We start from the raw sequence: 88,052 nt of genomic DNA, 5'->3' as shown, positions 1-88,052 counted from the left end.
CTCGCGGGCGGCGTCGCGGTGATCCGCGTCGGCGGCGCGACCGAGGTCGAGGTGAAGGAGCGCAAGGATCGCGTTGATGACGCGATGCATGCGACCCGCGCGGCGGTCGAGGAAGGCATCCTGCCGGGCGGCGGCGTCGCCCTGCTCCGTGCCTCCGAGCAGCTCAAGGGCCTGCGCACCAAGAACGACGACCAGAAGACCGGCGTCGAGATCGTGCGCAAGGCGCTGTCCTGGCCGGCCCGCCAGATCGCGATCAACGCCGGTGAAGACGGTTCGGTCATCGTCGGCAAGATCCTCGAGAAGGATCAGTACGCCTACGGCTTCGACTCGCAGACCGGCGAGTACGGCAACCTCGTCTCCAAGGGCATCATCGACCCGACCAAGGTCGTGCGCACCGCTATCCAGAATGCCTCCTCCGTGGCGGCGCTCTTGATCACCACGGAAGCGATGGTCGCCGAGCTGCCGAAGAAGGCCGCAGCCGGCCCGGCCATGCCTCCGGGCGGCGGCATGGGAGGCATGGACTTCTGATCCAGCCGCGAAGAAAACGAGAATTACAGAACCCCGGCACCAATGCCGGGGTTTTTCTTTGACGCCGTATTATGTCCCCTTGTTTTCCGGTGCGCTTAGCCCAAGCCCCAACTTCATACGGAAGTTGAAAAAGCCGGTGTAGATTTGCCGATCACGGCAACAGCAGCATGTCGCGAATGGCCAGAAGCGTACGTTCAGAACGTCTCAGCAAAATTCGGTCCTTGAGGTTCTTCCTACAAAAGTGCCAAAGCGGCCTTCTATCCCAGCGCGTCTGAAGGCTTATCAGGAGCTGAGATTAGAGCGGATCAGCCGCGTGTAAGTTGTCGCGCTTGGCGTGCTCCAGCAGAACGGCAAGCGCGAAGCCATCCTCGATGGCTTGCCCGGCCCCTTGCCCGAAATGCGGCACATCGGGTGGGCGGCGTCACCGAGCAGCGTCATATGCCCGCGCTACCAATACCGCAATGGCGGCCGACGTAGATGCCCTGCGCTGGCGCTGCTGGGAGACCCGAAGGAGGCACGCGCCGCTGCCGCGGCTGGCCTTGACCGTCCTTCTTGCCGACGATCACGAGCGGTTGCTGCGGAAGGTGGCGCATGAAGCCCGTGAGCGGTTCATCTGCTGCACCAACAAGGTCGGCGCCACCATGGTGCCTGGCCTCCTCAACCCGGCGGAAATCGCGGGTCGCCGGTCTGGCAGATGTAGTTATGGATCGCCTGCCCGATTTTCGCGTCCGCCAGGTCCCGGAGGACGTAAAGGAGGATCGTTATGGTCGTAAGGCGCTGCTGGCCGTCGACCACGTCGGTTTGTGAGCGCTCCATTGCTCCGATACATAGGTCGCCGCGACACTGTCGGAGCTATCCCGAAGCTCACTCAAAGCGAGCCGTGGAGCTCGATAATGGTCCAAAAGCGAACATTGCATACGAAGACCGGGTCTGGTGTGCACAAAGTTGCGCGGCACTGATCAGTCCTCGAGCTGATCCTCGAATTTTTCCAAAAGGCACGTGGCGAGACTGGGCCCTTCCAGATGCAATCCAAGCTCGTCGAGAGGATCATCGGACGAGCCGGTTTGAGAACCCCAGTTCATGCTGCTCACGACCGCATCATCGGTATCCCATAGAAGGCATTTTGCGTGGACTTGCGGACCCTGGACTCCAATTAGATCAACAACGCCGTCGAGCCTTTCGCGATGGGCCGCGACATGCCGTCGTTTAATCTGGTCCGGACCGGCGCGAGTAGTAAACGCGGAAATCTCCGAGCCGGCGACCCGATCATGGAAACTGGCCGACGACTTTCGCTTAACGCCCAGGGAGCGCGATGCTGAGTTCTTCCGCTCGACGATCCAGATCGCATGGCAAACGCGGAGCCTGCCCGATCCCCGGCCGCTTGTGAGGGGCACATCCTGGCTGAACCATTATCGATGCGTCGGTTTTACGTGCTTCGAACGAAAGCTGATGTCGTGGAAAGTCATACCCTGCGCACAGTCGGTCTGGATCAAGCGCGCGGTTTGATAGCGGACGGCATGGATTGTCGCCGCAGCAATGGCGACGTCAGTTGAGAGAAACCGCAGGCGGTCATTCCGAAACAGAACTGCAATTTGTGCCGGCCGTCATGGATAGCGGGGGACCGGCGCCCCCGCTTTCGATGCCGGCACACTCGCCAGCCGGCACGCAGCCGGCTATCCGCCGCAGATTTGGCCCCCGACGCCGCGACCGCCGGCCGACGCATCCGCGCCTTGACAGAAGGCGTCAATCACCACCGGCCTGAAGGCCCAACTCACTGCATCCTTTGCGTCGTGATTGTCGATAAATGCTGCCCGTTGGGATTCCTGTAACGATTGGCGAGGCTTTGTAACAATGAAGCATCTGGTCCGAATCTGATCGAACAGTAAATTCTCCATAGTTAGGGTCGAAAAGCGTGGTCCTTCCATTCGAGGCCGACGTCGCCACTGTGTGTGCGCCGCCTTCGGCGAAATACAAGCTGAGCAAATGGTTCGATCCATCTTCGTTGATTTCGTTCACCATGCGCTTGACGTTCGAAGACTTGCCGAATGCGAATCTCTTCTCTTCTCCAGCCGGTTCCAAGCCTGCGTCCTCCAAAATGGTATTTTGTGCCTGAAGGTCGGCCTGAGAAGATCCTGCTCCCCTGCTCCGCAACTGATCCTTGAGATTTTGATATTGCTGCTGCCGTTCAGCCGCTGAGGCGTGCGTTTGCGATCCGGGTGTGAGCGCACTCATGCGGGTTGATGGGCTGTTGTTAAGATTGCGGAACCACTCCGCAGTCAGCCCAACGCAGATGCCGTCCACATTCGCATCACGCAGGTCGGCCGTTCTGTATTCAAACAAGGAGGTGGCCGGACTCTCTGGAGAGGATGTACTGGGGTCGGAGGCGCTAGAAGTTTGAACGTTTGCATCTGAGGTATGTGGCTTGCTGCAGCAGGCCCCCATCTTGTCAGGCAACTCCCCCGGTTGTGAGTTCCACTGAGGCGCGAGATTTGCAAGTGTTTCCGTAAAGCTGCCGCTATTCACCGACTGACTCGGTTCGTCAGCTTGTCTAATGCATGTGGATGAGCCACTGATTCGATCATACATGACGATTCACCTTTCTGTGCTGCGCTAGTCTCTACGCATCAATTCGGGCTGCTTAGGCCCTGCTGCGAGGATACCCAGACAAGCTGATGGCGAGCTGACGGGCAGCTGTTGTCCAGCTTAGAAAGCGTTCCTTTGTCGGACTTCTGATAATGTCTGATGCGGCGCCGCGTAGCGCTGTGTCGGATCCTCCCGCGCGTCGGCTGCCGGATTCCGGAACGACATTGACAGGCTATCGCTGCGATGCCCTCGCGACACGCCGCCGAGCGCCCACAGGGCGTTCTGCAAGCCCTCGGCCAGAGCGACGAAGCTTTCGCCGCCGAGCACGACATGGGCGTGCTCGAAGCTGGACAACGCCAGCCGGAAGTGACAGAGCCGGTGATCGAGCGCCTCATACGCGCATGCTGCACCGGGTGATGGCGGAAAAACGCTTTCCCGCGCCGGGGGGGGGGCCGTTGATCGAGGCCATGGCGGCCATCCGCGCGCAGTACTACCAGACCTCGACCAGGCGCTGCCGCAGCGACGCTGCGGGGGAGGCCAGCGTGCGCCGGGCTGAACGCGCGGGAGGCAGCGGCGTGCGCGCGCTGCCGTCGGTCCGATCCGATGCAACGCCGCAGCCCGATGCGACGGATGAAGCGAGCATGAGCGACGCCGCCCTGAGCCGGCGCAAGGACGACCATCTGGACATCGTGCCGGTCGGCGACGGAACCAGCGCCGATGGCGGCATAATCGCTTAATGGGTTTGGATAATCGTTGGCGGCGTCGGCGCGAGTGGGTTGATGTCGTGGCTGGCGTCATCTTCCATCTGAGGTCGCGAGCGCCTCATGATGATTTCCAGATCGGGGCCGCAGCGAGTGCGGACAAACCGCCACCGGCGGATTGGCTGTCAATCGGCGTCGGACGGGGTCTCGGCGTCGACGCGAAGTTCGCCGGTCGACAGGGCGACGACGGCCGTGATCTTCCTGGCGTCGATCAAGACGGGCGCCCCCGTGGTCGGCGTCAATTGGACGAGAGCACCCCTGCGAAGGTGGGAAGGTTAGCAGCGATGTTGCGTGAATAATCTTTTCATTGTGTGAACTTCCAAATCATGATCTTGCCGGTTGCCGGCAAAAAAGGCCTACTTCAAAGCGGTCTCGATCAAACTGGCCAGCCTGGCTCCCGCCAGGCGGCCCGCGCTCGGGCCACGTTCTTGGCGTCGGTCTCGTACTCGCGCGTCAGGAAGGACGGGTTCTTTCCTATACTGACCGGCGGCGCGTACGCGAACTGCTTTGCCAGATCGGCGCAATCTAAACTTGAGCTTTTGAGCCGTCCGCCGTCACATCAACGATGGTGAACGAGTTCCCGAACGAATTCCGCCATGATAGGCATCGGACAGCGAACTAATGTTTCTATTCGCGATAACCGGCCGGCGCATCCCAGTGAGCCACTTTGATTGTGGGTTGGCCCTAGCTCATGAACACCTACTCCTTCCCGCGCATTATCTCGTCATGAGGGCAGATGAGCATCTAGGAAAGGCCGAACACTACCGACCACCAAGGGAGCTACTGAGGATGGATCCAACCGCTACCATCAAGCGAATGGAACATACTCTGGTGTGCTCTGCAACTACCTGACTTGGTAGCTGCCCAAGCCACGGAGCCGGTGTTAAGTAGGCTTGAGCGAGGGGGCCGATCGAACTCCGTGGATGCTGTGCAGAGCCTCCAGTTCGGTCCGAGGTCGTCCGCTTGTTTTCACGCTCTCTAAAGCGGTCGGGGCGCTGCTTGGCAGATGGAATGGATATGCAACAGCGGAGCCCGCTCCCGAATGGTGATCGACCGGCCGGCCATTTTCGGAACACCGCTTACGTGCTCAATAAGAGCAGTCCCTATTTCGATGCAGCTCACGCGGCCGGCCTCACGGTCGAGCGACGTTCCACGACAGGCGTGCCTTTGTTTTGGGCGCGGGTCCACTGTTCGACTTCGAAGGCAACTCCGAATCGTTAAGGCGAGCATCCTCGGCGCGTCCGCACGGTAGGATGAATATTCCTGGAGAGCGCACTGATGCCGACTGGGATATGCACTCAATGTCGGCCAGGTATCCAGAAAAATGCTTCAACGTCGGTGCATTGGTGCGACGGCTTGGCAACTTCGTCCACCAAAATGGTGTTGCCGCCCGAACGCGCGGCTTCATCAGGCGCGGGCCCGGATGGCCGCACAGCATCGAAGTGCTGGTCTCTCCTGAGCAGCTACCCGTCTTGGAATCCAAAACCAATCAAACAAAACCTCAGTATTGAGGTACTGGGACAAAATTGAGGGGGAATAATGTCTGACGCTGCGTTAGATCGCACACCGAATGTCACGGGCACCAAGACCTTTAGCATAAACTACGGATTGTTCGCGTTCGCGATCGTTGCGCTGACGATCCTCTACATCTGCGCGCGGCTGTATCAGCAGGCTTTTGGTTTCTCCATGGGGCTCGATGCGAGTTCACCAGAATTTGGCGAATACTGGATGACGCTCTTCAAGATCGAATTACCGGTCTTGTATGGCGCGGGCGCGCTCTGCTGGACCTATCTCTTCCTGACGCGTGACAAGAACATTGAGGCCATCACGCCCGAGGTCGAATTGCGCAGGTACTTTTATCTGACCATGTGGCTCGTCGTGTACAGCTTCTGCATCTTCTGGACGGGCAGCTTCTTCGCCGATGGAGATGGAGTCTGGCATCAGACGACCCTCAGAGACACGCCGTTTACTCCCAGTCATATAATTCTGTTCTATGCGACCATTCCAATCTATCTCTTCTTTGGCGTAGGCAGCTTTGTTTACGCAATGACCCGCATTCCGGCCTTCTGCAGGGGGATCTCGCTCATGCATGCCTTCGCCGTAGTGGGGCCTTTCCTCATTTTGCCGAATCTCGGTTTCAACGAATGGGGGCACGCTTACTGGCTCACCGAGGAAATCTTCTCCCACCCGTTGCATTGGGGTTTCGTGGTTCTCGGATGGTGCGCACTCTCGCTGGCGGGCGTCCTGATGCAGATCGTCGGACGGTTTAGAGAACTCGTTCCGATAGTATTCAAGCAGGATGCAGCGAGCGCGTGACGAACGCACGTCTGCTACACGTTCGAAAATCGCGGTGCGGGAAGCCGTGCGACAACAATACAAGCCAACAGCCTTTCCGGACAGTGATCCCAGTCCGGAAAGAGCAGGTAAACCCTAGGGAGAGGAGTCACCTCAAATTACCGACATAGATGCAGTGGCGATTCCGAAAAGGAAAGCTGGCCCCAAGGGTGAGACGGTCATTTCTGTCTCCGGTCTAACCCCCGCGGCGGCAAGATACTCGCGCATATTCGACTTCTTGGTCGTGGCGGCGGTGGTGCCCCTCTTTGCGGGAGCATTCCATCTGCACGTGATGCTCACGGTCGGTGATTGGGATATGTATGTCGACTGGAAAGACCGGCAATATTGGCCCCTTGTCGCGCCCATCTCCATGATCATGTTTCCTGCTGCTCTGCAGGCGATCTTCTGGGTCAACTTCCGTTTGCCCATCGGCGCGACGGTGGGCGCGACAGTGCTGCTGATCACCACGTGGCTCGGACGTTACGCGAATTGGTGGATATGGACAGGCTTCCCGTTCACGGAAGGCGTACCGTCACAGGTGATCGCGGGCGCATTGTTGATGGATATGGCCTTAATCGTCCTTCGCAATAGCCTGTTCACATCCATCTTCGCGGGCTTTGCGTTCGGATTCGTGTTCTGGCCATCGAATTATTCCGCTTTGGCTCCGTTCTATCTCCCAGTCGAGCACCAAGGAATGGTCGCATCGTTGGCCGACATGATCGGTTACACATTTCCGCGTTCGAACATGCCTGAGTATCTGCGTATCATCGAGCGCGGTACGCTCCGGACTTTCGGTAGCTCGGTTAGTTGGGTGTCGGCGGCGTTCGCGGGCTTCATCTGCATATTCATGCACCAACTTTGGTGGCAGCTTGGGCGTTTTGCGTCCCAGACGACGTTCCTCAAGAACGGCGATGTCGTCAAATCCTTCATGGGTATGAAAAGCAGGCCAGCGTCCTAAGCGAATAAGCACAGGGAACACGGGTATGTTGGCGAAACTTATAAAACTCACTGCCGGTTGGGTTGTTGCCTTCACTGCCGGAGTGTCTAGCGCCGCCGCTCATGGCGAACGTGCTCAGGAGCCATACTTGAGGACCCGGACGGTACAGTTCTACGATGTCCACTTCTCCAAAACTGACGTGAAGGTGAACGAACGGTTCGAGCTAACGGGAAAATTCAGGCTGATGGAGGACTGGCCGGACGCAGTTACTCCGCCGGATATTGTTTTCGTATCGAGCGTATCGCCGGGGCCAACAATTGCCAGGGTGGAAACATACCTCAACGGTGAGCCAGCGAGGCAGTCTTTCGCAAAGCTGGAACTTGGCCGCGACTACGATTTTCGAATGGTTCTTGAGGGGCGCACACCGGGCAGCAGCCACATCCATCCCTCGATCTCGATCAAGGGATCTGGCCCTCTGGTGGGACCGGGTCAGTGGATAAACATCTCGGGTGATGCGCATTCGTTCGCGTTTCCGATCAAGACTATGACTGGTCTGCAGATCGACGACTTGCAGACGTTCGGGCTGACTAACGCGGTCGGATGGCATGTGGCCTGGCTGGCCGTGGCTGCGGCTTGGTTGTTGTTCTGGTTGGTTCGTCCGCTGTTTTTGCCTCGATGGCTCGTTCTGCAGAAGGGCAGGGAGGATTTGTTGGTTTCGTTGAGGGACACCGGGGTCGGGATCATTGTGGCGGCGGTCGTTCTCGTCATGGTCTTCGGCGGCTACGTCCGAGCCAATCAGGAATATCCATATAATGTGCCCCTCCAGAGCGGGTTGAATAAGGTCGCGCCGCGCCCGGCAACCCCTGCTGACGCAGAGGTCAAGGTCATATCGGCCACCTATGACGTGCCGGGCCGTTCGATGAGGTTAGCGACCAGGATAACGAACAAAGGGTCAGAACCTCTTTCAATCGGCGAGCTTACGACCGCAAACATCCGCTTCCTCAATCAGGAGGTCCCGGCAGCAGTAGCCAATGTAGATCCGACCTACCCAAGAGATCTCGTCGCACGCACAGGGCTTGAGCTCAGTAGTAATACGCCGATAAATCCCGGTGAGACGAGAGAGGTCCTCATCGAGGCAACGGACGCCGTGTGGGAATTGGAGCGCCTTGTCAGCTTCCTCACCGACGTCGACTCCAAGTTCGGTGGGTTGTTGCTCCTCTACACTCCGAATGGGAAACGCGTCATCGCGGAGATGGGCGGACCAATCGTGCCCGTATTCACCGAACTTAAGTAAGCTTGAGTGCGCGAATGTTGCGACGAGGTCAGTGGTGGACGACCGCGAGCGGAAGAGGGGCGTTCCCGGCCGTCCTTGTGATGGCGCTCGGCGCTCTCTTTGTTCTTGCCGCTGTCCGCGAAGGTCATGCGCACGGAGCTGTGTCCATGGAGGCTGACCAATGCAAGCTGAAAGTGGACAGCTACTTCATGCATTTTACTGGCTATCAGCCGCAGAGCTCGAGAGCCGAATTTTGTGAGGACATACCGGAGGTCGGGCGAACGATCATCGTTCTCGATTTCGTCGACGAGTTCCTTCGAGACATCCCGGTAAGCGTGAACCTGGCTAGAGATGACGGCGTACAAAGGATGGAAATGACAGACACATCATCCAGCATCCTCTACATTCCACCAAGAAAGTATCCGAACGGAACGATAAAGATCGAGGTCAATTTCGAGAAAGCCGGCAGATACGTCGGCATGGTGGCGATCGAGGGTCGTGAGCGAAGCGTGGCAAACTTTCCATTCGATGTGGGGCGAGGCTGGAGTCTGATACGTCTTCTGGCGTGGTGCCTGGTCATAGTGTCAGGCGCCGTGGGAACGTTTCTGTGGGCACGGCGGCGATACTCGATCGGGCGGGAGCTATCCTCGGCGAACCACAGGCAAAGGCGGGTTGCTTCGATGAAAAGGTTCGTGCTCGTCCTGATGGCCGTGCTGATCGTAATGCCAAGCGCGGTACTCGCTCATGCGCATCTCATTCGATCGACGCCGCAAGATGGCAGCGAAATTGCAGCTCCGATCGACCCGATGGTCCTGTACTTCACTGAAGCGCTCGAACAGCGGCTCATCAATGTCGCCCTTTCTCGCGATAATAAATCCGTATCAGGGCTTTCGCAGCCCGTGCTAAGCGGCAACGGGCGAATCGTGAATGTTTCGTTACCTCATCTATCTGCTGGGCTCTATACCGTCAGTTGGAGCGTTGTCTCGATTGATGGGCATCGCACGGAAGGCAAGTTTAAATTTCTCTACCGAGAACCTTGATGGAAACGGTCCTCTCACTTGCGCGAGGGTCTGCTTTCGCCTCCACGGCAGCTTTTGGCGGATTCTGCTGGGGTTTGGCACTGTGGCGCGAGGGTCTTGAAAGCGGCACTCGGTCGCGCTTCACGACGATAGCTTCCATCGCTGCGTCCGTAGGACTCGTCCTCGGTCTCTTGTATTCAACGGCTCGGATCGGCGCCGTCCTTGGCAAGCCGGTCTTAGCTGTCAGCTCCAGCGACGTGCTCTTCATTATGTTGGACACGCGGTTCGGGAGAGCTCAGGTCGCGGCGCTTGGGTTTTTGCTAGTCGGATTTGTGAGCTTGCGACCTCTTCATAAGCCAAGTCTTGCCGCGAGTTCCAGCGGGCTATCGCTGCTGGTGGGATTGTTCTCGAGTCACTCGGCGGCTGGCGGCACTATAGCAGACCTCGCGATCAACATGATCCATGTTGCTGTGGCGGCGCTCTGGTTCGGAGGACTGTCAACCCTCGTTGTCGCGATGGCTCGCCAGGCAGCGGAGAGGCCCGAAAGTAAATCTAGGCTCCTGAGCAGTTTTTCGACGGTCGCGCTGCCGCTCATGTTGCTCGTGGTCGCAACCGGAGTAGCTCTAGCAATCGAAAACGTGGGGACTTGGCCGGGTTTGGTGGCGACCGAATATGGCTGGCTCCTGACGGGAAAGTTCGCCTGCATCGGCACGGTCCTGATCTGCGCGGCGTTTATTAGACAGAGGCTATTGCCCTTGCTAAAGACCGAAGGGGCAACTCAGCCACTCGCGATGGTCTTGAAGATTGAGCTAGCCTTCGCATTTCTGGTCACGCTACTTGCGGGCTGCCTGTCTCAGGCCATTCCATCGAGGCACGTCGAGATAGTCTGGCCGCTTTCGTTCCGTCTGGATCCAGTCGTCGCTTGGGGGACCGTACCGGGAAGTAACGTTCTGGCCATTGGCGGCTTCATTGCTCTGTTAGTTGGGAGTATTGCCGCATTTGAGCTCGGCCGTATGGGAAGATGGCGGTGGGCGACGCTCGCGGCTGTTGCTGGACTTGGCGTCGCAGGGGCTGTCGCACTGCCCGGGTTGTCAGTCCCCGCGTATCCTTCGACCTACTCAAAGGTTCCAGTGCCGTATGACGCGGAAGCGATTGCCCAGGGGCAGGACGTATTCGCTGCTAATTGCGTAGCTTGCCACGGCCTGAGGGGTAGAGGAGACGGCCCGTTGGCAAATGATTTGAAGCCGCCGCCCGCCGATCTCACTGCTCCGCACACGAGAGACCATACGATGGGAGACATGTACTGGTGGGTGAGCCATGGCTTCCCATCCTCGGCGATGCCGGGCTTTGCCGAAAGTCTGTCGGAGTTGGACAGGTGGCGAGTGGTCGAGTACGCGATGGCTCTATCGCTTGGCTATGGAGCAAGAGTTCTTGGTCCCGAAATATCGGCGGGGCAGCCGTGGCTTCACGCGATCGACTTTCCGACGTGCCACGGCCTTGACCCGAGAGAGAAGTTCAAAGATAGGAGCGATGGGCGCTCAAAACTTGTGTTGATCTTCCGAGATGGCATCCGAACGCAGCGCCTAGATCAGTTGACGCAACACGCGCGCGCCATCGAGCAAGCAGGCGGAATCATCGTCGCGGTGATGCCGTCTCCCTCCGAGGAGTTCCCATCTCCAAGTGAGTCAGGAAATCCCTGCATCGTGTTCGACATAGACCATCGCATTGCCGTTGCGTGGAATCTCTATCGGCGCACAATGGCGAACCCCGGCTTCGATGACAACGATTCGCCTCCAGCGATAATCGAGTTTCTTATCGACAGATTCGGATTCGTGCGCGCACGCTGGCGTTCGGACGAGACGGAGGGATTGGCATCGCATTCGCAACTGGTCGACGCAATTACGCAGCTCCAAGCCGAGCCGGAGATCAACAAGAGAGGCGTTCATGACCATTAGCGTCCGGGCCGCTCTTGCCCTCACTGCTGTCTGGCTCCCGCTGATCGCACTGGCGATCAATGCTCTCGCCGAGCGCAGTGCACCTCGCGAGTTTCAATCGATCATTTGTCGCGGCGACAGGTGCCAGCAAGATCGCAGGCCGGGACGAGCCATGATCATAGTAGCGAGCAGATTCTGCGTCGACAACCAGGCGGTAGCTCTTTTGGGGCACTCGGATGGGGGATCGGTGGGCAGAAGAAGAGCATCTCATCTCGCCGTCCCGTATCAGCCCCCGAGTGATCGTGGCTAGCGCTGCCTGCATTGAGCGGAAGGATCCTGATCCGGCCCAGTTGAGCCCACCTCCAAAAGCGGCAATTGCGGGAAACGTTCGCTGACCACTTTTCCCGCGAACATAAAGTGGTAAGCGCTAAAACGCGGATTACAGAGGAGGCCATGATGCCTTGGAAACCCACGATGTTGATGGCGAGTGCAAGGGCATTGCTTTCGCCGATTGCCGGTGTTGCCGTCCTGGCTCTCTTTAACAGTACCGCCGTCAGCCATGAGTTGGAGGCCGGAACACTACTGATCCAGCATCCCTGGGTGGCTGCAAAGGATACGACCAATACGACGACGACGGCTTATGTGATCGAAATTCAGAACAGGGGCACAGGGCCAGATCGGTTGCTCGGGGCGTCGCTTTCGGGCGAGAAGGGAATTTTGCAGGAAGCCGATGCAGGCGCACGGCCAGCTAAGTTCGCCACCCATGAGCATGGCTTCCAAATAGAACCTGGTGGTTTCGTTCGTCTTCAACCCGGTGGCGCGCGGATTCTGTTTGAAGGACTTCACGGCGCACTAAAGGAAGGAGAGATGGTCAAAGGGACGTTGGAATTCGAAAAGGCGGGCACCATAGAAATCGAATTCACGATCGAGCCGGCAGGCTTGGCTGAAGAGGATGATACGCCAATCCATCATCACACTCACCACTAAAAGTGCCAGGAGAAAGGCGAAGCATGGACGCCGTCTGCAGGTTGTGGGAGATCGAACCATGAGCGCGATGGGCATTTGGGAACGCCCCAGATATGGAAACATTCACGACCAAGTAGCCATGCTCTCTAATTGGCAGGACTGAAGGTCATGATGGGGCATTGGCAAGTCGAACAGGCTGCGTTGTTTTATGAGTTCTCGCTCGAAAGACACATCCCGGCCGACCACCTACTACGGTCGATCGATAGGTTCGTAGAGCTTGAGGACCTGCGCCGGGAGTTGGCGCCGTGCTACAGCAACATCGGACGGCCTTCGATCGATCCCGAGCTGATGATCAGGATGCTCCTGGTGGGCTATTGCTTCGGCATACGATCGGAGCGGCGCCTCTGCGATGAAGTCCACCTCAATCTGGCGTACCGCTGGTTTTGCCGGTTGGGTCTGGAGCGGACTGTCAACGATCACTCGACGTTCTCGAAGAATGGCACGGCCGCTTCCGTCGGAGCGATCTTCTTCCGTCGCGTGTTCGAGACTGTCTTGCGCCACTGCTTCCGGGAGCGGCTGGTCGGTGGCGAAGGTTCGCGGTCGACGCGAGCCTGATCAAAGCGGATGCTGAAGGCAAAAAGGGGCTTCTACCGGAGGCCGCGGGTCGAGCAATCGATGAGTACCTTACCGTTCTTGACTATGCCGCGTTCGGTGCTGCGACAGAGGTCACTCCGAAGTTCGTGTCGCCCTCCGATCCGGCGGCGCGCTGGACGGGAGCGCACGTGCGGACAAGCCTACTTTGCGTATTCGACGAACTACTTGGTCCACGTCGAAAACACCATCATTGTCGATGTCGAAGCGACCACGGCAATCCGCCAAGCGGAAGTGTTGACCGCCAAGCGCATGATCCAACGCTCGCTCGAACGATTCGACCTTTATCCGAGCCGGCGTCTCGGCGACACCGCCTAAGGCTCGGTCGCGATGCCAGGGTGGCTGGTCTACGAGCACGGGATCGAGCCGCACGTGACCGTCTTCGACAAGTCGGCACGCACCGACGGGACCTTCTCGCGCGAGGACTTCACCTATGACCATGTCGGGGACCTCTATCGCTGCCCCGATGGCAAAACCCTCACCACCACAGGGACGCCAGTGAACGATGAAGCGACGATCCTCTAGCGTGCAAGGAAGCACGATTGTCAAGCATGCTCTTTGAAAAAGAGGTGTTGCCCCAGCAGTCCGGCTCGGGAAGTGCCGCGCTCGATCTACGAGGGCGCTCGCGACATGGCGCGCGAGATCGCAAGATCATAAGAGGGTCACACTTCGCGCCGGCGCCGGAAGAAGATCGAGATGTTGTTCTTGCACCTCAAACGAATTCTCAAGCTCGATCGCTTGAGACTAAGGGGTCCGAACAGCGCGCGTGATGGGTTCACCCTGGCAGCCACCATTCAGAACCGTCGTAAGATGGCCAAGCTGATCCCGATGCCCGCGCTGACGCCCGCGTGAGCCCCACCAAGCCAACCCGACCGTGGAATAGCGGGCGTTCACCACGAAACTACTGCCGACTTTTTCAACGGAATCGGCCAACAGCAGCAGTCGTCTGACTACCTCACTGTGTTGACCAACTTCGCCGTCATGCGGACAGACAGTGCTGCGTGTGCGTGCCTTGCATCGATGTAAACGACGGGGAGTTCAACCCTACGAAGCTCGCGCCAAAGCCAGCTTGCCACCGTGCCGTCTCAAAGCTGATACGCTCCGCCAATGGCGCGTGCTTTGCGAAGCAGTTTGGACAGATCGCCGGGATCAAGCTTTCGCATGTGGCGGTCTCGGCACGCCTTGTCAGGCTTCCAAGCGGAGTGTCGTGCCTGCGCAAATCCTGCGGACGTCAGTCGAAATTCGCAGAATCCCTGCGTCACTCGGGGCCTTCTTCGCAGCGGATAGCCGAAAAGACGATGATACATCAGTAGGTTTGCACGTGATGTTTCGAGAGCCCGCCGCCAGCGCTCGCTGTGTTGTTGACGCAGTGCCGAACCGGTTATGACAGCGGAGTTCAATCTTATGTAACCAAACGAAACTAGGGTTTCGCGAACGATCAGTAATTTCGCCAGCTCACTGTTGAGCGCTGATCAAAATCCTTGTGACTTTGTTCGCGCATGCACCGATTGGAAATCTGATGCCCGCCCCTAGAATTGTGAAACAGCTTGTATCAAAAGGTCTTCGTCGGCTTCGACCAGCCCTACGTACCCAGATCGCGCTGCTAGGAATCGTAGGTGTGCTTGTCACAGGAGCGACTTGCATTGCCGGACTGAATTACCTTGCGAAGGGACAGAACGAAGTAACCGAGCGCTAATCTTCGCGCTCACCTGACGTTCCTTTCAGAAGCCTTTCTTGAATCGCAACAGCTAGCGCTGGAGTTTCTGCGCAAGCATAACGAAGCCCTGATCGCGCAACACGCCCAAGGCATCAAGAACGAGCTGGCGCACCTCGAGCAGATCGAGAAGCAGGTCACTTCCTTGTCGGAGGGCGATCCCCTGAGAGACGTGACGTTCCTTCGCGCCGGGATCAACCTTTACGCAACTCGTTTCAACAATGTCGTTTCCGCGCAGCGTGTGCTCGGGCTTACGGAGAATGACGGACTCCAAGGTAAGCTCCGCGAAGCCGTGCATCAGGCAGAAACTCGGCTTGCGCATGTCAACGAGCCGCACCTGACGGTGTTGATGTTGATGATGCGACGGCACGAAAAGGATTTCATGCTGCGGCACGAGGAGAAATACGGCGATGAGCTGGAAAAGCGGGTTGCCGAATTCGAGGCCGCGCTTGCGGCCTCAGAGTTTTCTTCGGACGCTAAGGCCGAGTTGAAGAATCTTATTGCTTCTTATCGATCGAGCTTTCTGGCGTACCTTGTGTCGCAACAGGCGCTGGATGACGAGGTTGACGATCTCGTCCAGATCTACGGCCGGAATCGCCCCCTCCTGTTGAAGGCGATTGCAGCCGCAGACGATCGCGCTGTCTCTGCGGAAGAGTGTGCGTCGCGCCTCAGAGCGATATTGGGCTGGGGAATTGGGCTGGCCACTCTCACAATCGGCTTCGCTGCTGTGCTTATCGGGCAGCGGCTGGCGAAGCTGATTACCCGCATGAGCGCAGCAATGCGCCAACTGGCGGCTGGGCAATTCGACGTCACGCTGCCCGGCCTTGGCCGTTCAGACGAGATCGGCGATATGGCGCAGGCCATGGAAACATTTAAGGTCAGGTCACGGGAAAAGGTGCAAGCGGAGCTTGCGGCGAATCAGGAACAGGATCGCCTGGCCGGGATGCGACGCAAGGCGGAGCTTGGAGAGCTTGCCAGCACGTTTGAACACGCCGTGAGCGGCGTCATCGATACGATGTCATCCGCCTCGACCGAGCTGGAGGTTTCCGCTCGCGAGCTGACGGATACGGCCCACGTTACTCGGGAGATATCTGACAACGTTGCGTCGGCCTCGGAGGAAGCGTCAGCCAATGTTCAGCTTGTTGCTGCCGCAACGGAAGAGATGATGGCATCCGCTTCCGAGATCGGCCGGCAGGTCGAGCAATCTACAGAGATCGCCAAGGGGGCTGTGCGCCAGGCCGAAGAAACGGATCGGCGGATGAAGCGCCTGTCGGCTGCGGCACTAAAAGTCGGTGGTGTGGTCGAGCTGATCGCAGCGATCGCCAGGCAAACCAACCTCTTGGCGCTTAACGCAACGATCGAAGCCGCGCGTGCGGGCGATGCGGGCCGCGGCTTTGCCGTTGTGGCGCACGAGGTGAAGTCGTTAGCAACCCAGACGGCGAACGCGACCTCCGAAATTGGAGAGCAGATTGCCGACATTCAGACAGCGACACTGGAATCGGTCAGCGCCATCACAAACATCGGAAATAATATTAGCAGGATCTCACAAATCGCGTCGGCGGTTGCGGCTGCGATTGATCAGCAGGGCGCGGTAACCAAGGATATTGCCCAGAATATCCAGCGTGCGGCCGAAATGTCGACAGCGGTCGCGGGCAACATCCGCCAGGTTGCCCAGAAAGCGTCCATCACAGGCGCATCATCGTCGCAGGTGCTGACATCTGCCAATGTGCTTGCCCGAACCAGCCATCGCCTCAAAGTCGAAGCCGATGACTTTCTCGCCGGGATCAGGTCATGATTATCTGCAGGCGAGGTAGAGAGGAGCGATGCAGGGTGTCCCGACGGTATCGTCCGGAGCAGTGAGAGGCGTTCGATGACTGAGCCGGACCAGACCAGTGAACATCTAACGCAGTATCTGCGGCAATTAACGCCTCGGGCGCGCGCCCGCCTGCTCGCCGAGCTGGAACGGATGCTTCTGTTGGGCGAGGACATTCCACATTCGAAGCCTCTCATCGTCGCGCTGCGCGCCGAGTTCCACGACACCGGGGAGAGCCACTCCCGGATTGGCAATCGGTTACGCTATTTCTACGAGCCGCTGGAGCCGGTGCTGGTGGACGCCCCGCCAGAGCGCGCCAACAAAGGGCAGATTGCGCGCGGATCGCTTGCGCCGATCTGGAACCTCGTGGCCGAACAGCTACTGCCGAGCATGGCCCGGGAGTACATGGCAACCGCGCAGAAGGTCATGGTTGTCAATTGCCAAGCCCCGAGGCGCGGCGGATCGCGGCGGCATTCCAAAAGAAGGTCGTGATCTCGACCAAATTCTCGAAACCGACGATGGCCTCACCGCTGTGCGCACCGGGCTTGAGGCCTATACGAGTTCGCGCGCCACGTTCAATGACCTGATCAAGATGATTCGGGTGATGCACGCTCGCCAGGAGCTTGCTGTATTCGCCCGCGCGCTTCCACTCAAGATAGCCGATCTCGAGGGCAGGTCGCTCGCCAAGGTGTTCGATCTCTTGAATGTGCTTCATGCAAAGCGCGCCGAAGCCGTGCCGTTCGCGCTCACGATCATCGCGAGGCGGCTGGAAACGCCGTGGCAGCTGGTCCACCTCGCGACAAAGCTCGCCGCGAGCAGGGCCGCGCCGGAGATCGCAGCGACCCCCTATGCGGTTGCGGTCCCGATGGTGCTCGATCAGATGGACGAGCAACACCTGATGCTAACCTACGCATTCACGCATAATCGCATTGCGCTGGCGAAGGAGATCCTTACCGAAATTTATGAGATCGAGGAAGCCGTGAGAGGGCGCATCGAGCTCGATGGCTCGGATTGGGGGAAGCGGCTGCACAATTTGATGGTGGCGGTGGAGACCGCGGTCAATGCCGAAATCAACAGCATCCCCACCGACCGCCGGCATCTCACGCACATCCTAGAATCCGCCAAGCGGCGCTCAGACCTTTCCTTGGGCGGACGTCCGGGTCGCATGATCAGAAAGGGCCGCGGCACATTGCAGAGGCTTGCTGTCGAACAGCGTTGGCGTAGCAATTGACGGAAAGAGCCCGCGCAGTTGATGCAGGTGGCGAGATTAGCTTCCGTCTCGGGCAGGAACACCGACTCGGTGATCTTGAGTTCGAGCCGCTTGGGCGACAAGTCCGAATTGCGGCACATGTGCCTCGTCACGCTGGAAATAGCGTACCTTGCTAAAAACAGCACGAATGTTGCGCCAAACTCGGAGCGCCGTCACGCTCGGTTCGAAGGCGATCAGCCCACAGACAGCGACCGGCTAGTTGCCATTGACTAAGATCAAAACATCAAATCCGGATACACTACCCTTCAGCAAGACATAACGGAGGCTAGAGGTCTCATGCGCAACCTTCTGTTTATCGGTGTGCTTGCACTTCCCATGCTCGTCGGCTTTGGATCTCCTTCGGCCGCCGCTCCGCGGGGGCGTTCATACATCCCCCGACTCGGCAGGACGTTTATTGCCTGCAGGGACGTACCTGGGGATATCCGGGCAATTGCCAGTTCTCGACCTATGATCAGTGCATTGCCACTGCATCCGGCACCTACGCCTATTGCGGCATGAATCCAATCCACGCGTTCCAGCGACAAGGAGCACAATTGCGCTGATGTGTGATCGTCAAGCGTGATCGAGACATCAGTCGGAATATTGCTCATATTAATGGACCTGCCGTGCAAAGTTGAGAGGCGTTGGACTTCCGCCTGACCGGAAGTCCTCTGTGCAAGTACGCTCGCGATGCAGTCTCTTCAGGTGCATCAAGACGCGAAGCAACAACGATTGGGAAGTAGTGGCTCATCAGCGTCACGCGCAGTCGGGCGTCGCTCTTTAATTCAATTCAAGGAAAACAACGCGAAAACTCAAACAGACATCTGCTTGCTGCGTTCTTGTCAGCTTCTTCTTCCATGGTGCCTCTCGACTGTTCGACTTTGGGTAGTTTTCCACGTGGCGCTCCTGAGGCGAAATCTACGCTACGTTAGCCGCAAGAGAATGAGGGAGATTTCCAAATGTTGGATGCCCCTACCGCTGCGCTCTTAAGGGTGGTCCTCGACGACGTCTGCAAGAATCTTTCCCGGTAGGATACCGGCGCTCGCACCCATGTCGCCTCGAAGATTCTGGAAGCGGCGAGCACAGGTGAAATAGGACCTGATCGGCTCAAACAGATCGGTCGTGATGCTCTTTCCAAAGCTCCCCCAATGTAGCGATAGGCTCGCCGAGTAGGATGTTGTCACTGACGTGCCATGGGGCCGGTCCTGCAGCGGACGATCCGTGATGGGAATTCCGCTCGATATCGAGACCTCAGATCGATCGCTATCGACGAGTGGTCCGATCACTAAACAGCCTCATCGACAAGTAAAGCGCTGCGGTTTGGTCTCGTAGTCGTTCACTTCTTTGCCGTCATTTCTGGCCTTACTCTTTCAGCTCGTTCGTCGTTTCCCAATGCAGCGCAGCATCAGCGCCGGTAGAGCTGGATGGCGAAGCCGGACCGCTGCCCGAATGCCTCAGTGATGAGGAGGAGCCGGATGTCGCGGATGATGACGACGATCGGCAACAGCTCGACGCCGCTGAATGACGTGTGTGATGGCGGGACGGTTTCGGCCGTCCGGCACGCATGTGGGACCGGTGTGCAGCACCGGTCCCATTTTCATTGGCAGCGGCACTGAGAGGGAGAGGCGGCCGGGAAGGGTTTGAGCCATAGTTGGTACGAATTGGACAAACATCAGCCCGTACAGACGCGTGTAACGGACGAAAACTCTGTGAGTAGAATGCGTGACGTTCAAAACGTTCGTTCGAAGGTTCTCGTCATCATACTGGCGTCGTCAGCATATTTGCGTCGAATTCTTCCGCTGTGCCGAGGATTTCCTGCATCCCGTTGCATGGAGGCAATCACGGGTGGCTGCCTCGCAGCAGCCTGTTGTGAGCACAGTATCGGTTTCTTACCAAGAGTCGCGCTAAATTCCCGATTGCGTGCAACTCCTTCGCCCATCCGTCATACGCGCGCTAAGCTGATTTAGGATTGTCAAGATTGGCTACGCGCTACAATCCACGTCCATCGTTTACAGCGAATTAAGTCAAGCCGGATTTGATGCAGTGCGGGCAGGAAGCTTGGATCTCGGGGTGTGTGATGGGTGCTGTCAGGAAGCAATCCGTGAAATTAGGTACGGGGATGTTCGAGGACGTGCCGGTCCTGCGTCGTAAGTGGCATGCTGCGCTCAAGCCCGGCGAAACTCTTCCCCGCTATGAAAATGTGCTGTTGGGCAGCCTGGGGCGACTCGCCGATCACCTGGTGCTGCTCAAATGTGACAATGACGCATTCGCCGTTTCGCGGACGGGGCGGTACGCGCAGAAGTGGCTCGGCGATGAACGCTGGGACATTCCGATGGACGCGCTGCGCCCGGATTGCGCGACCGTCCTCAGCGAGGCAGCCTCGAACGCGATTGCAAACAACCATCCCTATCTCGCGGCCGCTCATTGCGTCCGCGACGGCATGGTGCGCACGTACGACGTGTTAGCTCTGCCGACTTCGTCGCGCTGGGGCGGCACGCTGGTCGGCGCCTACGTCAACGAGCGCGGCGCGGAATACAATCTACTCGACGCGATCTTTTCCACGACCGATGACGGCGTAATCACGCTCTCGACCATTCGCGATGCGACGGGCCAGCCGTTTGATTTTCAGGTCATGCACCACAATCAAGCAGCAGTGAGACTTCTAAACGTGACAGAACGAAGCCTGCTGTGGCAGCGTCTGAGCAGTGGGGCCCATCTCATTTGTTCGCAAGCGGTCGTAGTGCGGTTGCGAGCTGCGGTTAAGGACGACCGGGGTGACCAGTTCGAGATCGACAGCGATGAACGCAGCCTGCGGTTGGCAATTACCGCCTTCGGCGGTATCCTCTCCCTGGTTATTTCAGACGTCACGCCCTTGAAGCGACGAGACGCTTCGTTCAGGCTGCTGTTCGACAGCAATCCAATGCCGATGTTGGCGTTAGACGCCGAGACAATGGCCCTTGTGAAAGTTAACGACGCAGCGGTGCAACATTACGGTTACGCCCGCGAGACCTTCCTGCGGATGAGAGTTCACGATATCTGGCCAAAGGACGAGTGGCTCAGCTATACGCAGGCGCTGCGGGACGTCGGCGATAACTACCAGTCCGAACATCACTCGCGTCACGTGAAAGCCGATGGCAGCGAAATTTGTGTGCTTACCTTCGGGCGACGCCTCATGCTGGAGGAGCGCGAGGGCTACCTGGTCGCGGTGGTCGACATCACCGAACGGCGTAAGACCGAGGCCCGCATTGCCCATATGGCGCTCCACGATGGATTGACTAACCTCCCCAACCGCGCGCTCCTTCGGGAGCGGCTAGACGACGCGCTCGAAGGCAGCAATGCCGCCGACAAACGCGTGGCGGTGCTGTGCATCGACCTTGACCTCTTCAAGAACGTCAATGACTCGTTTGGCCATCCTATGGGAGATCGCCTGCTCACGCAGGTCGCCGACCGGCTGCGCTCGCAAGTAGCCGGCAAGAATCTGACGGCACGGCTTGGTGGCGACGAGTTTGCGGTTATCCTGGCTGACGACACCTCACCGAAGCAGGCGAGCGATTTCGCCGCCGGGTTGATCGAGATATTGAGTGCGCCTTATAAGATCGACGGCAATGAGGTGGTGATCGGCGCCTCGATCGGAATTGCGCTCTCACCAGCCGACGGCACGAGTAGCGAGGAACTGATGCGCAACGCCGACATGGCGCTCTATCGCGCAAAAGAAGATGGCCGCGGCACGCAGCGTTTCTTCGAGCGCGAGATGGATCACCAGGTGCAGCGGCGCCGCGAACTGGAGCTCGACCTGCGCCGCGCGTTTGCCAATGGGGATTTCGAACTGCACTACCAGCCGCTGGTCGACGTCGCGCGGGACAAGATCTCAGGTTTTGAGGCGTTGCTGCGCTGGCGCCATCCGGAGAAGGGCATGATCTCGCCGGCGGAGTTCATTCCGGTGGCGGAGGATATCGGACTGATCGCCTCGCTCGGCGAGTGGGTGTTGCGTGAAGCCTGCAATGAGGCGGTGAAGTGGCCGTCCGAAATCAAGGTCGCTGTCAACCTGTCGCCGGCACAATTCCGTAGCCGCAATCTGGTCCAGGTGGTGATCTTAGCCCTAGCCAATTCGGGCTTGCCGCCCAAGCGGCTCGAGCTCGAAATCACCGAGTCGGTGTTCCTGGCGGAGACCGAGGCCAATCTCGCGATCCTGCACCAGCTGCGCGAGCTCGGGGTCTCCATCGCCTTGGACGATTTTGGAACAGGATATTCCAGCCTGAGCTACTTGCGCAGCTTTCCGTTCGACAAGATCAAGATCGATCGCTCCTTTGTGAAGGACCTTGCGAAACGTTCCGACTGCGTCGCCATCGTGCGCGCGATCTCGGGCCTCGGGCGTAGCCTCAACATCACCACGACCGCGGAAGGCGTGGAGACCACCGAGCAGCTCGATTGGCTTCGCGCCGAGGGCTGCAACGAGGTGCAAGGATTCTTATTCAGCGGCGCCAGGCCGGCCGCCGAGGTGGCGCAGCTCTTGCGTCGTTTTGGTGCGAGGGCGTCGAGAGCGGCGTGAATCTACGGCCCCACCCACAAGGAACAGCGGTCTTGCGCTACCAATCCCCCTCCTGCCCCGATTAGCTGACACCAACACTCAAGCAGATTACGCGAGCAGCCTCGCGATGGCAGAAAATGCTTCTTTTTCTATAGGGTTGACTACCCTCTCCGCCGCACTGCTGCTCCATTGTATCCGGCCGTTCGAAGCGACGACAAAACATTGAATATGGAACGACAACGGCTGTTGCGGTTAGTTCCGTGATGTCACCCGTAGTCACCGAGCCAACTGGTTTCAGACCGTGGGTCGGAGGATGGATTTCACATTGAAGAGCATGGTGCGCAAAGCTCAAGCCGCTCCACGTCGAGGAGCATCACGCGAGTTATGTGCACTATGAACCAGGGATTAGGGGGCGGATTCAAGGCTGCATCTCTGTGGTGCATCAATCTGGCGGACCGAGCGTATTAGTTGCCTTATTGCTGCGCTCGACGCACGCCAGCGCTCCGTGCGTATGGAAGCGCTTCCCCATTCAAGTCATATGCACCGATCCCACGAAGCTTAAGAATTGCGGGGTTGTCGACCACGCCGCCAACGGGATAGCCAACCAGATTGGTCCTCTGATGGTTCATGGGCACCTCGAGCAGGGCGTCGAGGAAGAGCCCGGCAAACCCCTCGAAGGCGGTGGCGATGTATCTGATTGCGCCGGCCAGACGGTCAATTTGCGCGGTCTTGCGCTTTGGGTTCATCCTGACTGTGCCCTTTGAGCCAAATGAATGATGCGATAATTTGGGTGGGGAAACAAAATGAAAAAACCTACTCTTTACGACGCGCTTGCACAGTTCGAGGCGATAGAAGCAGATCTCGCAAAGCTTGAAAGACTTTGCGACGATGTTGAGAGCTTGATTCCGACCGGGATTTCGTTTGGGTCGGACCCTGCCTATGAAGACAAATGCCGCGCAGCGGCTGCGATTGTCGAGCACATGCCCGCTATCGACGGCTGGCGGCTCAAGCTTGATTTCTTCGATCTGGACGAGATTGCGCAGATCAGGTTTGATTTGACGGAAATTATGGAGCCCGCCGCCGAAGCGAGTTTTGAGGGCAGCCTACAGGAGCCTTCCCGTCAACTTCGCGAATATCGATTCAGGTTCAACCGCAAGCGCCGCGAACTAATAAGACACGCCCTTGACGCCGCAATCGATCAAGTCGACCGGCTGATCCGGGCGACTCGTCCCGCCATCGAAGCAATGGAACCACGCGAGTCGATCCCCGAGGCCGCACTTGGTGAACTGCGCACCCATTTCAAGGAAATCACTACGCTAATGGGCAGCAGCATACCGCGCCCCGATCGCTGGAATGAAATGGGCCGGCATGTGCATTTCGGGCAGGTTTGTGACTTCGATGACATCGAACGCGTTGACTGGCCGGTTGCCAAGGCGAGCTTACGAAAGAGCCTCTATGCTCAGGATGACCCGATATCCGTAAATATCGGCGATCTTGGGGAACTGATAGCTAGCAAGCCGTCTGGACCGATACCGACGAAGCTCAACTGGGCGAAGCTGACCGAAGAAGAGTTCGAACGGCTGATTTTCTCGTTGATTGCAGACGAGCCGGGGTACGAGAACCCAGAATGGCTAACGCAGACCCGGGCCGCCGACAAGGGGCGGGATCTGTCTGTCACCCGGGTGGCCAAGGATGGACTTTCCGGCCATTTGCGGGCGCGGGTCATTATCCAATGCAAGCACTGGCTGGAGCGCAGCATCTCGCCAACTGATGTTGCTCTCCTCAAGGAGCAGATGGCCCTATGGGAGCCTCCACGCGTCGATGTACTCATCATCACAACAAGCGGACGCTTTACGACGGACGCGGTGGTGGCCATCGAAAAGCAGGGACAATCGGACCGGGCGCTCAGGATCGAAATGTGGCCGGAGAGTCATCTAGAGATGCTCTTGGCGGCGCGCCCAGCCTTAATCGCCGAGTTTGAACTTCGGTAGCGCGGACATGAAGTCCTCCGCTGGATCCCAAGCGGCACTCGGCGGTGACAGGGTAGCCGTCTCGCAGAATATAGCGTATGCGGGTAATTTCGTTGAAGAACGCGCGAATCTCGAGCCGCTGGGCTCGATCTGCCACATGGGAAGTCATCGGCTGCTTCTCCGCGAGAAAGGGCCGGGTCTGATCTTCAAGGTCGGTCTTTTGAGTATTCAGCTAAAGAAAGGCTCGGAAGGCAGCCCCTATCCGCTGGTCCAACAAGACGGAAGATGGGAAGCGACTGATGAGGATCGGGTTTCCGTGCCCGACGGGTAGAGGGGGGCATCGGGTTGGACGTGATTCAAACGTCCAAGCAATTCGCAGTCATGGCGACTAGCGGCGGTGGTGGCGAAGGCGGCGGCACGGCAAAGGGATGCTGACGGCGCAATGGCCCTAAGGGTTACGTCCTGATTTAAGAATATTTGAGTTAGTAGCGAACGTGTCGGGTGCGTCGGTGCGGCCTTTCTTTAGTCGTAATTCGCGCACTAGTTTTTGTTTTTAAAAAATGGAGAACTTAAAGTGGCTATGGGGACAGTGAAGTGGTTCAATCCAACAAAGGGATACGGGTTCATTCAACCTGACAACGGCGGCAAGGACGTGTTTGTTCACATCTCCGCCGTCGAGAGGGCCGGGTTCACCTCACTCGCAGAGGGAGCCAAGGTTAGCTTCGACGTCGTGAACAATCGCGGAAAAGACTCGGCGGAAAACCTAAGAATCGGGTGAGCCTTTCGAACTACGACGCCACGGTTCCAATCCCCCGCTTGGGCCTATCGTCGAATATCCTCTGATTTCCTCGTCGGCCATCCTGCGTTGGTTCGCTGGGTGAGTCGAATGACAAGCGAGGAAGAGGCGGATCGCTATCGGTTCGGAGCCGAGGAATGCCGCCGCTTGGCCGAAAGGGCAATTAAGCAGCCAGACCGGGAAGCATGGTTAAGGCTTGCAGCTGATTGGATGAAGCTGGCCTAAGGCGCCAGCTTGCGCGATGAGCGTAAGAAGTGAGGCTTGTTGGTCAGATCGTCTGTTTGCCTAACCAGCAATCTATCACCGCTGGTGCCCGAGGCCGATGCCCAACACGATTGCCTTCTGACGCAGCGCGCCCTCGCAGTCTCTTTGAATTGTTCTTGGCCTTGATCAGTCACGGCCGCCCTTTGTTCGTGGTCTCGGTCTTCGACCGCTGCTCTAAATTGCTGGCCATTTTTTTACGCGCAAGATAAGCCTCATGCGCATCAACAAGCGAAAATACTCGATTCTGCAGATCATTAAGTTTCGGCTCGAAGTGGCTTGAAAGCTCATCTCCCCCAATGGCCTTGTGCTTGTCTCGAAGTTTGCGTTCGTGCTGCAGAGACTTCTGAACGTAGGAGTCGATCAGATCGGCGGAGAAGTTTTTAATGAAGAACCTGATGTTTACGGTCGTTTCGAACAGCGGTGGCGCGATCAGGACTGCCGTTTCATCGCGATCTTTGCATATTTGATCGAGGAAGGCGTCAAGCAGTTGTATTGCCGAACCACCGTGCCTCCGACGGCCGCCATATTGCGATCCCAGCTCGTCTGAGGGCCCAACGTGCCAGCAGCTATGCAGGCATAGCTGGCGGTCTCGACCATCAGAGATACCGCGAGGGATGTGAATTGGCTTTCTTTTGCAAAGGAAGCCATCGCGTCGTTATCAACTGGCACGCGGTCGATGAGCGGGACGCTATGGCCGGGAGGCACCACTATTTGCCCTTAAACGCGTCCTGTCGAACCTGGACCCGGGCGACGTCGAATTGCGGGATTTCTGCCCCTCGTTCTCGCCTAACGTCCAGCATGTCTCTCCATCGATCGCTGGACCATGGCCCCGTAGCCTGGATACATTCTACAAATATTTCGGTGAGCTTGCCAATCTTTGCTGGTTCGCTGGCTGAAAAACCTGCCCGCGTCTCTGGATGGTGGAGGCGCCACCAAACCTTTTCGACGATCATGTCCTCGCTGTAAGGCTCGGGATTGTCGGGCCGGTTGATCGAAATGTACGAGCCAACTCTCGGAACTTCCGGAACGTCAAATTCCAAAGAGTACTCCGGGTTCAGCTTGCCCACCTCCCGAACCACTACGATCACGCGCGTCATCTGAAAGCTCCGAAGCAAAATGGTGTCTGTGGCGGCTTGCTCGCACTCAGTCCTGCGAAGTTGGCCAATGCAGCGCGACTGTCTTAAGGCCAGCACGATTGAAATAGTCGAACATCCGCTCTGAGCCGATCACTTCATCGATCAGCCGATAAGTTTGATATTGCCGCTGCGGCACCTCCACCTACCATGCATAACGGTTGATACTGATCGACAACAACCAAGCGCAGCCAACGCAAGTGCGAATGAACCTGCTTGTCATCGCTTCCAGACTGGAGCGCCTGTTCGGGCCCGCTCGCTACGGGCGATCTCCTTCGCGATCTCTTCTGCCTGTTTCTGGAAGGGTGACCCTATCATCCATTTCCTATCTTTTCATTGCTCAGATATCGCAGAAAAACCGGGGCGAGCAATTTACTGCCAATCAAGACGAATGCATCTACGGTAGCCACCAGTAACTTAATGTCGAGGCCCTTGGTTGAAGCTGCTACGAGGAAAGAAAACGCCACGAGATAGAAGATCGTTATGAGAAGTAGCATCAGACCCAGGAAGCCTGCATCTATTGCATCCTCCTCTGTCTGTGCGTGGAAAGCGCTGTACCAAAAGAACATTATAATGATTCCGATGGTGATCAGGAAAGCTAATCCCAGGCCTGCGCCAAACCATTGCCATGCTGCTTTTGAGAGCGCTTCAGACTCAAGCATAAGCATCTCGACCCTCCTCTTCTGAAAAAATGGCGATCAAGGAAGAGACGACCGGCGTGCTTGACGACGAAACGCCCAGCTAGAATCATCGGAGCCCCCGCCCACAACAATCAATTCAACCGCAACCGATGCGCGAATGCAAGCCACGTTGCACGGCACACAAGCAGAAGAGTGGTCATTGATCCCTCTTCAGTGCGCCGGCTCCAATGCGGCTCTTTTCCCTTCGCGTTAAGCTCTGGGACGTGATGCCGGTTCATTGCCCGCACGACGCCCGATGCGGGCATCCGCGGCGCGCGCCTCTTCATCGCGCTGGCGCATCCGCTCCTGGTGGTCGCCTTCGCGGCCGCTCGGTTCTCTGCCTTGGTCAAAGCGAGAGGATGGAAGCGAGTCGGGCGGGGAGCCAGTCGCTGGGGCTTGCGGGCACGATCGTGTGGACCGGAACGGATTGGTCAATAGGGTCTCAAAGGCCTGCCGATAATTCCTGAAGTCGCACAGCGACTTCTTCTGAATGAAAGCCAGTGCGAAAACCTTGAGCACGCAGACGCCGACTTGCGCCGCGGTTCTAAGGGCATGATCGAGAGAAATGCCGTTCTCGCCGAGCATCTTGAATTGGATTTGCTTGCTGTCGCCGCGAAAGCTGTCACGGACGATCGAGGAGGTGAGCGCCTTTTCGTTAGGATGCTCGCATCGCCTTCAGGTGCTCGGTTTGAAGCCGGGAATAGTGCCGGATGGTGGGTAGCTCGCCGACCATTTGTCCGAACGCGTACTGCACGACGGCAGGTATCGAGAGCGAGAACCGACGGCGGTGCAGGAATTCGTAACTCCAGAAGGCGAGTCAGACAATCAGCAAATAGACCCCTGAAACGACCTTCAAAAATATGGACATAGAAGCCCCCAAGGTGAAGTGTATCCAACCGCAACCAAAGCGCGAACGCAAGCGGTGGTGCAGCGCGTCTGCGAGACTTTGGACGTAGGGAAAAATACGGGTGCGCGATGCGCCGAGGTCGCAGCGCATGAGCACGCCGAAGCGCTAGTGGATGACGAGCGCGCGGCTGTGGCTGCCAGGCGGACGTCCGTGGTGCTGCAGGCGACGGAATAGTTGCGGCGGTCCTGGCCCGCCCCGTCACTGAGGTGGGCCATACCCCGCAATAGAGCTAGAGGGTGGTGACTAGCTCGGCGAGCTTGGCCGCTCCCTTACGGCCAGCGGCCGCGCATGCAGCGTGCATACGCGCTGTAGACTGCTGAACGGCGCGGGACCTATGGGCCGCCAACGTACCAACGCCGGCGCGACGTCCCCCGATTCTGAAAGTCGACCTTGCCCATGGCGTCGAATAGCGAAGAGAGTAATCCTCGGCATAGGCATGGCAATTTGCCGATGATTGGGCGAAGGAGACTGGGATCACCAGAACGGATGACCCAAGCGTCGCTAAACCAGCTGCGACGAGCAGCTTTCGTAACCCAGCTAATAAATCGTCGTGTTTCATCCTAAAGCCACTTCAATGGTTGGTCGATTCGGCAGCCTTCGAGCTTCGCACCATCTTAAGCGCCGTCTGCAATTGCCGGTAGGGGGCGGACGTTTTACGTTCGATGCTCAATTCACTAGCGGCCTCTTTTATTCTCTTTGATCAATCTCAGAGGGACGCAGATCGTCGGGCCGAAGATCTGTCGCCCGCAAGTTGGCGCTACTTCTTGGTGAGCCTTAATCACCACGGCGCCTCATCCGCGAGGGTGGGGCACTTAGCTCCACGGGATCGACGAGTAAGCCGCTTTATGGCCGCCTTTTGCGGGCCGCCTCATCACCAAAGCCGCTCGCTCAATGTCGCCGACCGTCCCTGTCAAACACCGTCTTGAAACCCTCGGGCATCCGAGGTGGCTGCCCCTCTGCCGGCATGTTGCAGCGTGGGCACGGCGCGCCAGCGCCGCCACAGGGGCAAGTCCCGTCCCATGGATAATCAGGATGACTTTCGCACACCCAGCCGACGTCTTCGCAAACGAAACAACTCATCGCGCTTCGTTTGGGCGGCGAGACGGCGCCGGCTGCAGGGGGCAAGGGGTTAGGCCGGGGCCGCTCCGCCAGCTCGACGGACGAGCCAGCAAGAAATAACTAACGAGCCGCAACCGCGGTTCCTCCGGGGCCGTCGGGCGACCTGGCCTGAAGGGGCGCAGCAGCCTGCCTCAGCGATCGGGCGGGCTCGCTACTTCGTCAGCTTGTGAACGTTTACTGGAAACACAACATTACCGCGCCCCCACGGCCCGTGCGGTATGTGGTATAATCCCATCGGGCGTTTGACTCGCTCGGTGCATCGGCTGCGGCCGACGAGGTAAAGCAGAGCATCCTTTCCAGGGGCACGCTCTTGCCCAATCCGGCAAACGATAACCATCGCGTACAGCCGCGTGGCCTGCGCCGTGCGGCTGGTGCCCGCTATCTGGGCATCAGTCCAACGCATTTCGATGCCCGGCGCGAAGCCGGTAATATTCCAGCGCCGAAGCAGAGTGCTTGGCGTGTTGCTGTGGGCCAGGACCTCGATCGCTTGTTCGACGGTGTTTCAGTCGCGAATGAAAACGACGGCTATTGGGACAAGGCATGCGGCGGCGAAAGCCTAAATTCGTAAACGAGTACGTCGATAGGCACGGCAAGCCCCGCGTCTATCTGCGACGGCCGGGCAGGGCGCAAATCGCCTTGCCAGCGCCTTTGTACACGCGGGAATTCTGGGCGGCCTATCGTGCGGCAATGAGCGCTGACGAGCGGATGCCAGAGGTGCGGCGTGTCAAGGTCGGCAGCATAGCGGCGGTGGTGCGCGCCTATTACGGCTCGACTGAATTCAAGGCTTTGGCTGTGAGCACGCGCGACACCTATAGCGGCGTGCTGGACCGCTTTGTTGATAAGCACGGCGAAGGACCGATTGCTGGCCTTCAGCCAAAACACATCAATAAGCTGATTGACGAGATGGCCGATACGCCATCCGCCGCGAGCAACTTCCGGAAGCTACTTAAAGGTCTGATGGACTACGCGGTGTCTGCTGGCCTTCGCAGCGACAACCCGGTTGTCGTGGCTAGCCTAAAGCAGTGCAACACCATCGGCCCGAAAACTGGCTTGTAGCGCTCATCGAGCATAAAGATCACGAAAGGCTCGTTGATATCCAGCCAGACGATGACTTTTCATAGATTGAGGGCCGAAACCAATTCATTCCAGCGGCCTGCGCGAATGCCATGGCATGCGCCAGTGCCAGCCGCAGCGTTCGTCATAATCGAGCAGGCCAGCGGCGACGTTGCAGCCGACGAGCGGCGGCAACTCCACACCGGGGCAATGAGTCGTCAGACCATCGGCGATACCATCGCATCGCACACAGACCTTGAAGCTAAAATCCCGGCTGAAGTAATGACCGGGGAAGCTCACTAAGATTCCCATAGCTCTGCGCAGCCTCCTCGTTGATATAATCGAATTGTGATTGCGTCAGATCGCTGGGATCTGTGAGACCGAGAAGGCACAGATCGTCTTGGAGAGGTCGCAGATCATGACCGCGGACTCCAGGCGCGGGTGCCTAGCAGCGTGCGCTAAAAGCCCTTATATGTCCGTGCGGACATTCCGCGCGGCCGGGTCAGAAAGGAATGTCTCGAAGGGAGCGTCGGAATGAGTAGATGACTCACCGCGAACTCCAAGCTTGCGCTAACGTCGTCTAACGCGCAAACCTAATGCTCGGATACCTGTTTCCTCGCGTTGGTTGCCAGCGTTTTTCGTGCATGCCTCGCATGTTTTGTGCGAAAAGTCCCTTCGACCGCAGCTATTGCGCTAGCCGCTCGATCCAATTGTCGCGCTACAATACAGAGTTGTGTTTTGTCCAACGGAGACAGGCAGGGGCTGGCCATCGACCGAACGAAGCAAGTCAATTTAAGGTTCGGTCAACGTGGATACGCGCTCGTCGGACCTGCGCTAACGCAACACAGGCCCGGCTCTGCCATTGGGACACGATCGACACTAAGGAATCGGATGGAGCCCTATACGCCCTCATCGCGTTTCCCGCCCGTCACAGCTGCCGTTAAACAATTTTTTCAAAACACGCCAGCGCTCAAGTCGAGGCCATAGGCCGCCGCGATAAGCGAAATAACCAGGCCACTTCCGCAGACCACAAGAAGGGCGTTGTGCATTTCAAAGTGCCTTTAACCGATCGTCCGGAAAGAACGTTCTGCAAGAGCCGAAGAGGAATGTCGAGCACGTCTATTTCATAGAGTCCGGTCTCGTCTCCCTAAGGGTTGTCGCGGCGGGAAGCCGCCGCCAGGAGACACGACAATGAAGCACGATCAGACGAAGACGCCAGCGAACACCGAAGCGAAAATGCTGTCGGATATTGAACTGGATCTGCGGAGAGCACACACGGACGGAAATCGGGCTGACGTTCGGTTCCATCTTGACGGGGGTCGAAGCCGTTTTTATGCACACCGAGCAGCGAGAGGCGTGGGCGCACTGCGTGAAGTTGATGCAGAACCGCTGGCTTTAGGCTGAGCCGGGGTCCCTTTTAAGGGGCCCCGGTTTCTCTCGGCGCAAATCGCAGAGGGGCGCGATGACCTGACGTTTGTGGGCGAGCCGCGCCCTTGCTCTTTTGCTCCTGCTCTGCGGCTGTCAAACAGCGGACAGCGGGGTCACGCGATTGCGACCGCACATCGGCCGCACCATGGCGGCCTCAAGCTCTGTCAGGTTGGTTCGCAATAAGTGGCGATAGCGTTGAATATTGTTGCGATGCGCGAGCATGGATTGTTGACGTCGTGAACCTGTAGAGTATCGGGCGCCGTCGGCTGAAGCGGCCTCGGCAGGCCTCAGGCCATTAGGTCCGTGATCCGCATTGCCTGCCCTGGAAGCTTGCTCCTTGATGCCCTCGTTGCAGGTCCAGCCGAAAATCATTTTGGCCGTGAACGTCTTCTCGTCCTGGTCGATCTGAAGCTCCCCCTTGGTGATATGGCAGGCCACGGCATTGTCCATCGGGTGACCCGGAATCTTCGATCCCGGCTGCGTGATGATGTCACGCATCAGGTCAGTATTGAAACCGGGAATGAGGGACGGTGTCTCACCACCATAAGCATGCACCACGACACTAGGCCGCGTCGTGGTGGCGCCCTGTAGTCCGTCGTTTTGCGCAGCCGCTGGCCTCACGAGATAACCGATCAGCTGTTCTCGTTCAGCCTGCCGTCCGACTTTCGTTGTCCGCCCCATCACGATCTTGAGCGCATTATTCGGCAACGGCTGTTGTAATGCTTTGGCCTCATCCATGGCGCGCAATCCAGACATCACGTTCCTCGTCGATCGTCAAAATTACCGGCCTTGCCTTGGGGGGATCGGCCCGACCATTCGGCGTATCGTTAGGAAGCCGTGACCAGATGCGGCCTCGGCGTAGTCAGCCACCTGCATCGAACCAACTTTGAATTGGATAGACATTAAGCGTGAACTTTCGAATCCAAATTTCCGTGGTTTCCCGTTGCATCAATGGAGTAACCTGTTTTCGCTTTTGGGGGCGTAGGGATGGCGCACTACCGAGCTTACCTTTTGGATCAGCACCACCGCGTTATAAGCGTGGCCAATTTGCAGTGTGCCGACGAGCAGGAAGCACGAGAACGTGCTCAGCAGCTAGTTGATGTCAACGACATCGAGCTATGGCAACTTGATCACCGTATTGCGGTGTTTGAGGCCGCCATAATCCGAACTTCGCAGGCGGCGGTACAGGGAAGCGTTCAGCGGGCGCAGCCCCCTACAATGAAGCCTAAGTGAAGGCTGCGGCGCAAAGAGGCGCACGACTCGGGTAGCGCAAGGATGGCGGCTTGGTTTGTGGTGATGCTGTAGAGATTGCAAATGGAGAACACCGGCCGGCGACCTACTCGACCTCGATCATAGCTCCTTGGTGGCCCGCAGCTTCGGAGGTAATAGCGTTGTGCTTGAACGGCTGACTTGATTTCGTCGCTGACCTTGAGATATTTTTTTGCTCTTGCGCCACTTATGTGCAGAGTAAAGCACGGGTACGGCAGAGCCTGTACTTAGAACGAGGAAGTCGCGCTTGTCATTGCGATAGACATCAAACACCTTTCGCCCCCGTTAGTGCTCAACCGGGACGCCAAGGGCACGACCCTTATGGCCGCGGTCGAGACATTGAGGAAATCGAGACGGCAATGCGCTTCGACAGCGGCAGGTGGTAGGTCCTTGGAAATGCCGACGATGTACGGAAGTCGGATGAGCGGCGGAAGATCGTTACAGTCTTGAAGGAGACAGGTGACGAACAGATGCCGGCGGCGATTGCCAGGCTAGCTGGTATGAAGCCAGAAAATGTCCGCGTGTTGCTGCGCAAGATGGTCAAGGGCGGCGAAGTGATGCAGCCTCGCATCGGCTATTACACGGTGCTTCTGTAATGGGCCCGATGATGTCAAGCCTCCCGAGTGAACGCCACGCCGCCGAGCTCATGCTTCTGTCCGTGGTCAATGCCTGGTCGCCACATCATGCTGTCAGAGGGAGCGGTGAGCCCGAGCGTCTCAAAAAACTCAACCAAGGCGTCGGGTTCGCTCGCGACCTTCGCTTCCTTCAGGATCTTACCCTGGGCATCCACAACGCACACGCTCGACAGTTCCAATGACACGTCGATTCCGGCATAATACTCCACGGCTGTCCTCCGTCTCTAGATGCTTGGGGCCGACTCAAGTCGTGACCCCGTTTCATCATCTATCGGGGGACAGCCACCATCCATGACCCTTGCTCCGAGCAGGGCCCATTACGGCATCTAGCCCAGTTCGGGCAGGCGCGCGGCTAGCTTTATAGAACTCTGATTATTCTGGTTACTCCGATTACTCCTTAGAGGAGTACCGGAGCAATCGGAATAATCGTGGGTGTTATAGGCAGAAGCCCCAACGAGTTTGTGCTTCTGGAGCAGGCGGTGGTCATGCCCTTAGAACGCGCTGGCGAGGCCGGACGGCGGCCTTGCCCCGCGGCGGCCGGTGTTCGGTCAGGGACGCTGCCGAATACTCACCCTAGGCGGCCCGCCTACCGTTTGTATCGGTTCACCGGCCGCACGGTCCAGCGGCGGGTGTGGCCTAGCGAGGCCTACCGTTCCGGGAGGTGCATCGTTGCTGGCCGTACGAGTATCGACGCGCTCTGACGTGATTGCCGATCCAATGGCGATGGCCAAGGCGATAGCGGATAGGAAAAGGGCTGTCCGGTTCTGGTTGTCCATCGTTAGACCTCCGCGAAACGGCTCCATAGCGCGGGGATAACGCCGAACTGACGACTTGGTTCTTACGGTGGCCGGCGATGGGTAGGGGGCTTCGATCTTTAATACGAAATGAAGGGCTCTGACCGGCCCATGGACAATCTTTTACCGACGGTGACCCCGTTCAAATCGGATTTTTAACTGAAGGAATACGATGACTACCCAGTACAAGGCGCCGAAACATTTTAGCAAAAAAGCGATTGCGTTCTTCAAAGGCGCCGTTGCGGAATATGAATTCGAGCCGACCACATGATTCTGCTGACGAAGGCTTGCGAAACGTACGACCGCGCAGAAGATGCACGCAAAATAATTGCAAAAGATGGGATGGCGTACCAAGACAGGTTTGGCAGCCCCGCGCGCGCACCCGGCCGTTGGAATCGAGCGGGACAGTCGGACTGGCATGGCCCGACTTTTTCGCGAACTCGGACTTGATATCGGGGAAGCAGGGTCGGGCCGTCCGCCTGTGCTTCCCGCTAAACGGCGGTGATGCATGGCGCCTCGTAAACGCCAACTGAATCGCCGGCAGGCTCTAAGCGCGAATGCGCAAGCGTGGCTCCGCGGTGACCCATCGGGTGGGTTCTTCGGCTTTAAGCCTCAAGACGAACTCGCAGCCCTTTGGGCGGAGTGCGGCCACCATGCCGGCTGGAGGTTCTTGAAGGGCCGTCGGGGCGCCGTGTGCGTTCGGAAGCAGAGAGAGCTCGGATCGTCGCCGAGAGCCTGTTATCTGGTGCCCAGGTGTCCGAGGTGGCGCGCAAGTATGGAGCGACGCGCTGGCAGATCTACGACTGTCGACGGCGCTTTCAACAGCGAGGCCTGTTGCCGGCGTGCGAAGCGTCGCAGCCGACATTCGCGCCTCTGGTGGTGGGAGGTGGGTTGGAGGAGCGTCAAGCTCCGGCAATCAAGCTTGAGATTGCGATTGGTGATATCGTGCTGTGGACGGATACGGCCATTGATGCCGAGCAGCTGTCCCGGGTGATCCGCGTGCTCGAGCGTCACGATGATTGCGGCCGGTGCTGATCTGAAGAGTTACGTTGCAACGCGGCCAATCGACTTCCGCTGTGGCCACGATGGGCTTGCGGCGAAAGGTGCAGGAGATGCTTCGTCTCGACCCGTTCAGCGGCGCAGCCTTCGTGTTCCGATTAAACGAGCGGATCGGATCAAGATTTTGGTCTGGGATCGAACGGGCCTGGTGTTGGTGCACAAACGCCTCGAAGGTTGCAAGTTCGTTTGGCCAACGATCACGGACGGCGTGATGCGCATGTCGCCGGCGATGTTCGCGGCCTTCTTCGAGGGCCTCGATTGGAGGTTGGTCCGCCCGGAGGAAGCGCGGCGCCCGCAGGCGGCGGGATAACTGCGGCAGAATGACTCGGAAGCTATTTTGAGCACGTCGTGCCCAGCGGGCTGCCGACCGAAGCGGCTATCGCGCACGTGATCGTCTCCAAGTTCGGCGACCACAAGCCGTTTTATCGTCAGGCCGAGATCTATGCGCGCCAGGGCATCCGGCTTGATCGGGCGACACTGGGCAACTGGTCCGGTCGCGCCTACTTCCATCTTCAACCCATCGCGACCACATGCGTCGCCACCTGGCCATGGCGGATCGCCTGTTCATGGACGAGACCACAGCGCCGGTGCTTGATCCCGGGCGAGGCCAAACGAAGAAAGGCTACTTCTGGGCGACCGTGTCCGACGACCGAGGCCACAGCGGCCCAAGTCCGCCGATCGTGCTGTTCCGATATGCTCCCGGCCGCAGCGGTGCCTTCGCTGAGCAGTTCCTGAACGGCTTCAACGGAAGCTTCCTGCAATGCGACGCCTATGACGGTTATGACCGACTAACCGAAGTTGCTCGACCGCAAGGGCCGTGGACGCTCGTCCCTTGCTGGAGCCATTTGCGCCGGCGCTTCGTCAAATTGGCCCGCAACAGCAAATCGCCGATCAACGAGGCCGCCGTTCGGCACATCGCACAGCTTTGCGCCATCGAAGCCATGGTACGCGGCTCATCGCCGAACATCCGGCCGGCCGCGCGCAAGGAGCACTCGCTGCCCATGATAGCCGCGTTAAAGCCGTGGTTCGAGAAACAGCTGTCGATGATCTCCAGTGGTTCGACGCTCACCGAGGACATCCGCTACGCGCTCAATCACTGGCAGGGGCTGACCCGCTTCCTCGAAGACGGGCGCCTCGAGCTCGACACGAACCCTGTCGAGAACGCCATCCGGCCAGTCTGCCTGACCAGAAAAAATGCTCTCCTTCGCCGGTCATGAAATCGGGGCAGAAAACTGGGCCTTGCTGGCCTCGATCGCCGCTACCTGCAAGCTCAACGGCGTCAACCCGGCTGCCTACATCACCGAAACACTCGAGGCGATCATCGACGGCCATCCCCATTGCAGGATCGAAGACCTCATGCCGTGGCGATTCCGCAAAACGTCAAGCCAGCCTCAATAGGGCCCCGGCTGAGCGCTTACGGTGAGGGAGGGGCACGCCTGCTATATCCCCTCTTGGATCAAGGTGCTGAAGAACGACAAACGCGCGATCAAGGCTTCGTCCAATACCCAGCGGGCGGCGGACTTCCTGTATCGGTTTCAGGCCAAAAAATTCCGCAGCGGGCTGAGGCGCCGCGCGCCTTGTTCTCCCTGAGAACCGGCATCGCGAGTAAGGGCCGACTTTGAATATCGGAGGAGTTGTGCGCCTTATCCACGGGCCAGGGTTGTGGTCGTGGGCTCTACTTGGCCGGTAGAGGTGAATCACCGAAGCATGGGTTGGAGCCACGCATCGAGCGGGGAGGGCAGCATGGCTCGCAACGTCATCATCTTCTCAGACCCGCAAAAGCGGTGAAGAAGCTCCGCAGGGGTATCGAGCGGCCAGAAGGAAATGCTCATGCCGCGAGCAAGGAGACACTGAACAGGCTAGGAACTTGCCCCAGCGCGAAACGGGCATTGCTTGCCAATGCCGGTCCTCCTTATGTCTCTGAAGATTAATACTTCCGGACCGACGATGTCGGCGATCGATGACATTCCGGGATGTTGACGAACGGCGACATTTCGATTGTCGCTGAACGGCGACATATGCTAATGTAACCGAACGATGACATTGGGGATTGCCATGCTTATCCGTACACCTGCCGACGTCGGCGCCGTCATTCGCGACAGACGCAAACGCCTCAAGCTAGACCAATCGAAGCTGGCCAAGCGGATTGGCGTTAGCCGCCAATGGCTGATCGAGGTCGAGCACGGTCATCCCCGCGCAGAGATGGCCCTTGTCCTCCGTGCTCTCGACGTTCTCGGCATCCCGGTGGATGCCAATAGTGGAGCGCCCACCAGCCGCGGGTCTACCTCCGCAGTTGATATCAACGCCATCGTCACCAAAGCCAAGAAAGGCAAGACATAATGGCCAAGCTCTCACTCTTGGATGGCACCGAAGCCGAGTCCGCAGTGACGCACGCGGCCGGCTGATCTTCGTCTACGACAATGCATGACGCAACGCGGACGGAGCCTACCCCTTTCGCTATCGATGCCGCTTGCCGCCGAGGAGCACTGTCCAGCCACCGTTCAAGCCTTCTTGTGGGGGCTGCTTCCTGACAACGAGCAGGTGCTCGAGCGCTGGGCCAAGAAATTTCAGGCATCGGCGCGCAACGTGTTTGCCCTCATCTCTAACGTCGGCGAGGATTGCGCCGGGGCCGTCCAGTTCGTCACGCCTGATCGATTGGAGGCTCTGAACACAGGCAAAGACGACAAGATCGAATGGCTGGATAAGCCGGAAATAGCAAACCGGCTTGGAGTCTTGCGTGAAGATCACGCTGCCTGGCGTCTGCCCCGCGACACCGGTCAATTCAGTCTTGTGGGCGCCCAGCCGAAAACCGCGCTTGTCCTCAAAAGACAACAAATGGAGGCATTCCGTTCGGGCGCATAACGACCACCCACATTTTGAAACCACCGACGGTCCATCTCGATGGTCACGCCGAGAATGAGCATATCTGCCTGCAGCTCGCTCGCGAGCTCGGACTGCCAGCCGCTGAGACCAAGGTGATGCGCTTCGAACAGGAAATCGCGATCGTGGTTGAACGCTACGATCGGCAGGTCAGCGGGAACGACATCATCCGCGTTCATCACGAAGATATCTACCAGGCCATGGGCATCCTGCCGACCAAGAAATACCAGAACGAGGGCGGACCACCTGCCGATACTGTCGAGCTCTTGCGTACCTACTCGGCAGACTGCGAGGCTGACCTTGAGACGTTCGTCAGCGCTTTGGTCTTCAACTGGCTCATTGGAGGCTCTGATGCTCACGCCAAGAACTATTCATTGCTTCTGGCCAGCGGTCCTCTCGTGCGTCTCGCCCCCTTTACGACATCGCCAGCATTCTTCCTTACGACCATGTCGATCAGCGCAAGATCAAACTCGCCATGAAAGTCGGGGGTGAATACAAGCTCGATCAAATTGGCTTGCGCCAGTGGCAAAAATTTGCGCGCGAGACGCGTGTTAATGCGGACGTGCTCATCGCTACCCTGATCTCCATGGCCGGGCAGATCCACGACCTGGTGGCGGACATTCGCACGCGCGCGCAAAAGGAGGGATTGGAGAACGCTGTCATCGAGCGATTCGCAACGGCTTTGGGTACGCGAGCCAAGTATTGCGAACACGTTCTGAAAGGGGATCTAGGATACAGATCATCCATCAGTTGAAGGGAGTCGAGCGCAACCACGAGCTCATTCATTCCGATATCGGCGCGCTCGCCGCACGGCTGCCTGATAAGCCCGTTGCTGCGCCGCCTCATGCTCGTCCGAGTTACGGCTTGCATGCACTCGGCCGGCGCTCAACTTTGCAGGTCGAAACTAGCGAGCCGCTGCCGGTCTAGAATCATGATCTCGCGTTGAGTATTGCCGATGAAATCAAGAACGCCATCACTATGCAATTGCGACACTGCGCGTGAGACGGTCTCGATGGTCAAGCCCAGGTAGTCCGCGATGTCTCGCCGAGACATTGGCAGCGACATAACATCAACAGCCATGAGCCGCACATCCATCTCATGCAAGAAAGCGGCAACGCGCTCGAGAGCAGTCTTACGTCCAAGCAGCAACATATGGTTCTCCGCGTGCTGCAATTTAATCGTGGTCATGCTGAGCAAGGTACGCCAGACAACTGCGTCAGTCTGGGCGATCGCATCAAGAGTGTGCCTCTTGATCAGGCGAACAGCGCTCTGCGTAACGGCTTCCGCGCTAAATCGGTGTACCCCACCGTTCTCGAATCCAAAAATGTCACCCGGTAAATGAAATGCGCCAATCTGGCGTCGCCCATCGGACAGTAGTTTGTAGCTCCGTACCGCCCCTTTCATGACCTGATAAACGTACTCGGCGGGGTCACTCTCGATGTAGATCGTCCTACCCTTCTTGTAAGTGAACTCATTCAGGCTGACGCTCGGATTTGACCCGCTCGATATGCCGAGCTCATTGAGCGCATTACGGCAAGATCTTTGGTCTGTGGTGATGCTTACAAACATAGTCCGGCACTCCTGAACCACTGGTCGGGCGCAATCTGCGGGGGCGCGCGAGTGCGTCACAAGCTTGTATGAAAAGAAGAAGTCGTATCGTTGTAACGCAGTGCCGCGCACCGGCGTGGCGCGGCACAAGTGCGGCCCGCTTTACACAAGCATAGGCTATATACGCTGAACTGGTTTTGACTTGAAGCAGCCCGCCGCGACTGACCTGCAAGAGACAGGGGGGCGCTGCGACAGGTTCGATGTCGGCCTTCATTCAGATTGCGTCATCGAGCCTTCGGTTGAGAATCGGCGGCAAATAGTCGGACGACGCTCTAGAGCTGCGCGAGAATGCATTTCTAGCGCAAATACGCACACAAGAATGATAGAAGAGCAGGTGGCGGCCCAGGAGCCCTTAAGTAAAAGGGCTAGAAGGGCAGATCTGTATTCATGCGCCAGTTCAAATTGGGTCTCTCGAGAGCGCGCCCGTCGTTTAGAGGCCATCGCCAAAGACGAATCTAACGCTCGTACATTGTGCCTGCTACGCGAACCCGCACAAACATGCCGAAGCGCGCCCATAAGAGTCTTTCTGCCAGGGAAAGTGGCAGGAAAGCTGCGCAGAAAGTGTAACCGACGTTCAAGAACTGAGCGCGGCGCCGTACCGGGGGGGCGTCGTATTGCTTGGGCTTTTGTGTACCCACGGGCCCGCAAGACTTCATTCGCGCCCGCAGCACCAGTCACACTGAGAACTCTTTCCGGCGCTAGCCTGCGGAGTGTCCCCCGGCAATCTGCCATTGACTAAGATCAAGTGGTGCCATTCAGATCCTTTATCCTCTGGTGAACTTAACGGAGGCAAGAGGTCTCATGCGCTACCTTCTCCTTATCGGAGTGCTCGCACTTCCCATCCTCGTCGGCTCAGGATCGCGTTCGACCGCTGGTTCTCGGGCTCATTCGTACACGCCACCGATACGCCAGGACGTCTATTGTCTGCAGGGACGCAGTTGGGGATATCCGGGCAATTGCCAGTTCTCGACCTATGGCCAGTGCATGGCTACTGCATCAGGTACATACGCCTATTGCGGCATCAATCCGACCTACGCTTTCGAGCGGCAAGGAAGACAATCGCGCTGATGTGAATCAGAATTGCTGGTACGCCAAGCGGCGGGTTTGAAACATCTGCTCGTGCAGGCTCCTGTTGCCGTTCGTTCGCCTCACCTGTTCTGCGCTGGAACGCCTTTTTTGGATGTCGGCTAAGCCCCGCGGATATCCTGCCTGTGCTTCTCCGCCACAGACAAATGAAGAATATAACACTCGTTCCAGACAGTGGCCGAGCGGAGATTCATCAAGACAGCCCTCCAAGAAACCGAAAATAACCAGGCAATTTGACTTAACATTAGTGGGCCGGCTGCGGCTGTCGATTGGGTCAGATGCTTCAGTCTCCACAGCGTGATACTACGAAGTTTACCACGGACCACGGAGCCGACTTCGTAGTCCGTATTCTGCAGGACTTTCCCAAGAGTGTATCGCGTCAACTTCCTGACAATAGTTTCAAGGCCGACAATTGAACGTCGATAGTGCCTACATCGAGCGACGAGCTTCGAAGGCTCGTGCTCGTGCGCTACTTCCATGTTTTTAATTGGAGTGTGCACGAATCCCTTCAGCGTGGATGTTCTTTTTCACCCCGCGAGCTGTCGTCCATGGCAAGTAGCTGGACGTTGCAAGTTCAGTGCGTGCTAGTTTTTGGGAGCCGGACTGCGCGAGAAGCAAGGAGTAGTGCCGGTCGGCTTCAAGACGGACGCTGCCGTCATCTTTCCGGCTTTCGATATCGATATCGATATGCGCCTTCGGCAGCGTCCTTTGAGCGTCTAGGCGTGCTTGATAGGCCGCCAAGGAAGATCGAATGGGCCTTGGCCGAAGAATTTGAGCACTCGATAGTCGCAGATCTTAAAACCTAAAACGGGTCTCCCTGTACTCAAGCTCGCGTCTGGATCGAAAAAGGGGCCTTTTTACGTGCGTGCGAGAGCAATTCGAGAAGCAAATATCGAGCCGCAAGGAGTTGCCATCAAGTGCGTTCGTGAGCAGCACATCTTTCGTCTCTGATATGGGGCAGCACTATCAGCGCATGCTTAAGATGATAGCAGGACCAGTTATCGGGCCAACTCAGCAGCGATTGTGAGTTGATCGAGACATCAAAATCCTACCTGGTGAAAAAGTTGAGATCGGGAGCATCCGCGGAGATCTTGACCAGGTAGGCTCTACAGACCTCGTGAACTCCACGTCGAAGGCTACCAATGTCCTCGAAAGCACGCTCCCGACCCTGCCACCGCGCTCTGCGTGCCAAGCGAAGTCTGACGAACAAGACTGCGTTCGGCACGACTCAAGTTCGACCAGGCAGCCTAGAAAAGCTGGCGCCTGTCGATGGCCACAACCAATTGCCGAAACTCTCCACGGCGTTAATTCGCCGACGAAATCGAAGTCGTCAGACTGCGTCTCCAATCCATCGCCGCCTAGGCCGCTGCGGCACCAATGTTCGGCAATGGCTCCTTATTCCACGATAAGTCACACCCTGGATCGAAGGATAAGTAATCGCAGGTCAGTTCTTCATCAGGTTGTACGTCACGGGCTGTGAAAATTCTGCAATGATCGTCTTGATATGTGTTTGGATGACTGCTGTGATTCATGAAGCGAGCGTTGTCAGCATTATACTCTAGGAGGCCGTCATTAACCTTGTAGTCTCTCGGATAGGCATGCTTATCAAGTAGAGCTTGGAATGTTGGAGCTAGAGTTTCGTATTGTTCGGGCGTCACCGCAATATCAACGGTCGGGTTGTGGATCCAAATTAACGCACCTTTAGGCAAACGAGTAGCGGAGAAAAGTCCAATACCGCCAAACTGGTCTGGCTTCAAAATAGTTTCAACAATCAACATCGAAGAAAGCTTCCAAAGTCACTAGCAACCAGCAAGCTAACTGACGTGAGCTGCCAAATCTCCTGCACGAATTGGTAGGGTCGTCTATCCCCGCCTTCATCACAATTTGGAGGTACTCGGCATTCGGCTGCATGCTCCGGATCGCCTTCCGTGGCACCGCCATCGTGGTGATGACTGAAAAGGGGCTGCAGGTCGATGGGGTTCCGCGCAAAGATCCGCGCCGATCAAGGAGGCGAGTTCGTGTCGCGCAATCGCGACCTGTGGACTCTCAGCGCGGCGGCACGCTGGACTTTCTCGCGGCCCTGGCAAGCCGCCGACAAGCCCTTCCTCAAGGCCTTCACGAGCAGGGGGCGAATGCGTCAAGCCCATTCGTTCCTGTGCCTGCTAGAAAGAAAGTGGAGACATGGGCAGACATTATAGTGCCGAGCGCCCCGTGAGGGGTCGGCAGTCACCTCCGAGTTTTCTGCACTATCACCTCGCCGCAACCAGCCCAGCAACCTGATCAGGCTCTTTACAAACAAAAAGGCGCCATGGCTGTTCGGCTCAACAAGGAGCCGCTAAGCAATGGCGCCCGCAAGTTCATCGGGACCGGCAGTACCTATCCGCACCGCCCAGAACCTCACTAAGCTCGCAAGAGGCGCTGAAGCAAGCTATCGTCCAACAACAAGTCCGCTACCTGAGCTATCTGGACTGGCCTCTCACGTAGCGACTGTCCCTGGTGTCTACATCTATGGATGATGGATGAGCCGAACGTCGTTGGGTCCTCCCGGCCCCAAGAGCGCCGTGTAACGCTCGCCGCGAATGTCGTACTGCTTCATCGGCTGCGCTGCGTCCGGCAAGAGGCCCCAGTGGCCGAGCTTTGAGATCATCGTGATTGGGGCGGGCTGTGTGCCGTGCGAAAAGCCCTCAGGAACGGCGAATGATGCAGCATAAATCTCGCGGCCCGCGGGCGACGTCGTCTCAGCCCTGGCGGACGCCGGAGCGGCTTGCTCCATCGTCCCTGCAAGCAGTGCTGGCGAGGGCCGATCCGCCGGCCGCGCGCTGGGCTGTGGAACGTTTTCCGGTCGAGATCCGTAATGAATGGTTGCGCCTGACAGATTGAGTGGGGAGCCGCCCCTCATCGCCGCCGCGGGCACGAACAGCGCCGTGAAGCGGCCGTTATGAACGATGAAAGGAGCGGGTGGGGTGTCCTGGCTCGGCGGGACGCTGCTACCCTCATGCGCGGCTGACGTACGCTGGTCGTCCTGCCGCGAGTTGAAGGGGCGAATGGCCGCTCCTGAATCCACGGCGTGGTCATGACGCTCGGTTGGCTCGAGAGGCGGCGATGAGCCGGCGCTTTCCAGCATCGCCCACAGCAGATCCTGAGAGTAGCCTTCCGCAGGAAGGATCAACGGGCCGCTGGCCCGAAACGGTGTGCCAGCCTGTTCAATCAGCTCGCGAGCGGCTGAATTGCTAGGCTCGCTGGGCTGGTGCTCAATGGCATCGGCTTGCGTCTCGCTTAGTGTCCTCTGCCTCTTCGCAGGCCTCAACTGGCCGGTGTAGTCCTCACCCATCAGGGCAGCGGCGTCCTCGCGTCCGGTGACTGCGTGTTCGGGATGAGAACCGTCGGCCCTCTGGTGCTCAAGTCCCAAGGTCTCGGCGAGTCTGAGGCCTTCTTCAGACAGATGAGGATAGTGGGGATGAGCGGAAAGAGGATCATCTACGACCGCCGAGGTGCCAACTTGCGGCACTTCATCCAAGTACGGTTCAAACTCGGCTTGCTGCTGTTGCGCTTGCGGCACCGCGGCGTTGTACGCAGCGAACTTTGGGTCGAATGGGTTGATGCTGTTAAATGGGTCCATGTCTGCCCCCCGGTTGGAGTGTGCCGCTCTCGCTCTATTAGGACCAGCTGTCGACAAGCTGACGCACTCAGAGAATTCGGTGAGCCAAATGGGCCTGCCCGATCGCCACAGTCACTCGAGGAACGCGCTAAGAAATGCCGGATCGAATTTTGCTGGCTGGGTAAGTCGGAGCTGGCACGAGCAGGGTCTATTTTGTGGAGTACCATCATGGCGGGCGACAAAATCGTCCTAAAATAAAGTGCGTACTGAGCTGGGAAGTCTTCTGACGGTGCTCTCCGGATGGTGGCCGACGCGAGGCAGACCTCTAGGTTGAAGGCATGGCGCGGACAGTGCAGAAATCGTTGCAGCTGCCACCGATGTCAAGGGGAAGCGAACGTGCGATATGTTGCCTGTCGCCAAGAGGGGCTCGAATATTGCATTCGCAAGGCATCATCCATCAAAAACCTTCATCCCGTGATGTTGATTCCGCGCGCGGCGGAAGGACCCACGTCCGGGCTACCTTATAGGTGGAGAGTATACATTCGCATAGACAGAGGGGTACGGTGACCCGTCACCGTGGAGGAAAGGGCGCAAACCAAGCCGTTGCTGCCGCCCGGCTCGGCCTGAAACCACACTTCTACAAGCATATTGTTGATGATGATGCCGGCCAGTCGCTTTTTAAATCGATTATGGAAGCTGGGGTTTACACTGACCCAATTACGGTCTGTCGCTGACGAGGGCACCAACATGATCGTCATAGACCCAGGCGCCAATCGAAGATGGCACTGGATATGATTGAGAGCGCAATTAGAGCACGATACAATCGTCGCGGAAATGAGTGTATGCCGATCCCTGCGCTCAATCGACTCTTCGAGATGAAGCGTAAAAATGACTTCGAGCTTGTTTTCAACCCGGCCGGTAAGGCCAGGGCCAGGTCTTCCATCGACTGCGTGGAGAAGCGCTGATTTCCTCACGCCGAACCAGACGGAAGCTTTCGAGCTGACAGGCATCGAGGTAGGCGACTTCGATAGCGCCGCGCGTGCGGCGGCGAAGTGCTTGATCTCGGGCCCCGGTGCCGCGCTGATCGCGCTCGGGGCGGAGGGACCTGATGCCACGCGCTCCTTTGCTCTGCGGGCGTTTCCCGTCAAGGCCGTCGATACCGCGGCCGCAGGAGATGCTTTCAATGAGGCATTCGCAGCATCGCTCGCTCAGCTATTGCCTCTAAAGGAAGCAGTGAGGAAGGCGCTAGCGGGCTGCAGCCTTATGTGTGACACGGCCCGCGCTCAAAGCTCAATGCCGACAGCCCAGGCACTTGGCGAGTTTCTACGGCCTCAAACGATCTTGGAGTTGGAATGACCGAACAGTTCTCAGTTTCAGGCCGAACGGTGCTCGTCACCGGGGCAGCCGGCGGTATTGGCTCCGCCATTGCTAACGCGTTTCGCCAGGGAGGCGCGAACGTCGTTGCCACCGATGCCAATCTGGAGAACCTCAGAGACACTCTGCCAAGACTGCCCTATGGCAACGGCATAGTGCCCATGGCCATGGACGTCGCGCGCGAGGAGGACGTCGGTAGGGTCCTTGAAGAGATCGAGCAATACTTTGGCCGGCTCGACGTGCTGATCAATAATGCAGGCATAAAATCTGCCCAGCCATTGCTTAGCGGTAGCGCTGAAAAAATTGAACGCACGATCCAGATCAACTCGATCGCCGTCCTGCGCTGTTCAAAATTAGTTGTCGAGCGCTTCATGAAAAGCAAGGGCGGACGCATCGTCAATGTCGGCTCCTCGCTGTCCTCGCAAGGTGCGGTTTTCAACTATCAGGCCGGCGGAGGCGATTATTGTCTTTCGAAGGCAATCGTTCACGATGTGACCAAACTACTTGCCTATGAATGCGCGCGGCTCAGCATCAATGTGAACGCGATCGCGCCTGGTATCATTGATACTCCCATGCACGGTCGCCCGCGGGAGGAGACTGAAGCGCGGCATGGTGGCCGGATCCCGTTGGGACGGGTTGGAGTGCCTGAGGATATCGCAGGGCTAGCCGTCTTCCTCGCAAGTCCTGCGGCTTCCTACATGACAGGGCAGATCGTTCACGTGAACGGCGGGATGCTGATGAATGGCTAGCCCAATCTCTCACCTCAACTGGCCGTCAGTCGCTGGGATCGGACCGCAATGGCGTCCTCTATCGTGGAGATGCCGCAGTTATGATGCCATAGAATCGTTTACGCGATGGCAGGCGCCGGACTTCCGTTCTGCTTCGTGAGGAACAATTCGACCCACACGTCCGGAGGACGTCTTCCGAAAACTGGAAGCTTTTGGCCTTGCAACCGCGCCGAACGAAGTGGTTACGTGCGCGATTGCAGCCGCAGAACTCGCACGGACGAAGTACCTGGACGCGAGCCGCGTATGTATCATCGCCGCGCCCTGGCTTGCGAATGCTGTCCCCGCGGTAGGTTTCGACGTTACTCACCAAGAGCCGGAGATCGTCACGACGGGTCTCGATCGCCGCATCACGCATGAGAAGATGCGGATTGCTGTTGACGCGATGTTGAACGGAGCCGCTCTCATCGGCACCAACCCTGATCTTCTCTTGCCGATCGCCGATGGCTTCGAACCGGGAGCAGGGGCAATAATTACGGCCGTGGCTGGTGCCGCCCAGTCAAATCCCTGATCGTTGGTTAGCCCGAGCTGCACATGATCAGAACGGCGCTTTCCCGCCTAGGGACGGTACGCAGAGCCACACAGATGATCGGTGACCAGATTGCGACGGATATTCAGGCCGGTAAGCGAGCTGGCCTTCCAACCGTGCTGGTCACGACCGGCGTTCCATTCCGACAGAATCCTGCGTTGGCGCAACCAGATTTCGTCGTATCGAGTCTGGCAGAGATTGAGATCCCGGTGCTGGTTGGAAGCCCGCGACAGAGGAGAGCGTGACGGCGATGTTCGTCTGGAAGGCGCCAGCAAAGTCTATGGAGCTGTCCCGATCCTGCGGAATTAACCTGACAATCTACCAGGCAAATTCGTTGTCTTCGTCGGGCCATTCGCGTCGGGTAAGTCGACGCTGCTGCGCATGATCGGAGGGAAGGAGCGAATTGGCGGCTGCTGGCGGATAACGAGTGGTCGACAATATTGACGCGCTGATCGTAACCTTGGCGCGGTGTTTCAGAGCTACGCCCTCTAACTGCATATGACTGTCCGTCAGAACCTCGCCTTTCCTCTACGCATGTCGAAAGTTCGTGAAGCCAGATTTATACCAGGCTTGCGCAGACTGCGTGGCTATTGCAAATCGATCATCTGTTGGATCGTAAACCTCGGCAAGTCTGCGGAGGGCGGCGGCAGCGCGTGGCAATCGGGCGCGTCATTGTGCGTGAGCCCAAGGTGTTTTTGTTCGGGCGAGCCGTTGTCAACCTGGATACTGAATTGCGCGTCCAAATGCGGGTTCAGATTGCCAAGCTTCACAAGCAGTTTGGCAACACGATGATCTATGTGACGGACGACCAAATTGAAGGGATGGCGATGGCTGACAAGATCGTCGTGCTCAAGGACGGCGTTATCGAGCAGGGATAGCCCGCATGATCTCTACCAAGCCTGGCGTCGCGGTTTGTCGCGGGATTCACTGGCTCCCCAAAATGAACGTCCTAGGCGGCCAGGTCGAAGCCGCGCATCAGTTGAGTTGACGCTGGTACTCAGGCCATTTGCATCAATTTCAATCTCAATCGTGGCGTTGAAAGCGCTTCCGACCCATCGATTAGCCTGTCGGAGCTTGCCGCGCGCACGAGCGCAGTCGCGCGTGTGGCTCAGTCCGTCGACCGAAACGTGATCTGCCTACTTGGCGGCGGGCCGATAACGAAGCCTGACGAACTCTTGGATATCTGTGGCGAAACGGGTGTCAAGGGCTTCATCGGGGCTCCTCGCTCGATCGCGTCCCGCTGGAGATGTCTGTCCTTGAGGTCACCTCGGGATTCAAGACTCTTCACTTGTTGCGGGCGAAGGTCGATCTTCTTGAACGCCAACTGCAGTTGAGCGGCTTCAGGCACGGCGTCATCGCACAGTCCTCGATCATGAAACGCGTTCTGGAGACTGCAAAACGCTTGGCTTCCCACCCCAGTCCTGTGCTCGTTTGGGGCGAGACCGGCTCGGGCAAGCGAAGAATAGCCAGCCTGGTCCATGCCTTCAGCGACCGCAAGCACGCGAAGGCAGCGCTGTTTCAATGCCGACCCGGCTTGCCCATCGATACGGTCGGTGCGCTTTTCGGGGCGGAGCGCAATCAGAGCAGGAGACGCCAGCTGTCGCTGCTGGAAAGTGCAAACCAGACGACCGTGTTGCTGCTGCATCTCGATCAGCTTTCGCGTGATGGGCAGGAACGGCTTGCCGATTACCTCGAGACCGGTAGTTTCGCGCCCTTGAACGGCGCATCCAGTGTGCGCTCCAGTGCGCGAATAATCGCAACTACCACTGTGGCTCGCGGGGCGGGCCTTCAAACAGTGCTATGCCCCCGGCTGCTCGGCTTGTTTTCGGGGCTCGACATCAAAGTACCCGCCTTGCCAGATCGCCTGGAGGACCTCCCTCAGCTGGTTCAACATTTCACAGTCGAGGCAAAGGGGGATTCGAATGCCCAAACGCTCGCGATCGCAAACTCTGCATCTTTGGCGCTCGCTGGCCATGATTGGCCCAGCAATTTAAGGGAATTGCGCCAGGTTGTGAACCAGCTGGTGACGCTTCCAGATGCGCATATCAGCGCGGCCATCCTGAGGCCGCTGTTGAACGCGTCCGCACCAACTAAGCCGAAAAATGCATTCTCCGAGCGGGAGTGGATTATCGAAGGCTTGAAACGAAACAGACTTCATCGCGGAAAGACAGCAAGTTGTCTGGGGCTTTCAAGAAAAACCCTCTACAATAAAATCAAGAAGCTGCGGATCTTGGAGTAGCAGTCCCGCTGTTCACTTTGCTCAAACTAGCCGCCGCGAAACGGTCTCATCCAAAACCGTGAATATTGGTAATGACGACTGCGTGCGCCGGCTCACTATGCGGTTTTCACGTTTGCTAAGCGGATTTCTGCGGTGGAGCTGCGCCAATCTTGGCTGAACCACGGACGGCGAAATTGCTGGCTTGCGGAGCTTTCGTCCACAGCATCCCGTCGCACCATACGTGCTCCACGCGGCCCCACTTGCAAGCGGCTGCGAGATGCGGGAAGAACCCACGGCCATGGTGATTTGCGCTCGTATTGCAAAGCAACGGAATTCCCGTGAGTGCTTCGTATGCGACGAGAAGCTCGGCGACTTTGTGTTGAGAGGTTCTGCAGATCGTCTGCAGTCGCGCAGATCCGTCGAGATGTACAACGGCGGGGATTTTGTCCCGCCATTCGGCTCGAGTCTGATGATCGAAAAGCATATAAGGATCCGGCGTTCCTGGACAGAAAATCTCCGGCGCGCGATCTTCCAGGCAGATCGGCGCCACTGGCCGGAAGTGTTCGCGATGCTTGATGTCATTGAGATAATCCTTCATTCGCGGCGATGTTGGGGCTGCGAGAATGCTTCTGCTACCCAATGACCGAGGCCCGAGCTCGGCGCGGCCGGCAAGAAAAATCACGGGCTTGTCGCTGGCGAGCATAGTGGCGAGTTCATGCATACCACACGGCGCGGCATCCCACTCGGGTGGCACATCGCTACGTTGCAGCGCAGGACCACTGTATACCGACCATTGCAAGGGCGCGAAGCCTCCGTTCGCTACCATTGCGCAACAAGCTGCACCGATTGCAGAGCCGCTGTCATTTGGAAACGGCGGCACCCAGACAGCATCGAACAGGCCTGCCGCCCGTAGTGCACTATTCCATTTGATATTGAGACCGCAGCCGCCCGCTATGCACAAATTGCGGGCAGCAAAACCCGAGTGCCGCTGCAAAGTACTCGCCATTTCCCGCACGAGCAGACGCTCGAGGAAGCAATGAAACGATGCGAGCACAACTTCGGGCGCCTTGGCCTTCAACCGCCGCGCGCTAGCATCGAAGAAGTCGTGAATGGCCGCAAGCTCAGTCTCCATGCTCTCTATATCCGTGCGGTAACTCGCACGCTCCGTGCCAGCGGCAAAGCGCTCCTCATAGAGCTCCTGAAAGACCGTGACGATGTTTTCATGGACAGAGCCGAGGCCGATATAGGCCATCAGCTTGCCGGCGACGCCCAGGTTGAGCTTGCCGGCACCTCCCGGATCCAGCTTGCCGGGCTCACCCAGGTCCCAATTGGCGCGGTTCGCTCGCTTATAGGGCCCGAAGTGAAGGCCGGCAGCGGCATAGACGTGCCCAATCACCGGGAATAGACACTCGATAAACCGGGTCCCCCCGCGTTCTACATAATAGAGTCGTGGAAAGCAGCCGCCATCCCACACGAGGCAGAAAGCAGGCTGTCCAGCCCTGGCAAACGGGCTGGTGCAGTATGCGGCGGCCACGTGGCTGGCAATGTGCGGATAGCTCTTATAAGGGAAATCCCTGCCATCGAGCCTAAGGCCAAGGCCGTCGCGTGAGGTGAGAAGGCCCTCGGCATGGCGTTCAAGATAAGGGGCGCCTTTGAGCGTGATAGGTGTCGTTCCGCTGAGGATCTGGTACTGACACCCCACTTGCCCCAACCAGCCGTCGACGACGAACTGATCAATTCCCCGCACATCTCGACCGTGTTCCGCCAAAGCCGTGACGACTGCGTCCAGATTGTCAATCGTTTGATAGCGCGGATTGTTGTTCCGCTTCTCCTGCTCGATGCAAAAGATGAGCCGCCTGTCCTCGATCAGCGCGATCGCTCCGTCATGCGTCAGCTTGATACCGCAGATGCGCATAGTGCCTCCACTTTAATGCCAGCAATTCGATGAGTTAAAGACCAAGTCTGGACTCCGCGAGCATGCGAGTAAGCGATGGTCGTGGCCCCACTCATCGCGCGCCGCTCGCGCTAGAGGGCGATCGTCATTCGACTCATTTGCATGTCGATGACCCATTTCGTCACCAGCGAAATCCGGTTACTAGATGCCGTACCAAGCGTTGTGCATGGTTGCGCCGAGGCGGACCTATGGGATCTGCCCGGACGAGTTTCGCGTTCGCGACCGAGCAAGCGCCGGGATTGAGGTCGCCGTTCTGCGTCGCATTGCGACCTCGAGGGATCGTGAACGGGCCGAATTGCGCGCGGAGAGAGGACTACGTGTAGCATGCGCGTCAGGCTCCGCTCCTTTGTCGGTTCCGAGGGCATTGGCTTGCTTCGTCAGACCGGTGCATTGTGGCAACATTCCTATGCTCGTAGGGCTCTTCACACGGCGAGATGCTTTCGTAGTTTCAAAGTACGTGCCAACAAGCCAGTGCTGCTTTTCTTTGCTTATTCCCATTCAGGGCGTGTCGCGTAGAGAACGGGGTGTCCTGACACCGACAGTGGCGTTGCAGATGCTCCGTCTTACTTGGACGACGCGCCGCGCAAGTTTGTCAGCGCGCGAAACCGCTTTACTTGGCGCGATGGAGAGCCGTGGATTTGAGGTCGGCTGCTTGCGGCCTCTCCGGCCAATTGGCCTCCGCGTTTTGACGCCAGGCAAGCGTGGTTAAGGAGTGCGATGACGAGCCAGGGCACCCGCGCTTGCGCGGGATGTCCGATAGGCGCTGGGGAGCGGGACGGTACGCAGCTTGTCCTAAGAGACGGCAGCCGCTCGGGATCCTTGATGTGTCGCGCGGAGCTGCGCGCCGAGTAAGTTCGAACGCCACGAATACCTCAGCCCCAGCCCGTCTTTCATCAATGCATGCTTGATATTGTTCGCTTTCGACTGTGGTGTGATACCTCGCCTACAGTCGATTTGATCGAGCTGAGCCTCTCTGCGCCTGGAGTCCACACGTCTCGAACCGATTACAATTCCCTTTCGCCGCGTTCCCGACAATCTCTCCTCAGACAATTGTAGCTAGACTAAAGAATGTCACATCAACTAAGAGATCTGGTCCGTAGCACGACTAAGTTAGAGTTTTAGCTTCGTGTTCTGATCTCTTGGATCCGCTGGCAGAGCGGTTCGTCTGCTTTCTCCCCAGACTTGAGCCGTCGCCTGAGAAATCCAGCAAGGAGTTTTTGGGAGCGTCATCATGCCCACTTTGCAGTCGAGATTTTGAGGTGATTGCAGCCGGTCGATAGTCGTTCCTGACGCACCCCGCCCGTTGCGCCCCCGCATGTAACGAAAAAAAACGGGCTACGAGCAAGATCGTGGGGCGGAGCAGCACAGGAAACGATGTGGTAAAGCGGTTCTGGCTCATCCGAGGCTCGAAAAGAGCCGGCGAGTTCATCGAGCTGGAGGCGCGCCGTCCAGGCGTCCCGTGCACCCCCGCCGAAAGTCGCGCGCTCGGAAATCTGTGATCCCGTGCGGTTCTTCAGCGGCGTCATCACGATCGCCTCCTATACCGTGAGAATAGCCGCAAGCAGTTAGCGACGGGCCGCATCCAACTTGTAGCTAATGCCTATTGCAACCCGAGCTGCGACTGATTCCTGTGGGAGCGGCGAGATCACCTCGGGAGGTAGCCCAGCGTTGCCGGTCCCGAGCAGGAAATGCACACTGCGCTCAATTCCCCCTAGACCGTGAATCTGCTGTTGTCGCTCCCAGATGCGCATATAAGGGGCGTCTCTTCCTGATCTGCGTTGCGTCCGCACCAGCCAAGCCCAAAGATGCATTCGCTCGATCGAGAACGATTCATCGAAGGCTTGAATCAAACAGACTTCATCGCGGAAAGGGGGCCAGTCTTCCGGGTCGTCAAGACAAACCCCTCCTGAGGCGGATCTTAGAGAGCGGTCCCGTTCCTCACTTTGCTCAAGTTGGCCGCTTCGAAGTCGCCCCATCCAAAAGCGCGAACATTGGTAATGACGATCCGTGCTGGCCAAGGCTTACCAGCTCCATCTCCTCGCTCATCGTCCGTGCAAGAGCCTCTGCTGATAGATGGATGAGCCCGTGCAGATGGCAGCCAAGTCTCTGCTCCGCTGCGGTAATTTCAGAACCGCTCGCGATGGCAAACAATGCGTTGAAACCATGGCTGGTGAACCATTCCATGCGCCGAAGTTCGAGCTCCTGTCCGGCATCAACAGGTACGCCAGCCGCCGAACGCTCGATCATAGATGCGGGCGGGAAATTGGCGACGCCGGTGATGCCGGCGTCCTTCAACGATTCGGCAATATCCTCCCAGCAAGCGAAAGGGTCGATCATGAGTATCGCCGCATAGACATGAGGGGCGGACGTTGCTTTGTCGAGGGTTAGCAAGTCTCGCAAAAGACAGTCGTTCCAGTCGAGGATTGGCAGGGTCGCCATGACCAGTAGGGAGTCTTCTGGAAGGCTGCGCAAAGAGGGCGCGTAGACTTGAAATTGTCCGCCTTTACTATGTCCGACATGTGTGTGGCAAGTCTGCCGGGAACTCTCGCTCTCACCGTTTCTACCCAATCTTACCCATTTGGACGCCTCACCGATCTTATACCCGGGTAAAGCCAGGTCTAGACCTTCTGTTGTTAGGAGTGGGAGGAAGATCGTGTCTCACCATTGCACGGACGACCAGAGGTCGGCCCGGCTTGGTAACGTGTCCGAACTGGCGATTGGATCCGCGACTACGGGCGTAGTCGCGATCGTGGCCACGCTGGATACGAAGGGTCGCGAGGCGTCTTACCTTGCCGACATCATCGAAGCGTGCGGCCGCAAGACCATACTGTTGACGTCGGCACTAAGAGGGATGGCGCTAAAAAACAAGCCGATGCGAAGGCCCCCACGAACTCTTGAAGCAGATTGCTGAGAGGACGCGCGGTAAGGTTGGTGACCTCCTGGATGAGCCATGGCCCTGGACGTTGAGCATCGTAAATTTGTCCGCGTTGGCTAGATCAAGGCAGGTGAAATGATTTCGGAGCTCGCTAAGCAGCTGGGACTAGATTCCGCTGTGCTTCAGAAGACAATCGAGGAACACAATGCGCACGCTGCCTAAGGACGGGATCCCCTCTTTGATCGCGGGGAAACGGCTTTCAATCGAACGCTCGGCGATACGACCGTGGGAGAAAATCCAAATCTTGGACCAATCAAAGACGACCATTGTCGCGTTGCCGATCATTCCGGCAACGCTTGGCACCGCCACCGGATTGGCGACAGTTACGGAAGCGTCCTGGATGCACAAGGCAACTCGATCCAGGGTCTTTATGCTTGCGGCAACGACATGACTTCGCCGATACGCGGATTTTATCCCGAGGCAGGCATAACAATCGGTCCCGCCATCGTATTCGCATATCGCACGGTCAACGCAATGGGGCTTTCCGCTGATCAGGAGCAAAAAGCCGTCACTTCCGGAGCTTGACCGTCTACCACACTCGTGTGTGGCGGGGAAATATGTGTTCGGGTCCGGGGCGCGCATCGGTAGGACTGGAGTGGGACAGCCTTCATCAGCAGCTCTCAGCAAAGGTAGGTCCCGACTGACCACATTCTCCAGATGGCAGCCGGCTTCGAGCGTGGTGAGCCCCGGCGGAGGGGGAGATCGCCGCATCAACTGTCTTCGAGTATCGCAAAGAGCTGGGCTCCCATAGGTGTTCCAAGACAGATGACAGCGGGAGAAATCGATCATTCAACAGCTAGGCTCCGTAGTGACGAGTCGAAAATGCCAGGACAAGCCGCGCAGGCGCCTGCTTCTCCGACGCGATCGCAATCCGCTGGCCGCGAGGCAGTGATGAAACTCGACAGGATCGATTTTCGTCTTCTTGATCTCGTCCAACGAGACAATCGCCTCTGCAGTGAACAACTTGGAAGGAAGGTCGACCTATCCGCATCCGGAGTTCAACGTCGGCTGAAGCGCCTTCGAGCCAAGGGTGTAATTGAGGCCGACGTTTCCATCATTTCTCCAAAATCAATTGGACAGAACGTGACGGCAGTGGTTCTCATTTCCTTAGAGTGCGCGCGTGCCGACACCGTTGATCGCCTAAAGCGGCAAATTCGCAAGATCTCTGAAGTGATGAGCGCATTCTACGTTACAGGTCTGGCTGACGTCGTCTTGCTAGTTAGCGTAAACGATATGGAAGATTACGAGCGGATTGCCCGGCGTCTTACAGACGAAAGTTCAGACATAAAACGCATTGAAACAATGGTTGTCATGGATCGGTTCAAAGCAGGCTTCACGTTGCCAATACTCCATCGTATGGTGTTAAGCGAGTGACGAAGAGAACGTTGGCTTGCTCAACTGCCGTCGACCACAGTCCGTAAGGAGCGGCTTTGGACCTTTCAGATGGGGATACATTGCGTCTCTCGCGTCACGCCAAGATCGTAGCAACCGTCGGTCCGGCATGTACCGAGCCTGAGAAGATACGAGCTCTCGACCTTTCCGGGGTCGATATCTTTCGGCAAAACCTCAGTCACGGAACCCACGAAGACCACGCCAAAAGTTATGTGTGTGTCCGTGACTCGAGCGGGAATTCGGCCGGCCGATAGGCATCTCCAAGGTCCAAAGCTTCGCATCGACTCCCTTGAAAGGCAGGCTGGCTTTGAGCGCTGGTGAAACGGTCCGCTTTGTGATCGACGGAGCCAAAGGAGCGAAGCAGTCGATACCCTTGCCTCATCCGGAGATTTTTGCAGCCATCCATCCCGGACGAGAACTTCTCATTGACGCTGGCCGGGTGCGCTTGAGGGTTACCGAGCCAGGAGACGGAGAAATCGTTGCGCAGTTGCGGTCGGAGGCCTGATCTCGGACCACAAGGGGGTCAACGTGCCGGGGGCCATGCTCGACTTATCTCCGCTCACCGAGAAAGACCGCGCCGACCTCGCGTTCGGCATTGACTTGGGGCCGACTGGGTGGCCTTGTCCTTTGTTCAGAAACCGTCCGACCTGATCGAGGCGCGCGCCATCATGGCGAGGCCGCAGTTCTGTTCGCCAAGATCGAGACGCCGATGGCGCTCGATCGCATCGACGACATCATTGGCTTGTCGGGCGGCAATTATGGTCGCTCGCGTTGGCGTCGAAATTCCGGCCGAGGAGGTCCCTGGCCGGCAAAAGGAGCTCGTGCGCGCTTGTCGGCGTGATCGCAACGCAAATGCTGGATTCCATGGTAGCTGCGCCGATGCCGACGCGGGCGGGGCCTCAGATGTCGCGACCGCCATCTATGATGGAGCCGATACAGTGATGCCATCTGCTGAACCGGCAAGCGGGGCCTACCCCATTGAAGCGGTTGCCATGATGGATCGCACATCAAAACCACGGAACGGCATCATCTCTACCGCTCGCTGATCGAGGCTTCTCAAGCTGACGAGACTACCTCTTCGCATGCGGTCGGCGTCGCTCAGTACCTTCGCTCCAAGGCGCGGTATATCCAATGACATGCCACTGAACGTTTGCACGGAAGGAAATTGCTCGGCCGTCGTGGCTACGCCGAAGGCCAGAGGTCGTCGTTCTAGTTATTGCCGATACGGCCTGGTTAGCGCGTCGGGATCTCCCGGTCGACGATTTCCTGAATTTGGCTCATCGTCAGGTCACGGCGGGTACTCATCAATTCCCGAATCCTGTCGATGCGTTGGTCGCGCACGAAAGACTCTCCGAGAGTGAAGGTGTCCTGCTCTCCGTCCTCATCGAAGATGAGCGGACTAGATAGGGCCGCGAGCGTCCACGCTGACGTTTTCCTGAGAGCCATCACTTTCGTCCTCCACATTCTGTCGAGTATAAGTGAAAAAGCTGAATTTGAGTATCGACCGGGACACACCGGCTGGGGAAAACCAATAATATGGGGGCCGGAATATACCAGCGCGATCGGGGAGGCCGTCGGAAAAATTCACGATCTGCTTGCCTTGGTCGTGAGCTGCCGTGATGATTTGCTGAGTGACGACAGATCGGGTTTGGTAAAACGGGACCTGTCTGCCGTTCCGGGAATGCTCCGGGAGGGAAACGATCAGTTGCCCCTTCGGAGAGAGCGACCTGACCGCCTGCGGAAAGAACGTTCCGAAGAGTCCCATCAGGCTGCCCCCTTCGAAATGGGTATTGAAGCCGTATGGCGGGTCGGTGATCAAGATGTCGAACGCCCCCGGGAAATTCTCGAGCGCTCGCGCTGAGTCCTCGACATTGGCGATATAGATACCCGGTTCGAGCTTTTTCGCGAGAAGGCCTTGCTTTAATTCGGATACCGTAATCCGCTTGATCTTTTCCGCCAGTTCGCTCAATCGCTTCCGATCCAGAAGCGATTGAGGGGAATAGGTGCCCTTTGCAAGGGCGAAGCGTTGGTGTCCGTCTGTGATCCACGTCGGACGTCTCATCGCCTCGACATGTTGCTTGAGTTCGACTGAGAACTGCTGCAGCTCACGACGGATCACTGCGAGGAGATCATCGTGAGAGCGAACCGACGATCTTCCGTTCACCAAGCCGCGCCAAGCGAGGTAACACAGCCATTTGTGCGTCGATTTCAGTGGTTCTAGAAAAGTCCGGAAGGAATCGCCGAAACCTTTGTCGAGGACCTCCTGAACCCAGCCAATGAACTTGGCGTTTTCCAGCTGTATCGAGGTAGTCGAGCGGTCGTTGATTAGCTCGTACAAAAGTCTCTCGACCACAGCGACCAAAAGATTCTCCGGCGACTTTCGTTTGTCCCACTTCGGTTGACCGAATGCGTCCAGAAAAGTCTTGATGCCGTCGGCGAAGCGTTGCTCGGCATAGACAGGGTCGCAGTATGAAGTCTTGAAGGTCTCAACATCTTCGATGTCTGCAGCCAAGAACTCGAGATTATCGCGGCAGAGTGAATAAGAGAACGGGTCCTTGTCAAAGCCCACGACAATCGCATTTTGAAAGCGGTAGGCGAGATCGATTAACGTTGTGCCTGTTCCGCAGAATGCATCCAGGATTATCGGGGAGGTGTTGGGATTCCCCTCTTGCGTTCTTGCCCAATGATCCTGAGCGATGTTGACCATCGCGCCACATAGAGTGTGGGGCAACGTCACGGGGGCAAGCCAGGCGGGCTTTCTTTCCTTAAATAAGTTCAGCTGGCTGGCGTTGTAGATCAACTGAGCATAAACGAAAAAGTATTGCTTCGTTCCACGCGAAAAGTATCCGCGCAAATCGGTTTCGTGGACGTTGTGGTCCGATACGAACCAAATTGTGGTGTCATCGCAAGCACCCGCTTTGATGCTTTGCTGTCTTTCAACCCAATATTCTTTCAATCCGCTGGCAACTATTACTCGTCCGTTCGTTTCGCTCGGGATGAGCGATAGCATTTGCTGAAGCGTCAGTTCCCCGATTGCGTGCTTCCTGAAATAGAAGCGTACTCCGTCAAGGCCGTTTCTGAGGGAGGATGCGGAATGGCCCTTCTCCCAAGGACTGAAAAATTCATCGGCATATGGCACAAGAAAGAACTTCTTCTGCGGCGTACGATCTAGGTAGCGATTGAGCTGAGCGATTAAGTCGCCCTTGGCCGCTTTTTCTATGTTTCTGGCGTAAAGTCCCGGTCCGGCTGACTGAATGTACCCCGATGCCGAAACGACATTTTGGAGGTCAATTTCAAGCGATAGCGGAATGTGGAGGAGTGCGGACGTGTGATAGTACTCGAGAATGACCGTCCGCTCCAAAGATTGTCGATGGTAGCGTATCAGGTGATCGCCGACTTCTTTGATGCGCTGTACGACGTCCTTGCGTGGTAGCGGCTGCTCCCCGAAGAAAGACGTCCAGATCTCCTCGATGAAGGAGGTGTAGTCTGAGTCACTAACGAAGTATGTATTCGCGCTATCTGCGGTTGCGGTTTCTGGACGTACCTTACTATACAGTCGAACCAGCGCGACCAATTCGTTGATGGCCAAGTTGGTCACCGACATATTCTTCCAGAAAAGAAAGAACACCGTTCCTGTCAATCGATTGAGGCTGTTGTTGCTCTCGAAGGTGTTCAAATAGAACCACAATTGCTTGAAATTGCGAGAGAAGGCTCTTCTGTTGACGGTGAAGCGCAACGGTTCTTTTGGGGAGCGTTTGGTTCTGTTTGATCGGACAATGCTGATTGCGTGCTCGGCGGCTTGGGTTAGAGCGGCCAACAGATGGTCTTGGGAGTGAGGTGTCATGATTTTGAAGCGTATCTCTGAAGAGCGAGCAGCTTAGCGGCAGCATTCTTGGAGTAACCTCGGGACCTTCCCAGTTCCAGTCGCCGCCTTTGGTCGGTGGAGGTTGCCGCGGTGGTGTTACTAGGGATGTTCCCAGTGTTGGGAATCGGCGCCGCCTGCTTCTTATGAGCAACGATGGAGCCGACATGATCGAATCCTTCTCGCTCTCGACAGCTCATTTGTTCCAGGACGCGATGGTGGCGCAGGCGCGCCTGCGATACAAGGTCTTCGTCGAGAGGCGCGGATTACCTCACCAGCACTACGAAGATTTGGAGTTCGACGAATTCGATACTCCATCGGCGCTCTATCTCGTTTGGCGTGACAGCGAGCGCGTAGTCCGCGGGCTGATCCGGTTGCTGCGGACGGATAGACCCTACATGCTCCGGAGCCATTGGCCTCATTTGGTCGAGGGCGATGCTCCCTCTTCGGAGCAGATATGGGAAATGACGCGAGTGTGTGTCGACAAATCGGTTGCGCCGAAAGTTCGGCGAACCATCATTCCCAAATTGCTTTGCGCAGTATCGGAACATGTCGGTCAGTCCGATGGAATTGGCGTGATAGGTGTGACGCGTCCACACCTGATCAGTCACTTCGTGCGCGACGGGGTTCGTTGGCTTGGCGCGCCGGATCTGATCGAGGGCGAGATCGAGCGCGCGTTCTATGTGCCGCGGGAGCACATCAGGCCTGCTTATCACTGCATGAAATACGGAATCGGCAACGTCTTGTACTGCTCTGGAAAAGCTACCGAGAAGGCCGCATGACCGTTGATCACAAACGCAAGGAGTCGGACGCTGTCGTTGCGGAGCGTATGGCGGACGCTGTCGCTTATCTCATTACGGTGGCGAGGGAAGCGGGGTTGGGTTCGATCTCGTCTGACCTGCTCGCAATCCGGCGCAAGCTACGGGCGAGAGCAAAGGTAGATGACGCCTCTCCGCCGTCGACAGCGTCGAATGAATCGGATCATATAGAAGCGCGGTATTCAAAATGATCTTCGAAGAGCTCGAGTCGCAAGTACGTTACTATTGCAGGCGGACCCGAACGTTTTCACCAAGGCCAAAGGCTCGCGGGTTTGGGACGGGGAGGGGCGCGAGTTCATTGATTCATGTCTGCTTGCGGATCTCTTAATCTTGGTCACAATGATCCGCAGATGAAACAAGCTCTGATAGCCTATATGCTGGAAGACGGGATTGGGAGCGCTCTGGATTTTCATACCGAAGCGTTTATCAAGCGGTTGCAGCAAGTGATCTTGAAGCCAAGGCAGCTCGAGTACGTGCTTCAATACGGGGCCTACGGGCGCGAACTGTGTTGAGGCAGCTCTGAAACTGGTGCGAAAAGGTGATAGGGCCGATCGATTGTCGCCTTTACGAATGCCTTCCACGGAATGACGACCGGAGCACTTGCCGTAACGGGCTCGATTGCGGCGCGGAGCGGTTTGGTCGGGACGCTCGACGGTGTGGTCAAAGTGCCGTTCGAAGGGTACCGTGGAGCGAGCGTGCAGGAATTGGAGCGCTTCGCCGAAATGGCCGCAGACCCATCCGGCGGTATCGAGCCGGTGGCGGCATTCATCGTGGAAACAGTCCAGGGAGAGGGAGGACTGAATGTCGCTTCAACGGGCTGGCTCGTCAAGGTCCGGGAGATCGCATCGAAACTCGGAGCGCTTCTCATAGTCGACGATGTTCAAGCTGGATGTGGACGGACCGGGCCTTTCTTCAGCTTCGAACGTGCCGGCATCGTGCCTGAACATGGTGTGTCTATCGAAATCGATCAGCGGGTTCGGTCTTCCGATGTCGCTTTTGCTGCTCTTTCCGAAGACCGACCTTTGGCAGCCTGGCGAACACAGCGGCACCTTCCGGGGGAACACTTTGGCTTTCGTGGCGGCCACCGCGGCCTTGGAGCACTGGGGCCGCGGGAGCTTCGCGGACGAGACGCTTTCAAGATCGAAAGCGCTAGATCGATGGCTCGATGGCGTTGTCTCCAGACATTCCTAGGTCGTAAGGCGAAAGAAGGGCATCGGGATGACGGCGGGGCTTGAGTTCCAGAATCCGGCCGTCACGGAGGTCGTGGTGCAGGAGGCCCGAGACCGTAGAGTCCGGATTGAGAGCTGCGGTCCTCACGATGAGGTAGCGAAGATAATGGCTCCATTGAACATTGAGATAACGTTGCTCACCGAAGGCTTGAATCGACTTGAGAACGCGATCGACGCCGTGTGTGCGATCAGCCGTGCGGCTTAACGTTTCAAATGGAGATAAGGCGGCACTGAATGCCTTTCACCACCGCGGTGATTCTATTGCTCACCCCGAGCTTGCGTATCGTATTCGAAACGTGAAACTCGACCGTCTTTTCCGAGATGTGAAGGATTTCTCCGATCTCCCAATTGGTCTTGCCTTCCTTGCACCATCGGAGGCACTCGACTTCCTTCAAAGTCAAATCATTCGGAGGAAGGATTTCGTCGCATTCCAACTCACTCAACCTGAATCTGTACTGATACGTAAGTCCCAAAAGCTTGGGCAGAATGTTGAGAGCTTCGCGCCTTTCGTCCCGCATGCTGAGGCTGATTAGATGCACTTCCCCACCCGGCCCATGAAGAGGAATCGTGACTCCTGAGTGGACGCCCATATCTCGGCAGTTCTCGATGAATGTTCTCTGAGCGCCCGAAATCTTTTGGCTGCCACAGGCTTCGCTCCACGTGAAGGGCCTTCGCGCGGACGGTACGAAATGGACGACGGGGTCCAGCTCGTCCCATCGATTGGAAACATACGTCTCAGCGTATCCCGCGGGAAACTTCAGCCACGGAATATCCACCACCGAACGATTGCGGGTTTTGGCATAGACTGCGTTCTGGTAGCCTTCCGCCTCGACAGCTTGGAGGTAGATGTCCTTCAAAGCTCCGGCCGTTTCCGCAGACCGAGATGAACTAATGAAATTCTCAATGCTTGCAATCATGCTGCCCCCAGCTTGCTTGCCTGGCTAATGTGCGTCGGCGATGTCGAGGAAGTCCCCCAAGTGGCTATTAAATACTGCAGCGCATCTCAAATGGGGAGCATGCCCTCCGTCAATCAAAATGGGATCATTCAACCATAAGTTATTGTACGTCAAGCGGCTTAAGTGATCGCGGTTGACGAACGGATCCGTTTTCCCCTGCACGATCGCCAGCGGTTTGGGACATGTCGCGACGGCGTCGACCTCGTCCGTGCCAAGCCCGGCAAGGCCGTTCTCCATCATGAAGCGTCTCGCGAGGCCGTCTGTCCTCGCGACCGTTCGCCATAGGACGGAAGTCTCTTCCGGCGTGCCGTCGAGCATCGCCGTCGCGTAACGCCGGCAATCCTCCGCCGAAAACGCTTCCTTGCCGGCCAAATCCATGTCGGGAGAGGACAGAAATCCCTCCGACGCCCCGAGCGCGCTGAGCCTTACCGGCGGGGTGCCGGTGACAAGCAGCGAACGGACGCTTGTGAAGTTGGCCCACATCTCAATGCCGATATGGCCTCCCAACGACCAACCCACGACGTGATATTGCGAGGTCCCGAGAGACGTCATGAGCAGATCGAGTACCTTCGCATAACCGGGAAAGCTGTAGGTCGTGCGAGGATCGGCGGCATCGTCCGACGCTCCATGCCCGGGCAAATCGACTGCGACTACTCCGAACCCCTTTCGAGATAAGTAGGGGAGTTGCTCCGCGAAGACCTCCTTGCAGGAGGAGTTGCCGTGAATGAGGAGGACCGTCCCCCGGCCCTTCTCGGATCGCGTGAACGCGATGTTCATGCCTTGGACGACCAGGTTCTGCAAGGGTGAGGATGTCATATTCTGAATGGCGCCCGCTTGCCGAATCGTGCGGTAACAATGTGCAGAAAGCGTGCCTCTTCGAGTCGACGAAAGACGCTGGGGACGTCCCTAGTTCACATCCGCGGAATTTGGAGCTACCGGGGACATATCGGGAAGTAATGAACCATCACGGTTCGGCGTGGACCCGGCATGTTTCCTTTGGTTTTGGCTGGCGTCGCCTTCGCACTGAGCGTCGCCATTCCCGATCGCGCACTCAGGTTCGGGTCTGCCGTGGGCGCCAGGTTTCTGGAGCGGGGTGACACCATACCCCCGGACGGCACCCCGCCGTCTGCAGCGAGCCTTGAGCTCTGGCTTGAGCGAAACGCTTCGGCCGCGAAGGGGTATGTTCGCGTGGTCCTACCGCTCGATGTCGGTTTCCTTCTTTGCCTCGGTATATTTCTCGCTGCTGGATCTTATGAACTGGCCAAGGGCACCGGCGCGCCCTGGTGGCTATTCTATGCGCTGCCGGCCGGATACATGGTGCCTCACCGAAGATTGCCTGATCGCGATAGTTCTGTCGCGGTCACCTCGGGATGTTTTTAGAACGTTCAATCGAAATGCGCACTGTGACCAAGGTTAAGTTGCTCCTTGCCGTCGCGTCTTCCGCGCAATTTTTCTTTGCTGCTCTGTGCGCAATCGACATTTGGCTGAAGTTGATCCGAGAAAACCTCAAGGCGTATTCATCTGGAGCGTGAATTCTGAGCCGACTAGGGACGTTCCTAGTCTACCGGACCAAAAATTCTCGGCAATGTTCTCGATCGGAATCCGGGGAAACTCCGCCTTGGATATTCAACGCCGATGGCCATCCATGACAAAGCGCATCATTCTTTTGCTCGACGGTACTTGGAACGACTCGGACTTCGGAGTTTACGACACGAACATCGTTCGCATGCGCGAAGCGATCTCGCGGACCTTGAGAGCCAAGGGCTCGTCGAAGGGGGAAGCCGTCCCAGGCAGCAGTCCCGAGACTAGGGTCGAACCGATCACGACCAAGAACAAGAAGAACATCATCTTTTATGAACGAGGAGTAGGCACCGGGGCTTTCCTGGATCGCTTTTTCGGGGGCGCTTTTGGTTTAGGGTTGGATGGCAACATCCGCCGGGCATATAAATTCTTGTCCTTCCACTACGAGCCCGGTGACCAGATATTCATCTTCGGCTTCTCCCGGGGAGCTTATACCGCGAGGTCGCTGGTAGGGTACATCCATGCTGCCGGCCTCTTAAGGCGCGAAACCTGTACGGCCGACCTCGAACAGGAGGCTTGGGATTTCTATCGGTGTCCGCTGAACGAGCGTCTTCCCGGTGTATGGAGCTCGTTACTTCCCCACATACACGACAGGTCGACACTCCGTGTGGCTCTTCTCGGTGTCTACGATACCGTGGGAGCACTTGGCATCCCGGCGAGCGTTTTCAGAGTTGCGAACCGCGATACCTACGAATTTCACGATGTGGAGCTCTCCTCGATCACCGATGTCAATCTTCACGCATTGGCCATCGACGAGCATCGGGAGGCCTTTGAGGCCTCCTTGTGGAGAAAGAGTAAATTCAAGAACTTCGAAACGAAAACCGAGCAGGTTTGGTTCGCCGGTGCTCACTCGGACATTGGCGGGGGGTACGTCAACGAAGACACCGAGGGGCAGCGCGAACACGCGTTGGACGACCTCTCGCTCGATTGGATGATCAAACGAATTCGCCACTACTACCCGGACTTCCCGATTGATCAAACCGCCTGGAAGGGCTTGGATGCTGACGAAGTGCGATCCCGAGCCAGTTGCCAGCTGCACGATTCCCGTACGTTGCTGTTCCGTCTTTTCCCGTACGCATTCAGATCCATCTCGAACTATCGGGTAGCTGCAACAAGTCGCCGCATCCCCCAAGTGGTCAACGTCAGCCGGGATAGGCACGCCGAGCCGATCGAGGAACGCATTCACGTCTCGGTACTGATGCGAGCCTTTTGCGTACCCCAACTCGGGTACACCGCGCAAAATCTCCAGGCGGTACTCGAGGTAATCAAGCGCGGATACGGGCAGCCGAATCCCGAGATTGGCATCGTGGGGTGGGATGGCGAACCGCTCTCGCCCATCAGTGTGGACGCGATCCTTCTGGACAGCCATCTGAGAATCTCCACCGACGGCGAGAAGGAAGTACTCAAATGACGACAATTGAAGTGTTCGTCCTGATCTTCGCCGCTTCGGGTTTTTCCGCGATTGTATTCGCGCCGCGGGTGATCATACCGAATTCTAGTTCGGCTAAGTACGACGAGATTCTACGGGTCGCGACCACCAGAAATGCGATCAGATCGACCATGGCTCAAGTGGTAGCTGGGCTCGCGTTCGTCGCCACGTTCATGCAGAGTTCGGTGAATTACAGTCTCGACTACAGGCAAAAGACCGATCTGGCCACGGCCGATCAATTCGCAAAAGCCTTCTCGCAATTGAAAGAAGCACCAGACAACACGTGGGTAACCATTGGTAGCTTCAACGTCTTGGCCCGCATCGCCGAAGCCGATCCTCTCTACAGGGCCTCGACCTATTCCGCGATGGCCCAGTTCATCAGCGCTCGGTCACGAGCAGTATGCGGCCTGAATGCGGGCGCTCCGAAGCGTGACGCCTACAAAGACGCTGCTTTCGCGCAAGATGCCGCGGTCAGCGCCACCACCCGTCTATTCCTGGAACGGGGGCGGATGATCACCTTCGGAGGCAATACGACCTCGATGGAACGTGCCTTGCGAATGCGGATGCCTGGGGCACGCGCGGCTTGAGCTGGTTGTTCATTCCTGGCGCCAAGATGCTTCGGATCAGTGCCGGGGAAACGACGATCTCCGACTCCGACATGAGAGGTGTCGAGGCGGGAGTCGTTCACAATACGAACTGGTCCGAATACAGTGCACTGGGGGCGTGGTCCTTGCATCATGAGGTCGCAGCGGAGAAGTTGGCGCGTTTAAGGGCCAATTTCTCGAACGCAAAGTTCCAGCGCGTGCAATTGGATGGAGCTGGCATGGAAGGCGCGAACTTGGCAGGCGCGTCTTTCAGCGGAGCTTCTCGGCTTGTCGGAGCGAACTTCGAGAAGGCCGACTTGAGCGGGGTGACATTTGGCGACTCGGATATGAACAGTGCGGGCTTATGGGGTGCCAACATCGCCCGCGCCGATTTCTCGAAGGCGAACAACCTGACGGTCGAGCAGATTAGATCCGCTTGCGTACGAGATGCCGACCCGACGAATACGTGGTCATCGATCGCGCCGAGCCTTCCGTCGAGGATGGCAGCCCGGGTTCAGCGGGCCGGCGGAATCGAACTCTGCCGCTAATAGGCCTATGCTAGGCGGAAATGTCGCGCGGCCGCGAGGATCGCATCCTCCGGTCGATCATGCACCGACACGATGCTCTCGGAAAGCATCAGGTTCTGAAAGTTGCCGAAGCTCTCTACTTCCAGGCCGCTTGCGTCGCGCATCGTGCCGAGTTCGTCGCGAGAGGCGGGTATGCGCTCGGAAAGAGGACGCACATCGGTCGTGTACGCGAATATCGGCAGACCGAGAGCGTAGGCCATCCCGACTTCGAAGGACGTGCCGTCGTCGGCATGCGGCCCTCTGAAGGGCGAAAGGTCCGCGACCATCAGGTCGCATCTTCGCAAAAGGCCCACGTTGTGTTCGAAGATTTCGCGCGCCGACACCGTATTGGGAGCGGGGGGATCGATGGGATAGCAACCATTCAGCCCAAGTTTTCTGCACACCTCGACCAGATATCTTCCGGCGGGGAGGGCGTTGGGCAGGAATACTGTTGGTCCGGCGAGGTAGACCTTGGGGCTCTTGTCGCGATCAGCCATGGCTAACTCTCAGGTTTTGATCGATTTCAGTAGTTTGTTCGCGTCTTTGGCCGCTAGCTTCACCTGCAACGGGTCTCCCGTCATTTTCCATCGGACCGCATCTGCATTCTGCCGGCCGTCGAGCGCGGCCTCGAAATGCGGAGTTCCGTGAATGGCGATGACGACCGCGTGCGAGCCCGTCGCGCACGGAATAGCCTTGGCACTTCCTTCGGCGTCCTTCCAAAGTCCGACCGACCACGACTCGACAAATTTCTTATCCTTGGCCTTCTCGGTTTCGTTAGACCGCTTGATGAGCGCTCGGGACGTGAACGTGAGGACCGAACACCCGGGATCGTCGGAAAGCGCCGTCGCATATCGACCTGGCCAACGTGCGATGAGTTGCGGACCGTCCATGAGCAGAACGAACACGAGATTGGACCCGATCGAGCGCAGGACTTCGTGACAGGGGTCGCTTCGGGCGAGATCTTCGCAGATCAGTGTCGTGAATACGGACGCGCTTCTGATAACCTTCACGTATATGTCGCGCTGGGTGATCGCCATCTTTTCCCACCACATGTAGTTGGGATTGAGGCGTTCTGAGAGAGCGTAGCGGTTCAATTGATGACGATCGAGACGCCAGCGATGGTGCTTGCCGCTGCTGGTCGTGGCGGCGAGGCGCACTTGCTCGCCGTCCGGGCCTTTCTCGTCGAAGAAGTGGGACGACAGCGAAAAATTTCCTTTGATACCCGCGCAGTTCTCGCTCGACCCGGCCAGTAGAAATTCCACGTCGGGGTGGAAGTCGCGCAGATGATTTGCGATCGCCTCATAGCAGGCCCAGTTCAATGCGTATTCGGGAAACATGACCGCGTGGATGTGCGTGGTCTTTTTCTTCGCTTGCGCTATGAGAGCTTCGACGTATTGGACCATTTTTGCCGGATCGTTCCGAAGCCACGTTTGGTCGAGCGAGAACCAGCCCCACGGCTTGGCACGGGTCTTGTTGGCGACCTCCGCTGGGGTCGATACCGGCTCTGCCCGAAATGCCTCGTCGGGGATTTCGTAAGGATACGGAATCAGCAGGAGCTTTAGGTCCACTTGAGCTTCGGGCAGTGGGCGGCACGGGGGGCGTTGCCAATGGACCCTCATCTCCCCGCGTGGGGGCAGAAGTGCCAGGTTGTGCGCCAATGCGCGCGGTGTGCAGCCGACTTCCGGCGTATGTGATTTCGGTTGGACGCAAACGACGTCGCGGTCCGCCCTGGTGCAGATGCTGGCGATGTGCGCGTCGATGCGACGATGCCGATCGCTTGGGGTGACGGCGTCTGCCGCGCGACGGAGGATGAAGTCGACGGTGACCGCGAAATGATTATTGCTTTCCTTCCCTTCGACATGGACGTAGCCGGCATCCGCGCTGGCTTCGTCGGCAATGACCATCAGGCCGTAACAGATCTCCCACCATTTCGGAGGTGTCGGCAGAGTGGATGCCTCGAAAACGAGCGACTTGCCCTGCTCGACCAACGCGCTCCATAGCTCCGTGACCTCGACAGGAATTCGCGGAAACTCCACGGACCACCTGCGACCTACCGTGCGCCAAGCTTCGAGCTGATCTTCCGTCAAACAGACGCACGGGCTTTTCCAGAACGTCGGATCACCCCGCGGGATGATGTTGTGGTAGACGCTGCCAACCTTTAAAAGGTATGATGTTACCGCGAAAAGATCGGGCGGGAAAGCAGGAGCTCCGTTTCCCTCCTCGTTTGTACCATCGGGGAAAACCCTGGAAATCACGTCCGAAACGAGCAAAGGATTATTCGTGGGCATAACTTCTTCGTGGTTGTCCGCGGCGCCGCCGGAACGAAGGTACGGAAAAATTGTTGTATTTACAGCGCGTTAAAACTTTTAGTGGCAATCTGAGAAAGAGTTCAACCCGTGACTCCCCTAGGGGGCCGCCTCGAACGCGGCCATCGACTCAAACTGCCAAATCGTGCATAGCTGGTACGCTGCAATGCAGAGACACCATAATTAGGTAGATTAGACCCTAGACCCCGGGCCGGGGTCCCTAAACGGAATAGGTATTTGATGTGACCATTATTGCTGACAAGGCTTATCAGGAAGCGAGCCGGCGGATGGCGGATTCCGCCGAAGAGACGGTCGTCGCGCGTTTCCGCGAGGTCTATGGCGAACGTGGTCCGGCCATCCTGCAGCAGCTCACCGATCGTATGACCGAGAACATCAAGTCCGACAACGATATGACGTTGATCAACGGGTCTGTGGGCGCAAAGGTCCGCTGACGGCTGTGCAGCGCGCGGGTCGACGATTGCTCTTATGCTTGAGGAGGCCGCGCCGCTTGCGCGGCCTTTTGCTTGTGTTCGAGGCCAACGCTAAGGGCGCGGGATCTCGAACTTGAGGGGCCCGCCGCATGCCGTCCGACATTGCCACTAGCGTTAAGCCAGTAGGCAAATCCTCGACCACCGCCACGGCCTCAAGCTTCAATTCCTTATCGCAGTCCCGGAGCTCGACGCCATCGACTACTAAAGTCGCGAGCTCCTTGTAATCGGGAGTCCGGCTCGGAACTCCGTCCCAGACGCCGACTGTCCATCGCACATCCTTGTTCGCCTTATCGTCGTCAGGCCCAGCAAGGACCAAAATGCCGCCCTTGATTGCCGCGAGATCTCTGACACCGCGGCCCTTGCCAATCTTTAGGAAGGTGACTGCGCCATCCGGACCTGACGTTTCGAATAAAGCTTTCGCATTCAGCGACAGGATCGGGGCGCTTCCGTCGATGGCCGGCCCCCTGAAGCCGAAATGGAGGAGGCCATCGCTGGCCGCGAGGCCTTCGATGTTCACGCCGCGCTGTCCTTTCATTTCCGGCGCATCCTCGGCCGGTTCGGTGCCCAGACACTTGCGCTCGCCGACATAGTCTTTGAGATCGGGTTGCGATGCCATGAGAGCCCAAAGGCTGTCCTTGTCGAGATAGTCGACTAAACCACCATCATTGTCCCGCTTGGCAAGACCGCTGGCCGGATCATATGCGAACCTGACGACGTGGCGACTTGCCTCGTTGCTTTCGCATGAGCTTCTCTTGGCCGAATGAGATGCCGTAACGTAGTAATATTTCTCGTCGACGGCAGCGCCTTCGGCGTCGAGCTCATCGTCGGTCGATCGCAACTGGACCGGTGTGTTGTCTACTGCGTACCCGGTCGACGAAAGATCGACGAAGTGGGCCATGGTTCCTTCGTCGAACACCACGAGACATTTTCCACCGCCGGTCCCGCCGATGCCGGGACACGCAATCCCGCTCAGAGATCTGCGTGTTTTATTCTCGCGCGAAGCAAAGGTAAACTTGCCTCCGCTCCATGGCCCCGACAGCGGACGCACCTCTGTGGCGTTGGCTCTGAACGTCGACGCGACAGGAAGCAGAAAGCAACTCGACAGAGCACACACTACTGGCAGAGCAATCGATCTCATGGGGCGATCCTCGATGTCGAGATTCGTTTTAATGGACTCTGGCCTCGTCGCGCATGGACCGAAAGCACGGCGCCAATGGCAGTTGCACTTCGCCAAGCTCCCACCCTAACTCGGCAGGGATCGTCGCCGTAGCTAGTGAAGACCCCAGGGCCGGCTCGGCCGGCCAGCTCTCCTCCACAAGTAGGCCGACCTAGTAAGGTTCCTAGGAGCCAAGAGACTACGCGATTGATCATTATCAGGGCCACTCGATCATTCGGGCAGTCGACATGATACATTTCTCTATCGAACGCAGCGGCCGCATATTCAATTCCAGCGCCGACGGCGCAGCGCCGTTCTTCCTGGGCTGTCAAACCAGCTATCGCGACAAATCGTCGGGCGAGGATTTCGAAGGCTTATACAATACGCCGCGCCGGGAGCTTCCGAAGCTTGTCTACAAGGCCACGGATTACAGAGGAATGTATCAGTTTTGGGCCGATTTCATTGAGCCCACCTCGAAGTGCGAGGGCGGAAACTTTCTCACGCTGAACACCTACGACCGAGCGAGGTTCACCTGGGGCTTCGGGCAATTCGGAGCCCACGTACCGGACGGGGATTTCGTCGAGTTCTTCCGAGATATGATTAGTCGCCCCGAGAACGATAACTACTTCCCAGATTTGACGCTGAAGGACGGCAGGATCGTCAAGGTCTCGGGAGGAAGCGCGATCGCGATGGAGACGGCGACATCGACCGCACCGTTGATGGACTACCTCAATCCTTCGACTACGGCAGTTGAGGACTCGGAAGTCATTTCCGCGGCGAAGCTCATTCATTGGACGACAAACGTGCAGCAGGCGAGGGAGCTGCAAGTCCTCCATATGGTCGGAACATTCAAGCGACTGATGGCCGACTCCGACGCGAGATTGGGATTGGACGGACGGACCGCCGACATTTGCTTGGCGATTTGCGACATCAGGCACCAGGGCCGCGGAAAGATCGCGGCCATGCAGTCGGCACTGGGGTCGTCGCGCCCGCTGGCCAACCTGCTTTCGATCGGCAGCATCGCCTATCCGGAGCGCTGCAATACCTTGAGAACGGAGATCGCTGCGAAAGGCGACTTGCTTTCAGACAAGAGGTGGAATCGACGCAACGCGGACTTCGTGTGATCATGCCCATTGAACCCGCCCTTTTGGCGACGGCAGCGAGCGAATGGAAGCGTTGGGGCTTTTCGGCTGCTCCTATTCACGGACCAAAATCGATTGGCGGCCATGAGACGCAAACACCGTACGTGCAGTACGTGAACGACTATTGGGCGGCAGTCGGGGAGCCGACGAGAAACGGAAAATCGCCGTATCCGTGGTCGGCGGCATTCATTTCATTTTGTTTTCACGGTGCGGATGCGGGTGCTGGTTTTCCCTACAATGCGGCGCATTGGGGCTACTGCGAAGCAATCATTTCGAAACCGAAGACCTACCCCAATCTCGAACTGCTGAATCCGGTCAACAACGCACTCGCGTTGGGCGATCTCATCTGGGCGGCAAGAGGCGGTTCGGAGTGTCCGCTCGCGCCGGGTAACTTCGACGCTGCTATCCAAGCGCTCAAGCGGGGCACATGGTTCTGCTCTCACGCGGACATCGTCGTCGAACTACGGGACGGAGAGGTGGACGTCATTGGCGGCAACGTGTCGGATTCCGTGACCAAGACGACGTACAAGGTCGTGAACGGCAAGATCCGGGATCCCCGTCATAGCTGGCTGGCGGTAGTCAGAAACGAGCTTTGACGGGCGTCGGCTAGATCGGTCGCCTGCGGGATGGGCGTGATTGCAGACGCTCGTTCGAATGAGCGCCGAGCAGGTAGCTCCGCCGAGGGACCAAACTTCAAGGCCGTGCTGACTCCGAAGGGAATTGCGTTCGCTGGCCGGCATGACGGCCGCGGCATCATGGGGGAACGTAAATGGCTATCGCGCTCAGCACTCCGACGGACTGGATTGTCTATGTTTCGCTTTCCGGACTGATGGGCGTAACCGGCCAATTCATACGTGCTGCCGGTGGCGCGAAGAAGACGAACGACCAGGCAGCCGCCTTGAACGTGAGCTTCGGTACGGTCTTCGATACCCCGACTTTCCTCACGTCCCTCGCCATAGGCTTCACCGCCGGCGTACTTGCGGCGTTAGGTACACAGCCGGACTCGATCAGCGCGTCGTTCCTTCTGGGTATCGTCGCGGCCGGATATGCGGGCGCTGACTTCATAGAGGCGTTTCTGAAGAAAAGTCTGCCCGACACCCGCACGGCTTCCAACGTTTCGGCTGAAAAGCTGAGCGCGAGCGTGCAGACCGTCTCGGCCGTGTTGAAGTCATCTCCGATCGTCGCTACCGGCGTAAAGACGGTGATCGCGAACAGCAAGGGCTACAACGTCGAGGAGATCGAGGACGGCAAGAAGCTCTCGGATCTCAACTTCACTGAGCCCGACTGCATTGCGCTCGAGGCCGCAATCAATTTGTACTTCTTCAACAATCTGGGTCTGGCGTTCGACCGGCTCCTTGAGGGGCCGAACGACATCAAGCCAGCCAATACGGTGCGACAGGTCGTATCCTTGGTCGAATCACTTCATCCGCGGTCGCGTGGAGTCATGGTATGAGGTCCGCCTGGCTCGCCATCGTCATGCTGGCCGGGCTGACGCCGGCTTTGGCCGCTTCCGAGCAACCCTCGGAAGCGATCGACGAAATCATCGCCAAATACCGATTGCCTTCTGGAGAGGTCGATTGGGCGCGACTTAAGCGCGACATCGCGGCTCGCAAGAGCGCCGGTGCGCGCGCGCAAAGGAATCCTGCGCCGGTTGCCCCGATGCGCACGATTGTTGCAGTTAGAGACGATCTGAAGCCGGTAGTTCCGCCTTCCTTCGACACGCGTCCTCATGGCGTCCTGCTCTTGAGGGACGCCTATTCCAACCAGACGTTCATCTCCGAACAAAACGATTTGAGCGACAACGGCGCCTCCTTGACCTACACCGGAGACGAGGTGGCAAAGACCCACGTGATCGCCGGAAAGGGCGCGCTGTTTTACGCAATGGATCAGTGGATCGCTCCGACGACCGTCGATCCAAATCAGATCAGATTGGCTCACTATAGCCTAGTGCCCGGCTTGGAGTGGGACATCAAGTCTAAGAAGAGCGTGAATGCTTTCGGCGGATCGGCGTCGGCCCTGTTCGGAAGTGAGTACTTGGTAAGGACGCCTTGGTTCGATGCGTCGTACTTCAAGATGAACGGGAGCTTCACGTCGGACGTTTCCAGCGGCAAGGCGCAGGTTTACGGCGCGGAAATGACCTGGCAGCCGGTATTGCTGAACTCCGGAATAGGGACGACCCGAAGAATCAATCAGCGTCTCGACATGTGGGTGGAATTCGTGCCCACGCTGAACGCCAATTTCTCGCACGTGGGAGCCAGCGGAGACTTCGCCAATCTAGTGCAGGGACGCGACTATCTCTGGACGGGCACCGAGATCAGCTCAAGGCTTTTCTTTCAAAGCGGTCCCCTCGAGCCCTACAGTCTCTTCGCAAAATACTACTTCTTGTACGACTCTCTTCATCGAGGCGCACAGAACGTGGACTATGCTCAAGTGGGCGGCTCCGCCAAGCTGTTGAAGTGGCGTAATCCCGTTCAGGAGACGGATACGGCGGACCTCTCGCTGACCGTGAAATACACCAAGGGAACGTCACTGCGAACGCTTGAGAAGAACGACGAAATCTACGCTGGACTGACATTGAAGCTGGGCAGTCTCCCGTCGTCCGATGCCGGGGCCAAGACCGCGCAATAAGCCGCTAATGTAGGTCGACCAAGGCGAAGCCAGGGCGATGATTTCGGTTGCCCTTGCCGACGGTCCGAGGTTTCGAGTGGAGGATCCCGGCCGGCCGTTCTCTTCGACGAGGCGGGAATTCGCGGAGCGTGGTAGAGAATGTTGTCACCGATCTCTTCCAGGGGGCGATCGCGATATCGGGATATTGAGACAGAGCGATTTCGATAGCGCCGACATTCATCGCGCGAATGTAGGCAATCTTTGTGTCGTCGCAGGAATGTGTCGCCTTGAACTCGACAGGGAGCCTGCCGTCGAATAACTCCAGCACCACGTCGGTACAATCGGGCCGCTCCTTGATCTGAGCGTCGCCCTGTCAAAGCCGAGTGTCATTGCGGGGACAACCAGTTCTCGGTCGTCGTCTGCCGACACATGCTGTTCGGCAAGCGCGATTTCCAGCCCTTGATCGAGAACCTTCTTGCAAACTTATGCAGGGCAGTCTCTCCGTCTGATGAACAGGAGCTGCCGTCGTGCGCCGAATGATGAGCGAAATGATGAGCCGGGAGCGCGCCCTTCTTCGTAACCATCGGTCTTTCACAGCCGACACAGCGGCAGCTGCGGGCCAGAGCGGATGGCACGTCGTCGATATGCAGCAACGGGCCACGACTTGATTCGGACAACGTCGCGATTGTCGCTGCACGAACTTCCCTATGAACGGCCGCCGCCCTCGAAAGGGGGAATGCTTCGAAAGGTGTCGGAAGAAGCTTTGCGTTTGCAGGATCCGGCATTATTCGGGACCGGGCGATGGAACTCATAACCTCGGATCCTGTATCGGATTGACCGTCATGATTGCCGCGTAGAGCTCTCTTGGCGAAGACAGATACCGGTCCTGCGACCCCGCCGGATCATGCGAATAGACGAAAAGTCGTAGTTTCCGAATCGCGGGAAAGTCGGCATCATGACTCGATTTCATCCAGGGATTGCGCACCTGGCGTCAGGACAGAGGGGCCCCCTCGACAGGGCCCTCGAAGACATGGCGGATATTTCAATCGATGTTTTCACACGATTCCAATGGGGGCGTGGCCAGTTTTCCGATCGTCGCCCTCGAGGGGCCGAGCGGAATAGGAAAGTCCAGGCTACTTGATCTGATCTCGGAGGACCTGATCCGAGCGGATGTTGCGTTCGACAGGTGTAGCAACAACGACAGCGGCCGCTGGAGCGCTGTGATCCGGGATCTGGCCGGTGCGGGCGACCGACCGTTCACCTTGGCCCTTGCAGCTGCTGCAGCTCGCGCCGAGTTGAGGGAGGGCGCGCGCCAGCTCCAGCTTTGTGATCGGTTCGTCGTTTCGACCCTCGTCTACCAGCGGTTTGCCGGTGTGCCCATCGACTATCTCTACGACGTGAACCGGCCGTTTTTGAAGGGATCGACAACGTTCGTCTTGCGTCTTGGGTCGGAGGCACTGGAGGAAAGACGTCGCAGTCGACCGCGAAAATCGGACTGGTTCAAGGACCGGATCGGCACGGGTGAGGAAATCGAATTGTACGACGAGGCCGCGGCGTTCCTGCGGACACATGGCCACGACGTGCGGGTCGTGGATGCTACGCTCGACGCGATGACGTTGTCGCGGCAACTTGCCGCCGAAATCGCTGCGATGGTCCAGAGGAACGGTTCGTGAAGGAGGAGCGGGCGATCGAGAGCGGCGTGGACCTCGTCCTGGTGAACTCACCGCTCAAAGACTATGACCAGGAGCCTCGGCGCAACAATTTCACGCTGCCGACGCTCGGACTGGCTTATATCGCGACCTGTGCCAATCAGAGCGGCTTTGCGGTCCGCGTCCTGGATGCCGAAGCCCGGGGTCTCGGTCTCTCCCAGGTCGCTGCCTTGCTCAACCGCGTCGGTCCACGGTGGGTGGGATTAAACCTGCTGGCGCCGACCTATGTGCATAGTGTCCGCCTCCTGCAGCAGCTCGATCCCGCGATATCGGTAATGCTGGGTGGACATCAAGCCAAGGCACTCCCGCGCTCCATACTCGAAGATTTCCGGATCCCGCGTATCGATGCGCTCGTCCTCGGAGAAGCGGAAACGCGTGTCCCTCGTTTGCTCGGTGATAAGAGATCGCGCGGTGAACTGCCGGGAGTGTTTTGGCGCGAAGGACAGACTGCGGTGATGCCGTTTGTGCGTGCCAAAGACCCGCTTCTACTGGCACCCGATCTCGACGCGATGCCGCTCCTGGACAGAAGCCACCTGGATCATGATCCCTATTCTGACGGGGGAGTTCTGGAGTCGGCGATGGTGGCATCGCGCGGGTGTCCCTTCGACTGCTCGTTTTGCGGTGCCGCCGTCAGCAGCAATCCAGACATCACCATCCGCATGCGTAAGCCGGATAGCATCATGGCAGAGGCCCTGGATCTCGGGACCCGGCTCGGGGTGCAGAGGGTCAGATTTGTCGACGACCTATTTCTTGCCAACCAGAGGCTGATGCGAACGACGCTGAGTGCCTTTGTCGATGCTCGTCTGGACATGCGTTGGGACGCGACCGGGCGGATCAACGTGTTGGCGGCGGCGCGGGACGACCTCCTCGATCTAATGCTTGCGGCGGGCTGCCGAGAGGTTGCCCTGGGCATCGAGAGCGGAAGTGACCGAGTTTTGGCCTTTGTGGACAAGAAGATCACCGTGGCTCAGGTCATGCGCGCGGTGACAAGGCTTTGCCGGGTCGGGATCGACGTTAAGGGTTATTTCATCCTTGGGCTGCCTACTGAGACGCGCGACGAGCATCAGGAGACCCTGACGCTGATCAGGCGGCTTTGGGACCTGACGGACGGAATGCCGGGGCGTTTCCGCTGCAGTGTCTTCGAATACCGGCCTTATCCGGGGACACCGGATTGGCAGCGGCTGGTTGATGCTGGTCACTTGCCGGAGGCCATGTTGGACTACTCGGACCGGATGGATGATGCAGACTGTCCGCCGGATCGGGATGAGTTCAACTTTTCGACCGGTCTGCAGTTTGGTGAGGTGCCAGTCGACATCATTCGCGGCGATTTGGCGATGATCATGCGGGAGCAGCGATTGCGATGAAGCGGGCGACGATCTTGTTCTTGGGACCATGCCGCAAATTCGATCCGGCGACGTCCAAGCCGTTTCCCGCCTTCTCTCCCAATTCTCGCTCGGGCAAGTTCCTGCGAAACGCAATCGACGCGACGGCAGCATCTAGCGACGTTTCCATACGCTTCGACAACGTGATACCTCGCGCGCTCTTCGACAAGGAGGGCCGGGAGCGCTACCCCAGTTGCGGTGAGCTCATCGAGGAACTGGAAGGGCATGCCTTGTGGAAGCTAGCAGCGTCTGACGTCGTGATCGGGCTCAGCGCGATCGTGGGCGAGGCTCTTCAGAAGGTTCAGAGCGCACGCCTCAAAGCTGGTGATCGTGCGGGGCCGACGGTCGTGCGGCTCGAGCACCCCTCATTCATGATGAGAAGACCCATCCACGAGCGAACGGACTATGTGCGACGTTTGCGGGACTGCATTCACTTGGCGGTCGATACGGCAATAAGTCCAAAAGCCGTTGCGCTGGCGAGCGCCTGAGACTGGGAACGCCGCAGTAGATCTCCGTCCGGCGACGAGTGGGCCGCCAGGTTCAAGATCGCAGCGGAAATCGCGTTGTGACCCGAGCTAGAAAACAGCCTGTCGTTTGTCACGGTCGCGCCTGAACACGCGCTCGAAAAAGTCCCTGTTCGCTAGTTCAGTTTCCAAGCGCTTGATACTTCGTCGCCGCAACGGCACACGGCCTATCGTTACCTTCTGTGCGGTCACCACCTGGTTGCGATCGGTGGTCGACAAGTTCTGCCACAAATATTCGGTCAGTTCTTCCGACAGCCCAACTTGCCAATCAAGCAGCAAACGCAAAGTTCGTGCAACCGCCCCGAGGGGGTTGGGGTTGGGCTTCAAGTTGATGGTCACGATGCCGCTACGAAGCCGTTCGATATAGTCGTCGGGGCAGTGGAGCTGGCCGGAGCGCGGCAAATAGACGGCGGCGTCCCAGTCGAAGAATGTCGTTTTGGTCAGATCTGCAAGCGAGGAGGCGGAGACGAGCCCTTGTTTGATGGCCCAAGTGTCCTGCAGCGACCAAATATCGAAATGTGTATGTCGGCCGTATACGCGGTACCCGCCAAATCGGTTTCGCTTTGCCGATCTGGTGTTGAAGATCGTGGCTAGAGCTTCAGATGGTCCGTCGACAACCAAATCGACGTCGGATGCGAAAGACTCGCCACCATATCGAGCAATGTCGCGGAGCATCCCGCCGAATATGGCGACCGGACCGATAGTGCTCAATCGCTCGATCAGGGCGCGCGCCTCCATACCTCGTTCGTCCGAGGCTAGGAAGTCATCGACGCGGCCCTTGAGTGCGTCGGCGCTGGTAACGAGTGATTCCATCATCAGCTCTGCGAAACTAACGTAGGTCGCGCAGTTCACGGCACAAGTTGACAGCGAAAGAGTCTGTCATTCCAGAAATCATATCGGTCATGAGTTGCAATTCGCGGTAGCGCATCGGCATGGTGGACCTCTGTGCCGCTCGGCGATAGTTCTCAGATATCCTCGAGAAAACGTAGGCGCTGAAGGGCGGCGCATCCTTGGTTTTTGTGAAGTCCGAGCTCCCCCGATTGGTGATGGCTTCCCAGATATCGTCCATCAGGGCGTGAATCGTGCGGTGCCCCTCGAGCTCCACCTCAATGACGCTTCGATGCGAGTAGACGTGCTTTTTCGCAAACGCTTTGAGAGCTTTCCATAGACCAATGGACTTCGAAACTGCGAGAAGCTCGCCATTGAAGGCGCCGGACAGGATTGCGTCCTGATTGTCCACGAACGCGTCGATGACGTCGTTCACCATGAGGCCTATCGCCTGGACACGCAGCATCTGCATGCAAATGTCGGACAATTCTGGCGCCGACAGATCGAATTGACGGTATTCGTTCTCGCGTTCCTTGGACTTGTCGCAGATCGCCTTGATCCTCGGGTCCAGCGTATGACTACCATCCTTGCTGTACGTTAGCGAGGCAAGGAGATCATGTATGGAAATGAGGTTTTTCTTGGCGGCGTCTTCCAGGTCGATGACTGAGTACGCGATGTCATCGCAGGCTTCCATAATAAGCGTGAGGGGATGCCTCACTCCCTGCATGAGACCAGTGGCCTCCCATATCTCCTCGACGATGGCGGCCTCGGATTGGAAGAAATTGAATTTCTTCCGCGCCTGAATGGCTTTGTCCGTTCGATCCGAAGGCACCGGATATTTCATCAGCGCTGCAAGAGTGCCGTATGTAATGTTCAGTCCGAAGTCGTCGCTGATGATCTGCAGCCTCGTGAGCAATCGTAGCGCCTGGGCGTTGCCCTCGAACTTCAGAAAATCGTTGCGGTGAGCATCCGTCAATTCAGGCACGTCATCGAAGATGGCGAAGCTCGACTTGTCCGTCGCTTTGCTCACCGAATTGCGCAACATCCAGGATTGGATGGCGTATTCGCCCTGATGCCCAAAGGGCGGGTTGCCCAAGTCATGGGCAAGGCCAACAGATGCGAGGATTGACGGAATGATGCGGTGCAGATCGGGAAAGTTGGCCAACCCAAGCTTCTCTGCGTAGGGAGCGGAGGCAACGGTCGTCCCGATGCTGCGAGCAAGATTGGCGACTTCGTGGCTATGCGTGAGCCGGGTTCGCACGCTGTCGTTCCGCTCGAGTGGAAACACCTGCGTTTTGTCAGCGAGTCGCCGGACCGGTGTCGAAAACAGAAGTCGATCGTAGTCGCGCTCGAACGCGACCCGGTGCTCCACCGGCTTATCGGCCGATGACTTTCTCCGTCGATCGCCATTCAGCAGCTTCGCCCAGTTGAGTTTGGCCGATGCGGCACTCATTGCCATTCCTGAAAACTTAAAGACCTTATTCTAATCCTTTGATGGAAAAGCCGATTCCATTCAAGCATCCAGTTGGCCATCGGACCGTCAAGATCGGCGAAATCTACGTGGAACAACAAAAGTCGTATAATATCAGAGGGTTGGAACTAGCTCGGAAGAGCGTCGATTCGCGGCTCTTACCGACTTCCACAAGGGCCGCCCGCCCCACCGCGTCCCTTGCGTCGTTGTCCGAATGGCCTTTGAGAGTATTCAGCCGCCGAAAGCCTTCCAAGCTGAATACGAGGCGAACCCTTCACCCGCTCCATCAACCAAATCAGTGACTCCCTCAGCAGCTTCAGTTCCTACCGACGCGCCGCAATACCTGAGTGTCTGGGCAGTCCCGCACGAACCGTTCTCTGAATTAAGCTTTCGGTGGTGCGGTTGTGGCACAGCGGCGCGCGAAACGGCGGATCCCAGCCCTCCATGCAGTAGAAGCTGGGTACAGAACCGTGTAATCTGACATTTTAACAAGCCCTAATTGCAGTCGGGACCGTCTCAGTGAAAGTCAGTATTCTTCAGATTTCAGACCTTCATCGTGACCCCGCAAACCCGATCCGGAACGACGTCCTATTGACGTCCCTTGACCGCGATCGCGACCGGTACACCCAGGTCGATGACCCAGCCATTCGTCCACCAGATCTCATTATTGTAAGCGGCGACGTGGTGCAGGGTGTTTGGCCAGGTACTGCCGACGCTGAGAAGCTGCTAGCGGCGCAATATGAAGAGGCTACTGAATTCCTGTCGGATTTGACTCAGCGTTTTCTGGGTGGCGATCGCAGCAAAGTCGTCATTATTCCGGGCAACCACGACGTCGATGCATGTGCCGTCGTAGACAGCCTTGAAGCTGTTCCGATACTGCCGGACCGAAAAAAAGACCTTGTCGGACAACTGTTCAAAGCGGGCTCGCGCATGCGCTGGTCATGGCATGACCTAACTCTACACCGCATTCGGGATGAGGCCAGGTATGACGCGCGGCTTGAGGCATTCGCTAAGTTTTACGAAGCGTTTTACGAGGGCCGCCGGTCTTACTCACTCGATCCGGCAAAACAGTCAGATATCTTTGACTACCCGGAGTTCGATCTGACGATCGTCGGACTCTCCAGCTGCTACAACAACGATATCTACAACACGCAGGGCTCAATACATCCGAGTGCCATAGCGAAAATAGACAAGGAATTGCGACAGCCCCGGTATGCCGACCGACTGAGGCTGGCAGTCTGGCATCACAACACCGAAGGTGCGCCCAGCCAGACTGACTATATGCCATCTGCCGTACTGCAGAACTTGATCGATTGCGGGTTCTCAATCGGTCTTCACGGTCACCAACACCGCCCTCAGTATATGGACACGAGGTTCGAGTACGGGGCGGACCGACGCCTGACGGTTTTCAGCGCCGGAACGCTTTGCGGCAGCGCTTCATTTGCCCACGGCCGCGCCTACAACCTGATCGAACTCGACACCGCCAATCGGAGAGGATCTTTGCATGTAAGGGAGGCTCTGAACGGTGCAGGCGAAACCCCAATTTGGTGCCGCCGCGCCATCACTTCCGACCGAATGATTATCGAGTTTACCTTCGATCCGCCTCCGCAAGCCGCCGACGCAAGTTTGCGCCTGACGCAGCAGCTTAACGAGGCGGAGGTTCTTATCAGGAACAAGAATCCCGAAGAAGCGGCCGCCATCCTTTTGCCTATCGCAAAGAGGGAGCCGCTAGCTCGCCGCCTGCTACTTGATTGCTTAGTTACAACCAAGAATTCTGAAGCAATTGCCAAACAGTTCAATTCGCCACAGAGCGCAGCCGAGGCGATAGCGCTCATGGATGCACTTTGGGAAACAGACCGCCCAGAACTTCGGCGCTTGTTGGCTGATCCGGATATCAAAGCGCTATCGGATCGGTCGGTTGACGAGCTGCAGGCGAAGTATCAAGCGAGGCTGAAATGAACGCAGAAGTAAAAGAACGCATCTCCTTTGATGTGGAGACGAGCCGAATCCTGCAAATTTTAGCATCCGAGATTTATGACTCTCCGAAGGCGTTTCTACGAGAGAACGTTCAGAACGCGTACGACGCCACCCTTATGCGGTGCACGGCAGAATCATCCCCCCTGGCCGACCGAAAAATTGAGATCACTGTTGAACCTGCCCGGCTGACAGTTCGCGATGAAGGCATCGGCATGTCGGACGACGTACTGAGAAATAACTTTTGGAAGGCAGGGTCGAGCGGCAAACGTTCAGAGCTTGCTCAGCGTTCAGGCGTCATTGGAACGTTCGGCATCGGCGCCATGGCTAATTTCGGAGTTTGTACTGCGCTCCGCGTCGAGACACGCCACTTAGGATCGGAATTCACATTAATCAGTTCTGCCAGAAGGGAAGAGCTTCGAATTGCCCAGGACTGCATTGACCTTGAGCGAGTGAAAGACGAACGCGAGCCCGGTACGATTATCGTTGCCGAGCTCGATGCGTCGGCGCAGATCAGTGAGGAGTCGGTCCGGGAGTATCTCATACCTTACGTGCGCTTTCTTCCCGTTTCTGTTCTAGTCAACGGACAGAATATTAGCCAGCAGAGCTTCGAAAGTGCTATCGATGGCAGAGCCGCGGGATTCAAGTCGCTGGCCCCGCGACGAGTGCAGCGTGGCGATGTCGCAGGTGAAATGCAGGTTCTGCTCAATCAGCAAAGTCGGGTAATTGCGAGACTAAAAAACATTTCGCTTAATGGAGCTGAACTTACCGGCGAAGTCTTTCTTGCCCAGGACGGCGGCCAGACGCAGGGCTATCGCAATCACTTCGGCCTCGCGCCGATTCCAGTCTCTGGTAATTACAATTTTGGCGGTTTCGTCAACCTGAATGTTCTGCACCCTACTGCCGGACGTGAAGCCCTGAGCCGAGAGAGCATCGAACAAGTTGCACACATAGTATTATTGCTCGAAGCGGAAGTATCAAACGAGTTAGCACTAACCGACGCAGCAGATCAAAATCAAAACTTTCAGCAGTATATTCTAAACCACGGCCTCATCAACCTCGCGAGCCGCGTAAGCATCGGCGTTCTACCCTCAGGAGATGATTTGGAGCTGCAAAGCGTACCGTTGTTCGAGCCTGGCAAGCCCAAACTGTTTTACGCCGGTAGAGATGCAACCATTCTGAAAAAGTTCGGAACGGAGCAGGCTAATCTACTGCAGATAAGCCAAAACAATCCCCGCAGAAATCTGCAACAACGATACGTCCGAGAAATTTTGAAGATCGAAGAGGTTCCAGAGAAAACGATCGTTGAAAAAATCCCATCGTACAAATTGGGGTTTGAAGAGGCGATGTTCCTCGTGCGACTTCGCGGGGTCCTGCTGGATGAGTACCTAATGCCTGATGTCGATGCGGCTTTTGCAAAGATTAGTCACGGCGTTGCCTTTCACATAGAAAAGAAGAATGACGGACCGCTCGAGATCGCGATCAACGAAGACATGCCCGCGGTTAAGATGGTTGTTGAGTGCTACAAGACAGCGAAGGACGTGTTCGATGGATTTGTGAAGGACTTCGCGCGAGAGCACTTGTACCCGCAGATCCGAGACCATGTCCCCTCATCCACACGCCAAGGGAGAGATGCTCTTTATAAACGCCTGAAGGAAAATAAAGAGCTGTTCCGGTATGAAGTGAGTGAGTTTGGAAAAGTCGAGAGTCTGCTTGCTGACTATTTGTCAGGCAAGACCGACCTAGATCAAGTGCTTAGATCCTCGGGCGGCCGCGCGTCCACGCAGCGCCAGGAAGTCCGGCGAGATCAGGTCGGTAGTGTTGAAAACGAAATTCCAGGGATTATCGATGCGCCGCAGGCGGACCCCGAGGCTCCTGCAGAGAACAAACTGGAAGCGGCGCCGCCGATTCTTCGCACTGAGCTCTTGACCGATAAGAAAGTGCTTACGGTTTCTCAGGCATACGAGAAGCTGAATAACTTTCAAATGTTCCTGGCGTTATCTGAGCGTGCGACGAAGATCGAAGGGGAGTTTCTTCGTTATCCCCACACAACCAAGCTGATTTGGGGCAGTCATCGAGTCGTTTATATTTTCACGGATTCAGCCGGAGAGCTGAGTCTTTACTACGATATCGAGTTGAAACAACCATTGGAGAGTTCAACAACCGGCGGATCGATGTTTCGGACGACGACCATCATAACTCAGGACAGAATGTTTGTTCCTGTGCCGAAAGAACTTGAATCTGCGTTTCGCATTACAGACGGTGCCAAAGAGTTCTATGTCAGGTTTGACACGATACCCTAACGAACGGGTATCCTCGGTCTTGGAAGCTCGGCAATCGGCACGCTGGTCGAGCGCACGACGCGATTCACGATGCTCTTGCACCTTCCACGGTTGGCGGGGCATGGCGAAGCTCCGCGCGCGAAGAACGGGCCCGCCCTCGCGGGACATGGGGCCGAAGCCGTGCGCGACGCAATCACGCGCACCATCATAACTTTGCCCGAAGAGCAGCGCCGCTCGCTAACCTGGGATCAGGGAGCCGAAATGGCTCAGCACGATCGTCTCAAGCTCGATGCGGCTATCCAGGTCCACTTCTGCGACCCGCAAAGCCCTTGGCAGCGCGGCACTAACGAGAACACCAAAGGTTTGTTGCGGCAGTACTTCCCGAAGGACTCGGAAGTTTCCGCATCGGTTGGTTTGCCGAGAGCTTTTGTTCGGAAAAGGAGGCAACAACTTACAATTCGGCGCGGCTAGCGCGGACGTTCTGCGAACAACTACCTGGCTAAGTGTGCGTCGCAAAAGACGTCTCGTGGCGCGAGGCTGTGCTTCACGATCTGAATATGGCGGCACTTAATCAGTACGCTCGCAAATCGCGGTGCTCGTGGCTTTCGAGCAGCAAGACCCCTGCTAGAAATATGCCATAAAGTCAGGGCGTTATCCCTCACCTTTTGCACAAGAAGACGCGAGTAGCATTCGACTAGCTTGCGAATCGTTGTAGCGGCGGCTTTGATGCAACCATTGCGCGTTCAGCCCCGGGAAAAGATTAGTGCACGCAAAATTCGAAATGACCGACGGCAGGAGGAATCTCAAAGAAATCCTGTCGAGTTTTCCAGATGTTAGCCCTCATTGGAATGAAGCCCAGAATCGTTTCCAGTTCGTAGACCGGCTTCTTCTCGATTGCTTGGGATGGGAGCATCCGTTTATCGAGGTCGAGCGCCGTGACGACGCCGGCGGAAAGGCGGACTATCTGCTTGGCAAACCTGTTAGGGCTGCACTTGAAGCAAAGCGGGAAGCCGTTACTTTCGATTTTCTTCCGGCGCCGGGCACGACTGTCGTCCGGAAGCTGCGCCCTCTTGTGGAGGGATGTAAGGCACTCGAAGCTGCGGTATTGCAGGTCCTCTCGTATTGCAATTTGCACGGCGCGCAAATCGCAATTGTTTGCAACGGGCCGCAGCTCATATTTTTCCAGAGCCACATCCCCGGACAGTCCCCTCTCGATGGAGAGGCGTACGTCTTCAACGGCTTCGCCGCATATGTAGACAACTTCCCCCTGCTCTGGAAGTTATTGTCTCCAGAAGGTATCTTCGAGAATAGGGCGCTTCAGCAACTCGCGCACCTTCGCAACCCCCGCATTCCCCCTAAGGCATACACGGCCATCGCCGAACCAATGGCCTATCGCTACCGCAACGAGTTTCAGGAGAACCTTCGGACACTGGCGGAACTGTTGCTCGACACTGTCGAAGAGGACCCTGAATACAAGGACGATTTCTACAGCGAATGTTACGTTCCCCTAGAGGCAAATAACCGGAATTTGCTCCTTAGCAAGAGCATAATTGCTGCTCGATACAAGCGCGTGGGAGATACTGGAAGTGCGCCAGCCTCGTTCAGCACCTCGATCGAGGAAGGTGCGCTAAAAATCGACAAGAAAGTTGCCGTGAAGGCTATTGGGCTTCGGCCCATCGTAGTCATCGGAGACGTAGGTGTTGGGAAAACATCCTTCTTTGAGAACCTTCATGCAAAACTTAGCAACGAAGACAAAAGGGAGACGCTGTTCCTACATATAAATCTCGGAGAGAAAGCCACGCTTTCCGAAAATGTTCGAAGCTTTATACTCCAGAACGTTCCGGCGACGCTTCGGGCGACGTATGGAATTGATATCGACTCAAACGAATTCATAACTGAGCTTTATAAGTCGGAGATCAAGGAATTCGACAAAAGCCCACAGGGGAGGCTCAAAGCGGTTAGCCCGATGGAGTACGAGAAAGCCATCGTAGGGTTTCTCGTTGAGAAGGCTAAGCAGCGTGACCAACACCTAAAGGCGTCGCTGGAGCATTTGGCAACAAAGGACCAGAAGCAAATTCTGCTGGTTATCGACAATGCGGATCAACGCAGCTTTGAGACTCAGCAAGAAGCTTTCTTAATCGCTCAAGAGTTGGCGTCGTCTAGAAGCATGCTCGTCTTTGTTGCTCTCCGCCCGAGCACGTTCTATCAGTCCAAACTGACCGGTGCTCTCTCTGGTTATCAAAACAGATTGCTCACTATATCGCCTCCGCCTGCCGATGAAGTGTTGCGGAAACGGATCACGTTCGCTGTACGGGTGGCTGAGGGCCATGCTGCGCCGGGAGCGCTGGAGGGGGTTAGGCTCAACATTACAAGCATTGTTTATTTCTTGAAGGCGACGCTGCGTTCCATCAGGTCAAATCCAGAGATCCGGACCTTTCTTAGTAATATTACTGGCGGCAACACCCGCCTAGTGATTGAATTGATTACTAGCTTTTGTGGGAGCCCCAACGTTGAAAGTCGCAAAATTGTCGACATTCAAGCCACAACCCGCGGGTACAACGTACCACTGCATGAGTTCACCAAGCATGCCCTTCTTGGGGAGTATGCTCACTACAATCAGCTTTCGTCGTTGGTCGCATGCAACATTTTCGACTTAAGTACGGCGGATGTGCGCGAGCACTTTCTTTGTTCGCTTGTAATCGGCTATCTGGCGTCTCCGGCGGGCAACCGCAATAATGATGGGTTTGCATCTGCCTCAGATGCGGTCGACGAAATGCATCGTCTTGGGTTCAACCAGGACCAGACACGACAAGCATTACGGCGCCTCGCTGAAAAGAGGCTGATTGAAACACCCCATGGTCACTATCGCGAACTAAAGGTGGCTGAGGGGGAGGCCCCAGATCAATTTCCTTTCAGGGCGACATCAATAGGTCTTTACCACATCCGATTTTGGATCGGGTCTTTCTCTTTCTTGGATGCGACTTCGATTGACACACCGATCCTTGATGAGGACGCGCGGTCAACTATTTTTAAAACTGCCGGGTCCTTTGAAATCAAGGATCGATTCTCAAGGGCGACTACATTCCGCTCCTATCTTATTCGGTGCTGGCATGATGCCAATTTTTCGGCTCGCTATCTGGACCTGCCTCAAGTGTTCGCCGCACAACAAGGAAATTTTGACTCCGTTGAGAAATTCATAAAGAAAGGGAGTCGCAGGAGAACCTATTCGTAGTGGGTATTTAGGTCAGTTGAGCGTGACCTGAGCCCCAAAGGTCATCCAGCGATGGGCGGAATCCTTTGGTCATTTGAGCCTGTGTGGCTTGGTGATGCAACGGGACGGGGCGCGGAGCCCTCGACACAGCGCAGCGTCCCGTCCCGTTGCATGTCGGACGCTGTTAG

Annotated in this window: 79 protein-coding genes and 10 pseudogenes; 64 read left to right on the top strand and 25 right to left on the bottom strand. The window is 57.4% G+C overall.

Going from position 1 to position 88,052, the window contains the following annotated elements; genetic code table 11:
* Positions 1-528: TCP-1/cpn60 chaperonin family protein (locus AC5ZFO_RS36640; RefSeq protein WP_496123352.1), on the top strand; the 528-nt coding region annotated here is incomplete at its 5' end.
* A 1,743-nt stretch (positions 529-2,271) separates the two neighbouring features.
* Here AC5ZFO_RS36640 and AC5ZFO_RS36635 read toward each other — a convergent pair.
* On the bottom strand, positions 2,272-3,114 hold the full coding sequence (locus AC5ZFO_RS36635) for a YopT-type cysteine protease domain-containing protein (protein WP_496123351.1): 843 nt from the start codon (positions 3,112-3,114) through the stop codon (positions 2,272-2,274).
* 168 nt (positions 3,115-3,282) lie between these two features.
* Positions 3,283-3,522 (bottom strand): annotated as a pseudogene (locus AC5ZFO_RS36630) (IS21 family transposase); the annotation flags it as partial.
* Here AC5ZFO_RS36630 and AC5ZFO_RS36625 point away from each other — a divergent pair.
* The 10 genes and pseudogenes from AC5ZFO_RS36625 to AC5ZFO_RS36580 form a co-directional block, all read left to right on the top strand.
* Positions 3,498-3,667: pseudogene (locus tag AC5ZFO_RS36625) on the top strand (terpene synthase family protein); the annotation flags it as partial. The pseudogenes AC5ZFO_RS36630 and AC5ZFO_RS36625 overlap by 25 nt on opposite strands.
* Positions 3,668-3,686: 19 nt before the next feature.
* Positions 3,687-3,803 (top strand): annotated as a pseudogene (locus AC5ZFO_RS36620) (type 2 isopentenyl-diphosphate Delta-isomerase); the annotation flags it as partial.
* A gap of 1,322 nt (positions 3,804-5,125) precedes the next feature.
* A complete protein-coding gene (locus AC5ZFO_RS36615; RefSeq protein ID WP_496123350.1) occupies positions 5,126-5,383 on the top strand; it encodes a hypothetical protein in 258 nt (85 codons plus the stop codon).
* 28 nt (positions 5,384-5,411) lie between these two features.
* Positions 5,412-6,188, top strand: coding sequence for a bacterial ammonia monooxygenase, subunit AmoC (amoC, locus tag AC5ZFO_RS36610; RefSeq protein WP_496123349.1), 777 nt, complete (start codon positions 5,412-5,414; stop codon positions 6,186-6,188).
* A gap of 154 nt (positions 6,189-6,342) precedes the next feature.
* Entirely contained in the window at positions 6,343-7,164 is an 822-nt protein-coding gene (locus AC5ZFO_RS36605; RefSeq protein ID WP_496123348.1) for a methane monooxygenase/ammonia monooxygenase subunit A, read from the top strand.
* 25 nt (positions 7,165-7,189) lie between these two features.
* Positions 7,190-8,437, top strand: coding sequence for a bacterial ammonia monooxygenase, subunit AmoB (amoB, locus tag AC5ZFO_RS36600; RefSeq protein WP_282525757.1), 1,248 nt, complete (start codon positions 7,190-7,192; stop codon positions 8,435-8,437).
* Between the two features lie 146 nt (positions 8,438-8,583).
* Entirely contained in the window at positions 8,584-9,456 is an 873-nt protein-coding gene (locus tag AC5ZFO_RS36595) for a copper resistance CopC family protein (protein WP_282525758.1), read from the top strand.
* Positions 9,456-11,390 carry a CopD family protein gene (locus AC5ZFO_RS36590; RefSeq protein WP_496123347.1) on the top strand — a complete coding sequence of 645 codons (1,935 nt, stop codon included), beginning with the start codon at positions 9,456-9,458 and terminating at the stop codon, positions 11,388-11,390. Before AC5ZFO_RS36595 ends, AC5ZFO_RS36590 begins: the two co-directional genes overlap by 1 nt.
* Positions 11,391-11,825: 435 nt before the next feature.
* The gene (locus AC5ZFO_RS36585) at positions 11,826-12,356 is read left to right on the top strand and encodes a copper chaperone PCu(A)C (RefSeq protein ID WP_496123346.1); all 531 of its coding nucleotides are present in this window, start codon (positions 11,826-11,828) and stop codon (positions 12,354-12,356) included.
* A 147-nt stretch (positions 12,357-12,503) separates the two neighbouring features.
* A pseudogene (locus AC5ZFO_RS36580) lies at positions 12,504-13,838 on the top strand (transposase).
* Between the two features lie 101 nt (positions 13,839-13,939).
* Here AC5ZFO_RS36580 and AC5ZFO_RS36575 read toward each other — a convergent pair.
* Positions 13,940-14,143: pseudogene (locus AC5ZFO_RS36575) on the bottom strand (IS110 family RNA-guided transposase); the annotation flags it as partial.
* A gap of 591 nt (positions 14,144-14,734) precedes the next feature.
* On the bottom strand, positions 14,735-14,974 hold the full coding sequence (locus AC5ZFO_RS36570) for a hypothetical protein (protein ID WP_496123345.1): 240 nt from the start codon (positions 14,972-14,974) through the stop codon (positions 14,735-14,737).
* An 18-nt stretch (positions 14,975-14,992) separates the two neighbouring features.
* Between AC5ZFO_RS36570 and AC5ZFO_RS36565 the strand changes: the two genes are divergently transcribed.
* The 6 genes and pseudogenes from AC5ZFO_RS36565 to AC5ZFO_RS36540 all read left to right on the top strand — a co-directional run bounded on the left by AC5ZFO_RS36565 (position 14,993) and on the right by AC5ZFO_RS36540 (position 22,311).
* Positions 14,993-16,495, top strand: a complete 1,503-nt coding sequence (locus tag AC5ZFO_RS36565) for a methyl-accepting chemotaxis protein (RefSeq protein WP_496123344.1) — start codon at positions 14,993-14,995, stop codon at positions 16,493-16,495.
* Positions 16,496-16,570: 75 nt separating this feature from the next.
* Entirely contained in the window at positions 16,571-17,005 is a 435-nt protein-coding gene (locus AC5ZFO_RS36560; RefSeq protein WP_496123343.1) for a hypothetical protein, read from the top strand.
* Positions 16,944-17,744 (top strand): hypothetical protein, encoded by an 801-nt coding sequence (locus tag AC5ZFO_RS36555; RefSeq protein ID WP_496123342.1) that lies wholly within the window; start codon positions 16,944-16,946, stop codon positions 17,742-17,744. The genes AC5ZFO_RS36560 and AC5ZFO_RS36555 overlap by 62 nt, the downstream gene beginning before the upstream one ends.
* A gap of 354 nt (positions 17,745-18,098) precedes the next feature.
* A pseudogene (locus AC5ZFO_RS36550) lies at positions 18,099-18,325 on the top strand (DUF3551 domain-containing protein).
* A gap of 396 nt (positions 18,326-18,721) precedes the next feature.
* Positions 18,722-18,916, top strand: a pseudogene (locus AC5ZFO_RS36545) (hypothetical protein).
* A gap of 923 nt (positions 18,917-19,839) precedes the next feature.
* Positions 19,840-22,311 (top strand): putative bifunctional diguanylate cyclase/phosphodiesterase, encoded by a 2,472-nt coding sequence (locus AC5ZFO_RS36540; RefSeq protein WP_496123341.1) that lies wholly within the window; start codon positions 19,840-19,842, stop codon positions 22,309-22,311.
* A gap of 452 nt (positions 22,312-22,763) precedes the next feature.
* Here AC5ZFO_RS36540 and AC5ZFO_RS36535 read toward each other — a convergent pair whose 3' ends face one another.
* The gene (locus AC5ZFO_RS36535) at positions 22,764-23,036 is read right to left on the bottom strand and encodes a hypothetical protein (RefSeq protein ID WP_496123340.1); all 273 of its coding nucleotides are present in this window, start codon (positions 23,034-23,036) and stop codon (positions 22,764-22,766) included.
* A 57-nt stretch (positions 23,037-23,093) separates the two neighbouring features.
* Between AC5ZFO_RS36535 and AC5ZFO_RS36530 the strand changes: the two genes are divergently transcribed.
* The 4 genes from AC5ZFO_RS36530 to AC5ZFO_RS36515 all read left to right on the top strand — a co-directional run bounded on the left by AC5ZFO_RS36530 (position 23,094) and on the right by AC5ZFO_RS36515 (position 25,867).
* Positions 23,094-24,281, top strand: a complete 1,188-nt coding sequence (locus AC5ZFO_RS36530; RefSeq protein WP_496123339.1) for a restriction endonuclease — start codon at positions 23,094-23,096, stop codon at positions 24,279-24,281.
* Positions 24,282-24,288: 7 nt separating this feature from the next.
* Positions 24,289-24,591 carry a hypothetical protein gene (locus AC5ZFO_RS36525; protein ID WP_496123338.1) on the top strand — a complete coding sequence of 101 codons (303 nt, stop codon included), beginning with the start codon at positions 24,289-24,291 and terminating at the stop codon, positions 24,589-24,591.
* Between the two features lie 243 nt (positions 24,592-24,834).
* The gene (locus tag AC5ZFO_RS36520; protein ID WP_183247692.1) at positions 24,835-25,038 is read left to right on the top strand and encodes a cold-shock protein; all 204 of its coding nucleotides are present in this window, start codon (positions 24,835-24,837) and stop codon (positions 25,036-25,038) included.
* Positions 25,039-25,648: 610 nt separating this feature from the next.
* Complete coding sequence (locus tag AC5ZFO_RS36515) at positions 25,649-25,867, top strand: hypothetical protein (protein WP_496123337.1); 219 nt, start codon at positions 25,649-25,651, stop codon at positions 25,865-25,867.
* Positions 25,868-26,027: 160 nt separating this feature from the next.
* On the opposite strand, the gene AC5ZFO_RS36510 is transcribed toward AC5ZFO_RS36515, so the two are convergent.
* Together AC5ZFO_RS36510 and AC5ZFO_RS36505 are read right to left on the bottom strand one after the other, a co-directional pair.
* Complete coding sequence (locus tag AC5ZFO_RS36510; RefSeq protein ID WP_496123336.1) at positions 26,028-26,417, bottom strand: hypothetical protein; 390 nt, start codon at positions 26,415-26,417, stop codon at positions 26,028-26,030.
* Between the two features lie 350 nt (positions 26,418-26,767).
* The gene (locus AC5ZFO_RS36505; protein ID WP_496123335.1) at positions 26,768-27,121 is read right to left on the bottom strand and encodes a hypothetical protein; all 354 of its coding nucleotides are present in this window, start codon (positions 27,119-27,121) and stop codon (positions 26,768-26,770) included.
* A 2,348-nt stretch (positions 27,122-29,469) separates the two neighbouring features.
* On the opposite strand from AC5ZFO_RS36505, the gene AC5ZFO_RS36500 reads away from it, so the two are divergent.
* Both AC5ZFO_RS36500 and AC5ZFO_RS36495 read left to right on the top strand, forming a co-directional pair.
* On the top strand, positions 29,470-29,727 hold the full coding sequence (locus AC5ZFO_RS36500) for a hypothetical protein (protein ID WP_496123334.1): 258 nt from the start codon (positions 29,470-29,472) through the stop codon (positions 29,725-29,727).
* A gap of 119 nt (positions 29,728-29,846) precedes the next feature.
* Positions 29,847-30,215 carry a hypothetical protein gene (locus AC5ZFO_RS36495; protein WP_496123333.1) on the top strand — a complete coding sequence of 123 codons (369 nt, stop codon included), beginning with the start codon at positions 29,847-29,849 and terminating at the stop codon, positions 30,213-30,215.
* 84 nt (positions 30,216-30,299) lie between these two features.
* Here the strand turns inward: AC5ZFO_RS36495 and AC5ZFO_RS36490 are convergent, their stop codons facing one another.
* Positions 30,300-30,512, bottom strand: coding sequence for a hypothetical protein (locus AC5ZFO_RS36490; RefSeq protein WP_183257874.1), 213 nt, complete (start codon positions 30,510-30,512; stop codon positions 30,300-30,302).
* Between the two features lie 891 nt (positions 30,513-31,403).
* Between AC5ZFO_RS36490 and AC5ZFO_RS36485 the strand changes: the two genes are divergently transcribed.
* The gene (locus tag AC5ZFO_RS36485; protein ID WP_496123332.1) at positions 31,404-31,616 is read left to right on the top strand and encodes a hypothetical protein; all 213 of its coding nucleotides are present in this window, start codon (positions 31,404-31,406) and stop codon (positions 31,614-31,616) included.
* A 117-nt stretch (positions 31,617-31,733) separates the two neighbouring features.
* On the opposite strand, the gene AC5ZFO_RS36480 is transcribed toward AC5ZFO_RS36485, so the two are convergent.
* Entirely contained in the window at positions 31,734-32,378 is a 645-nt protein-coding gene (locus tag AC5ZFO_RS36480) for a hypothetical protein (RefSeq protein WP_496123331.1), read from the bottom strand.
* A gap of 1,001 nt (positions 32,379-33,379) precedes the next feature.
* On the opposite strand from AC5ZFO_RS36480, the gene AC5ZFO_RS36475 reads away from it, so the two are divergent.
* Positions 33,380-33,505, top strand: coding sequence for a hypothetical protein (locus tag AC5ZFO_RS36475; protein ID WP_496123330.1), 126 nt, complete (start codon positions 33,380-33,382; stop codon positions 33,503-33,505).
* 107 nt (positions 33,506-33,612) lie between these two features.
* On the opposite strand, the pseudogene AC5ZFO_RS36470 reads toward AC5ZFO_RS36475, so the two are convergent.
* Positions 33,613-33,753: pseudogene (locus AC5ZFO_RS36470) on the bottom strand (IS110 family transposase); the annotation flags it as partial.
* Positions 33,754-35,031: 1,278 nt separating this feature from the next.
* Between AC5ZFO_RS36470 and AC5ZFO_RS36465 the strand changes: the two are divergent.
* From AC5ZFO_RS36465 to AC5ZFO_RS36430, 8 genes and pseudogenes are all read left to right on the top strand, one after another.
* On the top strand, positions 35,032-35,373 hold the full coding sequence (locus AC5ZFO_RS36465) for a transposase (RefSeq protein WP_496123329.1): 342 nt from the start codon (positions 35,032-35,034) through the stop codon (positions 35,371-35,373).
* Positions 35,354-35,707 (top strand): IS66 family insertion sequence element accessory protein TnpB, encoded by a 354-nt coding sequence (tnpB, locus tag AC5ZFO_RS36460; RefSeq protein ID WP_496123328.1) that lies wholly within the window; start codon positions 35,354-35,356, stop codon positions 35,705-35,707. The genes AC5ZFO_RS36465 and tnpB overlap by 20 nt, the downstream gene beginning before the upstream one ends.
* A 38-nt stretch (positions 35,708-35,745) precedes the next feature.
* Positions 35,746-36,614: pseudogene (gene tnpC, locus AC5ZFO_RS36455) on the top strand (IS66 family transposase).
* Positions 36,592-36,795: a transposase domain-containing protein gene (locus tag AC5ZFO_RS36450; RefSeq protein WP_496123327.1), complete on the top strand. Its 204-nt coding sequence runs from the start codon at positions 36,592-36,594 to the stop codon at positions 36,793-36,795. Before tnpC ends, AC5ZFO_RS36450 begins: the two are co-directional and overlap by 23 nt.
* A 657-nt stretch (positions 36,796-37,452) precedes the next feature.
* Positions 37,453-37,737: a helix-turn-helix domain-containing protein gene (locus tag AC5ZFO_RS36445; protein ID WP_496123326.1), complete on the top strand. Its 285-nt coding sequence runs from the start codon at positions 37,453-37,455 to the stop codon at positions 37,735-37,737.
* A gap of 84 nt (positions 37,738-37,821) precedes the next feature.
* Positions 37,822-38,259 (top strand): HipA N-terminal domain-containing protein, encoded by a 438-nt coding sequence (locus AC5ZFO_RS36440; protein WP_496123325.1) that lies wholly within the window; start codon positions 37,822-37,824, stop codon positions 38,257-38,259.
* Between the two features lie 14 nt (positions 38,260-38,273).
* The gene (locus AC5ZFO_RS36435) at positions 38,274-38,756 is read left to right on the top strand and encodes a HipA domain-containing protein (protein WP_496123324.1); all 483 of its coding nucleotides are present in this window, start codon (positions 38,274-38,276) and stop codon (positions 38,754-38,756) included.
* On the top strand, positions 38,753-39,031 hold the full coding sequence (locus tag AC5ZFO_RS36430; protein WP_496123323.1) for a hypothetical protein: 279 nt from the start codon (positions 38,753-38,755) through the stop codon (positions 39,029-39,031). Before AC5ZFO_RS36435 ends, AC5ZFO_RS36430 begins: the two co-directional genes overlap by 4 nt.
* A gap of 131 nt (positions 39,032-39,162) precedes the next feature.
* Here the strand turns inward: AC5ZFO_RS36430 and AC5ZFO_RS36425 are convergent, their stop codons facing one another.
* Positions 39,163-39,846, bottom strand: coding sequence for a helix-turn-helix domain-containing protein (locus tag AC5ZFO_RS36425; RefSeq protein ID WP_496123322.1), 684 nt, complete (start codon positions 39,844-39,846; stop codon positions 39,163-39,165).
* 840 nt (positions 39,847-40,686) lie between these two features.
* Between AC5ZFO_RS36425 and AC5ZFO_RS36420 the strand changes: the two genes are divergently transcribed.
* The gene (locus AC5ZFO_RS36420) at positions 40,687-40,953 is read left to right on the top strand and encodes a DUF3551 domain-containing protein (protein WP_496123321.1); all 267 of its coding nucleotides are present in this window, start codon (positions 40,687-40,689) and stop codon (positions 40,951-40,953) included.
* A 501-nt stretch (positions 40,954-41,454) separates the two neighbouring features.
* Here the strand turns inward: AC5ZFO_RS36420 and AC5ZFO_RS36415 are convergent.
* From AC5ZFO_RS36415 to AC5ZFO_RS36405, 3 genes are all read right to left on the bottom strand, one after another.
* On the bottom strand, positions 41,455-41,712 hold the full coding sequence (locus tag AC5ZFO_RS36415) for a hypothetical protein (RefSeq protein WP_496123320.1): 258 nt from the start codon (positions 41,710-41,712) through the stop codon (positions 41,455-41,457).
* Between the two features lie 617 nt (positions 41,713-42,329).
* Positions 42,330-42,749 (bottom strand): SET domain-containing protein, encoded by a 420-nt coding sequence (locus AC5ZFO_RS36410; protein WP_496123319.1) that lies wholly within the window; start codon positions 42,747-42,749, stop codon positions 42,330-42,332.
* Positions 42,750-43,477: 728 nt separating this feature from the next.
* The gene (locus AC5ZFO_RS36405) at positions 43,478-44,590 is read right to left on the bottom strand and encodes a hypothetical protein (protein ID WP_496123318.1); all 1,113 of its coding nucleotides are present in this window, start codon (positions 44,588-44,590) and stop codon (positions 43,478-43,480) included.
* Positions 44,591-45,096: 506 nt separating this feature from the next.
* Between AC5ZFO_RS36405 and AC5ZFO_RS36400 the strand changes: the two genes are divergently transcribed.
* From AC5ZFO_RS36400 to AC5ZFO_RS36370, 7 genes are all read left to right on the top strand, one after another.
* Positions 45,097-45,303, top strand: coding sequence for a PfkB family carbohydrate kinase (locus AC5ZFO_RS36400; protein WP_496123317.1), 207 nt, complete (start codon positions 45,097-45,099; stop codon positions 45,301-45,303).
* Between the two features lie 154 nt (positions 45,304-45,457).
* Entirely contained in the window at positions 45,458-45,925 is a 468-nt protein-coding gene (locus AC5ZFO_RS36395) for a PfkB family carbohydrate kinase (protein ID WP_496123316.1), read from the top strand.
* On the top strand, positions 45,922-46,692 hold the full coding sequence (locus AC5ZFO_RS36390) for an SDR family NAD(P)-dependent oxidoreductase (protein WP_496123315.1): 771 nt from the start codon (positions 45,922-45,924) through the stop codon (positions 46,690-46,692). The genes AC5ZFO_RS36395 and AC5ZFO_RS36390 overlap by 4 nt, the downstream gene beginning before the upstream one ends.
* Positions 46,693-47,262: 570 nt before the next feature.
* Positions 47,263-47,502 carry an HAD hydrolase-like protein gene (locus AC5ZFO_RS36385; protein ID WP_496123314.1) on the top strand — a complete coding sequence of 80 codons (240 nt, stop codon included), beginning with the start codon at positions 47,263-47,265 and terminating at the stop codon, positions 47,500-47,502.
* A 408-nt stretch (positions 47,503-47,910) separates the two neighbouring features.
* Complete coding sequence (locus tag AC5ZFO_RS36380; protein ID WP_496123313.1) at positions 47,911-48,135, top strand: hypothetical protein; 225 nt, start codon at positions 47,911-47,913, stop codon at positions 48,133-48,135.
* 126 nt (positions 48,136-48,261) lie between these two features.
* Complete coding sequence (locus tag AC5ZFO_RS36375; RefSeq protein WP_496123355.1) at positions 48,262-48,591, top strand: phosphoenolpyruvate hydrolase family protein; 330 nt, start codon at positions 48,262-48,264, stop codon at positions 48,589-48,591.
* On the top strand, positions 48,504-49,496 hold the full coding sequence (locus tag AC5ZFO_RS36370; RefSeq protein WP_496123312.1) for a sigma-54-dependent transcriptional regulator: 993 nt from the start codon (positions 48,504-48,506) through the stop codon (positions 49,494-49,496). The genes AC5ZFO_RS36375 and AC5ZFO_RS36370 overlap by 88 nt, the downstream gene beginning before the upstream one ends.
* 115 nt (positions 49,497-49,611) lie before the next feature.
* On the opposite strand, the gene nodU is transcribed toward AC5ZFO_RS36370, so the two are convergent.
* From nodU to AC5ZFO_RS36355, 3 genes are all read right to left on the bottom strand, one after another.
* Positions 49,612-51,390: a nodulation protein NodU gene (nodU, locus tag AC5ZFO_RS36365; RefSeq protein ID WP_496123311.1), complete on the bottom strand. Its 1,779-nt coding sequence runs from the start codon at positions 51,388-51,390 to the stop codon at positions 49,612-49,614.
* A 1,986-nt stretch (positions 51,391-53,376) separates the two neighbouring features.
* Positions 53,377-53,868 (bottom strand): hypothetical protein, encoded by a 492-nt coding sequence (locus AC5ZFO_RS36360; RefSeq protein ID WP_496123310.1) that lies wholly within the window; start codon positions 53,866-53,868, stop codon positions 53,377-53,379.
* 601 nt (positions 53,869-54,469) lie between these two features.
* A complete protein-coding gene (locus tag AC5ZFO_RS36355) occupies positions 54,470-54,712 on the bottom strand; it encodes a hypothetical protein (RefSeq protein ID WP_496123356.1) in 243 nt (80 codons plus the stop codon).
* Between AC5ZFO_RS36355 and AC5ZFO_RS36350 the strand changes: the two genes are divergently transcribed.
* The 5 genes from AC5ZFO_RS36350 to AC5ZFO_RS36330 all read left to right on the top strand — a co-directional run bounded on the left by AC5ZFO_RS36350 (position 54,617) and on the right by AC5ZFO_RS36330 (position 56,802).
* The gene (locus tag AC5ZFO_RS36350; protein WP_496123354.1) at positions 54,617-54,889 is read left to right on the top strand and encodes an FAD-binding protein; all 273 of its coding nucleotides are present in this window, start codon (positions 54,617-54,619) and stop codon (positions 54,887-54,889) included. The two genes, AC5ZFO_RS36355 and AC5ZFO_RS36350, sit on opposite strands and share 96 nt — an antisense overlap.
* Positions 54,890-55,255: 366 nt before the next feature.
* On the top strand, positions 55,256-55,738 hold the full coding sequence (locus tag AC5ZFO_RS36345; protein WP_496123353.1) for an Lrp/AsnC family transcriptional regulator: 483 nt from the start codon (positions 55,256-55,258) through the stop codon (positions 55,736-55,738).
* 56 nt (positions 55,739-55,794) lie between these two features.
* On the top strand, positions 55,795-56,010 hold the full coding sequence (locus tag AC5ZFO_RS36340) for a pyruvate kinase (protein WP_496123309.1): 216 nt from the start codon (positions 55,795-55,797) through the stop codon (positions 56,008-56,010).
* Positions 56,011-56,284: 274 nt separating this feature from the next.
* The gene (locus AC5ZFO_RS36335; RefSeq protein ID WP_496123308.1) at positions 56,285-56,407 is read left to right on the top strand and encodes a hypothetical protein; all 123 of its coding nucleotides are present in this window, start codon (positions 56,285-56,287) and stop codon (positions 56,405-56,407) included.
* On the top strand, positions 56,371-56,802 hold the full coding sequence (locus AC5ZFO_RS36330) for a pyruvate kinase (protein WP_496123307.1): 432 nt from the start codon (positions 56,371-56,373) through the stop codon (positions 56,800-56,802). Before AC5ZFO_RS36335 ends, AC5ZFO_RS36330 begins: the two co-directional genes overlap by 37 nt.
* Positions 56,803-57,155: 353 nt before the next feature.
* Here the strand turns inward: AC5ZFO_RS36330 and AC5ZFO_RS36325 are convergent, their stop codons facing one another.
* A complete protein-coding gene (locus tag AC5ZFO_RS36325; RefSeq protein ID WP_496123306.1) occupies positions 57,156-59,573 on the bottom strand; it encodes a TRM11 family methyltransferase in 2,418 nt (805 codons plus the stop codon).
* 212 nt (positions 59,574-59,785) lie between these two features.
* Here AC5ZFO_RS36325 and AC5ZFO_RS36320 point away from each other — a divergent pair, with 212 nt between their 5' ends.
* The 3 genes from AC5ZFO_RS36320 (at position 59,786) to AC5ZFO_RS36310 (ending at position 61,671) form a co-directional block, all read left to right on the top strand.
* Positions 59,786-60,400 carry an acyl-homoserine-lactone synthase gene (locus tag AC5ZFO_RS36320; protein WP_496123305.1) on the top strand — a complete coding sequence of 205 codons (615 nt, stop codon included), beginning with the start codon at positions 59,786-59,788 and terminating at the stop codon, positions 60,398-60,400.
* A gap of 386 nt (positions 60,401-60,786) precedes the next feature.
* Positions 60,787-60,948, top strand: coding sequence for a hypothetical protein (locus AC5ZFO_RS36315; protein ID WP_496123304.1), 162 nt, complete (start codon positions 60,787-60,789; stop codon positions 60,946-60,948).
* 72 nt (positions 60,949-61,020) lie between these two features.
* Entirely contained in the window at positions 61,021-61,671 is a 651-nt protein-coding gene (locus AC5ZFO_RS36310; protein WP_496123303.1) for an aminotransferase class III-fold pyridoxal phosphate-dependent enzyme, read from the top strand.
* A gap of 203 nt (positions 61,672-61,874) precedes the next feature.
* Here AC5ZFO_RS36310 and AC5ZFO_RS36305 read toward each other — a convergent pair whose 3' ends face one another.
* Entirely contained in the window at positions 61,875-62,582 is a 708-nt protein-coding gene (locus tag AC5ZFO_RS36305) for a helix-turn-helix transcriptional regulator (protein WP_496123302.1), read from the bottom strand.
* A gap of 24 nt (positions 62,583-62,606) precedes the next feature.
* On the bottom strand, positions 62,607-63,422 hold the full coding sequence (locus AC5ZFO_RS36300; protein WP_496123301.1) for an alpha/beta fold hydrolase: 816 nt from the start codon (positions 63,420-63,422) through the stop codon (positions 62,607-62,609).
* A gap of 844 nt (positions 63,423-64,266) precedes the next feature.
* Here AC5ZFO_RS36300 and AC5ZFO_RS36295 point away from each other — a divergent pair.
* Genes AC5ZFO_RS36295 through AC5ZFO_RS36285 form a run of 3 tightly spaced genes read left to right on the top strand, consistent with a single transcriptional unit; the run spans position 64,267 to position 66,763 of the window.
* On the top strand, positions 64,267-65,613 hold the full coding sequence (locus AC5ZFO_RS36295) for a T6SS phospholipase effector Tle1-like catalytic domain-containing protein (RefSeq protein ID WP_496123300.1): 1,347 nt from the start codon (positions 64,267-64,269) through the stop codon (positions 65,611-65,613).
* Positions 65,610-66,218: a hypothetical protein gene (locus tag AC5ZFO_RS36290; RefSeq protein WP_496123299.1), complete on the top strand. Its 609-nt coding sequence runs from the start codon at positions 65,610-65,612 to the stop codon at positions 66,216-66,218. The genes AC5ZFO_RS36295 and AC5ZFO_RS36290 overlap by 4 nt, the downstream gene beginning before the upstream one ends.
* Positions 66,215-66,763, top strand: a complete 549-nt coding sequence (locus AC5ZFO_RS36285) for a pentapeptide repeat-containing protein (RefSeq protein WP_496123298.1) — start codon at positions 66,215-66,217, stop codon at positions 66,761-66,763. Before AC5ZFO_RS36290 ends, AC5ZFO_RS36285 begins: the two co-directional genes overlap by 4 nt.
* A 5-nt stretch (positions 66,764-66,768) precedes the next feature.
* Here AC5ZFO_RS36285 and AC5ZFO_RS36280 read toward each other — a convergent pair whose 3' ends face one another.
* Together AC5ZFO_RS36280 and AC5ZFO_RS36275 are read right to left on the bottom strand one after the other, a co-directional pair.
* The gene (locus AC5ZFO_RS36280) at positions 66,769-67,278 is read right to left on the bottom strand and encodes a nucleoside 2-deoxyribosyltransferase (protein WP_496123297.1); all 510 of its coding nucleotides are present in this window, start codon (positions 67,276-67,278) and stop codon (positions 66,769-66,771) included.
* A 9-nt stretch (positions 67,279-67,287) separates the two neighbouring features.
* Entirely contained in the window at positions 67,288-69,069 is a 1,782-nt protein-coding gene (locus AC5ZFO_RS36275; protein ID WP_496123296.1) for a hypothetical protein, read from the bottom strand.
* Between the two features lie 260 nt (positions 69,070-69,329).
* On the opposite strand from AC5ZFO_RS36275, the gene AC5ZFO_RS36270 reads away from it, so the two are divergent.
* Positions 69,330-69,539 (top strand): hypothetical protein, encoded by a 210-nt coding sequence (locus AC5ZFO_RS36270; RefSeq protein WP_129590955.1) that lies wholly within the window; start codon positions 69,330-69,332, stop codon positions 69,537-69,539.
* Here AC5ZFO_RS36270 and AC5ZFO_RS36265 read toward each other — a convergent pair.
* Positions 69,508-70,497, bottom strand: a complete 990-nt coding sequence (locus tag AC5ZFO_RS36265; protein ID WP_496123295.1) for a DUF3616 domain-containing protein — start codon at positions 70,495-70,497, stop codon at positions 69,508-69,510. The two genes, AC5ZFO_RS36270 and AC5ZFO_RS36265, sit on opposite strands and share 32 nt — an antisense overlap.
* A 485-nt stretch (positions 70,498-70,982) precedes the next feature.
* Here AC5ZFO_RS36265 and AC5ZFO_RS36260 point away from each other — a divergent pair, with 485 nt between their 5' ends.
* From AC5ZFO_RS36260 to AC5ZFO_RS36230, 7 genes are all read left to right on the top strand, one after another.
* Positions 70,983-71,858, top strand: coding sequence for a hypothetical protein (locus AC5ZFO_RS36260; RefSeq protein WP_496123294.1), 876 nt, complete (start codon positions 70,983-70,985; stop codon positions 71,856-71,858).
* A 2-nt stretch (positions 71,859-71,860) separates the two neighbouring features.
* A complete protein-coding gene (locus tag AC5ZFO_RS36255) occupies positions 71,861-72,472 on the top strand; it encodes a DUF2272 domain-containing protein (RefSeq protein ID WP_496123293.1) in 612 nt (203 codons plus the stop codon).
* A 173-nt stretch (positions 72,473-72,645) separates the two neighbouring features.
* Positions 72,646-73,329, top strand: coding sequence for a Rossmann-fold NAD(P)-binding domain-containing protein (locus AC5ZFO_RS36250; protein WP_496123292.1), 684 nt, complete (start codon positions 72,646-72,648; stop codon positions 73,327-73,329).
* Positions 73,326-74,504, top strand: coding sequence for a hypothetical protein (locus AC5ZFO_RS36245; protein WP_496123291.1), 1,179 nt, complete (start codon positions 73,326-73,328; stop codon positions 74,502-74,504). The genes AC5ZFO_RS36250 and AC5ZFO_RS36245 overlap by 4 nt, the downstream gene beginning before the upstream one ends.
* A 956-nt stretch (positions 74,505-75,460) precedes the next feature.
* Positions 75,461-76,156, top strand: a complete 696-nt coding sequence (locus tag AC5ZFO_RS36240) for a hypothetical protein (protein ID WP_496123290.1) — start codon at positions 75,461-75,463, stop codon at positions 76,154-76,156.
* Positions 76,153-77,556 carry a B12-binding domain-containing radical SAM protein gene (locus tag AC5ZFO_RS36235; protein WP_496123289.1) on the top strand — a complete coding sequence of 468 codons (1,404 nt, stop codon included), beginning with the start codon at positions 76,153-76,155 and terminating at the stop codon, positions 77,554-77,556. Before AC5ZFO_RS36240 ends, AC5ZFO_RS36235 begins: the two co-directional genes overlap by 4 nt.
* Positions 77,553-78,062, top strand: a complete 510-nt coding sequence (locus AC5ZFO_RS36230; RefSeq protein ID WP_496123288.1) for a hypothetical protein — start codon at positions 77,553-77,555, stop codon at positions 78,060-78,062. Before AC5ZFO_RS36235 ends, AC5ZFO_RS36230 begins: the two co-directional genes overlap by 4 nt.
* Positions 78,063-78,149: 87 nt before the next feature.
* Here the strand turns inward: AC5ZFO_RS36230 and AC5ZFO_RS36225 are convergent, their stop codons facing one another.
* Entirely contained in the window at positions 78,150-78,911 is a 762-nt protein-coding gene (locus tag AC5ZFO_RS36225) for a hypothetical protein (protein WP_496123287.1), read from the bottom strand.
* A 16-nt stretch (positions 78,912-78,927) separates the two neighbouring features.
* Positions 78,928-80,379, bottom strand: a complete 1,452-nt coding sequence (dgt, locus tag AC5ZFO_RS36220; RefSeq protein ID WP_496123286.1) for a dGTP triphosphohydrolase — start codon at positions 80,377-80,379, stop codon at positions 78,928-78,930.
* Between the two features lie 537 nt (positions 80,380-80,916).
* On the opposite strand from dgt, the gene AC5ZFO_RS36215 reads away from it, so the two are divergent.
* From AC5ZFO_RS36215 to AC5ZFO_RS36200, 4 genes and pseudogenes are all read left to right on the top strand, one after another.
* On the top strand, positions 80,917-82,356 hold the full coding sequence (locus AC5ZFO_RS36215; RefSeq protein ID WP_496123285.1) for a metallophosphoesterase family protein: 1,440 nt from the start codon (positions 80,917-80,919) through the stop codon (positions 82,354-82,356).
* A complete protein-coding gene (locus AC5ZFO_RS36210; RefSeq protein WP_496123284.1) occupies positions 82,353-84,674 on the top strand; it encodes an ATP-binding protein in 2,322 nt (773 codons plus the stop codon). Before AC5ZFO_RS36215 ends, AC5ZFO_RS36210 begins: the two co-directional genes overlap by 4 nt.
* Before the next feature lie 9 nt (positions 84,675-84,683).
* Positions 84,684-85,055 (top strand): annotated as a pseudogene (locus AC5ZFO_RS36205) (IS30 family transposase); the annotation flags it as partial.
* 361 nt (positions 85,056-85,416) lie between these two features.
* Positions 85,417-87,885, top strand: a complete 2,469-nt coding sequence (locus AC5ZFO_RS36200) for an AAA family ATPase (protein WP_496123283.1) — start codon at positions 85,417-85,419, stop codon at positions 87,883-87,885.
* Positions 87,886-88,052 lie beyond the last annotated feature (167 nt).

The sequence above is a fragment of the Bradyrhizobium sp. Unk1 genome, assembly GCF_059512345.1.
This window is presented reverse-complemented; position numbering and strand designations above follow the sequence as displayed.

Coding starts and splice junctions, on each gene's coding strand:
- AC5ZFO_RS36635 (WP_496123351.1), bottom strand. CDS start 3,114: ATGTATGATCGAATCAGTGGCTCATCCACATGCATTAGACAAGCTGAC.
- AC5ZFO_RS36615 (WP_496123350.1), top strand. CDS start 5,126: ATGAATATTCCTGGAGAGCGCACTGATGCCGACTGGGATATGCACTCA.
- amoC (WP_496123349.1), top strand. CDS start 5,412: ATGTCTGACGCTGCGTTAGATCGCACACCGAATGTCACGGGCACCAAG.
- amoB (WP_282525757.1), top strand. CDS start 7,190: ATGTTGGCGAAACTTATAAAACTCACTGCCGGTTGGGTTGTTGCCTTC.
- AC5ZFO_RS36595 (WP_282525758.1), top strand. CDS start 8,584: ATGGAGGCTGACCAATGCAAGCTGAAAGTGGACAGCTACTTCATGCAT.
- AC5ZFO_RS36590 (WP_496123347.1), top strand. CDS start 9,456: ATGGAAACGGTCCTCTCACTTGCGCGAGGGTCTGCTTTCGCCTCCACG.
- AC5ZFO_RS36585 (WP_496123346.1), top strand. CDS start 11,826: ATGCCTTGGAAACCCACGATGTTGATGGCGAGTGCAAGGGCATTGCTT.
- AC5ZFO_RS36560 (WP_496123343.1), top strand. CDS start 16,571: ATGACTGAGCCGGACCAGACCAGTGAACATCTAACGCAGTATCTGCGG.
- AC5ZFO_RS36540 (WP_496123341.1), top strand. CDS start 19,840: ATGGGTGCTGTCAGGAAGCAATCCGTGAAATTAGGTACGGGGATGTTC.
- AC5ZFO_RS36535 (WP_496123340.1), bottom strand. CDS start 23,036: ATGAACCCAAAGCGCAAGACCGCGCAAATTGACCGTCTGGCCGGCGCA.
- AC5ZFO_RS36530 (WP_496123339.1), top strand. CDS start 23,094: ATGAAAAAACCTACTCTTTACGACGCGCTTGCACAGTTCGAGGCGATA.
- AC5ZFO_RS36525 (WP_496123338.1), top strand. CDS start 24,289: ATGAAGTCCTCCGCTGGATCCCAAGCGGCACTCGGCGGTGACAGGGTA.
- AC5ZFO_RS36510 (WP_496123336.1), bottom strand. CDS start 26,417: ATGACGCGCGTGATCGTAGTGGTTCGGGAGGTGGGCAAGCTGAACCCG.
- AC5ZFO_RS36505 (WP_496123335.1), bottom strand. CDS start 27,121: ATGCTTATGCTTGAGTCTGAAGCGCTCTCAAAAGCAGCATGGCAATGG.
- AC5ZFO_RS36495 (WP_496123333.1), top strand. CDS start 29,847: ATGAGCGCTGACGAGCGGATGCCAGAGGTGCGGCGTGTCAAGGTCGGC.
- AC5ZFO_RS36485 (WP_496123332.1), top strand. CDS start 31,404: ATGAAGCACGATCAGACGAAGACGCCAGCGAACACCGAAGCGAAAATG.
- AC5ZFO_RS36480 (WP_496123331.1), bottom strand. CDS start 32,378: ATGGATGAGGCCAAAGCATTACAACAGCCGTTGCCGAATAATGCGCTC.
- AC5ZFO_RS36475 (WP_496123330.1), top strand. CDS start 33,380: ATGCCGGCGGCGATTGCCAGGCTAGCTGGTATGAAGCCAGAAAATGTC.
- tnpB (WP_496123328.1), top strand. CDS start 35,354: ATGATTGCGGCCGGTGCTGATCTGAAGAGTTACGTTGCAACGCGGCCA.
- AC5ZFO_RS36450 (WP_496123327.1), top strand. CDS start 36,592: ATGCTCTCCTTCGCCGGTCATGAAATCGGGGCAGAAAACTGGGCCTTG.
- AC5ZFO_RS36445 (WP_496123326.1), top strand. CDS start 37,453: ATGCTTATCCGTACACCTGCCGACGTCGGCGCCGTCATTCGCGACAGA.
- AC5ZFO_RS36440 (WP_496123325.1), top strand. CDS start 37,822: ATGACGCAACGCGGACGGAGCCTACCCCTTTCGCTATCGATGCCGCTT.
- AC5ZFO_RS36430 (WP_496123323.1), top strand. CDS start 38,753: ATGAAAGTCGGGGGTGAATACAAGCTCGATCAAATTGGCTTGCGCCAG.
- AC5ZFO_RS36425 (WP_496123322.1), bottom strand. CDS start 39,846: ATGTTTGTAAGCATCACCACAGACCAAAGATCTTGCCGTAATGCGCTC.
- AC5ZFO_RS36420 (WP_496123321.1), top strand. CDS start 40,687: ATGCGCTACCTTCTCCTTATCGGAGTGCTCGCACTTCCCATCCTCGTC.
- AC5ZFO_RS36410 (WP_496123319.1), bottom strand. CDS start 42,749: ATGTTGATTGTTGAAACTATTTTGAAGCCAGACCAGTTTGGCGGTATT.
- AC5ZFO_RS36405 (WP_496123318.1), bottom strand. CDS start 44,590: ATGGACCCATTTAACAGCATCAACCCATTCGACCCAAAGTTCGCTGCG.
- AC5ZFO_RS36395 (WP_496123316.1), top strand. CDS start 45,458: ATGACTTCGAGCTTGTTTTCAACCCGGCCGGTAAGGCCAGGGCCAGGT.
- AC5ZFO_RS36390 (WP_496123315.1), top strand. CDS start 45,922: ATGACCGAACAGTTCTCAGTTTCAGGCCGAACGGTGCTCGTCACCGGG.
- AC5ZFO_RS36385 (WP_496123314.1), top strand. CDS start 47,263: ATGATCAGAACGGCGCTTTCCCGCCTAGGGACGGTACGCAGAGCCACA.
- AC5ZFO_RS36370 (WP_496123312.1), top strand. CDS start 48,504: ATGTCTGTCCTTGAGGTCACCTCGGGATTCAAGACTCTTCACTTGTTG.
- nodU (WP_496123311.1), bottom strand. CDS start 51,390: ATGCGCATCTGCGGTATCAAGCTGACGCATGACGGAGCGATCGCGCTG.
- AC5ZFO_RS36360 (WP_496123310.1), bottom strand. CDS start 53,868: ATGGCGACCCTGCCAATCCTCGACTGGAACGACTGTCTTTTGCGAGAC.
- AC5ZFO_RS36345 (WP_496123353.1), top strand. CDS start 55,256: ATGAAACTCGACAGGATCGATTTTCGTCTTCTTGATCTCGTCCAACGA.
- AC5ZFO_RS36320 (WP_496123305.1), top strand. CDS start 59,786: ATGATCGAATCCTTCTCGCTCTCGACAGCTCATTTGTTCCAGGACGCG.
- AC5ZFO_RS36315 (WP_496123304.1), top strand. CDS start 60,787: ATGAAACAAGCTCTGATAGCCTATATGCTGGAAGACGGGATTGGGAGC.
- AC5ZFO_RS36310 (WP_496123303.1), top strand. CDS start 61,021: ATGACGACCGGAGCACTTGCCGTAACGGGCTCGATTGCGGCGCGGAGC.
- AC5ZFO_RS36305 (WP_496123302.1), bottom strand. CDS start 62,582: ATGATTGCAAGCATTGAGAATTTCATTAGTTCATCTCGGTCTGCGGAA.
- AC5ZFO_RS36295 (WP_496123300.1), top strand. CDS start 64,267: ATGACAAAGCGCATCATTCTTTTGCTCGACGGTACTTGGAACGACTCG.
- AC5ZFO_RS36290 (WP_496123299.1), top strand. CDS start 65,610: ATGACGACAATTGAAGTGTTCGTCCTGATCTTCGCCGCTTCGGGTTTT.
- AC5ZFO_RS36280 (WP_496123297.1), bottom strand. CDS start 67,278: ATGGCTGATCGCGACAAGAGCCCCAAGGTCTACCTCGCCGGACCAACA.
- AC5ZFO_RS36275 (WP_496123296.1), bottom strand. CDS start 69,069: ATGCCCACGAATAATCCTTTGCTCGTTTCGGACGTGATTTCCAGGGTT.
- AC5ZFO_RS36260 (WP_496123294.1), top strand. CDS start 70,983: ATGATACATTTCTCTATCGAACGCAGCGGCCGCATATTCAATTCCAGC.
- AC5ZFO_RS36255 (WP_496123293.1), top strand. CDS start 71,861: ATGCCCATTGAACCCGCCCTTTTGGCGACGGCAGCGAGCGAATGGAAG.
- AC5ZFO_RS36250 (WP_496123292.1), top strand. CDS start 72,646: ATGGCTATCGCGCTCAGCACTCCGACGGACTGGATTGTCTATGTTTCG.
- AC5ZFO_RS36245 (WP_496123291.1), top strand. CDS start 73,326: ATGAGGTCCGCCTGGCTCGCCATCGTCATGCTGGCCGGGCTGACGCCG.
- AC5ZFO_RS36230 (WP_496123288.1), top strand. CDS start 77,553: ATGAAGCGGGCGACGATCTTGTTCTTGGGACCATGCCGCAAATTCGAT.
- AC5ZFO_RS36225 (WP_496123287.1), bottom strand. CDS start 78,911: ATGGAATCACTCGTTACCAGCGCCGACGCACTCAAGGGCCGCGTCGAT.
- dgt (WP_496123286.1), bottom strand. CDS start 80,379: ATGAGTGCCGCATCGGCCAAACTCAACTGGGCGAAGCTGCTGAATGGC.
- AC5ZFO_RS36210 (WP_496123284.1), top strand. CDS start 82,353: ATGAACGCAGAAGTAAAAGAACGCATCTCCTTTGATGTGGAGACGAGC.